The sequence below is a fragment of the Lentzea sp. NPDC004789 genome (assembly GCF_053601075.1).
Map to the genome: position 1 here is coordinate 21,438 of NZ_JBSGBE010000024.1, position 107,623 is coordinate 129,060.

102 protein-coding genes are annotated in these 107,623 nt (G+C 69.8%); 60 read left to right on the forward strand and 42 right to left on the reverse strand.

Annotated features, from left to right (window positions below):
* Window positions 1-829 (forward strand): SMC-Scp complex subunit ScpB (gene scpB / locus ACWEIJ_RS38580; RefSeq protein ID WP_449842224.1); only part of this gene is annotated, 829 nt, incomplete at its 5' end.
* The gene (locus ACWEIJ_RS38585; protein WP_449842225.1) at window positions 822-1,556 is read left to right on the forward strand and encodes a pseudouridine synthase; all 735 of its coding nucleotides are present in this window, start codon (window positions 822-824) and stop codon (window positions 1,554-1,556) included. The genes scpB and ACWEIJ_RS38585, both read left to right, overlap by 8 nt.
* Before the next feature lie 111 nt (window positions 1,557-1,667).
* Here the strand turns inward: ACWEIJ_RS38585 and ACWEIJ_RS38590 are convergent, their stop codons facing one another.
* Window positions 1,668-1,886 carry a hypothetical protein gene (locus tag ACWEIJ_RS38590; RefSeq protein ID WP_449842226.1) on the reverse strand — a complete coding sequence of 73 codons (219 nt, stop codon included), beginning with the start codon at window positions 1,884-1,886 and terminating at the stop codon, window positions 1,668-1,670.
* Between the two features lie 154 nt (window positions 1,887-2,040).
* Between ACWEIJ_RS38590 and ACWEIJ_RS38595 the strand changes: the two genes are divergently transcribed.
* The 5 genes from ACWEIJ_RS38595 (at window position 2,041) to ACWEIJ_RS38615 (ending at window position 9,941) form a co-directional block, all read left to right on the forward strand.
* On the forward strand, window positions 2,041-4,749 hold the full coding sequence (locus tag ACWEIJ_RS38595) for an nSTAND1 domain-containing NTPase (RefSeq protein ID WP_449842227.1): 2,709 nt from the start codon (window positions 2,041-2,043) through the stop codon (window positions 4,747-4,749).
* Between the two features lie 92 nt (window positions 4,750-4,841).
* Window positions 4,842-7,571 carry an nSTAND1 domain-containing NTPase gene (locus ACWEIJ_RS38600; protein ID WP_449842228.1) on the forward strand — a complete coding sequence of 910 codons (2,730 nt, stop codon included), beginning with the start codon at window positions 4,842-4,844 and terminating at the stop codon, window positions 7,569-7,571.
* 81 nt (window positions 7,572-7,652) lie between these two features.
* On the forward strand, window positions 7,653-8,396 hold the full coding sequence (locus ACWEIJ_RS38605) for an ABC transporter permease (protein ID WP_449842229.1): 744 nt from the start codon (window positions 7,653-7,655) through the stop codon (window positions 8,394-8,396).
* Window positions 8,393-9,160 carry an ABC transporter permease gene (locus ACWEIJ_RS38610; RefSeq protein ID WP_449842230.1) on the forward strand — a complete coding sequence of 256 codons (768 nt, stop codon included), beginning with the start codon at window positions 8,393-8,395 and terminating at the stop codon, window positions 9,158-9,160. Before ACWEIJ_RS38605 ends, ACWEIJ_RS38610 begins: the two co-directional genes overlap by 4 nt.
* Window positions 9,144-9,941, forward strand: a complete 798-nt coding sequence (locus tag ACWEIJ_RS38615) for an ABC transporter ATP-binding protein (protein WP_449842231.1) — start codon at window positions 9,144-9,146, stop codon at window positions 9,939-9,941. The genes ACWEIJ_RS38610 and ACWEIJ_RS38615 overlap by 17 nt, the downstream gene beginning before the upstream one ends.
* A 221-nt stretch (window positions 9,942-10,162) precedes the next feature.
* On the opposite strand, the gene ACWEIJ_RS38620 is transcribed toward ACWEIJ_RS38615, so the two are convergent.
* Together ACWEIJ_RS38620 and ACWEIJ_RS38625 are read right to left on the reverse strand one after the other, a co-directional pair.
* Window positions 10,163-11,044 carry an IniB N-terminal domain-containing protein gene (locus ACWEIJ_RS38620; RefSeq protein WP_449842232.1) on the reverse strand — a complete coding sequence of 294 codons (882 nt, stop codon included), beginning with the start codon at window positions 11,042-11,044 and terminating at the stop codon, window positions 10,163-10,165.
* A 174-nt stretch (window positions 11,045-11,218) separates the two neighbouring features.
* Window positions 11,219-12,388 carry a 4-hydroxybenzoate 3-monooxygenase gene (locus ACWEIJ_RS38625; RefSeq protein ID WP_449842233.1) on the reverse strand — a complete coding sequence of 390 codons (1,170 nt, stop codon included), beginning with the start codon at window positions 12,386-12,388 and terminating at the stop codon, window positions 11,219-11,221.
* 175 nt (window positions 12,389-12,563) lie between these two features.
* Between ACWEIJ_RS38625 and ACWEIJ_RS38630 the strand changes: the two genes are divergently transcribed.
* From ACWEIJ_RS38630 to ACWEIJ_RS38650, 5 genes are all read left to right on the forward strand, one after another.
* The gene (locus tag ACWEIJ_RS38630; RefSeq protein ID WP_449842234.1) at window positions 12,564-13,574 is read left to right on the forward strand and encodes an ABC transporter substrate-binding protein; all 1,011 of its coding nucleotides are present in this window, start codon (window positions 12,564-12,566) and stop codon (window positions 13,572-13,574) included.
* A gap of 221 nt (window positions 13,575-13,795) precedes the next feature.
* Entirely contained in the window at window positions 13,796-16,636 is a 2,841-nt protein-coding gene (locus ACWEIJ_RS38635) for a nitrate- and nitrite sensing domain-containing protein (RefSeq protein ID WP_449842235.1), read from the forward strand.
* The gene (locus ACWEIJ_RS38640) at window positions 16,633-17,055 is read left to right on the forward strand and encodes a roadblock/LC7 domain-containing protein (RefSeq protein ID WP_030468876.1); all 423 of its coding nucleotides are present in this window, start codon (window positions 16,633-16,635) and stop codon (window positions 17,053-17,055) included. The genes ACWEIJ_RS38635 and ACWEIJ_RS38640 overlap by 4 nt, the downstream gene beginning before the upstream one ends.
* Before the next feature lie 17 nt (window positions 17,056-17,072).
* Window positions 17,073-17,669, forward strand: coding sequence for a GTP-binding protein (locus ACWEIJ_RS38645; protein WP_449842236.1), 597 nt, complete (start codon window positions 17,073-17,075; stop codon window positions 17,667-17,669).
* Window positions 17,670-17,845: 176 nt separating this feature from the next.
* Window positions 17,846-18,364, forward strand: coding sequence for a snapalysin family zinc-dependent metalloprotease (locus ACWEIJ_RS38650; RefSeq protein ID WP_449842237.1), 519 nt, complete (start codon window positions 17,846-17,848; stop codon window positions 18,362-18,364).
* Between the two features lie 24 nt (window positions 18,365-18,388).
* Here the strand turns inward: ACWEIJ_RS38650 and ACWEIJ_RS38655 are convergent, their stop codons facing one another.
* The 5 genes from ACWEIJ_RS38655 to ACWEIJ_RS38675 all read right to left on the reverse strand — a co-directional run bounded on the left by ACWEIJ_RS38655 (window position 18,389) and on the right by ACWEIJ_RS38675 (window position 23,101).
* Window positions 18,389-20,227 carry a diguanylate cyclase domain-containing protein gene (locus ACWEIJ_RS38655; RefSeq protein WP_449842238.1) on the reverse strand — a complete coding sequence of 613 codons (1,839 nt, stop codon included), beginning with the start codon at window positions 20,225-20,227 and terminating at the stop codon, window positions 18,389-18,391.
* Window positions 20,227-21,027, reverse strand: coding sequence for an SAM-dependent methyltransferase (locus ACWEIJ_RS38660; RefSeq protein WP_449842239.1), 801 nt, complete (start codon window positions 21,025-21,027; stop codon window positions 20,227-20,229). The genes ACWEIJ_RS38655 and ACWEIJ_RS38660 overlap by 1 nt, the downstream gene beginning before the upstream one ends.
* 96 nt (window positions 21,028-21,123) lie before the next feature.
* Window positions 21,124-21,567 carry a hypothetical protein gene (locus ACWEIJ_RS38665; protein ID WP_449842240.1) on the reverse strand — a complete coding sequence of 148 codons (444 nt, stop codon included), beginning with the start codon at window positions 21,565-21,567 and terminating at the stop codon, window positions 21,124-21,126.
* Window positions 21,545-22,174: an RNA polymerase sigma factor gene (locus ACWEIJ_RS38670; protein ID WP_449842241.1), complete on the reverse strand. Its 630-nt coding sequence runs from the start codon at window positions 22,172-22,174 to the stop codon at window positions 21,545-21,547. The genes ACWEIJ_RS38665 and ACWEIJ_RS38670 overlap by 23 nt, the downstream gene beginning before the upstream one ends.
* Before the next feature lie 54 nt (window positions 22,175-22,228).
* Window positions 22,229-23,101, reverse strand: a complete 873-nt coding sequence (locus ACWEIJ_RS38675; RefSeq protein ID WP_449842242.1) for a S8 family peptidase — start codon at window positions 23,099-23,101, stop codon at window positions 22,229-22,231.
* Here ACWEIJ_RS38675 and ACWEIJ_RS38680 point away from each other — a divergent pair.
* Together ACWEIJ_RS38680 and ACWEIJ_RS38685 are read left to right on the forward strand one after the other, a co-directional pair.
* A complete protein-coding gene (locus tag ACWEIJ_RS38680; RefSeq protein ID WP_449842243.1) occupies window positions 23,087-23,446 on the forward strand; it encodes a hypothetical protein in 360 nt (119 codons plus the stop codon). The two genes, ACWEIJ_RS38675 and ACWEIJ_RS38680, sit on opposite strands and share 15 nt — an antisense overlap.
* Before the next feature lie 59 nt (window positions 23,447-23,505).
* Window positions 23,506-26,094, forward strand: a complete 2,589-nt coding sequence (locus ACWEIJ_RS38685; RefSeq protein WP_449842244.1) for a CHAT domain-containing protein — start codon at window positions 23,506-23,508, stop codon at window positions 26,092-26,094.
* On the opposite strand, the gene ACWEIJ_RS38690 is transcribed toward ACWEIJ_RS38685, so the two are convergent.
* Window positions 26,095-26,889 carry a hypothetical protein gene (locus ACWEIJ_RS38690; RefSeq protein WP_449842245.1) on the reverse strand — a complete coding sequence of 265 codons (795 nt, stop codon included), beginning with the start codon at window positions 26,887-26,889 and terminating at the stop codon, window positions 26,095-26,097.
* Window positions 26,890-26,985: 96 nt separating this feature from the next.
* On the opposite strand from ACWEIJ_RS38690, the gene ACWEIJ_RS38695 reads away from it, so the two are divergent.
* Window positions 26,986-28,521: an FAD-binding oxidoreductase gene (locus ACWEIJ_RS38695; protein ID WP_449842246.1), complete on the forward strand. Its 1,536-nt coding sequence runs from the start codon at window positions 26,986-26,988 to the stop codon at window positions 28,519-28,521.
* Here ACWEIJ_RS38695 and ACWEIJ_RS38700 read toward each other — a convergent pair.
* Window positions 28,502-28,777: a YggT family protein gene (locus ACWEIJ_RS38700; protein ID WP_449842247.1), complete on the reverse strand. Its 276-nt coding sequence runs from the start codon at window positions 28,775-28,777 to the stop codon at window positions 28,502-28,504. The genes ACWEIJ_RS38695 and ACWEIJ_RS38700 overlap by 20 nt on opposite strands.
* A gap of 81 nt (window positions 28,778-28,858) precedes the next feature.
* Here ACWEIJ_RS38700 and ACWEIJ_RS38705 point away from each other — a divergent pair, with 81 nt between their 5' ends.
* From ACWEIJ_RS38705 to ACWEIJ_RS38725, 5 genes are all read left to right on the forward strand, one after another.
* Complete coding sequence (locus ACWEIJ_RS38705) at window positions 28,859-29,188, forward strand: TfoX/Sxy family protein (protein WP_449842248.1); 330 nt, start codon at window positions 28,859-28,861, stop codon at window positions 29,186-29,188.
* On the forward strand, window positions 29,185-29,550 hold the full coding sequence (locus ACWEIJ_RS38710) for a hypothetical protein (protein WP_449842249.1): 366 nt from the start codon (window positions 29,185-29,187) through the stop codon (window positions 29,548-29,550). Before ACWEIJ_RS38705 ends, ACWEIJ_RS38710 begins: the two co-directional genes overlap by 4 nt.
* 76 nt (window positions 29,551-29,626) lie before the next feature.
* Window positions 29,627-31,951: an immune inhibitor A domain-containing protein gene (locus tag ACWEIJ_RS38715; RefSeq protein ID WP_449842250.1), complete on the forward strand. Its 2,325-nt coding sequence runs from the start codon at window positions 29,627-29,629 to the stop codon at window positions 31,949-31,951.
* Window positions 31,952-31,961: 10 nt separating this feature from the next.
* Window positions 31,962-32,408, forward strand: a complete 447-nt coding sequence (locus ACWEIJ_RS38720; RefSeq protein WP_449842251.1) for a nucleoside deaminase — start codon at window positions 31,962-31,964, stop codon at window positions 32,406-32,408.
* Between the two features lie 41 nt (window positions 32,409-32,449).
* A complete protein-coding gene (locus ACWEIJ_RS38725) occupies window positions 32,450-33,136 on the forward strand; it encodes an SDR family NAD(P)-dependent oxidoreductase (RefSeq protein ID WP_449842252.1) in 687 nt (228 codons plus the stop codon).
* Window position 33,137: 1 nt separating this feature from the next.
* On the opposite strand, the gene ACWEIJ_RS38730 is transcribed toward ACWEIJ_RS38725, so the two are convergent.
* Genes ACWEIJ_RS38730 through ACWEIJ_RS38740 form a run of 3 tightly spaced genes read right to left on the reverse strand, consistent with a single transcriptional unit; the run spans window position 33,138 to window position 35,383 of the window.
* Window positions 33,138-33,500: an STAS domain-containing protein gene (locus ACWEIJ_RS38730; protein WP_449842253.1), complete on the reverse strand. Its 363-nt coding sequence runs from the start codon at window positions 33,498-33,500 to the stop codon at window positions 33,138-33,140.
* A gap of 33 nt (window positions 33,501-33,533) precedes the next feature.
* Window positions 33,534-34,316 (reverse strand): iron-containing redox enzyme family protein, encoded by a 783-nt coding sequence (locus ACWEIJ_RS38735; RefSeq protein ID WP_449842254.1) that lies wholly within the window; start codon window positions 34,314-34,316, stop codon window positions 33,534-33,536.
* Window positions 34,316-35,383 (reverse strand): carboxylate-amine ligase, encoded by a 1,068-nt coding sequence (locus ACWEIJ_RS38740; protein WP_449842255.1) that lies wholly within the window; start codon window positions 35,381-35,383, stop codon window positions 34,316-34,318. Before ACWEIJ_RS38740 ends, ACWEIJ_RS38735 begins: the two co-directional genes overlap by 1 nt.
* A gap of 49 nt (window positions 35,384-35,432) precedes the next feature.
* Here ACWEIJ_RS38740 and ACWEIJ_RS38745 point away from each other — a divergent pair, with 49 nt between their 5' ends.
* Window positions 35,433-36,344, forward strand: a complete 912-nt coding sequence (locus tag ACWEIJ_RS38745; protein ID WP_449842256.1) for a DNA topoisomerase IB — start codon at window positions 35,433-35,435, stop codon at window positions 36,342-36,344.
* On the opposite strand, the gene ACWEIJ_RS38750 is transcribed toward ACWEIJ_RS38745, so the two are convergent.
* Genes ACWEIJ_RS38750 through ACWEIJ_RS38760 form a run of 3 tightly spaced genes read right to left on the reverse strand, consistent with a single transcriptional unit; the run spans window position 36,331 to window position 38,004 of the window.
* Window positions 36,331-36,765: a DUF4383 domain-containing protein gene (locus ACWEIJ_RS38750; protein WP_449842257.1), complete on the reverse strand. Its 435-nt coding sequence runs from the start codon at window positions 36,763-36,765 to the stop codon at window positions 36,331-36,333. The genes ACWEIJ_RS38745 and ACWEIJ_RS38750 overlap by 14 nt on opposite strands.
* A 42-nt stretch (window positions 36,766-36,807) precedes the next feature.
* Window positions 36,808-37,527: a SigB/SigF/SigG family RNA polymerase sigma factor gene (locus tag ACWEIJ_RS38755; RefSeq protein ID WP_449842258.1), complete on the reverse strand. Its 720-nt coding sequence runs from the start codon at window positions 37,525-37,527 to the stop codon at window positions 36,808-36,810.
* A gap of 12 nt (window positions 37,528-37,539) precedes the next feature.
* Window positions 37,540-38,004, reverse strand: a complete 465-nt coding sequence (locus ACWEIJ_RS38760) for an SRPBCC family protein (protein ID WP_449842259.1) — start codon at window positions 38,002-38,004, stop codon at window positions 37,540-37,542.
* Window positions 38,005-38,175: 171 nt separating this feature from the next.
* Here ACWEIJ_RS38760 and ACWEIJ_RS38765 point away from each other — a divergent pair, with 171 nt between their 5' ends.
* The 6 genes from ACWEIJ_RS38765 (at window position 38,176) to ACWEIJ_RS38790 (ending at window position 43,458) form a co-directional block, all read left to right on the forward strand.
* On the forward strand, window positions 38,176-38,550 hold the full coding sequence (locus ACWEIJ_RS38765) for a hypothetical protein (protein ID WP_449842260.1): 375 nt from the start codon (window positions 38,176-38,178) through the stop codon (window positions 38,548-38,550).
* Between the two features lie 105 nt (window positions 38,551-38,655).
* Window positions 38,656-38,862, forward strand: coding sequence for a hypothetical protein (locus ACWEIJ_RS38770; protein WP_449842261.1), 207 nt, complete (start codon window positions 38,656-38,658; stop codon window positions 38,860-38,862).
* 98 nt (window positions 38,863-38,960) lie between these two features.
* On the forward strand, window positions 38,961-39,587 hold the full coding sequence (locus ACWEIJ_RS38775; RefSeq protein WP_449842262.1) for a DUF4255 domain-containing protein: 627 nt from the start codon (window positions 38,961-38,963) through the stop codon (window positions 39,585-39,587).
* Window positions 39,584-41,548 (forward strand): ATP-binding protein, encoded by a 1,965-nt coding sequence (locus ACWEIJ_RS38780; protein WP_449842263.1) that lies wholly within the window; start codon window positions 39,584-39,586, stop codon window positions 41,546-41,548. Before ACWEIJ_RS38775 ends, ACWEIJ_RS38780 begins: the two co-directional genes overlap by 4 nt.
* A gap of 22 nt (window positions 41,549-41,570) precedes the next feature.
* Window positions 41,571-42,278: an eCIS core domain-containing protein gene (locus ACWEIJ_RS38785; protein ID WP_449842264.1), complete on the forward strand. Its 708-nt coding sequence runs from the start codon at window positions 41,571-41,573 to the stop codon at window positions 42,276-42,278.
* A 37-nt stretch (window positions 42,279-42,315) separates the two neighbouring features.
* Window positions 42,316-43,458, forward strand: a complete 1,143-nt coding sequence (locus ACWEIJ_RS38790) for a hypothetical protein (protein ID WP_449842265.1) — start codon at window positions 42,316-42,318, stop codon at window positions 43,456-43,458.
* Here the strand turns inward: ACWEIJ_RS38790 and ACWEIJ_RS38795 are convergent.
* The 3 genes from ACWEIJ_RS38795 to ACWEIJ_RS38805 are packed head-to-tail and all read right to left on the reverse strand — an operon-like array spanning window position 43,455 to window position 47,011.
* Window positions 43,455-44,411 carry a TolB family protein gene (locus ACWEIJ_RS38795; protein WP_449842266.1) on the reverse strand — a complete coding sequence of 319 codons (957 nt, stop codon included), beginning with the start codon at window positions 44,409-44,411 and terminating at the stop codon, window positions 43,455-43,457. The genes ACWEIJ_RS38790 and ACWEIJ_RS38795 overlap by 4 nt on opposite strands.
* Window positions 44,408-45,628, reverse strand: coding sequence for an MFS transporter (locus tag ACWEIJ_RS38800; RefSeq protein ID WP_449842267.1), 1,221 nt, complete (start codon window positions 45,626-45,628; stop codon window positions 44,408-44,410). The genes ACWEIJ_RS38795 and ACWEIJ_RS38800 overlap by 4 nt, the downstream gene beginning before the upstream one ends.
* Before the next feature lie 21 nt (window positions 45,629-45,649).
* Window positions 45,650-47,011 carry a CBM96 family carbohydrate-binding protein gene (locus ACWEIJ_RS38805; RefSeq protein ID WP_449842268.1) on the reverse strand — a complete coding sequence of 454 codons (1,362 nt, stop codon included), beginning with the start codon at window positions 47,009-47,011 and terminating at the stop codon, window positions 45,650-45,652.
* Between the two features lie 243 nt (window positions 47,012-47,254).
* On the opposite strand from ACWEIJ_RS38805, the gene ACWEIJ_RS38810 reads away from it, so the two are divergent.
* From ACWEIJ_RS38810 to ACWEIJ_RS38880, 15 genes are all read left to right on the forward strand, one after another.
* On the forward strand, window positions 47,255-48,769 hold the full coding sequence (locus ACWEIJ_RS38810; RefSeq protein ID WP_449842269.1) for a phage tail sheath family protein: 1,515 nt from the start codon (window positions 47,255-47,257) through the stop codon (window positions 48,767-48,769).
* Window positions 48,770-48,784: 15 nt separating this feature from the next.
* Complete coding sequence (locus tag ACWEIJ_RS38815; protein ID WP_449842270.1) at window positions 48,785-49,228, forward strand: phage tail protein; 444 nt, start codon at window positions 48,785-48,787, stop codon at window positions 49,226-49,228.
* Window positions 49,229-49,248: 20 nt separating this feature from the next.
* Window positions 49,249-49,617 (forward strand): hypothetical protein, encoded by a 369-nt coding sequence (locus tag ACWEIJ_RS38820; protein ID WP_449842325.1) that lies wholly within the window; start codon window positions 49,249-49,251, stop codon window positions 49,615-49,617.
* Window positions 49,614-49,781 carry a DUF6760 family protein gene (locus ACWEIJ_RS38825; RefSeq protein WP_449842271.1) on the forward strand — a complete coding sequence of 56 codons (168 nt, stop codon included), beginning with the start codon at window positions 49,614-49,616 and terminating at the stop codon, window positions 49,779-49,781. The genes ACWEIJ_RS38820 and ACWEIJ_RS38825 overlap by 4 nt, the downstream gene beginning before the upstream one ends.
* A gap of 2,280 nt (window positions 49,782-52,061) precedes the next feature.
* Window positions 52,062-52,409 (forward strand): hypothetical protein, encoded by a 348-nt coding sequence (locus tag ACWEIJ_RS38830; RefSeq protein WP_449842272.1) that lies wholly within the window; start codon window positions 52,062-52,064, stop codon window positions 52,407-52,409.
* 10 nt (window positions 52,410-52,419) lie between these two features.
* The gene (locus ACWEIJ_RS38835) at window positions 52,420-52,848 is read left to right on the forward strand and encodes a phage tail protein (protein ID WP_449842273.1); all 429 of its coding nucleotides are present in this window, start codon (window positions 52,420-52,422) and stop codon (window positions 52,846-52,848) included.
* On the forward strand, window positions 52,845-53,579 hold the full coding sequence (locus tag ACWEIJ_RS38840; protein ID WP_449842274.1) for a CIS tube protein: 735 nt from the start codon (window positions 52,845-52,847) through the stop codon (window positions 53,577-53,579). Before ACWEIJ_RS38835 ends, ACWEIJ_RS38840 begins: the two co-directional genes overlap by 4 nt.
* On the forward strand, window positions 53,572-55,341 hold the full coding sequence (locus ACWEIJ_RS38845; protein WP_449842275.1) for a VgrG-related protein: 1,770 nt from the start codon (window positions 53,572-53,574) through the stop codon (window positions 55,339-55,341). The genes ACWEIJ_RS38840 and ACWEIJ_RS38845 overlap by 8 nt, the downstream gene beginning before the upstream one ends.
* Window positions 55,342-55,352: 11 nt before the next feature.
* Window positions 55,353-55,637: a PAAR domain-containing protein gene (locus ACWEIJ_RS38850; protein ID WP_449842276.1), complete on the forward strand. Its 285-nt coding sequence runs from the start codon at window positions 55,353-55,355 to the stop codon at window positions 55,635-55,637.
* Between the two features lie 6 nt (window positions 55,638-55,643).
* Complete coding sequence (locus tag ACWEIJ_RS38855; RefSeq protein ID WP_449842277.1) at window positions 55,644-56,045, forward strand: GPW/gp25 family protein; 402 nt, start codon at window positions 55,644-55,646, stop codon at window positions 56,043-56,045.
* Window positions 56,045-57,970, forward strand: a complete 1,926-nt coding sequence (locus tag ACWEIJ_RS38860; RefSeq protein ID WP_449842278.1) for a putative baseplate assembly protein — start codon at window positions 56,045-56,047, stop codon at window positions 57,968-57,970. Before ACWEIJ_RS38855 ends, ACWEIJ_RS38860 begins: the two co-directional genes overlap by 1 nt.
* 72 nt (window positions 57,971-58,042) lie before the next feature.
* Window positions 58,043-58,579, forward strand: coding sequence for a phage tail protein (locus tag ACWEIJ_RS38865; RefSeq protein ID WP_449842279.1), 537 nt, complete (start codon window positions 58,043-58,045; stop codon window positions 58,577-58,579).
* Window positions 58,576-59,511 (forward strand): zinc ribbon domain-containing protein, encoded by a 936-nt coding sequence (locus ACWEIJ_RS38870; protein ID WP_449842280.1) that lies wholly within the window; start codon window positions 58,576-58,578, stop codon window positions 59,509-59,511. Before ACWEIJ_RS38865 ends, ACWEIJ_RS38870 begins: the two co-directional genes overlap by 4 nt.
* Window positions 59,512-59,513: 2 nt before the next feature.
* Complete coding sequence (locus tag ACWEIJ_RS38875; RefSeq protein WP_449842281.1) at window positions 59,514-62,483, forward strand: VWA domain-containing protein; 2,970 nt, start codon at window positions 59,514-59,516, stop codon at window positions 62,481-62,483.
* A gap of 86 nt (window positions 62,484-62,569) precedes the next feature.
* Window positions 62,570-63,865 carry a COG1470 family protein gene (locus ACWEIJ_RS38880; RefSeq protein ID WP_449842282.1) on the forward strand — a complete coding sequence of 432 codons (1,296 nt, stop codon included), beginning with the start codon at window positions 62,570-62,572 and terminating at the stop codon, window positions 63,863-63,865.
* Window positions 63,866-63,930: 65 nt separating this feature from the next.
* On the opposite strand, the gene ACWEIJ_RS38885 is transcribed toward ACWEIJ_RS38880, so the two are convergent.
* The 3 genes from ACWEIJ_RS38885 to ACWEIJ_RS38895 all read right to left on the reverse strand — a co-directional run bounded on the left by ACWEIJ_RS38885 (window position 63,931) and on the right by ACWEIJ_RS38895 (window position 65,885).
* Complete coding sequence (locus tag ACWEIJ_RS38885) at window positions 63,931-64,557, reverse strand: response regulator transcription factor (RefSeq protein WP_449842283.1); 627 nt, start codon at window positions 64,555-64,557, stop codon at window positions 63,931-63,933.
* 66 nt (window positions 64,558-64,623) lie between these two features.
* The gene (locus ACWEIJ_RS38890) at window positions 64,624-65,250 is read right to left on the reverse strand and encodes a response regulator (protein ID WP_449842284.1); all 627 of its coding nucleotides are present in this window, start codon (window positions 65,248-65,250) and stop codon (window positions 64,624-64,626) included.
* Entirely contained in the window at window positions 65,247-65,885 is a 639-nt protein-coding gene (locus ACWEIJ_RS38895; RefSeq protein WP_449842285.1) for a sensor histidine kinase, read from the reverse strand. The genes ACWEIJ_RS38890 and ACWEIJ_RS38895 overlap by 4 nt, the downstream gene beginning before the upstream one ends.
* 236 nt (window positions 65,886-66,121) lie before the next feature.
* Here ACWEIJ_RS38895 and ACWEIJ_RS38900 point away from each other — a divergent pair, with 236 nt between their 5' ends.
* Window positions 66,122-66,703, forward strand: a complete 582-nt coding sequence (locus ACWEIJ_RS38900) for a hypothetical protein (RefSeq protein WP_449842286.1) — start codon at window positions 66,122-66,124, stop codon at window positions 66,701-66,703.
* Here ACWEIJ_RS38900 and ACWEIJ_RS38905 read toward each other — a convergent pair.
* Window positions 66,666-67,652 (reverse strand): PHP domain-containing protein, encoded by a 987-nt coding sequence (locus ACWEIJ_RS38905; RefSeq protein ID WP_449842287.1) that lies wholly within the window; start codon window positions 67,650-67,652, stop codon window positions 66,666-66,668. The genes ACWEIJ_RS38900 and ACWEIJ_RS38905 overlap by 38 nt on opposite strands.
* A 110-nt stretch (window positions 67,653-67,762) precedes the next feature.
* Between ACWEIJ_RS38905 and ACWEIJ_RS38910 the strand changes: the two genes are divergently transcribed.
* Together ACWEIJ_RS38910 and ACWEIJ_RS38915 are read left to right on the forward strand one after the other, a co-directional pair.
* Window positions 67,763-68,200, forward strand: a complete 438-nt coding sequence (locus ACWEIJ_RS38910) for a DUF3237 domain-containing protein (protein WP_449842288.1) — start codon at window positions 67,763-67,765, stop codon at window positions 68,198-68,200.
* A gap of 84 nt (window positions 68,201-68,284) precedes the next feature.
* Window positions 68,285-69,853, forward strand: a complete 1,569-nt coding sequence (locus tag ACWEIJ_RS38915) for an alpha/beta fold hydrolase (RefSeq protein ID WP_449842289.1) — start codon at window positions 68,285-68,287, stop codon at window positions 69,851-69,853.
* Window positions 69,854-69,879: 26 nt separating this feature from the next.
* Here the strand turns inward: ACWEIJ_RS38915 and ACWEIJ_RS38920 are convergent, their stop codons facing one another.
* Window positions 69,880-71,100 carry a serine hydrolase domain-containing protein gene (locus ACWEIJ_RS38920; protein ID WP_449842290.1) on the reverse strand — a complete coding sequence of 407 codons (1,221 nt, stop codon included), beginning with the start codon at window positions 71,098-71,100 and terminating at the stop codon, window positions 69,880-69,882.
* 169 nt (window positions 71,101-71,269) lie between these two features.
* Between ACWEIJ_RS38920 and ACWEIJ_RS38925 the strand changes: the two genes are divergently transcribed.
* Window positions 71,270-74,095: an ATP-binding protein gene (locus ACWEIJ_RS38925; protein ID WP_449842291.1), complete on the forward strand. Its 2,826-nt coding sequence runs from the start codon at window positions 71,270-71,272 to the stop codon at window positions 74,093-74,095.
* Here the strand turns inward: ACWEIJ_RS38925 and ACWEIJ_RS38930 are convergent.
* Entirely contained in the window at window positions 74,092-75,039 is a 948-nt protein-coding gene (locus ACWEIJ_RS38930) for an MASE1 domain-containing protein (protein WP_449842292.1), read from the reverse strand. The genes ACWEIJ_RS38925 and ACWEIJ_RS38930 overlap by 4 nt on opposite strands.
* Window positions 75,040-75,177: 138 nt before the next feature.
* On the opposite strand from ACWEIJ_RS38930, the gene ACWEIJ_RS38935 reads away from it, so the two are divergent.
* From ACWEIJ_RS38935 to ACWEIJ_RS38945, 3 genes are read left to right on the forward strand one after another with little or no spacing between them, the layout of a single operon-like run.
* Window positions 75,178-75,825, forward strand: coding sequence for a zinc-binding dehydrogenase (locus ACWEIJ_RS38935; RefSeq protein WP_449842293.1), 648 nt, complete (start codon window positions 75,178-75,180; stop codon window positions 75,823-75,825).
* Between the two features lie 34 nt (window positions 75,826-75,859).
* Window positions 75,860-77,998 (forward strand): molybdopterin oxidoreductase family protein, encoded by a 2,139-nt coding sequence (locus tag ACWEIJ_RS38940; RefSeq protein WP_449842294.1) that lies wholly within the window; start codon window positions 75,860-75,862, stop codon window positions 77,996-77,998.
* Between the two features lie 26 nt (window positions 77,999-78,024).
* Window positions 78,025-79,806: an AMP-dependent synthetase/ligase gene (locus ACWEIJ_RS38945; protein ID WP_449842295.1), complete on the forward strand. Its 1,782-nt coding sequence runs from the start codon at window positions 78,025-78,027 to the stop codon at window positions 79,804-79,806.
* A gap of 196 nt (window positions 79,807-80,002) precedes the next feature.
* Here ACWEIJ_RS38945 and ACWEIJ_RS38950 read toward each other — a convergent pair whose 3' ends face one another.
* Together ACWEIJ_RS38950 and ACWEIJ_RS38955 are read right to left on the reverse strand one after the other, a co-directional pair.
* A complete protein-coding gene (locus ACWEIJ_RS38950) occupies window positions 80,003-80,986 on the reverse strand; it encodes a LacI family DNA-binding transcriptional regulator (RefSeq protein WP_449842296.1) in 984 nt (327 codons plus the stop codon).
* Window positions 80,987-81,036: 50 nt separating this feature from the next.
* Complete coding sequence (locus ACWEIJ_RS38955) at window positions 81,037-81,864, reverse strand: ABC transporter permease (RefSeq protein WP_449842297.1); 828 nt, start codon at window positions 81,862-81,864, stop codon at window positions 81,037-81,039.
* Between the two features lie 71 nt (window positions 81,865-81,935).
* On the opposite strand from ACWEIJ_RS38955, the gene ACWEIJ_RS38960 reads away from it, so the two are divergent.
* Window positions 81,936-82,667, forward strand: a complete 732-nt coding sequence (locus ACWEIJ_RS38960; protein ID WP_449842298.1) for an RNA-guided endonuclease InsQ/TnpB family protein — start codon at window positions 81,936-81,938, stop codon at window positions 82,665-82,667.
* 5 nt (window positions 82,668-82,672) lie between these two features.
* On the opposite strand, the gene ACWEIJ_RS38965 is transcribed toward ACWEIJ_RS38960, so the two are convergent.
* From ACWEIJ_RS38965 to ACWEIJ_RS38975, 3 genes are read right to left on the reverse strand one after another with little or no spacing between them, the layout of a single operon-like run.
* The gene (locus ACWEIJ_RS38965; RefSeq protein ID WP_449842299.1) at window positions 82,673-83,566 is read right to left on the reverse strand and encodes an ABC transporter permease; all 894 of its coding nucleotides are present in this window, start codon (window positions 83,564-83,566) and stop codon (window positions 82,673-82,675) included.
* On the reverse strand, window positions 83,563-84,621 hold the full coding sequence (locus tag ACWEIJ_RS38970; protein ID WP_449842300.1) for an ABC transporter ATP-binding protein: 1,059 nt from the start codon (window positions 84,619-84,621) through the stop codon (window positions 83,563-83,565). Before ACWEIJ_RS38970 ends, ACWEIJ_RS38965 begins: the two co-directional genes overlap by 4 nt.
* Window positions 84,621-85,796: an extracellular solute-binding protein gene (locus tag ACWEIJ_RS38975; protein WP_449842301.1), complete on the reverse strand. Its 1,176-nt coding sequence runs from the start codon at window positions 85,794-85,796 to the stop codon at window positions 84,621-84,623. The genes ACWEIJ_RS38970 and ACWEIJ_RS38975 overlap by 1 nt, the downstream gene beginning before the upstream one ends.
* 174 nt (window positions 85,797-85,970) lie before the next feature.
* Here ACWEIJ_RS38975 and ACWEIJ_RS38980 point away from each other — a divergent pair, with 174 nt between their 5' ends.
* The gene (locus ACWEIJ_RS38980) at window positions 85,971-88,046 is read left to right on the forward strand and encodes a PQQ-dependent sugar dehydrogenase (RefSeq protein ID WP_449842302.1); all 2,076 of its coding nucleotides are present in this window, start codon (window positions 85,971-85,973) and stop codon (window positions 88,044-88,046) included.
* Window positions 88,047-88,144: 98 nt separating this feature from the next.
* On the opposite strand, the gene ACWEIJ_RS38985 is transcribed toward ACWEIJ_RS38980, so the two are convergent.
* A complete protein-coding gene (locus tag ACWEIJ_RS38985; RefSeq protein WP_449842303.1) occupies window positions 88,145-88,465 on the reverse strand; it encodes a hypothetical protein in 321 nt (106 codons plus the stop codon).
* Window positions 88,466-88,735: 270 nt separating this feature from the next.
* Between ACWEIJ_RS38985 and ACWEIJ_RS38990 the strand changes: the two genes are divergently transcribed.
* Window positions 88,736-88,978 carry a hypothetical protein gene (locus ACWEIJ_RS38990; RefSeq protein ID WP_449842304.1) on the forward strand — a complete coding sequence of 81 codons (243 nt, stop codon included), beginning with the start codon at window positions 88,736-88,738 and terminating at the stop codon, window positions 88,976-88,978.
* On the opposite strand, the gene ACWEIJ_RS38995 is transcribed toward ACWEIJ_RS38990, so the two are convergent.
* Window positions 88,965-89,513, reverse strand: coding sequence for a TetR/AcrR family transcriptional regulator (locus tag ACWEIJ_RS38995; protein WP_449842305.1), 549 nt, complete (start codon window positions 89,511-89,513; stop codon window positions 88,965-88,967). The two genes, ACWEIJ_RS38990 and ACWEIJ_RS38995, sit on opposite strands and share 14 nt — an antisense overlap.
* Before the next feature lie 100 nt (window positions 89,514-89,613).
* On the opposite strand from ACWEIJ_RS38995, the gene ACWEIJ_RS39000 reads away from it, so the two are divergent.
* A complete protein-coding gene (locus ACWEIJ_RS39000; protein WP_449842306.1) occupies window positions 89,614-90,492 on the forward strand; it encodes an alpha/beta hydrolase family protein in 879 nt (292 codons plus the stop codon).
* On the opposite strand, the gene araD is transcribed toward ACWEIJ_RS39000, so the two are convergent.
* The 3 genes from araD to ACWEIJ_RS39015 are packed head-to-tail and all read right to left on the reverse strand — an operon-like array spanning window position 90,454 to window position 93,696.
* Entirely contained in the window at window positions 90,454-92,160 is a 1,707-nt protein-coding gene (gene araD / locus ACWEIJ_RS39005) for an L-arabinonate dehydratase (RefSeq protein WP_449842307.1), read from the reverse strand. The two genes, ACWEIJ_RS39000 and araD, sit on opposite strands and share 39 nt — an antisense overlap.
* Window positions 92,157-93,062, reverse strand: a complete 906-nt coding sequence (locus ACWEIJ_RS39010) for a dihydrodipicolinate synthase family protein (RefSeq protein ID WP_449842308.1) — start codon at window positions 93,060-93,062, stop codon at window positions 92,157-92,159. Before ACWEIJ_RS39010 ends, araD begins: the two co-directional genes overlap by 4 nt.
* On the reverse strand, window positions 93,049-93,696 hold the full coding sequence (locus tag ACWEIJ_RS39015; protein WP_449842309.1) for a GntR family transcriptional regulator: 648 nt from the start codon (window positions 93,694-93,696) through the stop codon (window positions 93,049-93,051). The genes ACWEIJ_RS39010 and ACWEIJ_RS39015 overlap by 14 nt, the downstream gene beginning before the upstream one ends.
* 246 nt (window positions 93,697-93,942) lie before the next feature.
* Here ACWEIJ_RS39015 and ACWEIJ_RS39020 point away from each other — a divergent pair, with 246 nt between their 5' ends.
* On the forward strand, window positions 93,943-94,452 hold the full coding sequence (locus ACWEIJ_RS39020) for a hypothetical protein (RefSeq protein ID WP_449842310.1): 510 nt from the start codon (window positions 93,943-93,945) through the stop codon (window positions 94,450-94,452).
* On the opposite strand, the gene ACWEIJ_RS39025 is transcribed toward ACWEIJ_RS39020, so the two are convergent.
* A complete protein-coding gene (locus ACWEIJ_RS39025; protein ID WP_449842311.1) occupies window positions 94,449-94,877 on the reverse strand; it encodes a VOC family protein in 429 nt (142 codons plus the stop codon). The two genes, ACWEIJ_RS39020 and ACWEIJ_RS39025, sit on opposite strands and share 4 nt — an antisense overlap.
* Window positions 94,878-94,943: 66 nt before the next feature.
* On the opposite strand from ACWEIJ_RS39025, the gene ACWEIJ_RS39030 reads away from it, so the two are divergent.
* From ACWEIJ_RS39030 to ACWEIJ_RS39045, 4 genes are all read left to right on the forward strand, one after another.
* Entirely contained in the window at window positions 94,944-95,591 is a 648-nt protein-coding gene (locus tag ACWEIJ_RS39030; protein ID WP_449842312.1) for a GntR family transcriptional regulator, read from the forward strand.
* Window positions 95,592-95,667: 76 nt separating this feature from the next.
* The gene (locus tag ACWEIJ_RS39035; protein WP_449842313.1) at window positions 95,668-96,573 is read left to right on the forward strand and encodes a DUF1996 domain-containing protein; all 906 of its coding nucleotides are present in this window, start codon (window positions 95,668-95,670) and stop codon (window positions 96,571-96,573) included.
* A 122-nt stretch (window positions 96,574-96,695) separates the two neighbouring features.
* Entirely contained in the window at window positions 96,696-97,247 is a 552-nt protein-coding gene (locus tag ACWEIJ_RS39040; RefSeq protein WP_109637237.1) for a sigma-70 family RNA polymerase sigma factor, read from the forward strand.
* Window positions 97,244-97,951: an anti-sigma factor family protein gene (locus tag ACWEIJ_RS39045; protein WP_449842314.1), complete on the forward strand. Its 708-nt coding sequence runs from the start codon at window positions 97,244-97,246 to the stop codon at window positions 97,949-97,951. Before ACWEIJ_RS39040 ends, ACWEIJ_RS39045 begins: the two co-directional genes overlap by 4 nt.
* 294 nt (window positions 97,952-98,245) lie before the next feature.
* Here ACWEIJ_RS39045 and ACWEIJ_RS39050 read toward each other — a convergent pair whose 3' ends face one another.
* Both ACWEIJ_RS39050 and ACWEIJ_RS39055 read right to left on the reverse strand, forming a co-directional pair.
* Entirely contained in the window at window positions 98,246-99,190 is a 945-nt protein-coding gene (locus ACWEIJ_RS39050) for a zinc-binding dehydrogenase (protein ID WP_449842315.1), read from the reverse strand.
* Between the two features lie 34 nt (window positions 99,191-99,224).
* Complete coding sequence (locus ACWEIJ_RS39055; protein ID WP_449842316.1) at window positions 99,225-99,875, reverse strand: tetratricopeptide repeat protein; 651 nt, start codon at window positions 99,873-99,875, stop codon at window positions 99,225-99,227.
* 85 nt (window positions 99,876-99,960) lie between these two features.
* Between ACWEIJ_RS39055 and ACWEIJ_RS39060 the strand changes: the two genes are divergently transcribed.
* Window positions 99,961-100,503, forward strand: a complete 543-nt coding sequence (locus tag ACWEIJ_RS39060) for a GNAT family N-acetyltransferase (protein WP_449842317.1) — start codon at window positions 99,961-99,963, stop codon at window positions 100,501-100,503.
* Window positions 100,504-100,509: 6 nt separating this feature from the next.
* Here the strand turns inward: ACWEIJ_RS39060 and ACWEIJ_RS39065 are convergent, their stop codons facing one another.
* The 4 genes from ACWEIJ_RS39065 to ACWEIJ_RS39080 all read right to left on the reverse strand — a co-directional run bounded on the left by ACWEIJ_RS39065 (window position 100,510) and on the right by ACWEIJ_RS39080 (window position 105,956).
* Entirely contained in the window at window positions 100,510-101,910 is a 1,401-nt protein-coding gene (locus tag ACWEIJ_RS39065) for an aminobutyraldehyde dehydrogenase (RefSeq protein ID WP_449842318.1), read from the reverse strand.
* Window positions 101,907-103,520 (reverse strand): thiamine pyrophosphate-binding protein, encoded by a 1,614-nt coding sequence (locus ACWEIJ_RS39070; RefSeq protein ID WP_449842319.1) that lies wholly within the window; start codon window positions 103,518-103,520, stop codon window positions 101,907-101,909. Before ACWEIJ_RS39070 ends, ACWEIJ_RS39065 begins: the two co-directional genes overlap by 4 nt.
* A gap of 76 nt (window positions 103,521-103,596) precedes the next feature.
* Window positions 103,597-104,535, reverse strand: a complete 939-nt coding sequence (speB, locus tag ACWEIJ_RS39075; RefSeq protein WP_449842320.1) for an agmatinase — start codon at window positions 104,533-104,535, stop codon at window positions 103,597-103,599.
* The gene (locus tag ACWEIJ_RS39080; protein ID WP_449842321.1) at window positions 104,532-105,956 is read right to left on the reverse strand and encodes a sodium:solute symporter; all 1,425 of its coding nucleotides are present in this window, start codon (window positions 105,954-105,956) and stop codon (window positions 104,532-104,534) included. The genes speB and ACWEIJ_RS39080 overlap by 4 nt, the downstream gene beginning before the upstream one ends.
* A gap of 115 nt (window positions 105,957-106,071) precedes the next feature.
* On the opposite strand from ACWEIJ_RS39080, the gene ACWEIJ_RS39085 reads away from it, so the two are divergent.
* Window positions 106,072-107,373 carry a PucR family transcriptional regulator gene (locus tag ACWEIJ_RS39085; RefSeq protein ID WP_449842322.1) on the forward strand — a complete coding sequence of 434 codons (1,302 nt, stop codon included), beginning with the start codon at window positions 106,072-106,074 and terminating at the stop codon, window positions 107,371-107,373.
* Window positions 107,374-107,623 lie beyond the last annotated feature (250 nt).

Below are 107,623 nucleotides of genomic sequence, written 5' to 3' on the forward strand. Positions count from 1 at the left end.
GCCGGACGCCGGGACCGAGGCCGAAGCCGAGGCCGCTGCCGAGCCGGACGCCGGGACCGAGGCCGAAGCCGAGGCCGCTGCCGAGCCGGACGCCGGGACCGAGGCCGAAGCCGAGGCCGCTGCCGAGCCGGACGCCGGAACCCAGCCCGAAGCCGAGGCCGCTGCACCCGCCGAACCTGAGGTCGAGCCCGAGCCGGAAACCGACACCGCGGACGCCGCCGAACTCGAGGCCCAGCTCCTCGCCGCCGCCCCCGAGGAGGCCATCGAGGACAGCGGCCTCCCGGACCTCACCGACGACGCCGTCTTCGAGGCCGCGCTGGAGTCCGTCCTGCTGGTCGTCGACAGCCCGATCGCCGAAGACCAGCTCAGCGGTGCCCTTGAGCAGCCGGTTAAGCGAATCAAGGAGGCACTCCGTAGACTGTCGAACCGGTACACCGAGTCCGGCAGCGGCATCGACCTGCGCAGGGCGGGGGACGGCTGGCGGTTCTACACGCGGGACCGGTTCGCCCCGTTCGTGGAGAAGCTGCTGCTCGACGGGCAGCGCGCAAAACTCACCCGCGCGGCCCTGGAGACGCTCGCGGTGATCGCCTACCGGCAGCCCGTCACGAGGGCGCGGATCGCGGCGGTCCGCGGTGTCAACGTGGACGGTGTGATCCGGACCCTGGTCGCGCGGGGGCTCATCGAGGAGACGGGCACGGACAGCGACACGGGTGGGATCCTGTACCGCACGACCGAACTGTTCCTGGAGCGGTTGGGGCTGTCGTCACTGAAGGACCTGCCCCCAATCGCGCCGCTGCTGCCCGAAGTGGATGCGATCGACGATGTCTGAGAACGAGGGCGTGCGCCTGCAGAAGGTGCTCGCGCAGGCGGGGATCGCCTCGCGCCGTGCTTCCGAGGAGCTGATCGAGCAGGGCCGCGTCCAGGTCGACGGCAAGGTCGTGCGCGAGCAGGGACGGCGGATCGACCCCCAGACGGCCGTGGTGCACGTGGACGGCGTGCGGGTGCAGATCCGCGAGGACGTCGTCACGATCGCGCTGAACAAGCCGTACGGCATGTTGTCGACGATGGAGGACGACCTGGGTCGGCCGTGCGTCGGCGACCTGGTGCGCAACCGCAAGGAGCGGCTCTTCCACGTCGGCCGCCTCGACGCCGAGACCGAGGGTCTGCTGCTGCTCACCAACGACGGTGAACTCGCGCACCGGCTGATGCACCCCAGCTACAACGTCATGAAGACCTACCTCGCCGAGGTGCCCGGCCCGGTCGAGAAGGGGCTCGGCAAGAAGCTCAAGGCGGGGATCGAGCTGGAGGACGGGCCGATCAAGGTCGACTCGTTCAAGCTCATCAGCGCGGTGCCCGGCAAGGCGCTGGTCGAGGTGATCCTGCACGAGGGGCGCAAGCACATCGTGCGCCGCCTGCTGGAGCACGTCGGCTACCCGGTGCAGTCGCTGGTGCGGGTCGCGGTCGGGGACGTGTCTCTGGGCAACCAGCGGCCCGGGTCGATGCGCGTGCTCAACCGGCAGGAAGTCGGCGGTCTGTACAAGCTCGTCGGTCTCTGACAACGCCGATGACGGGTGCTGGCCGTCGCGCTCGCCCAGCTCTGCCGTGGCGGTGCGGAACTGTCCGATGAGGAGCGGCGTCGTCACCTGACGGACGCCGGTGTGCTGAACTCACCCTCCGGCGGGGAGGCCGAGTTCCCGCGCCCGCACCTCCACGGGCCGCGGGTCGTCACCGAGTCTGCCGCGGTACCAGCCGTCGCCCGCCCACGCCTCGACGAAGAACTCGGTGCCCGCCGGGAGGTGCTTCAGCGGCTCGCCCGGCCACGTCACGACGACGCCGCGGCGGAGCTCGCAGACCATCCGGGCCGGCACGACCGAGTCAGTCGTCATATCGCTCGAATCTAGGCACACCACCGTTGTCCACGGCCGCAGCGCTCAGGTTGACAACCAAACCCGCGGCCGCGGCTCGGGGGAACGTTAGGGCGAACGGGTTGTTCACGGTCAGGCGTTGGCCGCTGAACAGGGTTCTCTGAACAATGACGGGATGCCGAGACGGGAACGCCCTCTCGACGAGGGCGAGAGCGGTCTCCTGCAGTTCGCCGCGGATCTGCGCCGGCTGCGGGAACGGGCGGGCAGCCCCACCTACCGGGAGCTGAGCCGGCGGGCGCACTACTCGGCGGCCGCGCTGTCGGAGGCGGCCGGTGGGCGGAAGCTGCCCAGTCTCGCGGTGACCAAGGCGTACGTGATGGCCTGCGACGCCGACCCGCAGGAGTGGGAGCGGCGGTGGCGGGCCGTCGCGGAGAGCAAACCGCACGCGGCCGACAGCCCGTACGTCGGCCTCGCGATGTTCCAGCCGGACGACGCGCCGAGGTTCTTCGGGCGTGAGCGGTTGACGACGGAGCTGCTCACCACGAAGAACCGGTTCACGGGCGTGTTCGGGCCGTCCGGGGTGGGAAAATCGTCGTTGCTGCGAGCCGGTCTCATCGCCCGCACCCGCGAACCGGTCCTGCTGTTCACGCCGGGCGCGAACCCCGTGGAGGAGTGCGCGGTCGCGCTCGCCCGGCTGACCGGCCAGGACGCGGTCGAGCTGGCCGACGAGCTCGCGGACCCCGCGGAGCTCCCGCGCAGGCATCGGCACCTCGTGGTCGTGGACCAGTTCGAGGAGCTGTTCACGTTGTGCCGCAACGAAGAGCTGCGCATGTGGTTGATCTCGGCGCTCACCGGCTGCACCAGGGTGGTCATCGGCGTGCGCGCCGACTACTACGAGCATTGCGCGCACTATCCCGAACTCGTCGCGGCCCTCAACGGCGGTCAGCTCATGGTCGGCGCGATGACGCCGGACGAGCTGCGTCTCGCCGTCACCGAACCCGCGGCCGTCGCGGGCGCCAAGGTGGAGACGGCGTTGCTGGCCCGGCTGATGGCCGACGCCGTGGGACAGGCCGCGGTGTTGCCGTTGCTGTCGCACGCACTCGCGGAGACCTGGCGGCACCGCCGCGGCATGACCTTGACGCTCGCGGGTTACGAGGAGGTCGGCGGCCTCGAACACGCGGTCGCCCGCACCGCGCAGGACGTGCTCGACGGGCTGTCCCCGCACCAACGGGCGCACGCCAAGCGGATCCTGCTGCGGCTCGTCACCGAGAACGACACGAAACGCCGTGCCCGCAAGGAGGAGCTCGAAGCCGACGGGCAGGTGCTGCAGGCGCTGGCCGAGGCAAGGCTCGTCGTCATCGACCGCGACGGCGTCGAGCTGGCGCACGAGGCGTTGATCCGCAGCTGGCCCACGTTCGGTGCGTGGATCGAAGAAGAACGCGAGAACATCAAGGCGCAGCGCGAACTGACGCACGCCGCCCAGACGTGGGAGTCGCTGGACCGCGACCCCGGCGCGTTGTTGCGCGGCCGCCGGCTGACCACCGTCCCGCCCGGCCTGGCGCTGAACTCCGGGGAACGCGCGTTCCTCGCGGCCAGCCGCGCCGCTGAAGAGGAGGTCCACGCGAGCACGCGAAGACGCACGCGCCGCCAGCGCCAGCTGCTCGCCGCACTCGCCGCCCTCGTCGTGGTCGCCGCCAGTTCGACCGTCTTCGCCCTGCAGGCCGGCAAAGCCGCCGCGGAACAGCGCACCGCCGCCGTGGTGCTCAACGCCGTCAGCGAGGCCACCGCCCTGCGCTCCACCAACCCCGGCCTGGCCGAGCAGGTGACGCTGGCCGCGTATCGGCTCATGCCGTTGACCCAGGCGCGCAACGGGTTGCGCCAGGAGAACGTCCCGTCCCAGGTGGTGCGCGCAGCCCCGGCGGAGGTGACCGCGCTGGTGGTCGGACCGACCCAGCAGCAGGTGGTCACCGGGCACCGCGACGGCAGCGTGGTGCTGACCGACCTCGAAGACCTGCCGTCACCGCGCACCTCCCACGAGGCCACCAGGCACGCCGGTGCGGTGACGGCGCTGGCGATGGACCCGACCGGCGGCATCGTCGCCTCCACCGGCGAGGACGGCGCCGTCCACGTCATCGACATCTCCCTCGGCAGACCCCGCGAACTGACCGCGTTGCCCACCCGCGCCACCGCGATCGCCTGGCAGGGCACCACTCTCGTCACCACCGACCACGACGGTGCGCTGAGCTTCTGGACCGACGTCCGGCTCGACCGGCCCAGGCTCCTCACCAGCGTCCAGCTGGGCCTGGGTCCGCTGGCGGGCCTGTCCTTCCGCCCGGACGGCCAGGTCCTCGCCGCCGTCACCACCGGTCGCGCCGTCCACCTCGTCGACGTCACCGACCCCCGCAACCCGGCACCGCTGTCCCTGACCAAGCAGTTCGCGGGCACCGCCCAGTTCGCGGGGGAGGACCTGCTGCTGACCACCGGCACCACCGCCGTGCACGTCTGGGACGTCACCGACCTGCGCCATCCGGTCCTGCGCGCCGAGGTCCCGTCCGGCGGCGGCTCGGTCACCTCGGCCTGGCTCGGCGCCGAGAAGCTCGCCGTGGCCACGGACGACGGCCTGGTGCGGCTGTGGCAGCTCAAGGGCCACGACGAGCCGGTCGAACAGGCCTTGCTGCGCGGTCACACCGGACCGGTCGCCGCGGTCGGGCTCAGGCCGAAGGGCGACGAGGTCGTGACCGGCGGTGCGGATCGCGCGGTGCGGCTGTGGGACGTCGACCCGCGCGACCCGGCGGTGCGGATCTGCGAGCAGGCGGTTCGGCCGATGAACCGCGAGGAGTGGCGGCGGTACTTCGGTGACCTGGACTTCACCCCGCCGTGTTGAGCGGTCACGAGAACGTGGTCCGGGTGGTGAGCCGTTAGCGGGGCGTTAGACGACAGGCGAACCTCTGGTGGACAATCCCGCCAGGAGGCGGCATGCCACGAGGGGAACGACCGCTGGGTCCGGAGGACACCGCGTTGCTGCGGTTCGCCGGCGACCTGCGCAGACTGCGTGACCAGGCAGGCAAACCGAGCTACCGCGAGCTGGCTCGGCGGGCCAACTACTCGCCCACGGCGTTGTCCGACGCGGCGGGCGGGCGGAAGCTGCCGTCCCTCGCGCTGACGCTCGCGTTCGTCCGCGCCTGCGACGGCGATCCGGCGCCCTGGACCAGGCGGTGGCGTGAGCTCGCCGCCGAACACGCACTGCCACTGCAGACCAACGCACCGTATCCGGGAGGGGAACCGTTCGGGGAGGACGACGCGCCGAAGTTCTTCGGGCGTGAGTTCCTCGTCGAACAGGTCGTGGAGTCGGCCAGGGCGAAACAGCTCACCGTTCTCGTCGGAGCCTCCGGGTCGGGCCGCACCTCCCTCCTCGCCGCCGGACTCAAGCCCGCGCTCGGTGACGCCGTGCTGGTCACGCCGACCCACGACGCGCTGGAGGACCTCGCCCGCGCCCTCGCCGAGGTCTTCGGCGACACGACGCCCGCGCGGCTCGCCGAGGAGCTGCGGCGCGACCCCGACCACCTCCGGTTGCGGATCCGCCAGCACCGGCCCGGCCTGACCCTGCTCGTCGACGACGTCGAGAAGGCGCTGGACCAGCAGGACTTCGTGACCGCGCTGAGCCGTTGCCCGCACCTAGTCGTCGCGGTCCGCGCCGACCACCGCGCCCGCTGTCACGAGAAGGGCCTGCGCGGCAACGAGATCGTCATCGAGCCGATGAGCGCGGACCAGCTGCGGCGCGCGATCACCGAGCCCGCCGCCAAGATCGGCGCCACGATCGAGACCGCCGTGATCGCCCGGCTGGTCGCGGACGCCGCCAACCAGCACGCGCTGCCGTTGGTGCAGCAGGTGCTCACCGAGACGTGGCGGCGCAAGCGCGGCATGACGTTGTCGCAGGCCGGGTTCGAGGAGACCGGTGGCATCGAGCACGTCGTCGGACGGGCCGCGACCGCGTTCTTCGACCGCCTGACCCCCGACGACCTGGCGGAGGCGAAGCGGGTCCTCCTGCGGCTGGTCTCGGTGCAGCGCAACGGGATCGTGCAACGCCGCAGCCGCAGACTGGACGTCGAGTCCCGTCTGCTGGACCTGCTCGCGCAGGCCAGGCTGGTCACGCTGACCGAGGACGGGGCCGAGCTCGCCCACGACGCGCTGCTGCGCTGGCCGCGGCTCACCGAGTGGATCGACGAGGAGCGCGAGAACCTCCGCACGCACGAACAGCTCGTCACCGCGATGGAGCTGTGGGAGGCGAGCGACCGCGACCCGATGGCGCTCTACCGCGGCGCCCGGCTGCGCAGGGCCAGGGAGCTCGGTGAGTTCCTGACGGTGCGGGAACGCCGGTTCGTCGCTCTCAGCGCCAAACGCGAGACACGGCGCTCGACGGCGTTGATCGCGGTGGCGGCCGTGCTGATCGCGCTCGTGCCCGGCACGGTCGTCTACTCGCTGTCCACCGAGCGCAGGATCACCGAGCTGCACGACCGGGAGCTCGGCGGCAAGGCGATCTCCGAGTCCGAGGCGCTGATGGAGCAGCGGCGGCCGTACGCGGACAGGTACGCGCTGGTCGGCTACAAGGTCAACCCGTCGATCGAGGCCGAGAAGGTGCTGCGGCTCGCCAACGCGATGACGCGCGGGATCCCGTTCACCGGCACCCCGGCGGACGACGCGCTCGTGCAGGTCGCGCCGCTCGGCCAGCTGGCCGCGGTGACCGACGAGGACGGCACCGACCGCATGTGGGACCTCGACGAGGACCGCGCGACGCAAGGCAAGCGGTTCCCCGACGGCCACCGGGTCGTCAAGCTCGCCCAGCATCGCGCGGTCACGCAGGACCGCACCGGACAGCAGCACCTGTGGGCCGTCAACAGCGCCGGCGACATCACCTATCTCGCGCGGCTCGCGGACCGGTTCCGGACGCTCGACCTGAGCGTGGACGGCGCGCGGATCATCGGCAAGATCGGCGAGGTGGCCGAGGTCGGCCTCCCGACGCCGGACGCGTCCGAGCACCTGGAGCTGTACGACCTCAGCGATCCCAGGAAGCCGCGCCCTTTGTCGGTGCCCGTGCGCGACGCGGAGTCCGTCGCGCTGAGCCAGGACGGCCGCGAGCTCGCCACCGCGGTCTGGGACGCGGCGAACGGCACCTCGACGATCGAGTTCTGGCGCGTCGGCGGCACCTTCGAGAAGGCGGTGCCGTCGTTGACGCAGCAGGGCTACGTCCGCGGCCTCACCTACAGCAGCGACGGCCGGTGGCTCGCCGTCGAGCACTCACCGGAGTCCGTCGTCGAGGTGTGGCAGCGCGTTCCGGACAGGGCACCGGTGCTGCGCGCGACGATCGACAGCGTGCTGCGCACCGGGGCGCGGGTGACGTTCTCCGACGACGACCGCGTGGCCGTGGTGCGTGACAACGTCTTCGAGGTCCAGCGGCTCTACACCTCCGGGCGTCCGGCCGACCGGCTCGTGTACGTGTCCGGGCAGGGGCACTCGACGCCGGCGGTGTACCGGCCGCAGTACGGCGACTTCCTCGTGCGCGGCGGGGGCCAGAACCCCGAGCTGCTGCCGTACGACCTCGACAGCGCCCGCATCATCAAGAAGATGTGTGAAAAAGACGGTGCCCGGCTCACGGACTCCGAATGGGTGAAGAGCTTCGGCGAAGTGGAGCGCGTGGAAGTCTGCTGAACCGCCTTGATGTGTGGGAAACAACCCGGAGTTGGCCAAACACGCATTGTGAACCAGAGATCCACTCTCTAGGGTGACCGAGTGCGTGCGTTCACAAGGGGACTTCTCGGCATCGCCGGGTTTCTCGCGCTGTGGGAGCTCTTAGGACGCTCTCCGCTCATCCCTGCACACGCGCTTCCACCACCGTCCGACGTGTTCGGTGAGCTGGTCACGCAACTGACTTCGCCGGAGTTCCTCCGTCATGTCGTGGCAACCGTCCTGGCACTGCTGATCGCCATCGTGATCGCGATCGCGATCGCCGTGCCGAGTGGACTGGTCCTCGGCAGCGTCCCGGCGGTGCGGCACGCGACCCGCGCGGTCATCGAGTTCCTGCGCCCGATCCCTTCTGTGGCACTGATTCCGCTCGCCCTGGTGATGCTCGGCTTCGGCCCGGAAACCAAGATCACCCTGGCCGTGTACGCGGCACTGTGGCCGATCCTCTTCAACACCATCTACGCCCTGGACGAGCTGGACCCGTTGCTGGTCGACACCGCAAGGGTTTTCGGCACCGGCCGCACGGGCGTGCTGTTCCGCGTGGCGCTGCCGAGCGCGTTGCCGTTCGTCCTCACCGGAATCCGGCTCGCGGCGACGACCGCGCTGGTCGTGATGGTGAGCGTGGAGCTCATGGCGGGCAGCCAGGTGGGCCTGGGCTACTTCATCATGGAGGCCCGCAGCGGGCCGGGACGGATGGACCAGGTGCTGGTCGGCACGGTGGTCGCGGGCGCGATCGGCGTCCTGCTCAACAACGGTCTCGAACGCGTCCGCCGGCGATGGGTGGCCTGGTGACCAGGTTCCTGCAGCGGTGGACCGTGTTCGCCGGGCTTGTCGCCGTGTGGCAGTTGCTCGGCTGGTTCGCGGACGACCCGTTCTTCCCGCCGCCGTCGAAGATCCTCAAGGCGGCCTGGGAGTGGTGGGTGCTGGAGCCGTCGAACGTCACCGAGCACGTGGTGCCGTCGATCGTGCGGCTGCTCGGCGGCTGGGCCATCGCCTCGGTGATCGGCGTGTCGCTGGGCCTGCTGCTGGGCCGCTCCGAGCGGGCGATGGAGTACGCGGGACCGCTGCTCGTGTTCCTGCGCTCGATTCCGCCGCCCGCGCTGGTGCCGGTGTTCCTGTTGCTGTTCAAGGCGGGCGCGTCGATGCAGCTCGCCACGATCGTCTTCGGCGTCGTGTGGCCGGTGTTGCTCAACAGCGTGGACGGCGCCCGTTCCGTCGACGTGACCAAAGTGGACACTTCCGCGGTCTTCCGGATCCCGCGCTGGCAGTGGGTGCTCGGCGTGGTCCTGCCCGCCGCGTCGCCCAAGATCTTCGCCGGGCTGCGGGTGTCGTTGTCGCTTTCGCTGGTGCTGATGGTGATCTCCGAGCTCGTGGGCACGGACAACGGCATCGGTTCGCAACTCATGCAGGCACAACGCGAGTTCGACTACACGCGCATGTGGGCCGGCATCGTCCTGTTGGGCGTGCTCGGCTACGGACTCAACACCGCGCTTCTCGCGGTGGAACGCAAGGTCCTGGCGTGGCAACCGAGGAGTAGGGATGAGCAACATGCTTGAGGTGGCCGATCTAGGCCACACCTACGGCGACCACGAGGCCATCGGAGGCCTTACGTTCACCGTGCGCGCCGGGGAACTGGTGTGCGTGGTGGGACCGTCGGGGTGTGGCAAATCAACGCTGCTGCGCACGATCTCCGGGCTCGTCGCGCCATCGCGCGGCGACGTGTCCCTCAACGGCTCGCATCTCGCCGTGGTGTTCCAGGACTACTCGCGCTCGCTGTTCCCGTGGCTGACCGTGCAGGGCAACGTGGAGTTCCCGCTGCGCAGCCTGCCGCGCGCGGAACGCCGCGCACGTGCCGCCGAGGCGCTGGAGTGGGTCGGACTGTCCGGTGCGGCCCGCAAGCGCCCGTGGCAGCTTTCCGGCGGTATGCAGCAACGCGTGGCGATCGCGCGCGCTCTGGCCTACCGGCCTTCGTTGTTGTTGATGGACGAGCCGTTCGCCTCGGTGGACGCGCAGACCCGTTTCGAGCTGGAGGACCTCTTGCTCCGCGTGCGCCGTGAGCACGACACGACCGTTCTGGTCGTCACGCACGACATCGACGAGTCGGTGTACCTGGGTGACCGGATCCTCGTGCTGTCGGGCTCTCCCGCCCGGCTGGTGGCCGATCTGGAGGTGCCGCTGCCGGCCGAACGCGACCAGGTGACGACGCGGACCGACGAGGGTTTCGTGGCGCTGCGGTCGAAGGTGGCGCGGCTGCTGAACGTCGGCAAGCCGTCGCTGGACGTCGAGAAGTGGGCCGCTGCCGAGCGGGAGTCGCTGAGCGAGAGCGTTTCTTCCTGACGGACGCGCGGAAACGCGGACACAGATCAGCCCCGGACCGCCGTGGTCCGGGGCTGATCTGTGTCGCACGGGAGACGGGGCCGGCGGGAGGGCCTGTCGGCCGACGAGAAGCCGTCGCCCGTGCGAAGGAGGGTGTGCAAGCTGAGCACGGCGAGTACTCGCGCTCGGGGGCAGAGCTGCGAGCACCCGCCGGTCGTTCCCCGTGAACTGCCAAGAACGGCTTAGAAGTGGATGTCGATGTGGTTGCCGTTGGCGACACCGTGGTCGAGCACGTCGTTGCCCGCGACCTTCACGTCGCCGATGACCTGGCCGAGGTCGTGGTGGAGGTCGTTGTGGACCTCGCCGACCTGCGCGACGTCCTGAACCACGTTGTGGCTCACGTCGACGACGTTGTGGACGTCCGCGACGTCCTTGACCAGCACGTCGGTGTTCTTGACCAGGACGTCGGTGTCCACGACGTGCTTCGCGAGGACATCGGTGTCGATGTCCTTGACCAGCACGTCCGACACGCCGGACACGTCGTGCAGGTTCGCCACGTCGGTCACCTTGGTGACGACGTCGTTGCCGGTGGCGATGTCCGAGACGTTGGAGACGACGTGGGTGCCCTTCAGCACGGTGGCGTCGAGGGTGTTCGACACGTCGCCCAGGCCGGAGAAGTCGGAGACCAGCGCGGTGAGCGCCGAGGGGGCGGCCACGCCCGCCAGGCCGTTCACGCCCGCGACGCTCTCCACGTTGCCCGCCACCAGCTTCAGGGTGTCCACGGCGGGCAGGTCGGCCGGCAGGCCGGCGGGCAGCTCGCCGCCGAGGACGCTGCCGACCGCGTCGACGTTCGCGACGGACGCGGCGTCGAGCACGAGGGGCAGGATGTCGTGCACGTCGCCCGCGGTGATGTCGCTCAGGCCGGCGGCCTCCAGGCAGCCCAGCGGGTCCTGCTGGAACGCCTCACGGGCGTCGAGGTCGGTCAGCAGGCCGAGGGTGAAGTCGTGCAGGGTGATCTGCTCGGTCTGCACCGTGGTGCCACCGGTCTCGACGGTGGTGTTGCCCGTCTGGACCGCGGTCGGGCCCGTCTGCACCGTGGTGGTCTCGGTCTGCGGCTGCTGCATGGGACTCAAGCTCCTGTAGCTGAATCGGGGGATGTCGAGTTGAACCGTATGGATGAACGACATCCCCCGGCATCGGGAGTTGGCCCCAGATCGTGACGAAACGAGATCCCTAGGGGGACGGTCTCACCCGTTAGGGGAGCCCGGGGAGTCACCCCAGAGGGGGAGATTCTGCCCTCAGGGGCCGACGTAGTTCTCCGCGAAGGTCGCCCGGTAGGCAGCCGACTCCGCCAGGTGCTCCAGGCGCGCCTGCGCCAAGCGTCCGAAGAACGGTGAGCCCACGTCGGTGTGGATCATGTTCACCATCCACTGGGAGAACTCCTGTGCCCGCCAGACGCGGCGCAGGCAGTCCTCGGAGTAGGTCTTGAGACCGGTCTCCGAACCGGTCGCGTAGAACTCCGTCAGTGCACGTCCGAACGTTGCGGCGTCGTTCAGGGCGAGGTTCATGCCCTTGGCGCCGACCGGCGTGATGATGTGGGCTGCGTCACCCAGCAGGTAGAGCCGTCCGTACGACATCGGTTCCACGACATGGCTGCGCATGTCCAGCACGCGCTTCTCGATGATCTTGCCCTCGGTCAGCGACCACGCGGAGCCGTGGAGTGCGAACCGCTTGTGCAATGCTTCCCAGACCTGTTCGTCGGACCAGTCGGAAGCATTAGTTCCGACCGGCACCTGGAGATAGAACCGGGAAACGGTCGGAGACCGGAGCATGTGCCCCGCAAAACCATCCTCGTGCAACGCGTAAATGATGGCTTTAGTCGACGGAGGGGCCTCTGCGAGAATTGCCAGCCACTCAATTCCGTGGTGATGGGTGAATTCTGTCAGCACCCCCGCGGGAATGGAGGGCCGGCTCACACCGTGGAACCCGTCACATCCGGCGACGAAGTCGGACGTGACCTTCGTGCGCACCCCGTCTGCGCTGGTCCAGGTCACGGACGGCTGAGAGGACGTCAGGTCGTGCAACTCCACGTCGCTCACGGAGAACCGGATGTCACCCCCTGCTGCCAGGAATGACCCGATGAGGTCCTTGACGACTTCCTGCTGGGGATACACGTAGTGCTGGCGGCCTCCATACAGGTCGCTGTACGCCACCTGGAAGGCCTGTCCGCTCACGCGGAATTCACACGTTCCGTGACGGTCTGCTTCCATCAGCAAACGATCCGCCAGGCCGAGTGACTCCAACATGGTTACAGAGCGATGTTCCAGGACTCCCGCCCGTGGCCGGGTTTCCACATGAGCACGACTAGCTTTTTCGAGGACGACGCAGTCGATACCTGACTGCTGGATCAAGTTTGCCAAGGTCAGACCGGCCGGCCCGGCGCCGATGACGGCTACAGCGCGCTTCAACTGGGGATCTCCTAGCCCTAGACCTGCTGTGCTTAGATGCTCACCGCAGGTAGTGGACTGGAACCTGCGCGTGTCGGTCAACTGGGGTCTTTTGGAGCAGTATCACTACTCTGAGTGGTTGACCGTCGCGCTCACCCCGCAACGACGACACCGCTCCGACAGGAGAGTGCTCCCGATGACTCGAAGAGTCCGCCGTATGGCCGTCCGTGGCATCGCCCTTGCCACGATGCTCGCCACCGTGGCGAGCTGTGGACTGCTCGGCGGCAAAGAGCCGGCGCCCACCACCGACGCGAACGGCCAGGTGGAGAAGGCGAAGATCACCTTGGGGGTCCTGCCGATCCTCGACGTGGCCTCGGTCCACGTGGCGATCAAGAAGGGCTACTTCAAGGCCGAGGGTCTCGAGGTCGAGCTCAAGACGATCCAGGGTGGTGCTCAGGCGATCCCCGGCCTGATCAACAAAGAGCTGGACATGACGTTCGGCAACTGGGTCTCGTTCTTCGCCGCCCAGTCGAAGGACGCGGCCAAGCAGGTCGACGGCATCAAGCTCATCGCCGATGGCTACCAGGCCAAACCCGACATGTTCCTGATCCTGGCCGCCGGTGACTCGGCGATCAAGAGCCCCAAGGACCTGGCGGGCAAGACCATCGCGATCAACACGTTCAAGAACATCGCGGAGCTGACCGCGAAGGCGACCCTGGAGGCCGCGAACGTCGACCCGAAGTCGGTCACGTTCAAGGAGATGCCGTTCCCCGACATGCAGGCCGCGGTCGCCAACAAGACCGTCGACGCGGCGTTCATGGTCGAGCCGTTCATCACCCGCGCGCAGCGCGCCGCCGGCCAGGTCAAGATCCTCGACGCGGCCTCGGGCCCGACCGACAACATCCCGATCGCGGGCTTCGCGACCAGCGGCGCGTTCGCCAAGGAGAACCCCAAGACGGTGGCCGCGTTCCAGCGCGCGATCGCCAAGGGTCAGGCCGACGCCGCGGACCGTCCCACGGTCGAACCGCTGCTCGTCGAGTACGCCAAGGTCGACAAGGAAACCGCTGCTCTCGTCCACTTCGGTTCCTTCCCGACCACGCTCGACGCGACCCGGCTGCAGCGGGTCACGCAGCTGATGCAGCGCTACGGGCTGCTGGACAAGGAACTCGACGTCAAGCCGATGCTCATCCAGCCCTCCGGCAGTTGACGAACAGCGCGGGTGGCTGTGATCGCGCCGTGATCACGGTCGCCCGCGCTGCCGTTTCGTCCGGATGAATTATCGGTAAGGGGCCGTTTAGCCGCCCTGCTCGAAGTTGTTGATTCTCGAACCAGCTGTTTTTGTCGTCCGAACGGCGGTATGAGAACCGTGCGTTTTACACCAAGATCCACCAGGTTTGCTGCTATTAAACGGGGCGGGGAGTGTTGACGGTGCGCGGTCGAGAGGACCAGCGAGGCATCGACCGGTTCCGCCTACGCAACTGGCGGCTGCGGAGCAAGCTCGCGGTGGTGTTGTTGGTTCCGGCCCTGAGCACCGCGACTCTCGCGGGCCTGCGCCTGAACACCCAGCTCGACGACGTCGAGCTCTTCGGCACCGTCCAGCGCGAGCTCGCCGTCAGTCACCAGGCTGCGAAGGTGGAGAACGCGCTGCAGGTCGAGCGCGACTGGGCCGTGCAGTGCGTGGCCGCCGGCAGGCAGAACGCGTGCCCCGAGCACGCCGCCCGCACCGGCCTCACCGACACGGAACTGGGCAAGTATCGCGACTCGGGCGCGACGACCACGACGATGAGCGCGCCGCTGCGGGAGGCGTTCGGCAAGTCGCTGCAGTCGCTGGACAACCTGGCGAGTCTGCGCGTCACGTTGCTGAGCACGAAGTACCCGGACATGGCCGTGATCGGTGCCTACAACCAGATCATCGCCTCGCTCGGCCAGGTGCACCGCGCCGCGATCTCCAGCCTGAGCGAACCGGCGATCGTTCCGCTGGTCGCCGCGGCCCAGGCGCTCTACCAGGCGCAGGAACAGCTCGGCCAGCAGAACTCGATCCTGACCGCGACCGCGCTGCGCAAGGGCTTCGCGCCCGGTGGCGCGGACGAGCTGCGGGCCGCGCAGTCCCGGCTCGACGCGGCGTTCAACGAGTTCAACGACGTGGCGTCCGCGCAGAACCAGCAGAAGTTCCAGGACAAGGTGTCCGGCTCCTCGGTCGACGGGCGCAACCGGCTGGTGAAGCTCGCGCTGGCGCAGGACGCCGAGGACAAGCCGGTGTCCATCACGGACGCCGAGGTGCTCAAGATCGGCCAGGACACCGCGAACCTGGTGCGGGAGGTCGCGGCGGACCTGGAGAGCCAGGCCGACGCCACCACCTCGCACCTGCAGAGCATCGCGCGCACCGACGCGTGGCGGGACGCGGCACTGGTCGCCGCGGCGCTGCTCGTCGCGTTCGGTCTGATGGCGATGGTCGCGCAGTCGATGCTGCGGCCGCTGCGCATCCTCCGCCGCAGCGCCCTCGACGTCGCCCGCAACCAGCTGCCGGAGGCGATTCGCCGCATCCGTTCGCACCGCGACCCCGAACGCGCCGCGGAGGAGGCGATCGTCCCGGTGCCGCTGAACACGACCGAGGAGGTCGGTCAGGTCGCGCGGGCGTTCGACCTGGTGCAGCGCGAAGCCGTCCGCCTCGCCGTCGAGCAGGTGGCACTGCGCGCGAACGTCAACGACATGTTCATCAACCTGTCGCGGCGCTCGCAGGCGTTGGTGGAACGCCAGATCAGCGTGATCGACCGGCTGGAGCAGGACGAGCAGGACCCCGATCACCTGGCGTCGCTGTTCGAGCTCGACCACCTCGCCACGCAGATGCGCCGCAACAGCGAGAACCTGCTGGTGCTCTCCGGCACGACGGTCAACCGCCGCGTCACCCGCCCGGTCGCGATCGCCGAGGTGCTCGGCGCCGCGGTGTCCGAGGTCGAGAAGTACGCGCGCGTCCAGATCGCGCCGACGCCGGACATGATGGTGCAGGGCCGCGTGGTCAACGACCTCGCGCACCTCATCGCCGAGCTGCTCGACAACGCGACGGCGTTCTCCAAGCCGACCACCAAGGTCACCGTGCGCACGATCGAGACCCGCAAGGGCGAGGTCGCGATCCGCATCCACGACCGCGGCGTCGGCATGCAGGACGCCGACATCGCCGAGTCCAACGCGAAGCTCGCCGAGCCGCCGGAGGTCGACGTCTCCGTGGCCCGCGAGATGGGCCTCTACGTGGTCGGCCAGCTCGCCAAGCGGCACGAGATCCGCGTGACGCTCGCGAACAACGACGACATCGAGGGCGGCGTCACCGCCCAGGTGATCCTGCCGGTCTCGTTGCTGCACAAGGGCGCGCCGCCCGCGTTGCCGCTGCTGCCGTCGGTCACCTCGACGATTCCGCCCGGTGCGGTGGAGACGACCGGCGAGGGCCTGTCGGGTGTGCCGAAGTGGACGCCGGAGTACCCGGTCGTGCTGCCGTCGGCGTCCGAGGTCTCCGACGAGCCCTCCGGCCGGCACCGCATCGAGCAGACCTCGGCCGACGGCCTGTTCACCGCTCGCGTCGAGGCCTCCGAGACGTCCGGTGAGGACGGTTACTCCTACGAGCCGCCGATGGAACGGCCGGCCGAGCCGGTCGCGCCCGCAGACTCCGGCGATCCGGCGACCGAGATCTTCCCGGCCGTCCGCGACGTCGAGGAGATCGACGCCGACAGCCTGTCGCGGTGGTTCCAGACGCCCGCCGCGGTGCCGCAGCGGGGCGAGGCCACCGTCGTCAACGTCAAGGCCGTCGACGTGCCCGCAGACTCCACAAAGGACGTTCCGGCAGCGGAGCCGGGACACGAAGAGTCCGAACCTCCCACGGTGAACGGTCTGCCCAAGCGGCAGCGTTCGCCGGAACCTTCGAAGTCCGAGGCACCAACGGCGGTGCCGCGCGCGGTCGCCGACTTCGCCGAGTCCGACTGGGGATCGGCCGACGAGGGCTGGCGTGCCGCTGGGGCGCTGGAGAACAGCGTGCCCGCGCAGACGACGGAGAACGGCCTGCCCAAGCGCGTCCCGAAGGCGCGCCTGGTGCCCGGTTCGTCTCCCAAACCGTCGTCACCCGTTCCCCAGCTGGCGGCCGTCGTGACGGGAGGCCGTTCCGCGGAACGACTCCGGCAGCGGTTCGCCACGTACCAGAAGGGTGTCCAGCTGGGCCGTGAGTCGCTCTTCGACTCGGCCGTCGGCGGCATCCCCGTGATCGCAGAAAGGGAACACCAGTGACCACCGCGACTGAGGAACTGGACAACTTCAGCTGGCTGGTCGAGGACTTCGTCAGCAGGGTCGCCGGTGTCGCGCACGCGATCGTCGTCTCGGCCGACGGTCTGCTGCTCGCCTCGTCGGACCGGCTCCCGCACGACCGTGCCGAACAGCTCGCCGCTGTGTCCTCCGGCCTGGTTTCGCTGAACCTCGGCGCGGCGCGTTGCTTCGAGGCGGGTGAGGTGAAACAAACCGTCGTCGAGATGGAACGCGGCTATCTTTTCCTGATGTCCATCAGCGACGGGTCCTGCCTCGCCGTGCTCGCCGCGCCCAACTGCGACATCGGGCTCATCGGTTACGCGATGACCCGGCTGGTGGAACGGGTCGGTCTCCAGCTCACGCCGGAGATCCGTGCCCAGCTGCACGTTTCCATGCGAGCCTGAGTAGAGAGAAGTTCCCCATGAGAGACGGTGCTCCGGGTCGTCCGGGGTCACCTGGGGTGGACCTGACCGCGATGTCGGCGAAGATCGTCGTCGCGGGCGGGTTCGGCGTCGGCAAGACGACGTTCGTGGGCTCGGTTTCCGAGATCACCCCGCTGACCACCGAAGCGGTCATGACCCAGGCATCGGTCGGAGTCGACGACCTGTCCGCGGTTCCTGACAAGGTCACCACGACGGTGGCCATGGACTTCGGCCGCGTGTCGCTGGACAAGGACCTGATCCTCTACCTGTTCGGCACACCTGGACAGCACCGGTTCTGGTTCATGTGGGACGACCTGGTCCGCGGCGCGATCGGCGCCGTGGTGCTGGTCGACACGCGCCGGATCGACGAGGCCTTCGCGCCCATCGACTTCTTCGAGGACCGCGAACTGCCGTACGTGATCGCGGTGAACTGCTTCGACGGCCTCATGCACCACCGGGCCGAGGAGGTGCGGGACGCGCTCACGATCCCGTCGTCCGTGCCGATCATCCCGTGCGACGCGCGGAACCGTCAGTCGACGAAGCAGATCCTGATCGCGTTGGTGGAGCACGCGTTGCGCCAGCCCTCGTTCGCTTGACCCGCCCTCGCCGGAAGCCTCTGCCCGCACGCCGCGGGCAGAGGCTTTCGCCTGTGCGGGCACCTGCGAAGGTCTCTGGACCGTGCCAGTGCTGATTGACTCTTGACTTTTCTTGTGCGCCAACGCTTCAGCGATACAGTCGAGGAGCAATCACCCTGCATTGCGAGGAGATCCCTGTGTTCCTGCGCAAAACTGTCGCTGTGCTGGCCAGCGCCGCCGCCCTGTCTCTCGGCGTCGTGGGCACCGCACAAGCAGCTCGCACCATCACCTACGACTCGACGGGTGCGGCTCAGTACGAGTCGTACATCACGGAGGCCGTGAAGGTCTGGAACGGTGACGTGAAGAACGTCCAGATCAAGAAAGCCGCCGCGGGCACCCGTGCGAACTTCACCATCGTGTCCGACCCCGGCTGGCCGCGCGCGCAACCGACGTCGCTCGGCAACGGCAAGATCTGGATCGGCAAGGAGGCCGTGGACCAGGGGTACAGCAAGGTTCGGATCATCGCCCACGAGATGGGTCACATCCTGGGTCTGCCCGACATCAAGCCCGGCCCGTGCTCCAGTCTGATGTCCGGTTCCACCGGCGGCGTCGACTGCCAGAACGTCCACCCGAACGCGGCGGAGAAGGCACGGGTCGAGCGGGCCTTCGCCGGCACCGCCAAGGCCGACCTCGCCGAGAGCGTGGACGCGGCCTGATCGCGCCCGGTGGGTCTCCCGCGGCTACCGCGGGAGACCCACCACCAGATCGACGCCCAGCGCCCGCAGTTCGTCGTGGTCGCCAGGGCCGCCGATCACGTGCACGCCCGCCGACCGCAGCAACGGCACCATGAGCGCCAAACCCCGTCGTGCCAGTCGTTCCGACGGCGGTGCGGCGAGCCGGAGGCCCCAAACCGGGCTGCGGTCCACAGTGGACAGACCGGTGAAACCGCCGCCGAACTCGTGCAGCAACACGTGGACGCCCATGTCGTGCAGCACTTCGAGGTTCTCCTCACCGTCCGGCATGGACCGCACGTCCAGTGCCAGGAACAGCGACGAGGCCGGGAAGGCGCAGTCGCGCAGGGTGGCCCGCACGTGCGCGGCCAGGTCCTGGTCCCGCGACTGGTCGCGCGACAGCCGGATCAGCACCGGCTCCCCGCGCGAACACGCGTCGTGCAGCACCATCTTCCCGACCCGTGCGGCCAGGCCCAAAGCATCGGCGTAGGCCACGACGTCGTCGTGCCGCGACGTGCCCCACCTCAGGGACGCCTCGACGAAGGCGAGCGAGCCCGACACCCACGACACCGGCGCGTACTCGACCGAGATCTCGCCGTTCTCGAAGGCACCGGGCATGGCCGCGATCCGCGCGAATCGGGCGCGGTCGGCGACATCGGCCTCGTGGTCGTAGATCGCCCACTGCCTCTTGCCGCCGGCCTCGGCCCGTCGCAACGTCGAGTGCGCCCGGCGCAGCACCGCGTTCGGATCCACGCCGGGCCCGGAGGCGTGCACGAAACCGATCGACGTGGACACCGCGACGCCCGCGCCCTCCAGGTAGACCGGCTCGGACAGTTCGTCGTCGATCGTCGCGGCGAGCGCGGCCACGTCCGGTGACCCGTGGATCAGCACCACGAACTCGTCGCCGCCGACCCGTGCGACGACGGCGTCCGGCAGCACCACCCGCAGCCGTCGCGCGACCTCCACCAGCACCGCGTCCCCGGCCACGTAACCCAGGCCGTCGTTGACGATCGTGAGGCTGTCGACGTCGAGGTAGCCCAGCGTGCACGGCTCGCCGGACGCCAGCGCCGACTCCAGCTTGTCGGTGAACGAGGCGCGGTTCGGCAGTCCGGTGAGCAGATCGGTCAACGACTGGTGCCGCAACCACTCCTGCAGCATCCGCTGTTCGGTCACGTCCTCGATCAGCGCGACGTGGAACTTCGGCAGTCCGTCCGACCCGCGCAGCACGGACAGCACGACGTTCGCCCACACCGTGTCGCCGTTGCTGCGCACCAGTTGCCACTCGCGCCGATCACTGTCCACAGAGGACGCGATCATCCGCTCGCAGGCCGCGGCCAGCGCCAGCGCGTCGGCCTCGGCGAAGAGCTCCTTGGGCATCTCCTCGTGGCCGAGCATCCGCGCCAGCGCCTCGTTCGCCTCCACGACCGTGCCGAGCAGGTCGAAGATCGCGATGCCCACCGCCGTCGACGTGAAGACCTGGGCGAACCGGGTCTCGCTGTCGTGCAGGTCGCGCTGCGCGTCCTCGACGGCCTTCAGCAGCGCGTTCTTGACCTTCTCCTGCTCGGAGAACAGCTGGTCGCGCGTGGCGCGCACGTACCCGGCCGCGAGCTCGCCCAGCACCTCGGGAGAGACCTCCGGCCCGAGCACCTCCAGCGTCCGCCGCAACGAGTCCGGACCGGTGAACCGCTTGCGCACCAGCCATTTGCCGACGGCGAAGGCCTCCTGCCCAGCACGCAGCCGGGCGGCGTGCTCGTCGAGGTGCTGCGTCAGCTTCCGCCGTGACATCGGCGAGTACGCGCTCTCGATCAGAACAGCCGCCCAGCGCTGTGCGAGGGGCGAGGTGGTCATCAGGGCTTGCGGCCCACCGCGGCGTAGAGGTTCGCCTTCGACGGGTCCTCGCCGACGTCCTCCGGCGTCTCCGGCCGCCACTGCGGCGTGAACACGATGCCGGGCTCGACGATCTCCAGGCCGGACAACATGTCCGCCACCTGGGCGCGCGTCCGCGGCGTGATCGGCTCGGCGGTCTTCGCGAAGATCTCCGCACCGGCGGCCATGGCCGCCGGCATGCTGTCCGCGGTGAAGTGCGACAGCGCCAGGTGCGAACCGGACGAGAGCGCCTCCACGTAGCGCGACAGCACGTCCCACGGGTCGTCGGAGTCGGGGATGAACTGCAGGACGCCCACGACCAGCAACCCGATCGGCTGCGAGAAGTCGAGCAGTTCCCGTGCCTGCGCCACGATCTTCTCCGGCTCGCGCAGGTCGCCGAGCAAGGCCGTCACGTTCGGCTCGTCGGCCAGCATCAGCTCGGCGTGCGTGATCGCGACCGGTTCGAAGTCGACGTACACGACCTTCGCCTCAGGCGCGACCTCGTGCGCCACCTCGTGCACGTTGCCGACCGTCGGGATGCCCGAGCCGAGGTCGAGGAACTGCCGGATGCCCAGACCCGCGAGCTCCAGCACCACACGGCGCAGGTACGCCCGGTTGCGCCGGGCCATGTCCCGCACGGGCAGCACCCTGATGAGCGCCTCGGCCGTCTCGCGGTCCGCTTCGAAGTTGTGGCCGCCGCCCAGCAGGTAGTCGTAGATCCGGGCGGAACTCGGCACGTCGACGTTGACACCCTCCGGAACCCAGCTGACTCGATCGACCACAGCACACCTCTCGCGATGCGAATTCTGAGCGTCGACAACCCTACTGGCGGCAGATGTAGGCCGAACGAATGAATTCCGCTATCACTCGAATGGTGTTCAGAGGATGAACCAATCGGTGCAACCGCTTGCGAACCGGAACTTCACCGGTCCGTGCGGTGCACTCCCCATCACGAACATCCCCAGTTCGTCGACCGCCGCGGTTTCGTGGTCCCCCGAAGGCGTCACGAGCGTGACCGATCCGGACGCCGGCATCAGCTGACCGGTGATCCCCGCCGCCGACACCTCGACCTGCAGCGACACGCCGTCCGCGTCGAACACCAGCTGCCGCGCCGTCGCCGTGGACCTCGCACGCTCGAACAGCGCGTCGTCCAGCACGGAGTCGTACGACGTGAGCAGCAGCAGTTCCTCGTCGACGGTCCGCCAGGTGAACGCGGCCTTCGCGGCCTCGACGAACTCCGGCGGCACCTCCTCGGAAGGTGTGCTCAAGGCGTCCCGCAAGGCGTCGAGCAGAATTTCGTCACTGTCCCAGTCGTGCCGCACCCAGCACACCTCCTCTCGCTGACGACTTCCTCTGGGGCGATCCCAGGAACGCTGCGATCGCGGGGGTCTTGCGCAACTTCTCCAGGCAACGTATCCGCGTCGGGCCGATGCTGCCGACCGGCATCGCGAGCTCGTCGCTCACGACCTGGTAGCTCGGCGGCGGGTCGGTCATCAGCTTCGTCAGCAACCGCTTGCACTGGTCCGTGAGCTCGGCGAACCCGTCCCGCAACGCCTGCCGCCGTTCCGCGGCCAGCAGGTCCGCCTCCACGTCCGCGTCCACCTGCTCCGACTCCAGCGCGTCGGACTCCGACAACGGGTCGTAGAGGTGCGTGCGCTGCTGCACGCGCAGCACGCGCAGGCACTCGTTGCGGGTGGTCGTCATGATCCAGCCGGGCAGTGCCTCCGGCTCGCGCAGCCGTCCGATCTGCTCCACGAGCCGAAGCCACAGCGTCTGGTTCACGTCGGCCGCGTCCGCGGGGCGCAGCCGGTGCTTGTAGATCACCGACACCACCAGCGGCGTGTAACGGTCCACGATCTCGTTCCACGCCGACTGGTCGCCCTCGGCCGCCGCGCGCACGAGCACGGCGATCGGGGATCCTGCGGTCACGTCGACTCCTTGCGGTCACAACTGGCGGAGGCCGAGGTTGCTCACCAGATACAACTATTTGACGAAAACTCCGTAGCCGGGGTGGAACTCGTCGCCGGCCAGCAGCTTGTCGCGCGCCTGACCGGCGCTGATGCCGTCCGCGGCCATGACTGCGGCGATCCGGCCGGTCAGCCACGGCGCCGAGAAGGACGTGCCGGCCCAGTACGCCCAGAGCGCGAACCCGGTGAAGTCCGGCTCACCCGGCAGCTTCCACTCGCCCTTGAGGTAGGTCGAGGACCGGTTGCCGATCGCGCACGCGTTCACCCAGTGGCCGAAGCTCGAGTAGCACGCGGGGATGATCGAACCGTCGGCGTTCTGCGCGAGCGCCGAGACGGCCGTCACGCCGCAGAACGCGGCGGGCCAGCTCGGTCGCTGGTCGCCGCGGTTGCCGGCGGACGCGACCACGACGATGTCGCTCGGCAGGTTCTGCAGCGTGAGGCGCAGCGGTTCGGACGCCACGTCGTCCTCGGTGTAGCAGCCGAGCGAGAGGTTCAGGAGGTTGATCTTCTTGCGGCCCAGCTCCGTGATCTTGCGGCAGAGCGTCTCCTCGTCGCCGAGGCCGTTGGGGTCGAGCGCGACCTCCGGGTCGAACGTGACGCCGGGTGCGGCGCTCTGGATGACGCCCGCGACGAACGTGCCGTGCCCGCCCTGCAGCGCGAAGAGGTCGCCGGAGCTGTAGGCCTTGTCGACGTCGTCGGCTTCCTGGGTGTACCGGCCCTTGAACCAGTCCGCGTGCTCGCTCGTCGCGTTCTGGGCGATGCCGGTGTCGATGATCCCGACCCGGATCGCGGAGTGCCGGTCGTCGGCCTTGGGCGCGGACAGCGGGTCGGTGGGGCGGGGGCGGTCGCCGGGGTTGCCCATCACGTTGCCGCCGTGGCCGACGATCACGTGGTGCGGCTGAACGAGCGGCACCCGCTCGTTCGGCCAATTTCGTTGATCCCTCAACAATCGCACGATGCGCGGAATGTCTTCGGCGTTGTTCGGCAGGATCAGCCGCGCCATTCCCGCGAATCCCTCGCCGGGGCGGGCGTCGATATTGTTCTGCCGCAGTTTTGCGATCACCCGGTCGAGATCGGCGGTGCCGACCAGGAGCTGCCCGGGTCGATAAAGGAATTCCCGCCCGCGTTCGGCGTAGAAGCTGATGTTCTTGTCATCGGCGATGAGCTGCTGAAATGCTCTTTCGTAAAGCTCAGAACGTTCCGACGGTTTCGTCACCAGGGCCTCACAAAGTAGCGTCGACTCTCCACCCCGACCGAGCTTGATCAAACTACCACACCGGTTAAAGTGACGCCGTGACCGACTTTTGTGCGGAGGACGCGCTGGAGGCCAGGCAGCGCAACCCGCGTGCGGCCGTCGAGATGGCTCGCGAGGTGCTCCGCACGACGGAAGATCGCTCGGAATGGGCGATCGCCGAACGGGCGATCGGACTGGCGTTGCGCGAGCTGCACGACTACAGCGGCTCGATTCGCCACCTGCGCCGCTCGATCCGCATCGCCACCGACGCGTCGTTGCCCCGCCTGTCCGCTCTGGCGCAGATGAGCCTCGCGTGGGTGCTCGCCTACACGGGCCGGCACCGCGCCGCCCTGCGCGCGCTGGACGTCGCCATGCCGGAGCTCTCCGGTGCCGACGCGGTCGCGGCGCTGATGCAACGCGGTGTCGTCTTCCACTACCTCACCCGCTACGACGACGCCCAGCGCGACTACACCGCGGCCATCGGCGGTGCTCGGCGCGTGGAGGACAAGTTGGTCGAGGCGCGCGCGTACAACAACCGCGGGCTCGTGCGCGCGTACGTGGGCAACATGCGCGAGGCGGCCGCGGACTTCGACGTGGCCGCTTCGCTGCTCGGTTCGCTGGGGCAGGAACTGGGCGTCGCGGACGTGCACTGGAACGCGGGCATCATGGCGACGCGGTCCGGTGACGTGCCGGCCGCGCTGACGTTGTTCGACAAGGCCGACGAGGTCTACCGGCGGCTCGACGTGCCGCGGCCGGCGCTGCTGGTGAACCGGCTGGAGCTGCTGGTCTCCGTGCCGCTGGTCGACGAGGCCCGTGCGGCGGCCGACCGGGCGATCACCGAGCTGAAAGCGCTGAAGAACCCGTTCGCCACCTCGGAGGCGTTGTACTTCCGCGCCCGCATCGCGCTGCTGGACGACGATCCCGACGCCGCCAACGCGTTCGCGGCCGAGGCCCGCCGCCGGTTCCGCCGCGAGCAACGGCCGCTGTGGGCGGCCGGTGCGCGCTACCTGGAGCTGCACGCCGCGGTGCTGCGCGGGGACCGCACCCGGCCGTTGCGGCTCGCACTGTCGCGCGTGGCCGCCGAGCTCGACGCGATGGACTGGCGGCTGCCCGCGCTGGAGGCCCGGATCGACGCCGGACTGGTCGCCGCCGACCTCGGGCATCGCGCGCGGGCGGTCGCGGAGCTGTCCGTGGCCGCCGCCGCGCGAACACGCGGACCGGCCGGGCTGCGCGTTCGCGGCTGGTACGCGGAAGCGTTGCGGCGCAAGCTCTCCGGCGACGTCCGCGGCACGTCCGCCGCGCTGCGCCGCGGTGTTTCGCTGCTGGACGAGTACCGGGTGTCCCTGGGCGCGGCCGAGTTGAGGGCGTCGACGGGCGTGCAGGGGCAGGCTCTCGCGTTGGAGGGGCTGAGGCTGGCCGTGGCGTCCGGGAACGCCGGGCGGGTGCTGTCGTGGACCGAGAGCTGGCGTGCGGGGGCGCTGCGGATGAAGTCCGTGTCGCCGCCGGACGACCCGCGCCTGGAGGACGCGCTGGCGTCGTTGCGGGCGGTGTCCGCGGACGTCGAGTCGGCGCTGCTGGCCGGCAAACCCGCCGGGGCGTTGCGGGCCAAGCTGGTTCGCGCCGAGCAACGCGTCCGCGACCTCACCCGGCAGATGTCCGGCGGGGGAGCGGTGTTCAAGCCGCCGTCGGTGGCGTCGCTGGCTTCGGCGCTGGGGACCGCCGCACTGATCGAGTTCGTCGAGTACGACGGTTCGCTGATGGCCGTGGTGCTGGCGGGTGGCCGGGCCTCGCTGCACTCGCTCGGTTCGCTGGACGGCGTGGTCCGCGAGATCCGGTTGCTGCGCTTCGCGTTGCACCGGCTGGTGACGCTGCCGCCGCAGCTGCCGAACCTGGCCGTGGCACGGTCTTCCGCCGCGCACGCGGCTTCTCTTCTGGCGCAACGGTTGCTGGCACCGCTGGCGGCCCGGATCGACGGACGGCCGTTGGTCGTGGTGCCGACCGGGGCGTTGAACGGCCTGCCGTGGGCCGTGCTGGAACGCCAGGTGACCGTGGCGCCGTCGGCTTCGGTGTGGCTGCGCGCCTGCTCGGCCGCCGACGCGTGCGGGGAGGCGGTGCTGGCGGCCGGGCCGCGGATGACCGCCGCGCCCGCGGAGATCAAGGCGATCAGCTCGCACGTGCCCGGCCGTGTTCTCGTGGACGCCGAGGCGACCGTGAGCGCTGTTGCGTCCGCAATGGACGGTGCCGCGCTGGCGCACATCGCCGCCCACGGCTCGTTCCGCGTCGACAACCCGTTGTTCAGCGCCTTGGAGCTGGCCGACGGGCCGTTGACCGTCTACGACATCGAGCGCCTGCGGACGCCGCCGGCTCGGGTGGTGCTGTCGGCGTGCGACACCGGGCAGTCGGCGGTGCGGCCGGGGGACGAGCTGATGGGGTTCACGGCGGCGCTGCTCGGGCTGGGCACCCGGACGTTGATCGCGCCGGTGGTGCCGGTGCCCACCGACGGCACGGCGCCGGTGATGGTGGAGCTGCACCAGAAGCTGGCCGCGGGGATGGCGCCCGCGGAGGCCCTGGCCGCGGTGCAACGGGCCGCGGCCGACGACGCGGCCTACGCCGCTGCCGTCGGGTTCGTGTGCTTCGGCGCGGGCTGATCACTTCGGCGGCGGCACGCGGTAGAGCTGCAACGCGCTCTGCCCCGAGCAGCCGTACTCGCCGGGCTGGGTCTGCACGCGGGGCGGGTACCACGCCGCAACGGTGCCGTCGGCGAGTCGCACGCCGTTCAGGCACGAACTGCCACCACTGGCGATGATGCCGATCGCGCCGTTCTCGACGAAGGCGTCCAGGCGCGGGTCCGCCCACGGCAGCTTGGTCCGCGCGTCCACCGGCATCGGCGGCAGCTCGGCGCGCAACGCGGCGAGCACCTCGTCCCGGGTGGGAGCGGCCGGCAGTTCGGCGAGGATCTTCTTGAAGGCTTCGGGATAGGTGTCCGGCACGCCCGTCTGCTGGACCGGCGGCGGTGTGATCGGCCTGGGGTTCTCGGGGCAGCGGATGCGGTCGGGGCCGCCCTTCGTGACGCCGTAGTAGGTGAAGTCGGCGCGGTAGCAGGCGGTCACCGGGTTCCTCTGCCAGAGCCGGAAGGACGGCGGATCCTCCGCGGTGCCGGGGTCGTAGATGCGGAACAGCAGCGTCACGCGGACCTTTTCCGGGTCGTTGGTCGGGCTGTCCGTGATCCCGATGACCGCGAAGTACTTCGGGTCGGTGTTCCCCCACAGCGCGGAACGGGCGTAGGCGTTGCCGTCGATGCCGACCGGGTAGGCGATGCGGTCCGCGACCTCCTGGGCCTTCCGGTCGGTGGTGTTGTTGCCGTCCGGTCTCGTCACGGCGTACATGGCCCAGCCGAGCACGGTCATCACGACCAGCAGAAGTGCGACCCCCAGGGACTTCATGCCCGTGCACGCTAGTGCCGCGGCGGGGTGGCGCGCGCGAGTACTTCTACTCAACGCCCATTCCAGAACGGCAGCGTTTCGCTTAGGTTGCTCCGCATGACAACGAGGTCGTGGTGGGGCTGGGGCACCGTCGAGGACGCCGTCACCCCCGCCGAACGCCGTGCGCTGGTCGACCGGGTCCGTGCCGTGCTGCCGGACGCGGACCTGACGTTCCACGCCGCGCCCGATCCCTCGTCGCTGGACGTTCCGCCGCCGCGGATCCGGCCTCCCGGTGAGCTGTACTCCGTCGACGCCGTCGATCGGCTCGCTCATGCCCGCGGTCAGGCCTACCGCGACGTCACCAGGAACCTCGCCGGTGAGGTCGGGCCGTTGCCGGACGCGGTCGCGCGGCCGCGGACCGAGCAGGACGTCGTGGACGTGCTGGACTGGTGTTCGTCCCACGACGTCGCGGTGATTCCGTTCGGTGGCGGCACCTCCGTGGTCGGCGGGGTCGAGCCGCGGGACCTCGGACGGGTCGTGACGCTGGACCTCTCGTCGCTGGACCGGGTGCTGGAGGTGGATCCCGTCAGCCGGGCCGCGCGGATCCAGGCCGGGGTGTTCGGGCCGTCGCTGGAGACGCAGCTGAAGCCGTTCGGGTTGACGTTGCGGCACTTCCCGCAGTCGTTCGAGTTCTCGACGCTCGGCGGCTGGCTCGCGACCCGTGCCGGCGGCCACTACGCCACGCTCTACACGCACATCGACGACCTGACCGAGTCGCTGCGGGTCGTGACCCCCGCCGGGGTGTCCGAGTCGCGGCGGTTGCCGGGGTCGGGCGCGGGACCGTCGCCCGACCGGCTCTTCCTGGGCTCGGAAGGCACGTTGGGCGTGATCACCGAGGCGTGGCTGCGGTTGCAGTCGCCACCGGTGTTCCGCGCCGGTGCCTCGGTGCGGTTCTCGTCGTGGGAAAGGGCGGTCGAGGCGACGCGGCTGATCGCGCAGTCGGGGTTGCACCCGGCGAACTGCCGGCTGCTGGATCCGGCGGAGGCGTTCCTCAACGCCGGTGCGGCCTCCTCCGTGCTGGTGCTGGCCTTCGAGTCGGCTTCGCACCCGGTCGACGCGTTGCTGGCGCGGGCGCTGGAGCTCTGCGGTGACGGCGAGGTGGTCGAGGGCGCGGCACGGCAGTGGCGGAAGTCGTTCCTGCGCATGCCCTACCAGCGCGACGCGATGGCCCAGCACGCGATGATCACCGAGACGTTCGAGACGGCCTGCACCTGGGACCGGTTCCCCGCGCTGCACGCCGCCGTGACCGAGGCCGCGACCAGGGTTCTTCGGGACGTGTGCGGCGCCGGCATCGTCACGTGCCGCTTCACCCACGTCTACCCGGACGGCCCGGCGCCCTACTACGGCGTCTACGCGCCGGGCCGGTGGGGCGGCCTCACCGCGCAGTGGGACGAGATCAAGGCCGCGGTGTCGGAGGCGTTGATCTCGTCCGGCGGCACGATCACCCACCACCACGCCGTCGGCCGCGACCACATGCCCTGGTACGCGCGTCAGCGTCCATCGGTGTTCGGCCTGGCGCTGTCCGGTGCCAAAGCCGCGCTGGACCCGGCCGGGGTGCTCAACCCCGGCGTCCTCACCACACGATCGACCTGAGGATCAGCGCCGCCACGAACACGACCGTGAACGCGAGGTCCAGCCCGAACCCGCCGAACCGCAACGGCGGCAACACCCGTCGCACCGGCGACAGCACCGGTTCGGTCACCGCGTGCGTCACCCGCCGCGTCTTCCACACCCAGTCACCCCGCGCCTCCAGCGTGACCGCCCAGTCCACGATCATCCTGCCGATCATCACGAGGATGAACAGCGTCAACAGCCACCCGAGCACGAAGCCGACCAAGCCGAACAACATGGCCTCCCTTTGTCCTGTATGTCCATGAAGCCACACGAATCTGAGAGGCGCCTGGCAACTCGCTGAGACAGTATTCAGGCTGTGGCGTACGACGAAGGCCTGGCCCATCGCCTGGGCGATGCACTGGGGCCGTTGCCGGGCATCATCGCGAAGAAGATGTTCGGCGGCATCGTGTTCATGTGGAACGGGAACATGCTGGTGGGGGTCATGGGCTCGGACCTGATCGCCCGCGTGGGGCCGGAGGGGCACGCCGACGCGCTGGCCCAGCCCGGTGCCAGGGTCTTCGACTTCACCAGGCGGCCGATGAACGGCTGGGTGGTCGTCGACGGCGCGGTGGTGGCGGAGGACGCGGCGCTGGACGACTGGATCGCGCGGTGCCGTGAGTTCGTGGAGGCGCTGCCGCCGAAATGAGCCTCGTGGAGAGCGTCCGGGCGGCGCTGGACGGCTACCGGTACGTCTCCGAGACGTCGGCGCTCGGCGGCGTGGTGTTCGAGTGGGACGGTGATCCGCTGGTCGGTGTCGTGGACGACGAACTGGTCGTGCGCGTTCCAGGTGGCGGCTGGGAAACCGTCCACCACGAGCCGGATCGCGGGCGGCTGCAACGGATGCTGCTCGACCACACCCGCCACCCCGTTCTCCGTCAGCTCGCGGTCACCTGCCTGGGGCACGTCGGGCGGCTGGAGGGCGAGGTGCTGGCCGAGGTCGTGCCTCGCCTCCAGGAGCTGCCCGAGGACGCGTTGCAGGACATCGAGAGCTACCGCGGGTCCGGTTAGTCCCGACTTTCGGACGTGTTGAGCCACCGGCCAACTACGTAGCGTGCCCTCCGGATTCCGAGGAGGGGAACGAACCGTGCGAAGAGTTCTGGCGGGAGCAGCGGCGCTCACGCTCATCACCGCGGGCCTGGTCACACCGGCGACGGCGGCACCACCCGCCCAGCCCGAGAAGCAGGAGACGCGACGGTCCGACGAGCAGCCGCACGAGCTGGAGGTCAAGCGGCGCGCGTTGAAGCAGCAGGCGCTCGAGAACGTGCTGACCGGGGCGGCGAAGACGGAGAAGCGCGGCAGCAGCACCGTCGCGAAGGTCGGTCAGAAGCAGGGCAAGGACCAGTACGTCGAGCTCAAGCGGGAGAAGACCGACAAGATCTTCGTGATCCTCGCGGAGTTCGGCGACGAGCGGCACCCCGACTACCCCGACCGCGACACCGACCCCAAGACGGCGGGGCCGCAGCGGTTCGACGGGCCGCTGCGCAACCAGATCCCCGAGCCGGACCGGGCCGTGGACAACACGACGATCTGGCAGCCGGACTACAGTCGCGCGCACTTCCAGGACCTGTACTTCTCGCACAAGAAGAACGCCAACTCCGTCGCGAACTTCTACGACAAGCAGTCGAGCGGCAGGTACACGGTCGACGGCACCGTCACGGACTGGGTGAAGGTCCGCTACAACGAGGCGCGTTACGGCCGCAGCAACGGTTACCCGTGCGGTGACAACATCTGCGACAACGTCCGCGAGCTGGTCAAGGACGCGGTCAACCAGTGGGCCGCCGACCAGAAGGCCGCCGGCCGAACCGCCGAGCAGATCAAGGCGCAGCTGGCCGAGTACGACCAGTGGGACCGCTACGACTACGACGGCGACGGCGATTTCAACGAGCCCGACGGCTACATCGACCACTTCCAGATCGTGCACGCGGGCGGTGACCAGGCCGACGGTGACCCGTGGCAGGGTGAGGACGCGATCTGGAGCCACCGCGGCTACGCGTTCAAGAACTACTCGACCGGGCCCGGTACCAACAAGCTCGGCGGCACGCAGATCGGTGACACCGGCATCTGGGTCGGCGACTACACCATGCAGCCCGAGAACGGCGGCGTCGCCGTGTTCGCGCACGAGTTCGGGCACGACCTCGGGCTGCCCGACCACTACGACACCAACGGCGGTTCGAACGGCGTCAACTGGTGGTCGGTCATGGGGCAGGACCGGGCCAACGCGCCCGGCGAGGCTCCCGGTGAGCGCCCGAACGAGTTCTCCGCGTGGGACAAGCTGCAGCTGGGCTGGCTCGACTACGAGGTCGCGGTCGCGGGCCAGGAACGCGTGTTCGAGCTCGGGCCGCACGAGTACAACACCGCGAAGGCCCAGGGACTCGTGGTCGTGCTGCCGGACACCTCCAAGTCCTACGACTACGGCACGCCGTTCGCCGGTACCAAGATGTGGTGGAGTGATCAGGGCAACGGCCTCGACCACTCCATGACCGCACCGCTGGACCTGCGCGGCAAGAAGTCGGCGTCGGTCACGCTGAAGGCGCGCTACGACGTCGAGAAGGACTACGACTACCTCTACGTCGAAGCGTCCAATGAGGACGGCAGCTGGACACAGCTCGACGGCACCGCCGGTGGTGCCGCGTTCGCCCGCGACTCGGCCGGGGCGCCCGCGATCACCGGGACGTCGGGCGGTCAGTGGGTGGACGTGAACGTGTCGCTGGACGCGTACGCGGGCAAGAACACCAAGCTGCGCCTCGCCTACCGCACCGACGGTGCCGTGTCGCTGCAGGGCTTCTTCGCCGACCAGATCACCGTGACCGCGGACGGCACACCGGTGCTGACGGACGGCGCGGAGACCACGTCGCCGTGGACCACGCGCGGCTTCCGCACGACCACGGGCAAGGAGACGAAGACGTTCGACCAGTTCTACGTCGCGTCGAACCGCACCTACGAGTCGTACGGCCAGTACAACAAGACCGGGCCGTACCGCTACAGCTTCCCGGACAAGCCGCACTTCGTGGAGCACTTCCCGTACCAGGACGGCCTGCTGGTGTCGTTGTGGAACACGAGCTTCCTCGACAACAACGTCAGCGAGCACCCCGGTGAGGGCCTGATCCTGCCGATCGACGCCAACCCGGCGCCGATCTACAACCTCGAAGGTCAGCGCTGGTCGACCTCGGTGGCCGGCTACGACGCGCCGTTCTCGCTGCAGAAGTCGGACTCCTTCACGTTGCACGTCAACGGCAAGGCCTCCTACGTCCGCGGTGCCGCGGCTCAGCCGGTGTTCGACGACACCAAGCAGTACTGGTACGCCGAGCAGCCCAACGCGGGCGTGAAGCTGCCCGCGGCCGGCGTCGGCCTGCGCGTGCTGCGGCAGTCCGGCACGTCGATGACGGTGAAGTTGTTCAAGACGAAGTAGTTTGAAGCGCATGACCTCTGCTTCAGACATGCTGGCCGTCGCCGTCGAAGAGGCGCGGATGGGACTCGCCGAAGGGGGAATTCCCATCGGCGCGGCGCTCTTCGACGGCGACGGCCGTCTGCTGGGCCGGGGCCACAACCGCCGCGTGCAGGACGGCGACGCGTCCATGCACGCGGAGACCTCGGCCTTCCGCAACGCCGGCCGTCAGCGCAGCTACCGCGGCACGACCATGGTCACGACGCTGTCGCCGTGCTGGTACTGCAGCGGCCTGGTCCGCCAGTTCGGCATCTCGAACGTGCTGATCGGCGAGGCGACGACGTTCTACGGCGGCCACGACTGGCTGGCCGAGCACGGCGTCGGCATCACGATCGCCGACAACGCCGAGTGCATCGAGATGATGACGTCGTTCATCGCCGAACGGCCGGAGCTCTGGTACGAGGACATCGGCCAGGACTGAGCCGTTGACCTGGAGCGCGCTCCAGGCCGTAGGTTGCAGGCATGTCCTCCGTGCTGATCACCGGCGCCAACAAGGGCCTCGGCCACGAGACCGCCCGTCAGCTCGTCCTCGCCGCTCACACTGTGTGGCTGGGCAGCAGGGACTTCACGCGCGGGCAGGAGGCAGCCGACCGCCTCGGCGCCCGCCCCGTCCAGCTCGACGTCACCTCCGACGCCTCGGTGGCCGCGGCGGCCGAGACCGTCGGGGAGCTGGACGTGCTGGTCAACAACGCCGGCATCGCTCCGGAGTGGACGGAGTCCGGCGTGGTGGGGGCCGCTGAGCTCACCGCGGACCTGATGCGCGAGACGTTCGAGGTCAACCTCTTCGGCATGGTCCGCGTGCTGCACGCGTTCCTGCCGTTGCTGCAGCGCTCCGCCGCGCCGGTCGTGGTCAACGTCAGCAGCCGGCTCGCCTCGCTCGCCACGGCGGCCGCGGGCAGCGGCTACCCCGGTGTCGCCTACCCGGTGTCCAAGGCCGCGGTCAACATGGTCACGGTGCAGTACGCCAAGGCGTTCCCGGACATGCGGATCAACGCCGTCGAGCCGGGCTTCACCGCCACCGACCTGAACCGCGGTGCGGGACGGCAGACCGTCGAGCAGGGTGCCGAGATCATCGTGCGGATGGCGCAAATCGGTCCAGATGGCCCGACCGGCGGTTACTTCGACGCGAACGGTCCCCTGCCGTGGTGACTCAGGACGTGTAGCGCGCCACGGCCTCGTCGACCGACCCCAGGATCGTGAAGACGGAGTCCAGCCCGGTCGCCTCGATCGGGCGCAGCGCGGCGCGCGACGACGCCACGACGACGAAGTCGATCTCGGCGCGGGTCGCCCGCTGCTGACCGAGCACCAGCGCCTCCAGACCGGCCGAACCCAGGAACCGCACCCCGCTCAGGTCGACCACGACAGCGCGGTTGCCGGACACCACGTGGCTGTTCAGCGGTGTGGTCAGCTCGCTGCTGCTCGTGGTGTCGAGCTCGCCGGACACGTGCAGCACGACGACGTCGGCTGTGCTGCGGTCGACGACCACGGAGGCCAGAGCGGTCGGGTCGGGCACGCTGTCTCCCTTCGAACCTTCACACGGGGGTGTTCAGCACCCCACGTTAACCTTGCCATGCGAGAGCAGCCACCGTCCGCGCAACGAGGTGCGGCCTGCCTGCAGGGCCGCGTGGACGTGCTGGGTGAGCCGGGCGTGCAGCTCGTGGCACGCGGTGAAGCCGAGACGGACGTCGTCCGGCGGGCACTGGACGGGCAGCAGCTGGGCGAACGGGTCACCGCCGATCGTGTCGACGGCGCTCAGGAAGCCGACCAGTGCGCCGACCAGGCGCTGGTGCAGGCCGAACAACGACAGGGCGTTCACCAGCGCCAGCGTCACGGCCGGCAGCTCGTCGACGCCGGCGGGGTCGAGGTCGAGGTCGCGCAGCGTCACGGTGAACAGCACCGAGTGCGTTCGTTCGGAACGGGTGCCGTAGGCGTCGCCCTGGATGTCGCGCAGCACCGAGCGCATCTCGCGGCGCGGCTGCCAGAACGCGTGGTGCTTGCGCAGCTCGGCCATGCCCTCGTCGTCCAGCAACGCGGGCTGCGTGGTCTCCTGGGTGGTCTCGGTGAGCGAGCGCAGCGCCTCCTCCCAGCGCGCCTCCAGCGCCGCGTGGAACTGGGCCAGCGCCGGGTGGTCCTCCCAGCCGGCGGCCACGTCGTCGAACCCGCGCATCCGCAGCTCGTAGCAGATCCACAACGACAGCTGCAGGTCGTCGTCGAGGAAGATCTCCCTGGTGCCCGTGCTCACGAGCAGTGCCGGGCGGGGCAGTGGCGGCTCGCGGAGTGCGGCGACCAGGGCGGAGCTCATGTGGCCGCGGGGAGCGGGGAGGCGCATCAGGTTTCCTCACGCGTTCGGGCGATCAGCATGTCCACAAGGGACTCGGGGTCCGGGCAGCGTCGTTGCCGGGCGGCACCGCAGCCGTTGTGGCGCAACCAGTCCATCTGGCGCTCCACAGTAGACAGAGTGCCGCGATCGCGCAGCGCGACCGCGACGTGCTCAACGAGCTCCACTGCCCGGTCGAACGCGGGGGAGAGTTTTCCGGTGTGTGGATCGGCGGCCAGTCCGTCGACCCCGTCGCGCGACGCCCGCCAATATGCCGCCCGCAGCACGGAGTCGTCCACCCTCTGTTCGGAGGGTTCCGACACGACGAGGGCTCGGATCAGCTCCGCGAGAACGGTGACTTCCGTTGCCAGTTGCGGAATGTCCGCAACGCGCACTTCGACGGTCGGGTGGTTCGCCGAGGGGCGTACGTCCCAGTACACCATCGCCCGGTCCAGCAACGCCTGCGTCGAGATGATCGCCTCGACGGTCCGGTCGTAGTGCTCGGGGCCGTCCCACGACGGCGGCGGTCCGCTCACCGGCCACCGCGACCACACCATCGACCGCCAGCTCGCGTACCCGGTGTCCTCTCCTTCGTAGATCGGCGAGTTCGCGCTCAACGCCAGCAGCGTCGGCAGCCACGCCCGCAGCTTGTTGGACGCCCGCAGGGCCTCCGCCCTGTCCTCGACGCCCACGTGCACGTGCAGCCCGCAAGCACCCTGCCCGATCACGAGTCTCCGGTGCGAGTACTCGATCTGGTGATATCTGGGGTCGTCGGTGCCGGGAGGAGGTCCGGCCCTCCCGATCGGCGGCATCCCCGTCGCCACGAGCCGGCACCCGGCCTCGTCGGCGGCCCGCACCAGCACCCGCCGCGCCGCGCGCACCTGCTCGTCCAGCTCCTCGAACGACGAGGTCACGCCGGTGGCGATCTCGATCTGGAACGGCGTCAGCTCGCCCTGCACGTCGAGATCGCCCGGCGCGTGCGCGAGCTCGCGAACCCGCGGCGCGAGCGGGACCGGTCGTCTCGTCTCCGGATCCACCAGCAGGAACTCCTGCTCGACCCCAACCGTGTAGTCGTTCATCGGCGAGCGGGTACCCGGAGGCCGTGCCGATCAACCCCCAAGATCAACCATGAGACTTCGCCGCAGCGACCCGGCTGGACCGGGCTGGACGCGCCGCCGTCACGGCGGTGGCTTCCGCTACCTCGACGCGCAGGGCCAGCCCCTGAGCGCCGACGCCATCGCGCGGGTGAAAGCCCTGGTCATCCCGCCCGCGTGGCGCGAGGTCTGGATCTCCCCGCACCCCAACGGCCACATCCAGGCGGTCGGCTACGACGATGCCGGCCGACGGCAGTACCTCTACCACGAGAAGTGGCGGGCCGACCGCGACGCCGAGAAGTTCGACCGCGTGCTCAGGCTCGCCCCGCGGCTGAAGCGGTTCCGCGAGCAGGTCCTGAAGGACATGCGGTCGCGCGGCCCCCGGCGGTTGCTCGCCATCGCCCTGCGCATGCTCGACCTCGGTGTCTTCCGCGTCGGTCATGAGGAGTACACAGAGGACAACGGCACCCACGGTGTCGCCACCCTGCTCTGCGAGCACCTCAGCGTGCGCGGCGACCGCGTCCGGTTCCGGTTCCCCGCCAAGCACGGCGTCGAGGTCGACGAGGAGATCACCGACCCGCGGCTGGCGCGAGCCGTCCGGACGCTGCTCAAGGACCGGACCCCGGACTGCCGCGTCTTCGACATCACCGCCGACGACGTCAACGGACGGTTCCGCGAGCTGGTCGGTGACGAGTTCAGCGTGAAGGACCTGCGCACCTGGCACGCCACCGTGTTCGCCGCCCAGGCCTTCGCGGCCCAGGCCAAGCCCACCAAGCGGGCGGTCAGCGCGGTGATGAAGGAGGTGTCCGAACGCTTGGGCAACACCCCGGCCGTGGCCAGGAAGTCCTACGTGGATCCGCGCCTGACCGAGGCGTTCGAACGTGGTGAGGTGATCGGCAACGGCGACCCGGAGCGAGCCGTGCTGAAACTGCTCAAGCGGTCTTGAGGGCAGCGGCCGCCGCCGCGCGGTCGCACTGCCGGCACCAGGCGGCGCCCTGGGCCGCGGCCAGCGCGGCGAACCCGGCGAAGAGGTGCAGCGCATTGCTGCCGGGGTTGACGTTCAGGAAGTTGACGACCTGGTCGTCGTAGCGGGCGAGCCCGAGCCCGAACACGACGAGGAACAGCATCGCCACGAGCAACCCGGTGCCGCTCAACGCCTTCAGCCGCGGGGCCGCGAGCACCAGCGCTGCGCCGAACACGACGTGGATGGTGTTCTGCAACGGGTTGACGCGCAGCAGCAGAACCGAGGTGTCGGACTCGCCCGCGAAGGACGAGAAACCGGTCACGAAGAAACCGGCCGCTCCCCAGAGCACGAGCAGGGCGCCAGTGCTGATCGCCAGCTTCTGGGGCCACCGCAACCGGTTCATGCGGTCAGTATCGCGAAAACCGGACATTCCCGCTCGCCCATTTCACTCGTCCGCCAGGAGGTTGTGCCGCAGCTGCTCCAGCGACTTGGTGAGCAGGCGGGAGACGTGCATCTGGGAGATCCCGACGCGGCGCGCGATCTCCGTCTGGGTGAGCCGGCCGAAGAACCGCAGCACCACGATGGTCCGCTCACGCCGGGGAAGGCCCCGCAGCATCGGCTGCAGGGCCTCGTGGATCTCGACACCCTCCAGCGCCGGGTCGTCGACCGTGGAGGACTCCAGCGAGTCGAGCGGCGCGAAGGCGACGTTCTTCTCCACCCGCAGGCCCTCGTAGACGTCGGACAGCGGGATCCCCAGGTGCCGGGCGATCTCGGAGGGAGTGGGAGATCGCCCGGTCTTGTGCGACAGCTCGGCGGTCGCGCCGTCGATCGAGTCGCACAGCTCCTTCAACCTGCGCGGTACCCGCACCGCCCAGCACTGGTCCCGGAAGTGGCGGCGCACCTCACCGGTGATCGTGGGCACGGCGTAGGACAGGAAGTCCGTCTGCCGGCCCACGTCGAACCGGTCGATGGCGTTGATCAGTCCGACCGCCGCCACCTGTGCGAGGTCCTCCATCGGCTCGCCGCGTTCGCTGAAGCGGCGGGCGATGTGCCTGGCGAGCGGGAGGTACTCGCGCACCAGCCGGTCCCGCAGCGCGTAGTAGCGCGGCGAGTCACGGCCGGTGCGCGCGAGTTCCTCGAACGCCGCGTGCTGATCTGGCGTCAAGGCGCACCGCGATCAGACCTGTGGCGGTGGCGTGACGTCGCCCCGCCAGGCGCCGGTCTCGGTGCCGCGGTTCTCGATGAACTCCTTGAACCGCTTCAGGTCACCCTCGATCCGGTGGCCGACGACGCCCAGGGCGGCGCCTGCCTTCTCGGTGAAGGTCTCCGGGTCGTACTCCATCTGGAGGTGGACCCGCGTCGTGTCGTTGTCCAGGCGGTGGAAGGTGACCACGCCACCCTGCGGCGGCCCGTCGACCGTGGTCCACGCGACTCGCTCGTCCGGGTGCTGCTCGGTGATCTCCGCGTCGAACTCGCGGACCACTCCGCCGATCTTCGTGGTCCAGTGGGTCCTGGTCGGCGTGACCTGGTCGATCTTCTCGACGCCGTCCATGAACGCCGGGAAGGATTCGAACTGGGTCCACTGGTTGTAGGCCGTGCTCACCGGCACGTGGACGTCCACCGTCTTCTCAATGGTGGTCACGAAACCTCCTCCTCATGAGTTGCTTGCACCAGGTGAGTACCCAGGGCCCCGGTTGTTACACATCGTGTTCGGTCCACTCTGGACGGACACAACGGGTGGCGGGTCACTCGCGCTCCGCGCATCACGAATTCGCCCCTACCGGCCAAAACGACTGTGATCCACGTCATACTGATGAGCGAGTGGCTCGACGGTGAACCGATCCACCGGCTCCAACCTGTGGAAACGTCGCGTGGAGGGCGGCGTTTCACTTCGCCGGCGCCGTCCTTCACCGACAGTTCCGGACTTGGTGAGGACATGCTTCCTTCGGGTGCAGCCCATTTTTCCGCTTCTGTGCGGGATGCACTGTTCCGTCAGCCGGTCTTCTGCTGTCCGGACGACACTGCTCCAACCGGAGTGATGCTGGTGGAGAACTTTTTCAGCGGCCGGACAGAAAAAGAATTCAAGTTCTCCAAAGCTGCGTCGGCAGTGAACCGAACGGGTGACAGGCACCGCGGATGTGCGCATTTTCTGGCTAGTCTCGCTGGTGAGCGGGTTGTAGGAGGTTGAGCGGTGTTGACGTGCGTCGAGGTTCGCCGAGCCGCGGGAGGTCTCCGGTTATTCGTTCGTCCCCCGGCCGCACTGCGGTGGAGCGCGCGGCTGGGCTACGAGCGGGTGTCGGAGCTGCTGACCGCGATTCGTCAGGCGGAGTCGTGCACGGTGCCGGACGTGGCACTCCGGTACGTGCCGGACCAGCGCACCGGTGAGGCGGTGCTGGCGTGCGCCACCGGGTCGGTCGTGCTGGACGCGGACGACGTGATGTTGCTGCACGACGCGTTGCGCGCCCACATGCCCGACCGGATGCGGCCCCTGCCTGTCTGAGATCGAGTGCGGGGTTGCCCGTTGGGGCAGCCGATCGTGTCCTGCGGGACGTCACTGCGCTGGTCGTTCGCGCCGGGCGGGCAGGCCATCGTGGTGGGGTGATCCACGAGGTTGACGAGGCCCTGCGCCGCCTGGTCCGCGACGAGGCGCTGCGCGGTTCCGACCTGGACGTGGCGTTCGACGCGCCGACCAAGGACTGGGCGGCGCGGCGGAACGCGCCCACGGTCAACATCTACCTCTACGACATCCGCGAGGACATGCGGCGGCGCCAGCGCGGGCTGCTCAACGAGTACGACGCGCAGGGACAGGTCGCCGCCCGGCACCTGCCGCCACGGCACATGAAGCTGTCGTACCTGGTCACGGCGTGGACGCAACGCCCGGAGGACGAGCACCGGCTGCTCTCGGACCTGCTGGTCGGGTTCCTGCGCTACGACGCGGTGCCGCCGGGGCTGCTCGGCGGGTCGCTGGAGGCGCTGCAGCTGCCGGTGCCGATGACGGTCGCGCTGCCGCCGCCGGAGGACCGGGCGTTCGCGGACGTGTGGAGCGCGCTGGGCGGTGAGCTGAAGCCCTCGCTGGACGTCGTGGTGTCGGCGCCGGTGTCGTCCGGGCGCAAGATCGCGGCCGGGCCGCCCGCGCGGGAGGGCGTGCACCTGCACACCGGCGACGAGCGGGTGCGGCACGACGTGTCCGCGGACGGCGTGGGCATGCGCCGGGTACCGCGATGATCTTCGAGCGGATGGCCGGGCTGGAGCGGCGGATCCGGGTGGCGGTGGCGGCGCGCCGGGCCACGGACCCGAACCCGGACGACCCGTTCCGCGGGCTCTACCTGTCGGACGAGGTCATCGAGGCGTTGCTGGACAGCGGCCGGGAGCCGTTCGCGCCGTTCACCGAGACCGCCGCGGACGGCAGGCTCGGCCTGCTGGCGCGAAAGGCCCATCTGTCCGAGGTGGACGTCGAGCTGCTGCTGGTCGCGCTGGCGCCGGACGTGGACAGCCGGTTCGAGCAGTTCTACGGGTACCTGAACGACGACGTGACGCGGCGCAGGGCCACGGTCGGGCTCGCGTTGCGGTTGTGCGGGCTCGCGGAGGCCTCCTCGCAGGGGCGGGCGCGGCTCGACCACGGCAGTCCGCTGGTCAGGGCGGGGCTCGTCACGGTCGAGGACGCGGAACGGCCGTTGCTCAGCCGGTCGTTGCGGGTGCCGGACCGGGTCGTCGCGCACCTGCTCGGCGACGACCGGCCGGACCCGTTGCTGGCGGACTTCGTGACGCTGTCCGGGGATCCGGTGCCGATGCCGGGTGCCGAGCGGTTGGCACGCGGCATCGAACGCGGGGTGCGGCTCGTCTACCTGCGCGAACATCCCGGCGGTGGCGCGGCGGAGCTGGCCGTGTCCGCCCTCGCCCGCGCGGGTTTCCCGGCATTGCTGGTCGACGCGACGCGCCTGACGGACGCGCTGGCGGTCACCCGCGAGGCGTTGCTGCGGGGCGCGGGGATCGCGGTCGGCCCGGTGGACTCGGCGTTCGCGCTGGATCCGTTGCTGCACGAGGAGATCCCGGTCATCGCCTACGGGCCGGGGGCGTGGGAGCCGCGCTGGACCAGGATGCCGCCGTTGCAGCACGACGCCGTGCAGGTGCCGTTCGACGTGCGGGTGGCGTTGTGGCGCGCGGAGCTCGACGGCAAGCTCGCGCGGGGCATCGACCCGGCCGAGGTGACCGCGCACTTCGTCCTCGGCCCGACGCAGATCAGCAGGGCCGCGCACGCCGCCGCGGTCTCGGCGCTCGCCGACGACGGACTGGTCGACGTGACGCATCTCCGAGCCGGTGCGCGCAGCCAGAACGCGGGCGGTCTGCAACGGCTCGCGCGGCGCATCGAGCCCGCGGTGTCGTGGCCCGACCTGGTGCTGCCCGTGCCCGTCACGTCGCTCCTGCGCGAACTGGCCGCCCGCGCGAAGCACCGCGACCGCGTGATCGACGAGTGGCGGATGAGGCCCGGCGGTGGTCGCGGCCGGGGCGTCACGGCGTTGTTCGCGGGCGACTCCGGCACCGGCAAGACCATGTCGGCCGAGGTGATCGCGGCCTCGCTGGGCCTGGACCTGTACACGGTCAACCTCGCGACGGTCGTGGACAAGTACGTCGGCGAGACCGAGAAGAACCTGGAGCGGATCTTCGTCGAGGCGGCGGGCGTCAACGGCGTGCTGCTGTTCGACGAGGCCGACGCGATCTTCGGCAAGCGGTCGGAGGTCCGTGACGCGCACGACCGGTACGCCAACATCGAGAGCGCGTACCTGTTGCAGCGCATGGAGTCCTTCGACGGCATCGCGGTGCTCGCCACGAACCTGCGCGCGAACCTCGACGACGCCTTCACCCGCCGCATCGACGTGATCGTGGACTTCCCGCTGCCCGACGCGGATCTGCGCCGCGGCCTGTGGGACCGCTGCCTGGGCGGCGCGGTGCCGCGATCGTCCGATGTGGACCTGGACTTCCTCGCGGCGTCGTTCGAACTGGCGGGCGGGCACATCCGGTCGGCCGCCGTCACCGCCGCCTACCTGGCCGCCGCGGCCGGTCACGTGGTCGGCATGGTCGAGCTCATCGGTGCCGTGGCGCGGGAATACCGCAAGCTGGGGCGGCTGGTGGGAGAACGCGAGTTCGGCCGGTACTTCGAACTGGCCACCGAACGTCTGGTCGGGTAGTACCTCTGGCAGGGAGCGGAGAATGCGCGGACACGAACACGAAGCTGAGACCTCCTTCCGCCCCAAGGGCGACCGGATCCCGCACGAGGAGACGGACCTGCTGGGCCGCGCGGCCGCGGCCGGACGGCCCGACGTGCTCGGCCCCGCCGGCCTGCTCGGTCTGCAACGGGCCGTGGGCAACGCGGGCGTCGGCGCGGTCGTGGAGGAGGAGCGCTCGCCCGTGCACGACGTCATCTCGTCGGGCGGCTCACCGCTGAGCGCCGACGTGCGCGAGGACATGGAAGGCCGCTTCGGCCAGGACTTCTCGGACGTCCGCGTGCACACCGGTTCGGCGGCGCACGACTCGGCGAAGTCGGTGAACGCCCAGGCCTACACCGTCGGCTCGAACATCGTGTTCCAGCGCGACAAGTACGACCCGTCGTCGGACACCGGCAAGCACATGCTGGCGCACGAGCTGACGCACGTCGTGCAGCAGCGGTCCGGGCCGGTGGACGGCACCGACACCGGCGGTGGCGTGAAGGTGAGTGATCCGTCCGACCGGTTCGAGCGGGACGCCGTGGCCAACGCGGACCGGATCATGGCCGCGCCCGCTTCTCCCGTGCAGCGGTGTGCGGACCACGGTGATCACGGCGAAGCGGCGCACGTGCAGCGTGAGGAAGCGCCCGCGGAGGAGGAGACCGCGCAGACGTTCGTGCAGCGGGCGGAGGAAGAGGAAGAAGCCGCCGAGTAGCTTCAGATCCGGCGGAGCACCACCAGGGGGATCGGACGTGGAACGCGAACACACCCACCGACCGCCACCGCCTCAGGAGCAGGGCACGCGGCACCGGCCGCCGGCTCACGACCTGCTCATCGAGTTGCAGCGGTCGGCGGGGAACAGCGCGGTGGCCGACCGGCTGGCCGCCGTGCAGCGCGATGCCGTCGAGGTCGATCTGGAGGTGGCACCGCCCGCCGAACGCGAGCGGTTGCGCCGGCAGGGGATTCAGCTCCCGTCGGTGTCGGCGCAGGCCGCCGATCCGCGCGGCCACAGCCGGTACATCGACGGCCGGGTGCGAGCGGTCGGGTTCGGCATCTACCTGGGCGGCTACCTCGTCTACGTCGACGGCGTCGGCCTGCCCGTGTTCGTGCCCGAGTCGCACCTCGACTTCGCCGGCCTGCCGGTGACCACGCCGGAACTGGCCGTGCTGCCCGACCGGCAGTCCGCGCTCGGCGAGTTGTCCCGAACGGGCCCGGTGCCCAGGGGGACGACGCCGATCGGCTACTACTGGGGTGCCGGCGGAGCCGTGATCGCACCGACGACGTTCTCCTCCCAGTCGACGCCGAACCTGGTGCGGACCGCGCTCGCGGCGCGGAGCGAGCTGGCGGCCCAGGTGCAGCGCGAGCTGGCCGTGATGGCCATCGGCATCGTCGGCGGGATGCTGTTCCGCGCGGTGATCAACCGGTTGCTCCGGGTCGGTGGTGGCCGTTACACGCCACCGGCGCCGCGCCTGTCCGGTCCGGCCCAGCAGGCACGCGCGCTGGCGAACCGGTTGCGGCAGCAGGGGAAGCCGGTCATCGCGAACCTCGGCGGCGCCGGGTCGGCGCACGAACCGCCGCACGCGATCAACATCAACAACCAGGCGGTGGCACGCCGCGGCATCCCGAACCACGTGCACGCGGACGGAACCGACATCGGCCAGCTGTTCGACGCCGGTTCCGTGGACCAGGTGGTCGGCTACCGCATGCCGCCGTCGGTGATCGACTGGAACCGCGCGGTGCCCGGCATCCGGCAGGTGCTCGCGCCGGGAGGCACTTTCCGCTACTCGTACCAGGGCGCGAACGCCGATGCGCGGTTGCTGGAACAAGCGTTGCGGCGCGCCGGGTTCCGCAACGTCACGAACACCTCCGACGTGCTGGTGGAGGCCGTTCGCTAGCCGATCGGTGCCGGGGAGGCGGCTTGGGGTACCAGGACCGCGGGCGTTCCGGTGCCGTCCGCGGGCACGGACCACACGTCGTTGAGGCCGTCGTCGCGCTGGATCCCGTACGCGACGGTCCGGTCGTCGAGCCAGGCCGGCTGGTCGTCGACGGTCCGGGTCTCGGCGAGCTGGGTGATCCGGTTCGTGGCGAGGTCGAGCACGGAGATGCGCCAACCCTTCTGCGGATCGCCGTCGACGGCCTTCTTGTAGGCGATGCGGGTGCCGTCCGGGGACAGCGACGGGCATTCGACGTTGTCGTGGCCGGTCAACGGGCGGAGCCTGCGGGCCGCGAAGTCGCCCTCGATCAGGTACCGGTGCGGGCCGGTGGACATGGTGGCGTAGAAGCGGTTGTCGTCCGCGGTGAACGTGACACCCCAGAAGTTCGAGTCGGCCGGCCGTTGCGGCATGCCCTCGACGGTGAACTCCTCCAGCGACGTGACGAGCGTGCCGGTTCTCGCGTCGAGGATGCCAGTGCTGGTCGAGAAACCGTTGGCGGCGTAGGAATGCCCGTCGACGAACAGCGTCCACGCGACCATGCGGCCGCTCGCGGAGACCCTGGTGCGGTTCGGGAAACCGGTCAGCGGGATGGTGCGCAGTTCCTTGAGCTGACTGTCCAGCACGGCCAGTTCACCGGCCTTGAGGGCGCCGACCGGGCGCAGGCAGGAGATGGTTCCGCCGGCTGCGTAGACGCGGTCGCAGCGCTGTTCGGTGATCTCGCGCGGCCCGGCCGGATCCTGGCGGGACACGGTGGAGAGCTTGCCGTTGCTGAGCACCATCAGCCGCGGTCCGGTGCCGCTGGGCCGGGAGTTCGCGGCCTCACCGGGTGAGGCGCCGGAAAGCACGGTGTAGCCGACGGCGACACCGCCGAGCAGCACGGCGGCGATGACGGTGATCAGCAGGCGGTTCTTCACGAGGTGCGACGTCCCAGCAGTGCGGTGGTGGTGAGCAGGGCGAGCACGACCGCGACGGCGGCGGTCCTGGTGGCGCCCTCCGGGCTCCAGAACTGCCAGGCGAGCCCGAACAGCACGGAGGAACCGAGGCAGGCGAGCGCCTGTCCACTTTGGATCAGCGCGATGCCGGTGGTGCGCAGGCGTTCCGGCAGGACCGGTCCGGCCAGAGCCATCAGCACGCCGTCCGTGGCGGCGTAGAACACGCCGTAGAGCAGCACGACCAGCACCAGCAGCGGCCAGCCGCCGAGCGGGCCGAAGAGCAGCAGGTAGACGACGGTCAGCGCGCCGTAGCCGCACAGCATGATCTTCAGCCGGCCGACGCGGTCGGCGAGCGCGCCCAGCGGTGCGGCGAGCAGCAGGTAGACCAGGCTCGTGCCGACGGCGAGCAGCGGGAACCATCCGAACGCGAGCCCTTCCCGCTTCTGCAGCAACAGGTACACGAACCCGTCGCCGATCGTGACGAGGCCGAGCAGTGACGCGGCCAGCACGATCCTGCGGACGGCCGGGTCCTTGAGCAGGGCGAGCTGGAGAGGTTCCTTGCGTTCCAGCGGTTCCGGCCGGTCCTTGACGTGGAGCACGAGGACCAGCACACCGAACACCGCGATGCAGAAGCTGGTGACGAACACGGCGTCGAACGACTGTGTCGCTGTTCTTTGGGCGGACGCGGCGAGCACGGCCATCGCGACGAGCGGACCGGCGAAGGCGCCGATGCCGTCCATCGCGCGGTGCACGCCGAACGCCCGCCCCAGGTCACCGCTGGGCGTGGACAACGTGATCAGCGCGTCCCGCGGTGCGGTGCGCAGGCCCTTGCCCGCGCGGTCCGCGGTGATCACGAACCCGAGCGCGGCCGTGGAGCCGCCCGCGGCCAGCAGCCCGAGCTTGGCCGCGGCGGAGAGGCCGTAGCCGAAGCCCGCGACCGCCTTGCGCCGGTTCGTCCGGTCGGCGAGATAGCCGCCGACCAGCCGGAGGAGCGTGGTGGCGCCGGTGTAGACGCCGTCGATCAGCCCGTACGCGGCCGGGCTGAGCTGGAGGCCGACGACCAGGTACAGCGGCAGGATCGCGGCCACCATCTCCGACGAGACGTCGGTGATCAGGCTGACCGCGCCGAGCGCGAAGACGTTGCCGCTCAGCCCCTTCCAGTTCGCTGCCCGTGGTTTGTCGATCGTGGACAGGTACACGTCGGCCTCCAGCGCGGTCCGTCAGTGGCAGTTGGTGGTGCCGCTGTCGGTGTAGGTCTTGCCTGCCTCCGGCACGAACTGCCAGTCGAAGCTGTTGCTGTGCAACGTGAACTTCAGCACGCCGCGGGTGCCGGTGTTGCGGGCCTCGCTGTTCGGCTTGATCGTGCCGAAGCCGTAGGCGCCGGCGCCGCCCATGCCCGCGACGAACTGCCGGATACCGCGTGCGGTGTCGAGGCCGCCCGTGGGATTCTGCGGGGCGAACCGCTCGTACTGGTGGTTGTGCCCGGTGACGACCAGGTCCGCGTTGAAGTCGTACAGCGCCTGGAACAACGGCCGGGTCGCCGTCTCCGGAGCGTGGTTGGCGCCGCTGGTGAACAGCGGGTGGTGCCAGTACGCCGCGGTGCACGGCTTCGTGCTCGCCGCCAGGTCCTGCCGCAGCCACTGCTCCTGCGCACTGCCCACCGACATGCTGACGTTGGAGTTCAGCGACACGATGTGCCAGTCGCCGATGTCGTAGGAGTAGTAGCCCCGGCCCGACGGACCGGCCAGCGCCCCGAAGTAGTTGTAGTACCCCGTGGCGCCGCTGGTGTTGTAGTCGTGGTTGCCGGGAGTGGGCTTGGTGCGCGCCTTGTGCCGGCCCCACGTGGGCTCGTAGTAGGAGTTGAACTCCGCTGCCGTGCCGCTTTCGTAGACGTTGTCACCGGTGGTGAACACCGTGCCCTGGATGTTGTCCAGCAGCGCGGCCGTGGCGGTGTCACCGGAGCCGGAGTCCGCGATGTCACCGGCACCGACCCACACCGGGTCGCCCGCGGGTGGCGCCGTGCCGTCGGTGATCACGAGCTGCGGCGCCGTGGTGGCACCGGACTCGCGCGAGTCGTAGTCGGCGCCGTCCGAGTTGCTCGACGTGATGCCGATGCTGAACGTGCCGTTGCCCGTGATGTAGCTCGTCACGTCGATCTCGTACCAGGCGTTGCGCGCGACCGCGCCGAGAGTGCCGAGGGTGGCGCCGTCGACGGCGGGCTGGTTGTTCCAGGTGACACCGGTCTCGGTCCAGCTGACGTCGGACATCGACCGGAACGTGCCGCCGTTCGGGCTCTGCGCGTCGAAGACGTCGTCGACGTGGATGCGCAGCTTGGCACTGCTGACGCTGCTGGTGAGGCCGGAGACGGCGAACTTGAGGAACGTCCGCTTGACCGGCGAGTTGTCGATGCCGAGCTGACCGGACGTGCCGAAGTTGGTGCCTGCGGCGGAGTTGTCGACGTAGGTGTCGGCGACGGGCGTGAACGTGGTGGTGGCCGCGTGGGCCGCGGTGGAGGCGGTGAGGGTGGCCGCCGCGATGACGACCGTGGAGAGCACGGCTGATGGAGCCCTGCGACGTGACATGCGGGCACAACTTCCTTGTTGGCTGACAGGGGCCGTCGCGAAGGGTAGGGCCTCCGGCGAGCTCGACGCGGTGATCATTCGACGGCGGTTCGGTGAACGGCGGGAAAATCCCTCTCCGGGGTGGCTGTTGCCCTTTCGGGCAGCCACCGGCTCCCTCCGGCACCGTCGCGGGGTCGTGTCGGGTTCTGTGCGGTCGCCTCAGCATGTGTCGTACAGGGTTCCGTACGACTTGGGAGGCCGTCGATGCCCACCTATCTCTCGCCGGGCGTGTACGTCGAGGAGGTGGAGGCAGGTGCCCGCCCGATCGAGGGCGTGGGCACCGCCGTCGCCGCGTTCGTCGGGTTCGCGGCCAAGGGTGACTACAACACCCCGACGCTGGTGTCGAACTGGGCGCAGTACACCGAGAAGTTCGGCGACTTCGCCGAGGGCTGCTACCTGCCGCTGGCCGTCTACGGCTACTTCCTCAACGGCGGCACCAACTGCTACGTCGTCCGCGTGGGCGGCTCCCGCTCGACCGCCGCGCTGCCCGCCGGTCCGCAGGCCCAGCTCGGCGGCTACCGCGTGTCGGCCCGCGAGCTCGGTGCGGGCAGCCTGTCCGTCGAGGTCGGTGACGCGGCGGGGGAGAACCAGCCCGACGACAGGTTCTCGTTGGTGGTGAAGGACAACGGCAAGGTCGTCGAGACGCACCAGGTGTCTGCCAAGCGCGGCAAGGAGAACGTCGTCACGGTCGTGAACGCGGCCTCGAAGCTGATCACGATCGAGGAGGTCGCCGGGGCGTCCGTCGCCCGTCCGGACAAGGCGTCCGTCGCGTTGCGCGAGGCTCCCACACCGCCACCCGTGCCGCGCAAGGTCGTGCCCGACGACTACGTGGGCGACGTCGCCGACCGCACCGGTTTCGGTGGCCTGGAAGCCGTCGACGAGATCACGATGGTCTCGGTGCCCGACCTGATGAGCTCCTACCAGCGCGGGCTGATCACGCTGGAGGCCGTGAAGACCGTGCAGTCCGCGATCATCGCGCACTGCGAGCTCATGGGCGACCGCATGGCGATCCTCGACCCGCCGCCGGACCTGTCGCCGGACCAGGTGAAGAACTGGAAGCAGACCGAGGCGGGCTACGACTCGAAGTACGCGACCCTCTACTACCCGTGGATCAAGGTCTACGACCCGTCCACTTCGGACAACATCTTCGTGCCGCCGTCGGGCCACATGGCCGGCGTGTGGGCGCGCAACGACGCCTCGCGCGGCGTGCACAAGGCCCCGGCGAACGAGACCGTGCGCGGCGCGGTGGCGTTGCAGACCCAGCTGACGAAGGCGGAGCAGGAGCTGCTGAACCCGATCGGCGTGAACTGCATCCGTTCGTTCACCGGCCGCGGGATCCGCGTGTGGGGCGCGCGCACGCTGTCCTCCGACCCGGCGTGGCGGTACCTGAACGTCCGGCGGCTCTTCAACTACCTGGAAGAGTCCATTCTGGACGGAACGCAGTGGGTCGTGTTCGAGCCCAACGACGACGCGTTGTGGGCGCGGATCCGCCGCACCATCTCGGCTTTCCTGGTGATGGAGTGGCGAAAGGGCGCGCTGTTCGGCCTGACGCCCGACGAGGCGTTCTACGTCAAGTGCGACCGCGAGACCAACCCGGCGGAGGGCATCGACCTCGGCCAGGTCGTCTGCGAGGTCGGCGTGGCACCCGTCAAGCCCGCGGAGTTCGTCATCTTCCGGCTCGCCCAGATGCAGGGCGGCACCAGTCTGGTCAACGAGTAAAGGCGGTTCATCGACATGGCACTCCCCGATCTCGACACGTCGGTAGGCCACTCGTTCGGCCTCGAGGTGGACGGCATCACGATCAAGCAGATCTCCGAGGTGACCGGCCTGAAGATGGAACAGGACGTCATCGAGCTGAAGCAGAACATGGCCGACGGCAAGTACGTCGTGAAGAAGCTCCCGGGCCGCCAGAAGGCGGGCGAGGTCGTCTTCACCCGCGGCCTCACCGGCGACAACTCGTTCGAGAAGTGGGTGAAGGACGCCCGCTTCGGCAAGATGGGCGCCGCCCGCAAGAACGGCGTGGTCGTCGTCTACGACTACGAGGGCCAGGCGATCAAGCGCTACAAGATCGTGCGCTGCTGGCCGAAGTCGCTGGAGATCGGCACCCTGAAGGCCGGCGACACCTCCGTGCTGACCGAGAAGCTCACGGTCACCTACGAGGAGATGGAAGTCGAGTGAAGCGTTCTGCTGCTCCGGTCATGCAGACCGAGTTCGCCTTCCAGCTGCCTCGCGGCTACGTGGACGACTCGGGCACCGTTCACCGCGACGGCGTGATGCGCCTGGCGACGGCACGCGACGAGCTGATCCCGTTGCGGGACGACCGAGTGCGCGAGAACGCGGCCTTCCTGACCGTCGTGCTGCTGGGCCGGGTGGTCACGCGCATCGGTTCCGTCACCGACGTGCACGCGGGCGTCATCGAGAACCTGTTCGCCTCGGACCTCGCCTTCCTCCAGGACATGTACCGCCGGATCAACAGCGAGGGGCACACCCGGTCGTCGGTCTCGTGCCCCTCCTGCGGCAACGGCTTCGAGGTCGACATCGCGGGCGGGCGCCTGGGGGAATCGTGACGTACGCGCCGTCCCGGCTGTACTCGGAGGTCGCGTACGTCGCCTACCACTTCCACTGGTCTCTCGACTCCATTCTGGACCTGGAGCACGCGGACCGGTTGCGGTACGTGGAGGAGATCGGCCGCATCAACACGCGGATGTCGGGTTCTGGGTTGGGGAGGTGACTTGCCGTGTGGCCCTTTCGGCGGCGCGAATTGCCCGTGGTGCGGGCCGAGTGGCGGACGTTGCCGCCTCTGCAACGGGTCTTGGGACCGCATCCGCTGATCAACCCGGTGCCCGCGTTCTCGTCCCGGCTCGTTTCCTGGCGGAACCCTTCTTTCTTGGCGCCCTTGGGGCATGTGGTGTCGGCTTCGGAGCCTTCGGGGTCGATCGCGGACGTGGCGGCTCCGGCGGGTGACCCGTCGGTGGTGGTTGCGCGTCGGGTGGAGCCTGGGTTCGGGGCGGCGCCTCGGGGGGAGGGGGCGGTGCCGCGGGCGGGTGTGTCGGTGTCGCGGGTTGAGGAATCGGCCGGGTCTGGGGTGCGGGCTGAGTCTGCGGCTGATCCGGTGGCGCGGGCCGGATCGGCGGCGCCTGGTGTGGTTGGGCCGGTGGCGCCGGGTGAAGCGCCGGTGATCGATGTGGCTGGGTCGGCGACGCGGGCCGAGGCCCCGGTGATCGATGTGGTTGGGCCGGAGGTGCGGGGTGAGGCGCCGGCGGCCGGTGTGGTTGGGCCGGAGGTGCGGGGTGAGGCGTCGGTGGCCGGTGTGGTTGGGCCGGAGGTGCGGGGTGAGGCGCCGGTGGCCGGTGTGGTTGAGCCGGAGGCGCGAGCTGAAGCGCCGGTGGCCGATGTGGCCGGGGCGGCGACTCGGGCTGAAGCGCCGGTGATCTATGTGGCTCGATCGGTGGCGCGGGGTGAGGCGTCGGTGGCCGGTGTGGCTGGGGCGGCGACGCGTGGTGGAGCGTCGGTGGCTGATGTGGTTGGGCCGGTGATTCGGGCTGAAGCGCCGGTGATCAATGTGGCCCGGTCGGTGGCGCGGGGTGGAGCGTCGGTGGCCGATGCGGCCCGGTCGGTGGCGCGAAGTGAAGCGTCGGCGACCGATGTGGCTGGGCCGGTGCCGCAGGCTGGAGCGTCGGTGGCTGATGTGGCGCGAGCTGAAGTGCCGGTGATCGATGTGGCGCGCGGTGGAGCGTCGGTGGCCGATGTGGCTGGGCCGGTGGTGTCGCGGGTCGAGGATTCGGGGTTGGCTCCCGATGGGTCGGTGCCTCGGGCTGAGGAGCCGGCGTCGGATGTGGCCGGTTCTGCGCCGGAGGCTGAGGAACCGGTGTCCGATGGCGCAGCCGACGAGGCGACCGTTGCCGCGGACTCGTCGGTGCCGACCCTTGGGTCTCGTGTCGTGGGTTCGCCGGACGTTCCGTCTGCGGAACGGGCTGGTGCCTCCGTGCAGCGTTCTGCTTCGGAGGAAGCTCCTCGTGCCGTCCGGACGCGGAGGTTGGGGCTCGGGGAACCGATTTCGCCGGGGCTGCAGAGGTCTGCTGAGACTGCTGGTGCCGATGCTCGGCCGGTAGGGCCGCTCGTGCAGGGCCCGGCTGCGGTTGGACCGGCCGGGCGGAGATCGGTGGTGGAGTCCGCGGGTTCTGCGGTGCAGCGGGCCGTTGAGTCGCCTGCTCCTGCCGCGGGACGTGTCGTGCGGGAGTCGGCTGAGGTCGCAGGGCCGGTGGTCCAGAGCGCTGCCGAGTCGCCTGCTTCTGCTGCGACGCTGGGTGAGCCGGTGGTCCAGAGGGCTGTTGACCTGCCCGCCACTGCTGTGGAGCCGGTGGGTCCCTTTGTGCAGCTGCCCGCTGTCGCGCCGCAGTCGACGGGTTCGGTGCAGCCGTCTGCCGAGACCGTGAAGCCGGTGGGCCCTGCTGTGCAGCGGGCCGTTGAGCCAACCTCAGCCGCGGCGCCCTTGGTGGGGGCCGCAGATCTCTTCCGGCCCAACGGGCCTGGTGTGCGGCGAGCAGCGGATCTCTCCGAGCCCATGGCGGTCCAGCAGCCGGGACCCGCTGAGACGGCCGGGTCGGTTGTGCAGAGGGTCGTTCAGTCGCCTGCTTCTGTTGTGGCGCAGCCGTCAGCACCTGTCCTGCGGGGAGCGGCTGACGCGGTGAAGCCGGCGGGCCCGGTGGTGCAGCGGGCTGCCGACCTTCCGGCTTCCGCCGCAGCGCCGTTGGTGGGAGCGGTCGATCTCTCCGCCTCCCCGACGGTTGCCGAGCCCGCGACCGGTTCCCGGACGGCCGTGCGCCCCCTCACCGGCTCTGCGCGGCCTGTGGTGCAGCGGGAGGTCGCGTCACGGTCGGCAGAGCCGGCCGAACCCGGCGGCCTGGCGCCGACCGCGGGCTTTGCGGAGCAACTGCCGGTTCTCCATCCCGCGGAACCGGCGGGCTCGGCCGGGAGCGTGGTCCAGCGATCCGCAGACGCTGGCGAGGTCGTGACGCGGCCAAAGGCTGCGGCGGCCCACGGAGTGCTGCCGATCGTGCGGCACGACAGCGTGCCGGCGGCCGAGGTGGTGCAGCGGGTGTCCGCGGCACCGGCGCAGCAGCAGCCGGTTCCCGCGGTCGAGCAAGTGCCGGTGGTGGCGCGGAGCCACGAACCGAGTGCACCAGAACCGAGTGCGCCCGAACCGGTGCAGCGGACCGCCGAAGCACCGCGGGCGGAAACAGCCCAGGGACAGAACGCGGACGAGTTGTTGCGGAAGTTGTACGACCCGCTGCTGCGTCGGCTCAAGGCCGATCTGTGGCTCGACCGTGAGCGTCGTGGGGCGCTCACCGACCTGTGAGGACTATGCGATGACCGCACCGGAGGAAGCCGTCGCCGTCTGCTTCAGCGTGTCGGTGGACAAGGACGACCTCGGGTCGTTCAACAGCTGTGAGGGGCTTGGCTGCGAGTTCGTCATCGAGCAGCGGGAAGAGGGCGGCAACAACGGGATGGTGTGGCAGCTGCCCACGCGCATCAAGTACCCCAACGTGAAGCTCAGCCGGCCGGTCACCAGGGACAGCCAGAAGATCACCAACTGGATCGCAGGCATGGCGGCGGGGGTCAGGCGCAGAACGGCGGTCATCGAGGCGAAGACCCTTGAGGGCACGACGATCGCGAGCTGGTCGCTGGCCGAAGTGGTGCCGGTGCGGTGGACGGGGCCGCAGCTGAGCGCCGAGCAGACCAAGGTCGCCACGGAGACGCTTGAGCTGGCGCACCACGGGTTCCTGGACGCGCGATGACCGTCACGTTCACGAGCGCGGGGGCGAAGACCGCGGCCAAGAAGATGGAGCACGCGGTCATCACCGCGTACGAGCCGCCCAAGCCGGGTGGGCTGCAGAAGCCGGGGGCGGAGCTGGACAAGATCAAGTTCCAGTTCAACCCCAAGGAGCTCAGCCTCACCAAGAACGCCAAGTGGCAGCGGCAGGCGCAGCCCAACGCGGCCAAGGCGGGCGTGCCGGAGTTCAAGGGGGCCGAGCCGGCGAAGCTGAGCCTGGAGATCTTCATCGACTCCACGGACACCATGGGCGACGCCACCATCAAGATGGTCGAGCAGCTCTTCAACCTCACCGTGCCCACGAAGGACAGTCGCACGAACGGCAAGGGCAGCCCGCCCTGGGTGATCTTCCAGTGGGGCACCACGAAGGGCTTCCCGAGCTACGTCTCCAGCGTCACGGCCAAGTACACGCTCTTCACGCCCGGCGGCATGCCGGTCAGGGCCGTCTGCACGGTCAACCTCGAAGAGGTCAGCGGCGAACCGGGCGGGCAGAACCCCACCAGCGGCGCGCTCGCGGCCAGGGACGCGCACACGCTCACGGCGGGCGACAGCCTCCAAAGCCTCGCCTACCGGGCCTACGGCGACCCCGAGCTGTGGCGGCACATCGCCGAGGCCAACGACATCGACGACCCCATGCGGTTGCGGCCCGGCGCGGTCGTCCTCGTTCCGGCGTTGGAGGAGATCCAGCATGGCTAACGAGAGCTTCGCCAACAACCTGGTCGTCGAGGTCGAGGGCAAGCCGTTGCCCGCGGACGTAAAGCTGCTGCTGACCTACGCCTACGTCGACGACAGCCGGAACCTGCCGGACATGTTCGTGCTCAAGTTCCGCGACCCCGGCCACGTCGTGCTCGCCAAGGGCGGCTTCAAGATCGGTGCGAAGGCGGCCCTCAAGGTCCAGACGGCCGACCCCGGCGGGCCGAAGCCGTTGATGAGCGGCGAGATCACGGCCGTCGGCGTCGAGCTGGACGCGCAGGGCACCTTCACCGAGGTCAGGGGGTACGACGAGGCGCACCGGCTGTTCCGCGGCCGGCGGATCGCGGTCTACCCCGGCATGACGGTCAGCGACGTCGTCAAGAAGGTCGCCGAACGCGCGAACATCAAGACGGGCACCATCGACAACGTCCAGGGCTTCGGCGGACGACCGGAAACCCAGCTGAGCCAGGACAACGTCAGCGACTGGGAGTTCCTGAGCCGCCTGGCCCGCATGGTCGGCGCGCAGATCGCGGTCAGGGACGGCAAGCTCGACTTCAAGCTGCCGGAACCGCCCGCGAAGGCGCCGCAGACCAACGCGAAGGCCAAGGCCAACCCGCTCGTCCTGGAGATGCACAGCACGCTCGTGGCGCTCAGGGCCGGCATCACCACCGCGGGTCAGGTGCCCGAGGTCCAGGTCAGGGGCTGGGACTTCGAGAACAAGCAGGAGGTCCTCGCCACCGCCACCCCGAACACCGCGGGGGTCGAGGTCGCGCAGGCCAACCCGAAGGAACTGGCGGCGAAGTTCAAGGCACCGCCCCATCTGGAGGCCGGGTTGCCCTACCGGACGCACGCCGAGGCCAAGACCGCGGCCGAGGCGCTGGCCGCGCAGCTCGGCGGCTCGTGCGCCGAGCTCACCGGCGTGGCCAGGGGAAACCCGGAGCTCAAGGCGGGCGTGGCGGTGGCGCTGGCCAACGTCGGCGAGCACTTCCAGGGCAAGTACACGCTCACCAGCACCCGGCACCTGTTCGCCGAGCACACCGGCTACACCACCGAGTTCACCGTGTCCGGCAAGCAGGAGCGCTCGCTCTACGGCCTCGTCCACAGCACGATCACCAAGCCGCTCAACGGACTGGTGCCCGCGGTCGTCACGAACGCCAAGGACCCCCTGCAGATCGGCCGCGTCCAGGTCAAGTTCCCCTGGCTGTCCCCGGATCTCACCAGCGTGTGGGCGAGGACCGTGCAGCAGGGTGCCGGGCCGGACCGCGGCACGGTGATCCTGCCGGAGGTCGGCGACGAGGTGCTGGTCGGCTTCGAGCACGGCGACTTCGACGCGCCGTACGTGCTCGGCGGCCTGCACAACGGCAAGGACAAGCCGCCGAAGCTGAGCAAGCCACCGGTCGACAGCGCGAACGGCGAGATCGCGGTCAGGGGTTTCGTGTCCCGCAAGGGGCACAAGGTCGAGTTCGTCGAGGACGACGGCATCGTGATCTCCAGCGGTGACGGGAAGTTCGTCGTCAAGCTCGACCAGAAGTCGCAGAACGTCGAGATCACCAGCGGCAAGACCATCAACGTCAAGGCGCAGAACGGCATCACCGTCGACGCCGGCACCGGGCCGCTGGAGCTCAAGGGGCAGAAGGTGTCCGTGCAGGCGCAGACCGAGCTCTCGGCGGAGGGCGCGCAGGTCAAGATCGCGGGCCAGGCGCAGGCGGAGGTCTCGGCCGGCGGCGTGCTCACGGTCAAGGGCTCCATCGTGAAGATCAACTAAGGGGACGGGACATGCCACCCGCAGCGCGAACGGGCGACCTGACCGGGCATCCCGGCGTCATCACCGGCCCCGGTGTGCCGACCGTGCTCATCGGCGGCATGCCGGCCGCGACGGTCGGGGACCTGCACACGTGCTCGTTCCCGCCGCCTGCCGTGCACCCGCCGACACCGATCGTCCCGCCGGGCTGCCCGACCGTGCTGATCAGCGGCAAGCCCGCGGCCCGAGTGGGCGACCTGAGCGGTTGTGGCGCACCGATCCTGCCGCCCGGCTGCCCGACCGTCCTGATCGGAGGGTGAACGGTGATGGACTTCATCGGCAGAGGCCTCAGCTTTCCCGTCCGCACGGACGCGACGGGCTCGGTGGCGCTCGTCGACGGCGACCGCGAGATCGTCGAGAGCATCCGGCTGATCCTCGCGACCGCGCCGGGAGAACGCCCGATGCGGCCCGAGTTCGGCTGCGCCATCCACGACCTGGTGTTCGCACCCGCCGACTCGACCACGGCCGGGCAGATCGCCTACGAGGTGCGGATGTCGCTGGAGCGCTGGGAGCCGCGCATCGACCTCACCGACGTCGTCGTCGACTTCGCCGAGGCGGACAAGGGCACCCTGCTGATCGACATCCACTACACCCTGCGCAACACCAACGACCCGCGCAACCTCGTGTTCCCGTTCTACGTCATTCCGCCGCACGAGGACGGTGCGTGATGCCGCTTCCCCTGCCGAACCTGGACGACCGCAGGTTCCAGCAGCTCGTCGACGAGGCCAAGCGCCGCGTCCAGCAGCACTGTCCCGAATGGACGGACCACAACGTCTCCGACCCCGGCGTCACGCTGATCGAGGCGTTCGCGCACATGGTCGACGAGCTGATGTACCGGCTCAACCGCGTGCCGAAGCTGCACTACCTCAAGTTCCTCGACCTGATCGGCGTCGAGCTGTTCGCCCCGACCGCCGCCCGCGTGGACGTCACCTACTGGCTCTCGGCACCCCAGGAGGCGCCGGTCGAGGTGCCGCGGGGCAACCAGGTCGCCACGCAGCGCAAAGGCCTGGAGGACCCGGTCGTCTTCACGGTCGACCGCCCGCTCACGATCGTGCCCTGCGAGCTCTCCCGGCTGGCCACCGCCACCGCGAACGGCCAGCCCGTCGACCGGACCGACGACCTCAGGGCCGCCAAGGAACCGGCGGCGTTCAGCGAGCAGCCGGCGGAAGGCGACGCCGTGCTGTTCGGCCTGTCCAACGCGGTTCCCGGCTGCGCGGTGCTGCTCAGGTTCGACTGCGAACCCATGGGCTCCGGCATCAACCCGGCCGACCCGCCGTGGATCTGGGAGGCGTGGACGAGCGAGGGCTGGACGGCCTGCGAGGTCGACCACTTCACCAACGGCGGCTTCAACTCAGCCGGTGACGTCGTCGTGCACGTCCCGCCGGGCCACACGACGTCGATCCTGGTCAGGCAGCGCGCCGGCTGGTTGCGCTGCCGTGCCGCGGAACTGTGGCAGGGCCAGCCGTTCTACCAGCGCCCGCCGAAGATCCGCGACGTCACGGCGGCCACGATCGGCGGCACCACCGAGGCCGTGCACGCCGACGTGGTGAAGGCCGAGACCGTCGGCGTCTCGGAAGGCGTGGCGGGGCAACGGTTCCCGCTCGCCCGCACCCCGGTCGTCGCGGGCGCGCCGATCACCGTCGAGGTCGCGACCACCGACGGCTGGGACACCTGGACCGAGGTGCCGACGTTCGTCGAGTCGGGGCCGCAGGACCGGCACTTCCTGCTCGACAACATCGAGGGTCAGATCATCTTCGGCCCGGCGGTGCGGCAGCAGGACGGCACGCTGCGCCACTACGGTGCCGTGCCCGCGAAGTCGGCGGCGATCAGGGTGCCCGAGTACCGCACGGGCGGCGGGCTCAGGGGCAACGTCGCGCGCAACCTCGTGACCGTGCAAAGGGATCCGGTGCCGTTCGTGAGCAACGTGACGAACCGCAAACCCGGCCGGGGCGGGGTCGCGGGCGAGTCGGTCGAGGACGCGGCCCTGCGAGGCCCGCTGTCGCTGCGGACGCGCGACCGGGCGGTGACGGCCGAGGACTACGAGATCCTCGCGCGGGAGGCCGCTCCCGAGGTCGCACGGGTGCGGTGCGCGCCCGGCGACGACGGGGTGCGCGTGCTGGTCGTGCCGGCGGTGCCAGAGCACGAGGAACCGAACTTCGCGGCCTTCCAGGTCGACCAGGAAACGCTCGAACGGATCGCCCGCCACCTCGACGCGCGCCGGTGCGTGGGCGCGCGGGTGAGCGTGGAACCGCCGTTCTACCAGGGCATCACGGTCGTCGCGGACCTCAAGGCCCGCGCCGGCACGCCGGCCGAGGCGGTCAGGGCACGGGCGATGGACGCGCTGGGCGACTACCTCGACCCGATCCGCGGCGGGGCGGACGGCGAGGGGTGGCCGTTCGGGCGGCCGGTGCACTCCGGGGAGGTTTACGCGGTGCTGCAACGGATTCCGGGCGTGGAGCTGGTGGAGGACGTGCGGTTGTTCGCGGCCAACCTGCTGACCGGGGAGCGGGGGCAGGCGGTGCAGCGGGTGGATCTGCCGCCGAACGGGCTCGCGTTCTCGTACGGGCACCAGGTGCGAGTGGTGAGGAGCTGATCGTGCGCGTGGGATCTCGGGCTGGTCGCGGATGGGAGAGGGCGGAGATGCGTGGGGCGGCAGGTGGCGGCGATGCGTAGTGCCGTGGACGACCTCATTTCCCCACATCCGCTGGGCGAGCGGATGCCGTCCGTCTACACCGACGACGACTTCACCCAGCGCTTCACCCAGGCCCTGGACGAGGTCCTCGCCCCGGTCTTCACCGTGCTCGACTGCTTCGCCGCCTACCTCGACCCCCGCCTGGCCCCCGCGGACTTCGTCGACTGGCTGGCCGGCTGGGTCGCGCTCGACCTCGACGAGAGCTGGTCGCGCGACCAGCGCCGCGAGCTGGTCGCGCGGGCCGTCCGGCTGCACCGGTTCCGCGGCACCAGAAGGGGCCTTGCCGAGCACGTGTGGCTCCTCACCGGTGGCCGCGTCGACATCGCGGACAGCGGCGGGGTCTCGGTCTCGGTGCGGCCGGACGGGCCGGTGCCGGGCAGTTCTCCCTCGCACGTGCTGATCCGCGTCCGGGTGCCGGACCCGGACGCGGTCGACCGGGCGCGGATCACCGCGGCGGTGCGCCGGATGGTGCCCGCCCACGTCGCCACGACCATCGAGGTGACCACATGATCGTCTGTCAGACCTGCGGGGAGCACAACGCGCCCAACGCCGAGTTCTGCGGCAACTGCGGCGACTTCCTGAAGTGGACCGGTGCCCAGGTGCAGGCGGGGCCGGTCCGGCCGGACGCGCCCCAGCAGCCGCAGCCGCACCACCGTCCACAGCAGACCATGCTGCGCCAGGCCCAGCCCGGTGACCTGATCTGCGGTCAGTGCGGTTCCGGCAACGTGCCCACCAGGAGGTTCTGCGGGGTCTGCGGGTACTCGCTGATCGACGCGGTCACGCGCAGGCAGCCGTGGTGGAACCGGTGGCTGCCGCGCAAGGGGCCGAAGGTCAGGGAACGCGGCAGCCGGCCGCGCCGCAGGATCAAGGTGCGCCAAGGGGTCGGCCGGGCGGTGCGGTGGACGCTCGCGCTGGTGTTGCTGCTGTTCGGCGGGCTTTACGGGCTCTCCCAGCCGTTCCGCAGCACCGTCAACGCCCAGGTGATCACCGCCAAGGACACGGTCCTCAGCATCTTCGCCGAGGAGTGGGTGCCGGTGCGGCAGAGCTCGATCTCGGCCGCGCGCGAGTTGCCCGACCACCCCGCGAAGCTCGCGATGGACAACGACTACGGCACCTTCTGGGCCGCCCCGACCGACCCGAAGACCGCCGCGCTGACCATCCGGTTCGACCACGTCACCGACCTGCGGCGGATGATCGTCTACAGCGGTGACGGCAAGAAGTTCCTGGCCTCCCAACGGCCCCGCCGCCTCACGCTGGTGTTCGACACCGGGAAGACCTTCGACGTCACGCTCACTGACAAACCGGACCAGCAGGAGCACGCCATCGAGAACGGTGACGGCGTCCGCCAGGTCCAGGTGCTGATCGCGGACGTCTACCCGTCCACCGAGAGCACCGACACGGTGATCAGTGAGATCGAGCTGTTCGAGAAGCAGGTGAACTGACCGTGCGCGCACTTCCGCTGTTGCTCGTGACCCTCCTCGCGACCCCGGTTCCGGTGGCACAGGCCCAACCGGCACCCGAGCCGGAGCCGTTCAAGATCGGTTTCTCCAGCCTGGAGAACGACAACCGCGACATCTTCACCGTCGACAGCAGCGGAAACGCGCGCACCCGCCTCACGACCAGCACACGCGGCCAGCAGGACCCGGCGTTCTCGCTGGACGGCACCAGACTCGCGTTCGTCGAGGACGACCACGTGATGATCGCCGACGCCGACGGCGGGAACCCCAGGCGCCTCAACACCGAGACGCGCGCCCAGTCGCAGCCGGCGTGGTCCCCGGACGGCACGATGATCGCGGTCGTCACCCGGATCCCGAACGGCGACGGTTCCCGGCCGGTGATCCAGATCTACCGCGTGTCCGACGGCGTGCGGACCGGCGAGATCGCCGTCCCGAAGCACCTCGACGCCGAGGACACGCAGCCGGACTGGTCACCGGACGGCAGGACCATCGCGATCACCCGCCGCTCCAGCGCCGTCCCGCCACCGCAGATCACGGTGCCCGACGCGGACCGTCCGGCCAGGCAGGGCAGCACGTTCGGCCTCGACCAGGTCGTGCACACCTCGCGCATCCCGCCGAAGCCGGACGTCGTGCTGCTCATCGACGCCAGCAAGTCCATGGGCGACGAGCTGCAGGCCGTCAAGGAGCAGCTCGGCCGGATCATCGGGGACGTGCAGAAGGTGCAGCACGAGACCAGGTTCGGCGTCGCCACCTACGCCGGTCCGGAGAACAACCGCATCCGGCTGTTCAAGGTCGAGGTCGCGCTGACCGACGATCCCACCGCCGCCGTGCAGGGCGTCAAGCTCGTGGACGAGAACAACTCCGAGGAGATGTGGGCGCACGCCTTGATCAGGACGGCGACCGGCGCGTTCGACTTCCGGCCCGACTCCAGCCGGGTGGTCGTGCTCATCGGGGACGAGCCGACCCTGCCGGGACCGGACGAGGGCGACACGCTCGACAACGCGATCACCGCGCTGAACAAGGCCAACATCCGCGTCATCGGCGTCGACACCGGCCCTCCGACCGGCCGCCGCCTCGACGTGGAGGGCCAGGCGAGCCTGGTCGCCGACCGCACCAAAGGCGTCGTGAAGCAGCTCACCAGCGGAGCGCAGGAGATCGGCGACGCGATCCTGAAGGGCATCACCGATCTTCCGGTGACGGTCACGCCGGTGTCCAAATGCGACACCGGGCTCACCGTCGAGCTCACCCCGCCGGGCCCGGTCACCGGACCGAGCGGCCAGGACGTGACGTTCGCCGAGAAGTTCGCGGTGTCCCCGTCCGCCACGCCCGGCAGCACGCTGCGCTGCACCGTCGAGTTCCGGCTCAACGACGAGACCGCCGCCCGCCCAGGCCACGTCCAGACCGTCACGGTCCAGGTCGCCGATCCGGCCAAGCCCGTCGTGCGCGTGGACGACGTGACCGTGCAGGCCCAGGACGGCGTCGGCGCGACGGTCGCCTACCAGGCGAGCGCGACCGACAGCCAGAACCGCCCGCTCACCCCGGCGTGCACGCCGCCGTCCGGCACGAAGTTCCCGATCGGTGTCACCCGAGTGACCTGCACGGCAACGGACGCGCAGGGCAACACCGGCAGCGACACCGCCGTCGTCACGGTCACCTCGGCCGATCGGGACGGTCCCGGGATCTGGCTGGTGAGCCCGGACGGCTCCAGCCAGGTCGACCTGTCCGAACGGTTCACCGACCCGTGCCGCAGCCGTTCCAGCGAAGAACCGGCGTGGTCTCCGGACGGCAAGAGCCTCGCCATGACCCAGGACGACCAGATCTGCGCGGTGAACGCGGACGGCAGCGGCGCCCGCGTGATCGTGCGCGGGACCGAGGCCGTCGCACGCCCGAGCAGCCCCGCGTGGCTCCCGGACGGCACCAGGATCGTGTTCCAGGCCTCGGAGGTCGAGCGGCCACCGGACCTGTACACCGTGCCCGTGCAGAACGGCACGCCGAAGATCCTCACCCGCAACGCCGCTCAGCCGGCCGTGCAACGACTTCCGCGGCTCACCGTGGCCACCACCGCGACACCGGCCGAGATCCCGTTCAACGGTAAGACCACCATCGAGGTCGTCGTCGCGAACACCGGTTTCGCACCCGCTCCCGCCACACTCACCGTCACCGTGCCGGACGGGCTGCAAGGCGGACCCGCGGGCGGTGACCTCGGCCCGATCCCGCCCGGCGGGCGGAAGGTCGTGAGCGGCGAGGCCACCGGCGTCACGGCCGGCGAGCACGTGGTGACCGCCGCGGTCGGCGCGATCACGTCCAAGGTCACCGTGAAGGTCCTGGAACGCACCGGATCGCTGTCGCTCACGATGACGGCGAGCCCGCAGCCGTCGTTCGTCGGCGGTGACGACGTGACCGTGACCTTCAAGCTGCTCAACAGCTCCGGCTCGACGCTCACCGACGTGCGGGTGAACGCCTCGGCGTTCGGCTGTCAGCCGGAGTGCGCGGTCGGCACGCTCGGCCCCGACGGTCAGGCCGAGGTCAGGATCACGATCCCGGCCACCGCGGCCGTCGACACCGAGCTGGCCGCCGTCGTGATCGCCACCGGCCCGGACGAGGACGCCCAGGACAACCTCGCCACGACCCGGATCGTGATCAAACAGCCGACGCTCACCACCGACCAGCAGGCGGGACCGCTCGGCGGGGTGGTCTCGGTGCAGGGCAGGGACTTCCCACCGGGTGCGAAGGTGCGGCTCGGCTGGACGGCCGGCATCTCCGAGACACCGGGGGAGATCACCACCGCGGACGGCACGTTCTCCGCGCAGCTGCTGGTCTTCCACAACGACACCGAAGGAGTCCGGCAGGCCCAGGCCACGTCCGTCGAGGGCCCGCGGTTCGGCGACGTGAGGTCGGGCGACTTCCTCGCGCTGCCGAGCACGGTGCAGCCGTCCGACTTCGTCGAGCGCGGATGAGCTGCCCCAACGGGCAGAGATGAGCGCACCCGGCCACGCCTCCACCGCCGCTGCGCGGGGACAGGGATGCAAGGAGACTGCTAGTCATGGGAGCAACAGCGACACTGTCCACTTCGGACCTGTCGGTCGCGCCGGGCGGGGACGTCACCTGCCAGGTGGTGGTGCGCAACGCGGGCGAGCTGGTGGACCAGTTCACGATCGACGTCGTCGGCGACGCCGGGCCGTGGAGCCACGCCGAACCGGCCGTGGTGAACCTCAACCCGGGTGAGTCCGCACCCGTCCTCATCCGGTTCGCACCGCCGCGCGACGCGAGCGTCTACGCGGGCTCCGTCCCGTTCGGCGTGCGGGTGATCTCACGCGAGGACCCGCACGGCTCGGTCGTCGAAGAGGGCGTCGTCGTGGTCGGCGCGTTCACCGACGTGGCCGCGGAACTGGTGCCCGCCAAGGCGGAGGGCAGCCGCAAGGCCAGGTACGAGGTCGCCGTCGACAACGTCGGCAACGCGCCCGCGCTGCTGCGGCTGCGGGCCGTCGACCCGGAGGACGAGCTGGACTTCCGGCTGGAGCGCAGCGAGATCGCGCTGCCACCGGGTACCACCGCGTTCGTGCGGCTGCAGGCCAGGCCCCGCAGGACGTTCCTGCGCGGTGAGCCGAAGCGGCACCCGTTCCGCATCGAGATCGCGCCGGAGCAGGGCGAGCCGCTGGCCGCCCAGGGCACCATGGTGCAACGCCAGCTGCTGCCGAAGTGGTTGCTGCCGGCCCTGATCGCGCTGCTGCTGCTCGCGGGAGCCCTGGCGGCGCTGTGGTTCTCGGTGCTGGCGCCGGCCGTGAAGTCCGCGGCGCGGGAGGCGATGCAGCAGGAGAGCAAGGAGATCAAGGAGAAGGCCGACGAGGCGGCCAGCGCCGCCGGTGCCGCGAAGAACGAGTCGAAGCAGGCGGCGGCCAACGCCGGGCAGGCCCTGGACGCGCTGGGCATCAAGCCGGGCGACACGAGCGCGACACCGACGTTGCCCAAACCGGCCGAGAAGGGCGAACCGGTGACGGTCCGGCTCGACATCACCTCGCCGATCGTGACCAACACCGGTGCGTTCACCGAGGTGACCTTCACCCCGCCGGACGACAAGAAGACCTTCCTGGTCAAGGATCTCTTCTTCGAGAACGCCAGGGGCGACTCGGGCACGGCCCAGCTGGTCCGGGACGCGGGCGGGACGCGCAGCACGATCCGGGTGATCGGGCTCGGGAACTTCCGGGACCGCGACGAGCACTTCCAGGAACCGCTGCGGTTTCAGCCCGGCGAGAAGATCGTGTTCCGGGTCAGCTGCCAGAACCCGCAGCCGAAGGGTGCGTGCACGCCTTCGGTGGTGCTGAACGGACGCTCGGAGTGACGGCCGTCACGTCGATGAAGGGAACCTTCCTTCACCTCAGGTGGATGAATGTTCCCTTCATCGCTCTAGATGAGGCCCTCGCGCAACGCGAAGGCCACCGCGTGGGCGCGGTTGCGCAGCTGGAAGCGGTTGGTGATGTCGTGCAGGATCGACTTCACCGTCCGCTGCGAGTAGCACAGCCGCTCCGCGATCTCCTTGGTCTCCAGCCCGTCGGCGATCATCCGCAGCACCTCGGTCTCCCGGCTGGACATGCCGGCGAGGTTGAGCCCGTTGGGGCGCAACACGTTGCGTTGCAGCTGCGACACGCGGCCGAGCAACCGCCCGAGCAGGTCCGCGGGCAGCGACCCCTCCCCGGCGTGCGCCGCGCGGATCAGCCGGACCAGCGTGTCCGGGGTGGCGTCGGCGCGCCGCAGCACCGCGGACACGCCGCTGCCGACGACGTCGAGCAGCTCGGAGTCGGCCACGTCCCCGGCGACGAGCACGATGCCGGGGTTGGGCTGGCACTGCAGCTTTCTCAGCAGCTGCAGGACGTTCTCGTCGAGACGTTCCGCGACGACGAGCGCGACGCAGCTCTCCGCGGTCTCCGGTTCGACCAGCCGGATCTCCGGCCGGGAGCGCAGTGCGACCGTCACGCCGGCGCGGGTGATCGAGTCGGTGGCGTGCAGGACAACGGTGACGGGTTCGGCGTTCATCAGCTCCCCTTCTGACGTCAGCACCTCCATGGTCGTGCCGGGGACGTCCCGGCGGACAGGGGGCACTTATCCCGAGTTGTCCCGGAACAGGTTCATCGCCTGCGCGCGATCCGCGACCTGCAACTTGCGGAGGATGTTGGACACGTGGTTGCGCACGGTTTTGGTGCTCAGGAACAACTCCCGCGCGATCGCGGCGTTGCCCTTGCCCGCGGCCATGAGGTGCGCGACCTCGCGTTCGCGCCCGGTCAGCTCCGGCAGCGCGCTCGGACGTGGTGCCGTGGCGAAGAAGTCGAGCAGTCGCGTGGCCACGGCGGGGCTGAAGATCGCTTCTCCGTCACCGACCGCGCGCACCGCCTCCACGATCTGCTGGGGACGCGAGGACTTCACCAGATAGCCGCGCGCGCCGGCCTTCATCGCGGCGAACACCGACTCGTCGTCCTCGAACATCGTCAGCACGAGCACGCGTGCGGACGGTCGTGCGGCGACGATCCGGCGCGTCGCCTCCACCCCGCCGAGGTCCGGCATGTTGAGGTCCATCACGGTCACGTCCGGCTGCAGCCTGGTCGCGAGCTCGATCGCCGCCGTGCCACCGGAAGCCTCGCCGACCACGTCGATGCCGCCGTCGGCCAGTGCCGCCATCACGCCGCGGCGGAAGAGCGGGTGGTCGTCCACGACCAGCGCGCGCAAGGTCATGAGACCGGTAGCGCGGCCGCGAGTCTGGTGCCGCCGTCGAGGCCCGGCTCGACCCGGCAGTCGCCCCCGAGGTCGCTGGCCCGCCGGCGCATCGACGTCAGACCGACGCCGGTCGGCACGTCGGCCGCACCGACCCCGTCGTCGAGCACCTCGACCTGCAGTTCGGTGTCGAACCACAGTCGTACCGTGCACGTGCGCGCCTCGGCGTGCGTCACGACGTTCGTGAGCGCCTCGCGGATGATCCGGTACGCGGCCACGCTCACCGCGTCGGGCAGTGGCGGGATCTCGCCGAGCACCACGACGTCGATCACGACGTGCATCCGCGAGCGCAACGCGCCGACGAACCGTTCGACCGCCCCGACGAGACCGAGCTTGGTGACCGTGGCCGGGTTCTCGTTCGCCACGAGCGACTTGATGTCGTCGATGGCCGAGTGCACCTCGTCTTCGAGCAGCGCGAGCAACCGGGCCGCGCCGGCCGGGTCGGAGGTGAGCAGCTGCCGTGCGGACCGCAGCCCGAGGGCGACGGCGGCGAGCGACGGGCCGACACCGTCATGGAGGTCGCGCAGCACCGTACGGCGTGCTTCAGCCGCACTCCTGGCGCACGACTCCGCGGGCACGATGAATTGGCGGCGCATGCTCACTCCTCCCAAAATGACGTCGCTTGGACGTCGGCACCCGTTTCCGGGGTTCCCGATGGTGTGACTACAAGTCCCCTGATCGGCCCATTCACCACTGGTGCGGGAGTGGGTGACGGGATCGTTTGCACTCCGATGGAAACCGGCGTACCGGTGATACAGCCAGATGGGAAAAGCAAATGGCCCGGTGAGCGGTACGGACGTATTTGTGTGCCGAACGGACGCTCCTACCAGGTATGGGAGTCGAGGTCCACGACCCTCGCTGGCTCACCGCCGTGCCGGGCGCCGAGCTCGTGGTCGGGCTGGACGAGGTGGGTGAGTGCGCTGCGGACGGTCACCGGGTGACCGTGCTGATCGACCTGGTGCCGGACATCGTGCCATTGCTGCGGGGCATGGCCGCCGAGGCCGTGGGGGAGGGCGCGCGCAAGGTCCGCGTGCGGCCGTACGGCGTCGACCGGGTCGACCTCGTGTACGCGGCCGTTGAGCTGAACCGGGTTGCCGAGGACGACGCGGTCGAGGTCCAGTTCGACGTCACCTCCGCCGCGCTGCTGCGAACGGACCCGTTCGCGTTCGTGCGGGTCGATCCGCTCGTGGTCGAGGCGGACGGGACGGTCGTGCCGATCTGCGCCGGGCTGGAGCGGTACGCCCTGGGCACCCTGGACGAGTCGCTCGACGACCTGGTGTCCGGCTGGGACCCCGAACCGGTGAAGGACCTGTGCCGGGTCGCGCTGGGCCGCGCGCTCGCCGACACCGGCCCGCTGGTCTCCTGGTACGAGCACCTCACCCGGACAGCAGCTCGGCTGCGGACCGGGTGTTGATCACGAGGTCCGGCGTGACACCGCACTCCTCCGCCCTGGCGCAGCCGTAGTTCAACCAGTCCAGCTGGCCCGGCGCATGCGCGTCGCTGTCGATCGAGAACGTGCAGCCGGCGTCGACGGCGAGGCTCAGCAGCCTGCGTGGCGGGTCGAGGCGCTCCGGGCGTGAGTTGATCTCCACCGCCGTGCCGTGTTCCGCGCACGCCTCGAAGACCCGTTCCGCGTCGAACTGCGACTCCGGACGGCCCTTGCCCACCACGAGGCGTCCGGTGCAGTGGCCGAGGATGTCGACGTGCGGGTTCGCCACCGCCGTCAGCATCCGTTCGGTCATCTCCGCCTTCGGCATCTTGAGTTTCGAGTGGACGCTCGCCACCACGACGTCCAGCCGTGCCAGCAGGTCCTCGTCCTGGTCGAGCGAGCCGTCGTCGAGGATGTCGACCTCGATGCCGGTGAGAATCAGGAACGGCGCGAGCTCGGTGTTCAGCTCGGCCACGACCTCCAGCTGCTTCTCCAGGCGCTCACGGGAGAGTCCATTGGCGACGGTCAGGCGCGGCGAGTGGTCGGTGAGCACCATGAACTCGTGGCCCAGGTCCCGTGCGGCCTCGGCCATGTCCCTGATCGGGCTGCCGCCGTCGGACCAGTCGGAGTGGACGTGGCAGTCGCCCTTCAGCTGCGCGCGCAGCTGCTCGCCGCCGCTGAGGTCGACGTGCCGCAGCTTCGCGAGATAGGCCGGTTCGCGGTTCGCGAGCGCGTCCGCGACCACTCCGGCGGTCGACTTCCCGACGCCTTTCAGATCGGTGAGGGTGCCGAGCTTCGCCCGCTTCTCGACCTCGGCGGGGTCGAGCTCGGCGAGCACCGCCGCCGCGTTGCGGAAGGCCTGGACGCGGTAGGTCGGCTTGCCCGCTCGTTCGAGGTGGAACGCCACCTGCTTCAACGCCTTGACCGGATCCATACCTCTTCCTACCCCATCCGGCCGGGCCGCGCGGGCCGGGTGTACGGGGTTTCCCGACGGATAAGCGGCGCTCGTTGCCCGCCCGGCACGGGCCCAATAGCTTCGCCACCATGTCGAGCAACCCGTTTGCGCTGATGGAGCTCGTGCCGTTGGGGACGATGACCGCGACGCTGCGAAAGCCTTACCTGCTCCCGAGAATACCCGCCGGTGACCGGTTGATCTACGAGGTCGAGTCGGGGAGGTTCGAGGGCGAGCGGCTCTGCGGCGTCATGCACGGGACGTCCACGGCCGACTGGCTCACCATCGGCCCGGACGGCACCGCGACCCTGGACGTGCGGTCCGTGCTGAGGACGCACGACGACGCCTACGTGTACCTGCACTACTCGGGACGGGTCGACGTCTCGAACGGTTTCGGCGCGCCGCTGTACGCGGCCCCGCTCTTCGAGACCGGCGACGACCGCTACCGCTGGCTGAACCGCGTCCAAGCGGTCGCGAAGGGCGCGCTCGACGGCCTCGTCCTCACCTACGAGGTGTGCTACGTGAGGTGAAATTCACCCGACCTTCGGGGGTTCCGGTCGGGTCGGCGACTGCGGAAGCGTCGTCGCCGATCCAAACGATCGGAGGGGTGCGCGGTGAGGAAGCGTTGGGGCGCGGCGGCTTTGGTCGCCCCGCTGTTCATGTCCCTGGCGGGAACGGCCCATGCGGAACCAGGGCCGCTGGACGAGTACTACAACCAGACCATCGCGTGGGCCGAGTGCCCGGAGGGCTGGGTCACGCCGTCGACGGGCATCGAGTGCGCCGCGGTCATCGTGCCGATGGACTACCGGAACCCCGGGAACGGCAACCTCGAAATCGCCATCTCGCGCAGGAAGGCCACCGATCCCGCGCGGCGCAGAGGCGTGCTGCTGACCAATCCCGGTGGCCCCGGCGGGTCCGGGCTCGGTGCGGTGCACTGGTTCAACGCGCAGACCGACGTGCTGAAGATGTACGACGTGATCGGCATGGACCCGCGCGGCGTCGGCCGGTCCACGCAGCTGCGCTGCATCTCCACGCCGTCGGACGACCAGTTCCCCTCGCGCCCAACGGATGCGCAGCTCGCCGGCTGGTCGGCGTACGCGCGGGCGGTGGAGGACAACTGTCAGCGCGGCGGCGGTGAGATGCGCCGGTTCGTGTCGACGATGAACACCGCGCGCGACATGGACGTCATCCGCGGAGCGTTGGGGGAGAAGAAGGTCTCGTACGTCGGCTATTCGTACGGAACGCAGCTCGGCGCCGTTTTCGGCTCCATGTTCCCGAAGTCGCTCGACCGCAGCGTGCTCGACTCCGCGCTCGACCCGCTCAAGACGTGGCACGAGCAGGACGTCGACGTGGTGGACGCCATCACCGACAACCTCAGGAAGTGGGCCGAGTGGACGGCCGCGCGCAACGGCACGTACGGGCTCGGTTCGACCCCGGCGGCGGTGCGCGCGGTGCTGGACGGGATCGCGGAGAAGCTGAAGGCCGGGCCGTACGGCGGCTACGCGGACGTGTCGTCGTTCGACAACGCGGTGGGCGCCACCCGCTACCGCCGCTCGTGGGCGGCCTTCTCGCGGCACGTCGTGTCCATCCTGGCGGGCTCCGCGGACTCCGGTGAGGCCTCGGCGATCGTCGCGGCGCTGAAGAAGGGCGACGTCGAGCCCACGTCCGCCGGCACGTACCAGGCCGTGACGTGCGAGTGGGACTGGTTCACCGACGTGAACACCTACTACAACGACATGAAGCGCTGGCGGGACACCAACCCCTACGGCGGCACCGTCGACTACATGGCGCCGACGAACTGCACGTTCCGCGAGTTCCAGCGGCCGGAGAAGATCCCGGCCGTCACCCGCAGGTACCCGGCCGGGATCGTGGTCAACTCCGACGGCGACACGCAGACCCCGATCGCCAACGGGCGGGTCATGGCCGAGCAGCTCAACCAGCCGTTGATCAGCGTGTCGAACGACGGTCAGCACGGGCACTACGCGTTGCGCCGCAACGCTTGTGTCGACGCGCTGGTCAACAAGTACCTGGTGGCGGGCATCCTGCCCGGCTCGCGCGTCACCTGCGCCGGCACGGACCTCGCGGAGAACGTGCCACCGGGTGCGGCGGCGTTGTCGGTGCAGTCGCCGCGTCCGTTGAGCGACATCCTGAGCGAGATCGCGGCGGAGCCCAAGCCGTTCTGATCGCTCGGTCCGGCGGCACCTGATCGTCACGCGAACCAGGTGCCGCCACCGGTCCGCCGGTACCCCAGCGCCCGGTACAGAGCGTCCACAAGGGACTGCCCGCGTGCGTTCACCGCGAGCCCCGGCCCCTGCCGGTTCATCGCGTAGCCGAACGAGACCCGCGCCCCGGGGTCGGCGAACCCGAGCGAGCCGCCCATCCCGTTGTGACCGAACGCCTCCTCGGACAGCAGCAGGCCTTCGGCGTCGTTGGGCGGCAGGTGCGCGTTGTCGGTCGCCTTCTGGAACCCGAGCGCGAACCGCGACGGCACGCCCACGACGGCGTCGAGCCCGGCCACCACGACGTTCGACATCTGCGGGATCTGCGACTCCTCGACCAGCCGCACGCCGTGGTACGAGCCGCCGAGCGCGAGCGGCCGGTACAGGCCGGCGAGGCCGCGGGCGTTGGAGATGCCGCCGACGGCGCCCATCTCGGCGGTGTGCGCGGCACGGGAGTCGGACTCGCCCGGCGCCATGTAGCCGCCGTTGTTGAGCAGCATCAGGCCGGGCACGGACTCGGGTTGCGTCATCGCCGTGATGAACAGCGACGGCAGCAGGATGCCGGGCTGGGTCGGGTCGACCGGGATCGTGTGCGCCACATGGGGTTCGAGGTCCTCCGGCAGGCCGATCCAGAAGTCGAGGCCGAGCGGTCCGGACACCTCCTTCTCGAAGAACTGGCCCAGCGTCAGCCCCGTGACGCGGCGGACGATCTCGCCGACCAGGAAGCCGAACGTGAGGCCGTGGTAGCCGTGCCGGGTACCGGGCTCCCACAGCGGTTGCTGCGCGGCCAGTGCCGACGTGACCAGGTTCCAGTCGTAGAAGGCGCCGGCGGGCAGCCATTCGGTGAGCGCCGGCAGTCCGGCCTGGTGGCTGAGCACGTGCCGGACGAGCGTCGCGGCCTTGCCCTCGGCGCCGTACTCCGGCCAGTACTTCGTGACCGGCGAGTTGAGGTCGAGGACGCCGCGCGAGGCGAGGATGTGGGCGCACAGCGCGGTCGCGGCCTTCGTGCACGACCACACGTGCACGATGGTCTCCTCGGCCCACGGCTGACCGGTGACGGGGTCGGCGACACCGCCCCAGAGGTCGACGACGGGCTCGCCGTCGAGGGTCACGTGCACGGAGGCGCCCACTTCGCCGCGTTCGGCGAAGTTGCGTTCGAACTCGGCGCGCACCTCGTCGAACTGCGGTGCGCAGGTTCCCTGGATCGACATGGACCCTCCTTCTCGCGGCGGCTTGTTCCCAAGGGCATCACTGAGAGGAACCACGGATCAGTAGGGAACACTTAGCGGCTAACGTGTTGCGCCTCAACTGGAGCAGTCGTCCTACCGTACGTGACTGATCGTGTGCGGAACGCTGCTCTTGCCGGGGCAAGACGACCACGTGGAAGACTTCGCGGTGCTCCGCCGAAGCCGGGAGGCCGTCATCGTCGACACTCCGCTCCGCACCGACCTCGTGGGCCGGGAACCGGAACTGCGCGCCGTGCTCGACCGCGTCGACGCCGCGCCCGCGACCGGGCTCGTCGTGGTGCGGGTGAGCGGCGAGCCGGGCATCGGCAAGACGTCGTTGCTCGTGGAGATCGCCCGGCGGTTGCGCGAACGGCACTGCGGGGTGCTGACGTCGGCGTCGGACGTGCTCGGCAAACGCATCCCGTACGGCGCGGTGGTCGCGTTGATCCGGTCGCTCGGCGCGGCGCCGCAGTTGGACAAGATCCGCGCGGATGCCCTGGCGGCACTGGAGATCTCGGTGGCCGAGGACTCCGGTGCCTGGTTCGGGCGTGCCTGCGACCGGGTGGTGCGGCTGCTCACCGAGCTCACCGCGACGCGTCCCGCGGCGTTGCTGATCGACGATCTCGACCACGTCGACGACGACTCCCTGGCCCTGCTGACCCTGGTGCTGCGCCGGGTGTCGGCGGCACCTCTCGTGCTGATCACCGCGAGCCGGTCGCACGTCAGCGAACCTGGTGCCGAACACCTGCTGGACCGCGTCGAACAGCACGCGGAGGTCATGCGCGTCGACCTCGCGCCGCTGTCGGACGCCGACGTCGCCCGCATCGTCGAGGCCGTGCTGCAGACCGCGGTGGACGAGGGCCTCGCCCGCGAGGTCCAGCAACGGTCCGACGGAAACCCGTTCTTCGTCACCGAGATCGCCCGCTCGTTGCGAGAGCTCGACCTGGTGACGGTCGACGGCAACCGCGCCCGTCTCGCGGTGCCTCCGGACGCCATCCGGCTGACGCGCCGTGAGGCCGTTTTGCGCCGTGTCGCTCCTCTGGAGAACGACACCCGCCTGGTCGCACGGGCCGTCGCCGTGTTCCGGCGCGTGCGGCTGGACCAGATCTCATTGCTGGCCAGGGTCGCCTCCCTGCCGGAGTCGACGGTGGTGGCGGCGTTCGACGACCTGCTGCGCGCGCACATCGTGGTGCACGACGACCTCGGCTACCGCTTCTCACACGCACTGGTCGGCGAGGCGCTCTACCACGAGGTCGGTCCGGCGCAGCGCCGTCACCTGCACTCCCTGATCTCCGCGCGGTTGATGGAGGACCGCGCCCAGGGCCTGCCGGTCGACCTGCTGCAACTGGCGTGGCACCTCGCCGAGTCCGCCGCGCCCGGTGACCGGGTCGCGGTCGGCGTCCTCGCCGAAGCCGCCTCGGTGGCCCGTGCGACCGCTCCCGAGACCGCGGCCGCGCTGTGTGCCCGCGCACTGCAGTTGTTGCCGCGCAACGCACCTGAACGCGCCGAGCTGCTCGCGCTGCAGTGCCGGGTGCTCGCCAGGGCCTCACGTCCGGCGCTGGCCGTCGAACCGGGCCTGGCCGCGCTGGAATCGCTGGAACCCGGTCCGGAACGCACACGGGTCGCCACCGCGGTCATCTCGTCGTTGTTCTCCGTCGGACGTACGGCAGAAGCGATGGCATTGGCCGATAACGAGGTCTCGCGCGGCCCGGTCCCGGCTTCGCTGGAGGCCCAACGCGCCGTGCTGCTCGTCTACAACAACCGTCACGACGACGCCGTCACCGAAGTGGCCCGCATCGAGGCACTTCCGATCAGCTCGCCGGCCGAGGGTGTGATCGTCTTCGAGCACCTGGCCATGCTGTCGTCGTTGCTCTTCCAGCACGACCGCACCGTCGAGTACGCCAACCGCGCCCTGGCCTGCAGTGACGGCCAGCCGATGCTCGAACTGCAGGCGCTGTCCGTCTGCGCGTCGATCACCTCGCTGGCGGGCCTGGTGCACGACGCGTCGTGGCGCGTGCGCAGGGCAGAGGAACTCGTCGACCAGGTGGGTTCGCACGGTTTCCGCGCCGAACGCGCGGCCTCTCGCGTGGCGCTCGACTGGCTGGGCGGCCGCTGGGACGCCGCGCTCGACGGCATCGGCCGCTGGCTCCCGGACGTCGAGGCCGCCCAGTCCGACCAGGCACTCGGGGTGCTGCAGGCGATCGAGCTCTCCATCCGCACGTGGCGCGGCGAGCTCGACGTCGCCGCCCGCCTGGCCGCCCTGCCCGCGCCGCAGTCGGTGAACATCTCCAGGCTGCACGCCTGCGCCCTGGCCGAGTACCTGATCGCCCGCGGCGAGGTCGACGAGGCCTACGCGCTGCTGGACGACGCCGTCGGCGCGAGGCTGGAGTCCGCCTACTCGTGCGTCCTGGTCGCGCGGATGATCGAGCTCGACCTGGAACGGGGACGCCTGGCTGCGGCGGAGGAAGCGTTGGCACGGCTGGTTTCGGTGTCGTCCACCCGCGTCTCGCCCTGGTCGCGCACCACGACCCGGCGGGTGAGCGGCGTGGTGCACCGGGACGCGGACCTGTTGCGGGAGGCGGTGTCCGAGGCCGCGCTGGGCGGCCTGGAGTTCGACAAGGCCCGCGCCCAGCTCGCACTCGGCGAGCTCTCCGCCGACGAGGTACCGGTGCTGGTCGAGGCCTACACGACGTTCCAACGGCTCGGCGCGCACGGGTTGCGGCGCCAGGCGGGCAACCGCTTGCGCGCGTTGGGCGCCAAGGTGCCGCGCGCCCGTTCGAAGGCGCCGGGGCTGCTGACCGAGGCCGAGGAGAACGTGGCGCGGTTGGTGCAGCAGGGAATGCGCAACCGCGATATCGCGGCCGCGTTGCACTACAGCCCGCGCACGATCGAGGTCTACCTGTCCCGGATCTACGCGAAGCTGCACGTGTCGTCACGACTGGAGCTGGCCCGCGTGCTCGACGCCATGCAGCAACGTTAGACAGGCGGCACGACCCGGCCGAGCCGTTTGCGCACCCCTTCTTCCTGATAGCGCGCAACGGTGTCGGCCAGCTGCGCGCACGCGCGCTCGATCGCCTCCCGCGCCTGGTTCCGCTCGCTTGTGACCGCGCTCAGGATCAGCCCGGTCAGCGCCACCGTGCCGTTGAACGCCTGCAGCACGATCATCGTGGTCAGCAGGTCGGTCTCGGCGAACCGACCGCTGGCCGCGGACATCACGGCGGCCACGGAGATGATCGCCGCGCACGGGGCGGCGATCGCGTGCTGGAACCGCAACGCCGCCCAGATCAGCATCGGGAACACCAGGAACAGCAGCCGCAGCTCCGACACCGTCACGAACGCCGCGAGCACCGCGGTGGCGACCAGGATTCCCCCTGCCTCCACGAGCCGGCGCGGCGGGGCGGTCCACTGCCGCGGCAACGTCAGCAGCAGCGGCGTGAACACCAGGACGCCCATCGCGTCGCCGGTCCACCACACCGCCACCACGGCCGGGATCTCGTGCCATCCGATCAGACCGGAGAGCTTCAACGCGGTCGTGCCGACCGTCGCGCTGACCAGCATCGCGCCCAGCGCACCCGCGAAGACGAGCAGCAGCGCGTCCTTCAAGCGGTCGAGCTGCGGCCGGAACCCGAAGCGGGTCAGCAGGTACCAGGCGGTCAACGGCGCGGCGGTGTTGCCGACGGTGATCAAAAGGGTGCCGCCGAGGCCCGTGCCGAGCGCGATGTTGGCGGTCAGCGCGCCAAGGGCGATGCCCGGCCAGATCTTGCGGCCCGACATCAGCAGCGCCGCCACGGAGATCCCCGTGGGCAGCCACAGTGGTGTGACCTGGCCCTTGACCAGCGCGAGGACCAGTCCCACCTTGGCCGTCGCGTAGTAGGCGACCGCTACCGCCAGGATCGTCACGGTGGTGCGGAGTGCGGCGTTCACCGGCACATGCTCCACCCGTGTACCCCCGTTCGCCATACCCGGCCACTCGGCGTACCCGGTCGGACTCACCCCGTAGGCCGCTTAGTTGTCGTGGAAGCCGCACTACAGCCGGTGGTCACGAGAACGTGAGATGGCGACATGCGCACAGCGGAGGCGGTCGACGAGGTAGTGGTCGAGGACGGCGGGCGGCGCGTCGTCGTGGTCGCCGGTCGCCTGCGCCTCCCGATCTCCGCGGGTGTCACGGACGCCCAGGCGTTGACCCTCGCCAGGGCGGGCACCACGGCGTGGCACCTCCTGCGCACGTGCGCGCATCTGCGGCCGGACGAGTCGATCGTCGTGCACGACGCGGGGAGCGAGGTCGGCGTCATCGCCGTCCAGCTGGCCCGCAGCTTCGCCGCCGGTCGGGTGATCGCGACCGACTCCAGCCAGGCGCGCCGCCGCAGGGCCGTGAAGCTCGGCGCGGACGTCGCCGTGGAGTCCGGGCTCGACCGGTTGGCCGAGCGCGTCGTTGCGGCGAACGAGGGCAGGCAGGTCGACGTGGTGCTCGACCCCGGCGGCACCCTCACCGCCTCGCTGGACACGCTGGCGCCGTTCGGCCGGATCGTCTGCTACGGCGCTGACCAGGACGAATCCGTCACGCTGACCGGGCTGCTGGGCGGGTCGCGCGCGGTCATCGGGTTCCGCTTCGAGCACACGCTGCAACGGCCCGACATGATCGCGAGGGCGGTCAGTGAGCTGTTCGGGTTGACCTCGGCCGGGCGATTGCGTCCCATGGCGGAGGACTAGTACTCGTTGGTAACAAGCCGGTGTAAGGGGACGCATGAGGACCGTGTTCACGACCTGCCCGCTCTGCGAGGCGACGTGCGGGCTGGAGCTGACGGTCGAGGGCGACCGCATCACGAAGGTGCGCGGTGACCGCGCGGACGACTTCAGCAAGGGCTTCATCTGCCCCAAGGGCGCCTCGCTCGGCACGCTCGACGCCGATCCGGACCGCCTGCGCACCCCGTTGATCAAGCGCGACGGCGAGTTCCGCGAGGCCACCTGGGACGAGGCCTTCCGGTACGTCGACGAACGGCTGAAGGACTTCCCCGATCGCGACTCGGTCGCGCTCTACCTGGGCAACCCGGTCGTCCACTCGCTCGCCGGCGGCCTCTACGCGGGCCCGCTGCGCAAGGCGCTGGGCAGCCGCAACGTCTTCACCGCCAGCACGGTCGACCAGATGCCCAAACACGTCCAGTGCGGCTACATGTACGGCAGCATCTTCTCGATCCCGGTGCCCGACATCGACCGCACCGACTTCATGCTGGTGCTCGGCGCCGACCCGTTCTCGTCCAACGGCAGCCTGTGGACCGTTCCGGACGCGCCCGGCCGGTTCAAGGAGCTGCAAAAGCGCGGCGGGAGGTTCGTCGTCGTCGACCCGCGCCGCAGCCGCACCGCGCAGGCCGCCGACCAGCACGTCGTGATCAGGCCTGGCACGGACGTGTTCCTGCTGCTGGCGTTGATCCACGAGTTGTTCCGGCAGGACCTCGTGAACCTGCGCGAGCTCGCCGGGCACGTCACCGACCACACGGTGGTCCGCGAGCGCGTCATGCCGTTCAGCCCGGAGGCCGTGGAGGAACGCACGGGCGTTGACGCCGCCACGATCCGCGCGCTGGCACGGGAGCTCGCCGGCGCGGAACGTGCCGCGGTGTACGGCCGCATCGGCACGACGACGGTCGAGTTCGGCACGGTCGCGTCGTGGGCGGTCGACACGCTGAACGTCCTCACCGGCAACCTCGACCGGCCCGGTGGCGTGATGTGGCCGTTGCCCGCGCACAGCAAGCGCGGACCCGGCCGCGGCAAGGGGTTCGGCGTCGGCCGCTGGCACAGCCGGGTCAAGGGGCATCCCGAGGTGATGGGGGAGTACCCGGCCGTCACGCTGGCCGACGAGATCGAGACGCCCGGCGAGGGCCAGGTGCGGGCGCTGTTCACGATCGGCGGCAACCCCGCGCTGTCGTTGCCGAACTCCGCCCGCGTGAACGACGCACTGGCCGGTCTGGACTTCATGGTCAGCGTCGATCCCTACCTCAACGAGACCACCCGGCACGCCGACGTCATCCTGCCGACGCCGCCACCGTCCCGTCGCGACCACTACGACATCGCGTTCCTCCACAACTCCGTGCGCAACGTCGTGAAGTACTCGCGCGCGGCGATTCCGCTGGAGGAGGGCAGGGTCGACGAGACGGACATCTTCTTCCGGCTCGCCACGATCTTCAGCGGCCTCGGTCCGTCGGCCGATCTGGACGCCGTCGCCGCGATGCAGCTCGCGGGACTGAAGCAGCAGCTCGGTGCCGACTTCGAGCCGGAGGGCGAGACGCGCGAGGAACGGTTGCTGGACCTCAAACTCCGCACGGGTCCGTACGGTGTCTCGTTGCGACAGTTGCTGGACCACCCGCACGGCATCGACCTCGGCCCCCTCACCCCGCGCCTGCCGGAGATCCTCCGCACCACGTCGGGCCGCGTCGAGCTGACGCCCGAGCCGATCATGGCCGACCTGCCGCGCGTGCTCGCCGCCCTGGAGACACCGGAGACCGACCTGGTGCTGGTCGGCCGCAGGCACCTGCGCACCAACAACTCCTGGATGCACAACGTGCCCTCGCTGGTGAAGGGCAAGCCGTTGTGCACGTTGCTCGTCAACCCCGGTGACGCGGCACGCCTCGGCATCGAGGACGGCAAGACCGCGCAGGTCACCTCGCGCGTCGGCAAGGTCGAGGTGCTGGTCGAGGTCACCGGCGACATCGCGCCCGGTGTCGTGTCGATGCCGCACGGCTGGGGTCACGACCTACCTGGCACGCGGCTCACCGTGGCCAGCGAGCACGCCGGCGTGAACGTCAACCTTCTCACCGACGACCTCCGCATCGATCCGCTCTCGGGCACCGCCGTGCTGAACGGCACCCGCGTGCAGATCGTGCCCGCCTGAGCACACCGACGTCCTTAGGAGCCGCCATGACCGCCGGAGTCACCAGCCCGACCGCGGTGCAGACCGTCCGCCGGATAGCCGACCTGCCGTTCCTCGCGGAGCAGGCCCACGGCGACCGGGTGGCGTGGCGGTTCAAGCAGCACGGCGAGTGGCGGGAGCGGACCTACGCCGAGGTCTCGGAGCTGGTGCTGGACCTGGCGTCCGGGTTCGTCCACGCCGGACTGAAGGCGGGTGAGCGGGTCTGCGTGCTGGCGAACACCCGTCCTGAGTGGACACTGATCGAGCTCGCCGTGCTGGCGGCGGGCGGCATCGTGGTGCCGATCTACCCGTCGAGCACCGCGGAGGAGATCGCCTGGGTGGCCGGTGACTCCGGCGCGTCGTTCGTGGTGGCCGAGAACGAAGCCCAGTGCGTGAAGGTCGACGTCGTGCGCGGCGAACTCCCCGAACTGCGAACGGTGTTCACCATCGACCCGGCCGGCGACCGCCCGAGCGTGGCGGAGCTGTCCGACACCGGCCGCACGTCGCCGCTGGCGGCCGAACTGGACGCTCGTCGCGCGGCGATCAGGCCGGAGGACCCGAGCCTGATCATCTACACCTCGGGCACCACCGGTCCGCCCAAGGGATGCGTCCTATCCAACGCGAACTGGGTCGCGCTGTGCCGGGTCGCGGAGGAGGCCCGCATCGACGCGATGACCGGCACGGTCTACCTGTTCCTGCCGCTGGCGCACGTCTTCGCGCAGATCGTCATGTTCGGGACGATGTACCGCGGTGGCGCGTTGGCCTACTACGGCGGTGACCTGACGGCGATCGTGCCGGAGCTGGCCGAGGTCCGCCCGACCTTCCTGCCCTCGGTGCCGCGGATCTTCGAGAAGATCTACACGTCCGTCACGGCGTCGGTGCCACCGGAGCAGCTGGGTCAGGTGGTCGCGCTCGGTCTGGAGGTGCGGCGCCGCCGTGCCGCGGGCGAGCCCGTGCCCGCGGAGATGGCCGCGGCGTTCGACCAGGCCGAGGCGTTGTTCGCCAAGGTGCGCGCGGTCTTCGGCGGACGGCTCGTGCAGGCGCTGTCCGGTGCCGCGCCGATCTCCCGCGAGGTGCTGCAGTTCTTCCACGCGGCCGGCGTGCCGGTGCTGGAGGGCTACGGCATGACCGAGTCCACCGCGGTCGGCACGATCAACTCGTTGGAACGTTTCAAGCTCGGTTCCGTTGGCGCGTCGGGCGTTGCGGGCCTGGAGATGTCCGTCGCGGAGGACGGCGAGCTGCTGATGCGCGGCCCGCACGTCTTCGCGGGCTACTGGCGCAACGACGAGGCGACCGCTGCCACGATTCAGGACGGCTGGCTGCACACCGGTGACCTCGGCGAGATCGACGCGGACGGTTTCGTGACGATCACGGGGCGCAAGAAGGACATCATCATCACCGCCGGTGGCAAGAACATCGCGCCGGCCAACGTGGAGAACGTCCTGCGCCAGTCGCGCTGGATCTCGCACGCGGTCCTCTTCGGAGACCGGAAGCCCTACTGTGTGGCCCTGCTCACACTGGACGCCGACGAGATCGTGCCGTGGGCGGCGGAGCGTGGTTTGCCGTCCGACCTCGAATCTTTGGTGGGTCACCCAGAAGTGCGAGCGCTCGTCCAGGGAGTTGTTGACGAGGCGAACTCGCACTTCGCCAGTGTCTCCCAGGTCAAGAAGTTCGTGCTGCTCAGCCGGGATCTGTCCCAGGAGGAGGGCGAGCTCACCCCCACGTTGAAGGTCAAGCGGAACGTGGTGCACCGCCTTCACTCTGCGTTGTACGAAGGGCTCTACGAGTAACCCGTACGTACGAGAAATCCAAAAACAGGTACATCCACCCTGGCGGATTCCTTCCACTCAGGGCAGAGTGGGACACCAAGCGGCGCCAGGCCCCCTCCCCCCTCGGGCCCAGCCGCTTCGCGGCCCCGGCTCACGGCGTACTCCCCCCAGACGCCCTTGCCGGGGCCGCCTTGCATCTCAGTGAAGGCGCCCTTCGTCACTTGCGCGGCGGCGTGGTCGTGCCGCGCACGATGAGCTGGGTTTCGGCCACGATCTGCGGAACTTCCGTGTTGTCCGAGTCCAGCCAGTCGAGCAGCATGTTCACCGCGGTCCGTCCCGCCTGCGCCACCGGCATCGCCACCGTGGTCAGCGCGGGCGAGCACAGCGCCGCGTAGGTCAGGTCGTCGAACCCGGTCACCGACACGTCACCGGGCACCGAGATCCCGCGGTCCCGCAGCCGCGCCAGCACGCCCAGCGCCATGATGTCGTTGTAGGCCACGATCGCGGTCGTATCGGCCGCCACGGCCAGATCAGCGGCCTGCAGACCGCCTTCGTAGCGCGGCGCGAACGGTCCGAGGTCCACCAGGTCCACGCCGTGCTGCGTGACGGCCGACATGAGCCCGCGCCGACGCTCCTGGTTGGACCACGACGTGCGCGGCCCGTTCAGGTAGGCGATCCGCCGGTGTCCCAACGCGACGAGGTGGTCGATGACGGCGTGCATGCCACCCGCCGAGTCCATCAACGCGGCGGGCACGCCCGGCAGCCGCCGGTTCAGCAGCACCAGCGACGTCGCGCCCGCCACCTCGTAGATCTGCGAGTCCTCCAGGCCGGGCGCGCACAGCACGACGCCGTCGACCTGCTTGGCCATCGCGTGCACGAGCTTCGCCTCGGTGACCGGGTCCTCGTCGCTGTCCGCCACGAACACCGCGTAGTCGGCCTGCATCGCCCGCGCCTGCACGGCCTTGAGCACGCCCGTGAAGAACGGGTTGTCGAGGTCGGGCACGACGATGCCGATGTTGCCGGTCTTGCCGGTGATCAGCCCCCGAGCCGCCCGGTTGGGCTGGTAGCCGAGGTCGGAGGCGGCAGCCAGCACCCGTGATCTGGTCTCCGGACGGACCAGTTCGGGCGATGTCAGCGCACGCGAAACGGTGGCGACCGATACGTGCGCTCTGCGTGCCACGTCGCGGATGGTGACTGCCACTTGTACCTCACCCTCAACTGCCGGTTGAAACAATCATGACGGGTCAGGCGTCAGGACGGTTCTTTGAGTCGGGTAACGAGCTGGGTCGGGTTCACGAACCGCAGCGCCACCACGAGCAGGACGAGCATCGATCCCGTGTAGATCACCGCCATCGAGTCGACCATCTGTTGTGGTCTGATGCCCGCCGACGACATGGCCTCGTACAGCGAAACGACGAGTGTCTGGCTCGTCGGCCCCGCCGTGAGGAACGTCAGCTCGAACATGCCCACCGTTCGCACCAGAACGAGGATCGACGCCGCCAGGACGCCCGGCACCAGCAACGGCGCCAGCACGCGGGTGAAGATCGCGAACGTGTTCGCCCCGCACATCCGCGCCGCCGACTCGATCTTCGTGTCGATCTGCTCGATGAACGGCGTCATCGTCAGCACCACGAACGGCACGGCGGGCACGAGGTTCGCCGCGATCACCCCGGCCATGCTGCCCGCCAGGTGGAACTTGTACAGCACCGTCGCGAGCGGGATGCCGTACGTCATCGGCGGCATCAGGATCGGCAGCAGGAACAGCACGTTGAGCAGCTTCTTGCCGGGGAAGTCGCGCCGCGCCAGCGCGTAGGCCGTCGGGACTCCGATGAGGACGGAGACGGCGACGACCGCGATCGCGACCTGGAACGTCACCGCCAGCACGTCCAGCAGCCGGTAGTCGCGCCACGCCTCGCCGTACCACTTGCCCGTGTAGCCGCTCGGCAGCCAGGTGCCGAACCAGGACTCGGCGAACGAGTTCGTGACCACCGCGCCGACGACGCCGATGAGGTTGAGCATGAAGAAGGCGAGAGCGCCCCAGGTCAGCCACACGACCGGACGTGCTTTCAGGTGGTTCATTTGAAGCCCTCCGAGGAGATCTTGCTACCCGCGACGATCTGCTCACCAGCGCGCTTGCCAGCTTGTGAACGGTGAGCGGGCACGTGAAGCGGGCGTTCAAGTACCGCTTCTATCCGACCGAGGCGCAGGCTGCCGAGTTGTCGCGCACCTTCGGATGCGTTCGCAAGGTCTACAACTTGGCCTTGCAGGAACGAACGGAGGCGTGGACGCTCCGCCGGGAGCGGGTGGGCTACGTCGCCACCTCGGCAATGTTGACGGCGTGGAAGCGGACCGACGAGCTCGCGTTCCTCGGAGAAGTTTCCTCGGTACCGCTGCAGCAAGCGCTCGGACATCTGCAGACGGCGTTCTCCAACTTCTGGGCAAAGCGGTCCCGTTGTCCGCGTTTCAAGTCGAAGAAGAGGTCGCGCGCCTCGGCGGAGTACACCCGCTCGGCGTTTCGTTGGCACGAAGGCGTTCTGACGCTGGCGAAGATGGCCGAGCCATTGGACGTCCGTTGGTCCAGGTCGCTGCCGGAGGGAGCCAGACCGTCTTCTGTGACTGTGTCGCAGGACTCGGCTGGGCGCTGGTTCGTGTCCCTGCTCTGCGAGGATCCCGGTGTGGTACAGCTGCCTGTCACTGACGCAGCCGTGGGGATCGATGTTGGTCTCGATCACCTGCTCGTCCTCTCGACCGGGGAGAAAGTGTCCAACCCCCGGCACGCATCGCGAGACCGGCGTGCTCTCGTGAGGGCACAGCGATCCTTGTCTCGCAAGCAGAAAGCCCTGCGGCGCGAGCTGCGGGAGTCCCCGGTTCTCATCGGGTGAGGAAGTCAACCCTTGCCTCCCGTCGCACCGCGGTAGAGCGACGTGCGCCAGATCAGCACCACGCCGATCACGATCAGCATCACCAGCGCCATCAGCATCGCGATCGCCGAGCCCATCGCGAAGTCGTTGTCCCGCAACGCGGTCTCGTACGCGGCGATCGACATCACGTGCGTCTCACCGGCCGGGTTGCCGACCATGACCGCGGACGGGAACACGGAGAACGCGAGCACGAAGCTCAGGCAGAACGTGACCGCGAGGCCCGGTGCCAGCAGCGGCATGGTGATCGTCCGGAACCGCTGCCGCCTCGACGCGCCCAGCGTCGCCGCCGCGTGCTCCAGCGTCGGGTCGATGCCGGAGAGGTACGACAGCGTCAGCAGGAACGCGAACGGGAAGCCGGTGATGATCAGGCTGAACAGCACGCCCCAGTAGTTGTGGGTGAGCTTGGCCGGTTCGTCCGCGCCCAGCGCCAGCAGGACGCGGTTGAACCACCCCGTCGGGCCGAAGAACGCGAGGAGTCCTTCCGCGGTCAGCACGGTGCCGAGCGTGATCGGGATGACCAGCACCGTGGTGAGCGCCCTCTTGCCGCGGAACCGGCCGCGCATCCGGAACGCGATCGGGATGGACGCGAGCACGTTGAACAGCGCCGCGGGCAGCCCGAGCCGCAGCGTGATCCAGATCGTCTCGGCCAGGTAGTCGTCGGAGAAGAACGTGACGTAGTTCTGCAACGGGCTGCCGCCGCCCTTGGGCTGGAACGACAGCTGCAGCCCGTACAGGAACGGGTAGACGAACAGCAGCACCACGAACACCGCGCCCGGCACCAGCAACCACAGGACTCGGTCGACGCCCTTCTCGGCCAGCCGGTGCTTGAGCGACGCCCGCTCCACGACCGCGGCCGTCATGCGAACACCAGCACGCGCTCAGTTGGCACCTTCAGCCTGATGGTGTCGCCGGGGGCCAGTCGTGAGGTGGTGCGGACGTGCAGCTGCGAGCCGTCCCGCAGCCGTGCCTCGACCGCCTGCTCGCGGCCGTGGTACTCGACGATCTCGACCGTCGCCTCCAGCGTGTTCTGCCCGGCCTCCGAGACCACCGCGAAGTCCTCGGGACGAACGGCCGCCACGGCCTTCTCGGTGAGCTCCTCCCTTTTGACGCCAACGAGTTCGATGCCGTCGGCGGTCCGGACCGTGGCCCGCTCGCCGCCCTGCGAGGTCACGGTCACCCCGATCATGTTGCGGTAGCCCATGAACCCCGCCACGTACCGGTTGACGGGGTGCGCGTAGACCGCCTCGGGTGAGCCGACCTGCTGCACCTCGCCCAGCCGCAGCACCACGAGACGGTCGGCCAGCGCCAGCGCCTCCTCCTGATCGTGCGTCACGTACACGGTCGTGAGGCCCAGCGACTGGTGCAGCCGGCGGATCTCCGTGCGCATCTCCAGCCGCAGCGCGGCGTCCAGGTTGGACAGCGGCTCGTCCATCAGCACCAGCGGTGGTTCGAGCACGACCGCGCGCGCGATCGCCACGCGTTGCTGCTGGCCGCCGGAGAGCTGAGCGGGGAACTTGTGCTGGTGCTCTTCGAGCTGGACGAGCCGCACCGCCTCGTCCACCCGCCGGTTCAGCTCGGCCTTGGGCGTCTTGCGCATGGACAGGCCGAACCCGATGTTGCGCCGCACGGACATGTGCGGGAACAGCGCGTAGTTCTGGAACACCATCCCGAACCCGCGCTTCTCCGGCGGGAGGTCGTCGATGCGCTTGCCGTCCAGCATGATCCGCCCGCCGGTGAGCGGCAGCAGTCCGGCCAGGCAGTTGAGCGCCGTCGACTTGCCGCAGCCGGACGGCCCGAGCAGGGCGACGAACTCGCCGCCCTTGATCGTCAGGTCCATGCCCTTGAGGGCAACGGTGTCGCCGAACGCGCGCTGCACGTGGTCCAGGTGCAGCTCGGCAAATCGTTGTCCCGTCACTACTTCTTACCGATCTCTCGGTCCCACCGCTGGAACGCCTTCACCTGCTGCGCGGCCGGCAGCGAGGTCTCCTTGGGGTTGTCGGTGATGAGCTTGTCGTACTCGGCGCGGCCGAACTTCGCGATCGCGTCCTGCGACTCCTGCGGCGCCATCTGCAGCGTCACGTCCTTGACCGCGGGACCGGGGTAGAAGTAGCCCTTGTCGTAGGCCTTGGCCTGCTGCTTGGGGTCCAGCATGAACTTGATCAGCGCCAGGTTCGCCGACAGCACGTCCTGCGACACGCCCTTCGGCACGACGGCGTAGTGCGCGTCGGTGACCCAGTGGAAGCCCTTGAACGTCGCGATCTTCATGCCCTCCGGCACCGAGCCCAGCACACGCGGGTTGATGTCCCAGCCGGTGGTCGACGCGACCATCCACGACGTGCCGTTCGCCAGGTTCTTCATGACGTCGGTCGTGCCGCCGGGGTAGTTGTCGACGTACTGGCCGAGGTCCTTCAGGTAGGCCCAGGTCTTGTCCCAGCCGTTCTCGGGGTCCTTGGGGTCCTTGTCGCCCAGCAGGTAGGGCAGTCCCATGAGGAACGTCCTGCCGGGACCGGAGTTCGCGGGCCGCGCGTACTGGAACTTGCCGGGATGCGCCTTGGCCCACTCCAGCAGTTCGGCGGGCGACGAAGGCGGCGTGGGCACCTTGGCCGGGTCGTACTCCAGCAGCGGGCCCGCGGGGTAGTAGGTGACGGCTACGCCCTGGCCCTGCGCGAGCTTCTGCATCTCCCACGCGGGCGGCAGGTAGGTCTTCTCCAGGTCCGGCAGCTTCGCCGAATATCCGGGGAGCAGTTCGTAGACGAGCTTCTGCTCGATGACCGACGACAGGCCGTCGGTGCCGGTGAGCACGAGGTGGGTCTGGGAGGTGCCGGAGTTCTGCTCGGCCTTGAGCTTGCCCGGCATGTCCGGCGCGGTCGCCTTGGTGTAGTTGACCTTGCTGACGTAGTCGGGGTGCGACTTCGCGAACTCGTCGATCATCCCCTGGGTGAGCTGCAGGTTTCCGGCCACGTCGAGGACGTTCAGCTCGACCGGCTTCGACGGCTTGTCCGGGACCGCGGCGGGCGCGTTGTTCTGCGCCTGCGGTGTCTCCGGTGCACCACACGCCGTGACCACCAACAGGCCTGTGCTTGCCAACAAGACTGGGATGACGAGCTGTAACTTCCTTGTCCAGCGCATCTCGGGGCTCCCTAACTGACTCTGGACCTGGCGCTCGAAAACGTTTACGGTTTTTCTGTAACACTCGTACACCCGCCGCCGGTCCGAACGCAATGCCGCCGCACAACCCATTCCCGACGAAAGTGGGAGGTTCCTGTGGCACCCCGTTCACGGCGGTTGCCGATCGCTCGATCCGGCATCCTGGCCACCGCGCTCGCGGTGGCGGTGACCTCGCTCGTCTCCGCAGCGGCTCCGGCGTCAGCTGCGGACGTCTTGCTGTCCCAAGGAAAACCGGCGACCGAGTCGGCGTCCGGCGGCGCGAACTACGCACCGAAGAACGCCTTCGACGGCAACTCCGGCACGCGCTGGGCCAGCAAGTCGAACACCGATCCGGCCTGGATCCGCGTCGATCTCGGCGCGTCCGCGACGATCAGCCGGGTCCGGCTGCAGTGGGACCTCTCGTGCGCCAAGGCGTACCGGGTCGAGACCTCGGAGAACGACTCGACCTGGACGTCGATCTACAGCACCACCGAGGGCAAGGGCGGTGTGGAGGACCTGACGGTCAGCGGCAAGGGCCGCTACGTCCGCATGTACGGCACGGCCCGTTGCCGCACCGGCACGTCCTACGGCTACTCCCTGCAGGAGTTCCAGGTCTTCGGCAACACCGGCCCCGTCGACGCCGAGCCGCCGACCGCACCCGCGGACCTCGTCGCGTCCGACGTCAAACCGGACTCCGCGAAGCTCACCTGGAAGGCCTCGACGGACAACGTCGGCATCGCGTCGTACGAGATCTACAACCTCGGCCAGTTCGTGAAGTCCGTGCCGGGCAACACGTTGACCACGGTCATGACCGGCCTCAAGCCGAACACCGCGTACGGCTTCTACGTCAACGCGAAGGACCCGGCCGGCAACATCTCGCAGGCGTCCAACACCGCGGAGTTCAAGACCCCGCCCGCCGAGGACGACCCGATCCCGCCGACCGCGCCGAAGAACCTGCGCTCCACCGGCGTGACGGCGAACTCCGTGTCGCTCGCGTGGGACCCGGCGACCGACAACGTCGGCGTGACCCGCTACGAGATCTACACCGGCGGCACCAAGGTCGGTGACGCGACCGGCACCACCGCCACGATCGAGGGCCGCACCGCGAACACCGAGTACACCTTCACCGTCAAGGCCTTCGACGCCGTCGGCAACGCCGGCCCGGCCTCGAACGCGGTGACCGTGAAGACCCGGTCCGGCGGCGACCAGGTCGGTGCCGTCACGCAGATCGCGACCGACAACGACATCCCGTGGGGTCTCGCGTTCCTGCCCAACGGCGACGCCGTCTACTCGCGCCGCGACGCGCAGGACCTCATCAGGATCACGCCGTCCGGCCAGAAGACCACGCTGGGCAAGGTCCCGAACGTCTCCGGCACCAACGGCGAGGGCGGCCTGCTGGGCATCGAGCTGTCGCCGACGTTCGGCAGCGACCACTTCGTGTACATCTACCACACCGCGTCCGGTGACAACCGCGTCGTGCGGATGACGTTGGACGGCAACACCTTGAGCGACTACAAGGTGCTGCTGACCGGAATCCCGCGCAACAAGTTCCACAACGGCGGCCGCCTGCGCTTCGGCCCGGACGGCAAGCTCTACGCGTCGACCGGCGACGGCCAGAACGGCGACAACGCGCAGAACAAGCAGTCGTTGGGCGGCAAGGTCCTCCGCCTCAACCCGGACGGCTCGGCCCCGGCCGACAACCCGTTCGTCTCCGAGGGCGGCAACGCGCGCTACGTGTGGTCCTACGGCCACCGCAACGTGCAGGGCCTCGCGTTCGACTCGAAGAACCGCCTGTGGGAGGCCGAGCTCGGCAACTCCAACATGGACGAGGTCAACCTGATCCAGAAGGGCGGCAACTACGGCTGGCCCAAGTGCGAAGGCACCGCCGGTTCGTGCTCCGGCTTCATCGCGCCGAAGAAGACCTTCCCGGTCGGCGCCGCGTCGCCGTCGGGGCTCGCGATCGTGAACGACGTGCTGTTCCTCGCGGCCCTGCGCGGCGAGCGGCTGTACCGCATGACCATGAACGGCGACGGCATCGGCAGCACCACGGCGTACTTCCAGGGCACCTACGGCCGGCTGCGGACGCCGGAACCGGCCCCGGACGGCTCACTGTGGGTCACGACGTCCAACGGTGACAAGGACTCCACGCCGGGCAACAGCTCCACCAAGATTTTGAAGGTGGCGCTGAACTAGAAGCGGCCCGGTGCGGTCCGTCAAGCGGCGGCGCGAGGCCGGCCCGCACCGGTACCGAAGGGAAGGCCCCCGGACGCGGAGTCCGGGGGCTTTCCGCGTCAGGCGGACCGCGTCCGCCGCCGGCGCACGAAGATCGTGGTGACGACGTACGCCAGAAACACCAGCTGCGCGCCGACCACGGCCCCGGTCGCCCACACCGGTGTGCCCTCGGGAAGTGCTCCCAAGGCCAGCGTGGGACCGGCCGTGCCACCAACAGTGGCGACGGTCAGCGACATCGAGTCGGTCAGCTCGTTCAACCGGCTCGACGGTCCGCTCACGTCCACGGCCTTGTCGTCGAACTCGATGCGCAGCTGTGCCGTGTCGCCGGGCTCGTCGTACGGCTCCGGTTCGCCCAGGTCCGGAGTCACAACACCTGTCATCGCAGATGTTCTCCCTACAACCCGGCACGAACCGTTGCGCTCGCCTTGAACGCGGCGGCCGGGGGACCAGAGCGAGGTGTTCACGCCTCGAACACCCGTCCGCGCAGACGCTCATGTGGGCAAGTCCCCCGAACTTCGCCCACATGCCCTCTGCGGTGCCGCTCCGGTCCGCGGTCAGCATAGCCACCCCGCGTGTGTCAGCAACAGTTCTGACACATTTTTTGTGTCAAAAAAGTGGCTTTGAGTGTGGTGATCTGCGAGGATGGGCGCATGGGAGCCGCCAAGGAGACTCAGCAGGGCAAGCCGGCCGTCGTCGAGCGCGTCAACGTCGCGCTGATCGCCGACTCGGCCGCCGCGCTGGGCAAGCTCCAGCAGCGGACCGGTCTGAAGAAGGTCGACATCGTCAACCGGGCGGTGCAGCTCTACGAGTTCGTCGAGGCGCAGATGCGCGAGGGCAAGGAGCTCGTGGTGCGGGACGCGGACGGGACCGACCGCCTGGTCAAGATCTTCTGACCGTCAGCCCGTTCAGCAGCAGCTCGATCAACCGCCGCGGGTCGTAGCGCGGGTCGTCGCCGCGTCCGATGCACAGGTTGCCGATCCCGCGCATCAGCTCGTACGGCTGGACGTCCTCGATCCCGCTCGCCTTCAGCAGTTCACCGCACACGGGCCCGAGCCGGTCGATGAAGTACACGTGCAGCGCCTCGAACCCGCCGCTGTCGGACTGCATCGCGTGCGCCAGTCCGTGCTTGGTCACCAGGAAGTCGACGAACATGTCGACCCACGCGCGCAACGCCGCGAACGGTGAGTCCGAAGTGGACAGCAACGAAGGTCCCGCAAGAGCGCACGCCTCGACCTGGTGCCGGTAGACGGCGACCACGAGGTCCGCGCGGGTGGGGAAGTGGCGGTAGATCGTGCCCATGCCGACGCCGGCCTCGGCCGCGATCTCCCTGATCGGCGCGTCGACGCCGGACCTCACGAACACCTCGGCTGCGGCCGCGAGCAGCGTTTGCTCGTTGCGGACGGCGTCGGCTCGCTTGCGTGGTGGCACGCGCACTCCCTTCCGGCACGGTTGACAAAGCGGAACACCGCTCCGTATCGTTCCGGAACGTCGCTCCACTTATGGCGACAGACTACTCGAAGGGGAACCGATGACCGTCTTCACGGTGAGTCCTGTCGTGCTCGAAATCCCCGAAAGGCCCGTTGACCTGCAGTTGAAGGTGAGTGCGCCGACCGAGGGGGACGGGCTGCCGATCATCCTGCTCTCGCACGGGCAGGGCTACTCGAACCACCTGTCCTCGCTGAACGGCTACGCGCCGCTCGCGAACCACTGGGCCGAGCAGGGCTTCGTCGTCCTGCAGCCGACCCACCTCAGCTCCCGCACGCTGAGCCTGCCGGACGCTCCCGGCGCGCCGATGTTCTGGAAGGAGCGCGCCGAGGACATGTCGCACATCATCGACCGGCTCGACGAGATCGAGAAGGCCGTACCGCAGGTGCGGAACCGCTTGGACCGCACCAAAATCGCGGTCGCCGGCCACTCGATGGGCGGGCACACCGCGAGCCTGCTGCTGGGCATGAAGGCCGAGGGCGTCAGCCTGAAGGACGACCGGATCAAGGCGGGCGTGCTGCTCGGCTCCACCGGTGGCGGCGAAGGCCTCACCGACGTCGTCAAGCAGAACTACTCGTTCATGCTGACCTCGGACTTCAGCGACATGACGACACCTGCGCTCGTGGTCGCCGGCGACAAGGACGCCTCGGAGCACCTCACGACCGTCGGCCCGGAGTGGCACATGGAGCCGTTCCACCTGTCGCCCGGCCAGAAGGACCTGCTGGTCCTCGAAGGCGGTGAGCACGGCCTCGGCGGCGTCTCCGGGTACGACGTCGCCGAGACCACGGACGAGAGCCCCGAGCGGGTCGCGACCGTGCAGCGGCTCACCACGGCTTATCTGCGCAGTCAGCTGCTCGGGACGGACGACTGGCGGCGGCAGGAGTCAGTGGGCGTTGGGTTCCGGGTTCACTCCCGGTCGTGACAGGAACTCGAAGTCGCAGCCCTCGTCGGCCTGCGTGATGTGCTCGTAGTACAGCGCGCCGTACCCGCGTTCGAACTTGGGCGGCGGCGCGACCCACGCGGCCCGGCGCCGCGCCATCTCCTCGTCGGAGATCTCCACGCGCAGCACCCGCGCCTCGACGTCCAACGTGACGAGGTCGCCGTCCCGCACGAGCGCCAGCGGCCCGCCGACGTGCGCCTCCGGTGCCACGTGCAGAACGCAGGCGCCGTAGGAAGTTCCGCTCATCCGCGCGTCCGACACGCGCACCATGTCCCGGACGCCCTCTCGCAGCAGCTTGTCCGGGATCGGCAGCATCCCGTACTCCGGCATGCCGGGCCCGCCCTTGGGACCGCCACCGGCCAGCACGATCACCGAGTCCTTCGTGACCTCCAGCGACGGCGAGTTGATCCGTGCCCGCAAGTCCTGGTAGCCGTGGAAGACCACGGCGGGCCCGGTGTGCCGCCACAGCGAAGGATCAGCCGCCACGTACTTGATCACCGCGCCGTCCGGCGCCAGGTTGCCGCGCAGCACGGCCAGTCCGCCCTCGGGCGAGATCGGGTCGTCCAGCGGCCGGATCACCTCGGCGTCGTACACCTCGGCGCCGTCGAGGTCCTCGCCGAACGTCCGTCCTGTCACCGTGATCCGCTTGAGGTGCAACGAGTCCCGCAACCGCGACAGCAGCCCGCGCAGGCCGCCGGCGTAGTAGAAGTCCTCCATGAGGTGCGAACCCGCGGGCTGAACCGAGGCCAGCACGGGGACTTCGCGCGACAACCGGTCGAAGTCGGCCAGCGACAACGGGATCTGCGACCGCCCGGCCATCGCGATCAGGTGGATGTACGAGTTCGTCGAGCCGCCCAGCGCCAGCACGGTCCGGATCGCGTCCTCGTACGCCTCTGGCGACAACACGTCGTTGATCGTCAGATCCTCGCGCACCATCTCCACGGCCCGCATGCCCGAGGCCGCCGCCATGCGGTGGTGGGCCGAGTCGACGGCCGGAATCGACGACGCGCCGGGCAGGGTGAGCCCCAGCGCCTCGGCCGCCGCGGTCATCGTCGACGCCGTGCCCATCGTCATGCACGTCCCGGGGGAGCGGGCCAGCCCGGACTGGATCTCGGCCCAGTCGGACGAGGAGATCGTGCCCGCGCGCTTCTCGTCCCAGAACCGCCACATGTCGGTGCCGGACGCGAGCTTCTCGCCACGCCAGTTGCCGCGCAGCATCGGCCCGGCGGGCACGAAGACCGTTGGCAGGCCGGCAGAAGCGGCACCCATCAGCAACGCGGGCGTGGTCTTGTCGCAGCCGCCCATCAGCACGCAGCCGTCGACGGGGTAGGAGCGGAGGATCTCCTCCGTCTCCATCGACAGCATGTTGCGGTACAGCATGGGCGTCGGCTTCTGGTACGTCTCCGACAGCGTGGAAACCGGGAACTCCAGCGGATATCCGCCCGCCTCCCACACGCCGCGTTCGACCTGCTTGGCCCGTTCGCGCAGGTGCATGTGGCACGGGTTGATGCCGCTCCACGTGTTCAGGATGGCGATGACCGGTTTGCCGAGGTGCTCGGACGGGTTCAGGCCGAGCTGACGCATGCGGGCGTTGTGCGAAAACGCCCGCAGGCCTTCGCCTTCGAACCACTCCGCGCTGCGCAGTTTCACAGCAGGCTCCACGAGTTCAACAGCACACCGACGGCGGAACGATCAGCCTCCGACAACACCGATGCCGGTGGTCGCACATCTCGGCGGCACAACCCCAGCTGTGCCAACGCTTCCTTCACCACGGACACGTTGTTCGCGGACTCGTTCAACGCCCGCAGCTCCTCGAACTTCCTGATGAACTCCCAGAACTCCATCGCCGCACCGAACTCGCCGTTCTTGAGCGAGTTGAACATCTGCACCGACAGCTGCGGCGCCACGTTCGCGAGCCCCGAGGTGAACCCCGTCGCCCCGACGGCGAAGTAGCCCGGCGCCGACAGCTCGGCGAGCCCCGCGACCCACGTCAGCCGGTCCAGCCCGGCGTCCCGCGCCACCGACGCGAACCGCACCGGGTCCGGCACCGCGTACTTCACCCCGACGACGTTCGGGCACGCGTCCGCCAGCGCGGCGATCTGCGCGCCACCGATCCGCGGGTTCCGCACGTACAGGATCACGCTCAGCTCGGGCACCGCGGACGCGATCGCCCGGTGGTAGTCGACCCACCCGTCCAGCGACACGTACGGGTGCACCGGCTGGTGGATCATGATGCCCTGCGCGCCCGCACGATCGGCGAACCGCGCGGCGGCGACGGCGGTGGCGAGGTCGTGCCCGACCCCGGCGATGATCGCGGCACGGTCGGCCACGGTGTCCACGGTGATCTGCAGGGCACGCTCGGTCTCCGCCGGCGACAACGTGTAGAACTCGCTGGTGTTGCCGTTGGGCGTCACGACGGAGACGCCGCCCTCGACCATCCGGTCCACGATCGCGGCGTAGTTCTTCTCGTCGATCGCGCCGTCGGCGTCGAACGGCGTGACGGTGATCGCCACGACGGACTTCAGCGGCTCGGTGAGGTCATCGAACGCCATCGGGAAGCTCCTCAACTACTCGGTCGGCGAACGTCTGGATGTGGCGGCGGAGCAGTTCGGAGGCGAGGTCGCCCTGGCCGGCGACGGCGGCGGCGAGGATCTCGCGGTGTTCGGCGGCCTCGTCGTCCCAGGTCGGGCAGATGCCCCAGCCGGCGACGGTGATCAGCGCGGCCTGGTCGCGCAGGCCGTCCAGGATCTCGATCAGCAACGGGTTGCCGCACCCGGCGTAGAGCGCGCGGTGGAAGCGGCGGTTGGCGAGCGACCGGCGGGCCAGGTCGGAGACGTCCTCCAGCGCCAGGGCGGCGTCCTCGAACGAGGCCCCCAGCAGGACCGAGCGCCGCAGGGCCTCGGGTTCCAGCAGCATGCGCACGTCGTAGACCGAGCCGGCCATCGCCGCGTCGACCATGCGGACCGACGCACCTCTGTACGGGCTCATCACGACGAGCCCCGACCCGGCGAGCGTCTTGAGCGCCTCGCGCACCGGCGTCTTGGAGACGTTGAGCGCGGCGGCGAGATCTGTTTCCACGAGCGCCTGACCGGGCTTCAGCTTTCCGTTGAGAATCGCTTCTTTGATCGATTCCAGAACGAAGTCCGTGCGCGACGCTGGAGGCGCTTCCGCCCGGTCATACATCATATACGAGACCCTAGGAGCTGCCGGAGGCCCAGGTCAACCGTCTGCTGTGGGCTCGGCAACCTCCGCGCGTCCCCGTTGAACCAACTTCCGCGCGCGCTCGTTCTGAAGGTGTCGGTCACCGCAGCTGCGCGGGACTGGAAGAAGGAGAAATGAGTGAGTCGTTCCGCGTAACCGTGTCCATTGCCGCGTCCGCCAGCGCATGGCACCGAATGTCCTGGGCACCAACGAGTTGAACGAGATCGACACATGCTGATGGAAGAACTGCCACCGGAGGCCGCACTGGACGGCCCTCCGCGCGACGCGGACCACCTGCTGCAGCGCACGCTGGGGACGGTCCGCGAGGAAAGACATCAGGCCGTGCGACGCCGAGGGCGCATCACGGCCCTGACGGCGACCTTCGTGGTCGCCGGCGTGCTCGCCGGCGGCGTCTGGATGGGCCAGGGCATGGGCGTCGGCGGGATCGACACCGCGGGCGAGATCATGCAGGGGACCTCGTCGGACGGCACCCATCTGGCGGTGAAGCTGACCGACACCGAGAGCGGCCTCAGACTGGTCGCCACCGTCGACGGCGTGCAGGACGGGGAAGCCTGCTGGCTGGTCGTGCACACGAAGGACGGCCGCACCTTCACCGCGGGCTCGTGGAGGGCGCACCGCGGTGAGGTGACGCTGGCCGGGGCCGCGATGGTGCGGGCGGGGGACGTGAGCGGCGTCAGCGTCGTGAACCACGCCCACCGGCCGCTGGTGACCGCGAGCTAACCGGTCGCGAACACCTGTGAGTCGTCGGCGAACGCCTTCACCTCGATGGCGTTCCCCGACGGGTCGCGGAAGTACATCGTCCACTGCTCACCCGGCTCGCCGGGGAACCGGCGGTGGGGCGCGATCACGAACTCCGTGCCCGCAGCCTGCAGCTTGTCCGCGAGCAGCAGGAACGCCTCGACCGACAGCAGCAGGCCGAAGCGCGGCACGGGGACGTCCTCGCCGTCGACCGGGTGGTGGGTGACCGCCGGGCGCGGGCCGTCGACCAGGTGTGTCACGAACTGGTGGCCGTAGAGGTTCCAGTCGATCCACCTCTCGCCCGACCGGCCTTCCGGGCAGCCGAGCACGCCTCCGTAGAACGCGCGGGCGGCTGAGAGATCCGTGACCGGCACCGCGAGGTGGAAGCGGGGGATGGTCTGGGTCATATGACGTCCTTCGTTTCGACGCGGACGAGTTTGACCCTCCCGTTTTGCCAATGTCAACATTCGGACATGTCGAGTTCCCTGGTTCGTCCGGTCTCCCGCAAAGGCGTCGCGGGGGAGGCCGCCGATCGGATCAGGGAGGCGATCCTCAGCGGTGAGCTGCCCGGCGGAACGGCGCTCAAGGAGGTCGAGCTCGCCGGCCAGCTCGGCGTCAGCCGCGGTTCGGTGCGCGAAGGGCTCGTGGTGCTGGAAGGCGAGGGGCTCGTCGTCTCGCAGTGGCACCGTGGCACGTGGGTGCGCGCGCTCGACCGTGAGGACATCGACGAGCTGTACACGTTGAGAGCCGCGTTGGACGGCCTCGCGATGAGAACGGCGGCTGCCAAGAACGCCCCTCTGGAGAGCCTGAACGCCGTCGTCGAAGAGATGCGGCACGCGCGCACGGACACCGAACGGGTGGCGTTGGACATGAAGTTCCACGACGCCGTGTACGCGGCGGCGGGGCATCGGCGGTTGATGGAGGCCTGGCAGGCGATCCGCAGCCAGGTGCACCTGTTCCTGCTCGCGCGGATCGTCGGTGACGGCACCTATCGAGACCTGGTCGTACCCGAGCACGCGAACCTCGCGGCGGTCATCGGCGTTGGTGATGTCGAGCAGGCGGCCCGCGCGGCGGAAGAGCACCTGCGCGGGTCCTACGCGAAACTGGTGGAGCAGCGGTGAACCTCCGAAGTGAGACAGCGGTCTGTCGTCCCGATGGCACGCTTGGCAAGCTGTAGCCGTGGCCCGGACCAGACCGATGACCGTCGCAGTCGCGGCGGTCGCGGTGCTCGTGCTGGGTGCGTCCGCCGTCCTGCTGTGCGGCCGGTCGAGCGCCGACCAGTACGTGAGCGAGCTCGACCAGGTGCTGAACGAGCCGCGGACGCCGAGCGTGGTCGTCCAGTGCGGTACCAACGAGGAGCGCCACCTCAACGCGGACAACCCCGTGGTGTCGCCGGGCATCCCGTTCGGTGCCCACCACACGCACGAGTACGTGGGCAACAGGTCAGCCGACGCGACGTCGACGAACGCCTCTCTTGCGGCCGCCACCACCACGTGCGAGAAGGGCGACCTCTCCACCTATTACTGGCCGGTGCTGCGCCTGACCGACGGCACGGGCCCGGACGCGCACGCCCAGGGCGGTGGCCTGCACGGCAACGTCGGCGAGGTGCTCAGGCCGTCGAGCGTGGAGGTCCGGTACGAGGGCAGCCCGGTGAGCGACGTGCTGCCGATGCCGCGGTTTCTGCGCATGATCACCGGCGACCCGATGGCGTTCACCAACAACTACGGCCCGAACGTCCGGGCCCACTGGGGCTGCGCCGACCGCCCTGGCCGGTACACGATCAGATACCCGTTGTGCGGCAACGCGACCACGCTGCGCACCTTCTACTTCGCCAGCTGCTGGGACGGCAACAACACCGACAGCGCGTCACACCGCACGCACGTGGCGTTCCCCCTGGTGGGCGGCGCGTGCCCGCCCAGGACGTTCCCGATCCCGCGTCTGCGCGTCACCGTCGGGTACGACGTTCCGGCGGGCCGCCCGTTCGCGATCGACAGCTTCCCGGAGGAGCTGCGCGATCCCGCCACCGACCACGCGATGTTCATCAACGTGATGCTGGAGGCGCAGATGAGTGACCTGGTCGGCCACCTCAACGCGGCCCGCTGACATCCGCCACAATTTCCTCGTCGAAATCTCGTTGAACCGAAGCCCGTCTCCGCTCGTGTGTCGGCTGAGGTCTTGAACAGAACGCCCGCACGAGGTGTTCGCGGGCGGGGAGGAGTGGGTGGATGGCGGCTTTGTTCTCCCGCAAACGGGAGACCGCGGCCGACGAGGCGCTGATCCGATCGCTCTACGAGGAGCACGGTCGGGCTCTGCTGGCGTACGCGACGCGGTTGACCGGCGATCGGGCGGCTGCCGAGGACGTGGTCCAGGAGACCCTCGTCCGAGCGTGGCGCCATCCCGACGCCCTCGTGAACGGCAAGGGATCGGTGCGCGGCTGGTTGCTGACCGTGGCGCGCAACATCGTCACCGACCGGGTGCGGGCCAAGGCGGCGCGCCCGCAGGAGGTGGCGGAGTCCCCGGCGACGCCACCGATCGAGCGCGACCACGCGGACCAGGTCGTCGACTCGGTCGTGGTGCTGGAAGCACTGGACCGGCTGTCCTCCGACCACCGCGACGTGCTGATGGAGATCTACTTCCGCGGCCGCAGCGTGACGGAGGCGGCAGAAGCGCTCGGGGTACCACCGGGCACGGTGAAATCAAGATCGTATTACGCGTTGCGAGCCCTGAGGGAGACGTTCGTCGGTCAACAGGTCGCACTGAAGGGGGTGGCCGGATGACCACGCAGCACGACCCGCAGCTGCTCGGTGCCTACGTTCTCGGAGCACTGGACGAGCAGGAGGTGCGCGAGATGGACGAGCACTTGGCGTCCTGCCCCGACTGCACGCGTGAGCTCGAGGACCTCCGTGCGATGGAGGCCTACCTCGGCGAGGTGCCGCCGGAGGCCATGCTCGACGGGCCGCCGGAGGGCGGCGATCTGCTTCTGCAGCGCACGCTTCGCCAGGTGCGCGTGGAACGAGGCGGCGTCGCCCGCCGTCGTCAGTTCGCGTTGGGCGCCGCGGCGGCCGTGGTGGCCGCTCTGGTGCTGGGTGCCGGCGTCTTCGTCGGCAAGGCCACCTCGCCCGGTGGCTCCGTGGCCGCGCCCACGGAGACCGTGGCACCGGACCCGGCGGGCACGAAGCTCGCCACGGCCACCGACCCGGTGACCAAGGCGTCGATGACCGTGAAGGTCATCCCCGCCGCGGGCTGGGTGCGCACGAGCATCGCGGTGAACGGCATTCCCGAAGGCGAGAAGTGCCGGATCTTCGTGGTGGCCAAGGACGGCAGCCGTCAGGAGGCCGGTTCCTGGGTGGTGTCCAAGAAGGGCGCGTCCCAGGGGGCGAGCCTGGACGGAGCCGCGCTCGTGGCGCCGAACGACGTCAAGTCGGTGCTGGTGGAGAACTTCGAGGGCAAGAAGTTCGTCGAGGTGCCGGTTCAGGCCTGACCGAGGGTGGGAGAACGGGGTCGTCCTTTGTGGACGGCCCCGTTGCCTTTGCCCTGGCCGGGGTTTTGTGATCGACCGTGAAGACGACGTGGGCTGGTCGCGCGGTGTTCTCGCCGGCCACGTCGCTTCCCCGAGCTTCGCCGCGCAGGAGTTCAAGGCTCCGGACTGGTCGTCCTTCAAGGATTCCAGCGACGGTGGCCGAGATGCTCGCGGTGATCCGCGATCAGCTGCCGGTCGCCGAGCGCCAGTCCGCACGGGAGCCGGTCACCTTGGCCACCAGGTGGGAGCCTCGTTTCACGGCTTGAGCACGACTTTGCCCACCACGGCACGGGATTCCAGCGCCTCGTGCGCCTTCGCGGCGTCCCTCAGCGCGAACGCCGGGTTGACCAGCGGCACGAACCGCCCGCTCGCCAGCCCGGCCATCGACTCGTCCTCCAGCGCGCGCAACCCGCGCCGCAGCAGTCCAGGCCCGAGCGCGACGGTCACGGTGAGGCTGTTGGCGAACAACGCCGCTGTGCTGACCGGCGTCATCTCCCCGGACGCCCAGCCGTAGATGATCTGCCGTCCGCCGACCCCGAGCGTCTTCATGGCGGCCGCGCCGACCGGGCCGCCGACGCCGTCCAGCACGACCGTCATGTCCTTGAGCCCGTCCGCCCAGTCCGGCCGGGTGTAGTCGATGGCGGCGTCGGCGCCGTTGTCCATCACGTGGTCGAGCTTCCCGCCACTGGCCAGCCCGATCACCCGCGCGCCGACGTTGCGCGCCTCCTGCACGAACAACGCGCCCATGCCGCCCGCCGCGGACGTCACCAGCACGACGTCGTCCTTCGTGATCCTGGCCGCGTCGAGCACCCCGACGACCGTGCGGCCGGTGCCGATCATCGCCACCGCCGCCTCGAACGACACGTCGTCCGGAAGTGCGTGCAGTGACTCGGTTCTCGCGACCGCGAGCTCTGCGTAGCCGCCGTTGGCCTGGCCGAGGTGCGCGGTGACGCGACGGCCGAGCCAGTCGGGTGCGACGCCGTCGCCCAGCGCCGTGACGACACCGGCGACCTCGCGGCCCGGCGTCATCGGGAACTCGACGGGACCGAACCCGCCCTTGCGGATCGTGGTGTCGACGAGGTGGACGCCGGCCGCGGCGACCGTGATGCGGACCTGGCCGGGGGCGGGTTCCGGGTCGGGAACCTCTTCGAGGAGCAGGTTCTGAGCCGGGCCGAACTCGTACTGCCGAATCGCGAACATGCCGGCGACGCTATGAGCTCGACCTAACTGGAGGTCAAGCCTGCCGGAGATCGTTCCGCGCGCGTTCGATCCAGCGCAGGGTGCCGTGGGCCCCGCTGTCCTTCGCGATCGCCTCGGCCTCGTCGAGCAGCGCCAGCTCCTCGTCGCGGTCGCCGGTCTCCGAGGCCAGCTCGGCGAGCGCGAGCAGCCCGGCCGCGACACCGGGCCGGAAGTCGATCTTCCGCCGCAACCGCACCGACTCCTCGAACCGCAGGCGCGCGGCCGCGAAGTCGCCGGCGGCCAGGTCCGCGAAACCGAGGTGCCGGACCGCGTAGGACGTGGTCAGGTCGTCACCCGTCGCGGTGGCGAGCCGGTACGAGCGTTCGAGGAACTCCAGCGCCGCCTCGTGACTGCCCCGCACGACCTGGTGGTAGCACCCGATCCAGAACAGCGCCTCCGCCTCGCCGCGCTCGTCGCCGAGCCGCCGGTACAGCTCGGCCGCCTGCTCGAAGAGCGGGAGCTCCCGCGGGTCCTCCTGACGGTCCCGGAGGAACCGCGCGTGCACGATCCGGCCGCGGGCCAGGGCGAGATCGGCTTCCGCGGCGTCCAGCTCGCGGTCGGCGATGGTGAGCGCTTCCTCGTCGCCCCCGAACATCGCTCGCTCGTAGAGCTCCTTGGCCCGCACGGCCAGTTCGTTCGTGCTCACCGCTACCCCCTTGTGCGTTTCCAACCCCGTCTCATGACGGTATCGCCACGATTTCTCGTGGCACGTCGCAGGTACCGTCGCTCGGGTGGAGAACATCGAGTTCCGGCGGTTCACCGCGGCCCAGGCCGACGACCTGGCCGACCTCCTGGCCGGCAACGAGTGGCCCTTCCACGCCGGGCCGCGGGCCGACCGGGCGGACGTGCTGGCGAGGATCGCCGCCGGCCACTACGACAACGAGTCGGCCCGCACCTTCTGCGTCGTCCGTGATGGAGTGCTCGCGGGCATGACCCGTGTGTTCGATCTCGATGACGGCACGCCGATGTTCGACCTGCGCGTGGACGAGCGGTTTCGCGGCGTTGGAGTCGGGAGCGCCACGTTGCGCTGGCTCACCGCCCATCTGTTCACCGAGCTGCCGTCGATCCACCGGATCGAAGGGACCACCCGCCACGACAACCATGCGATGCGGCGACTGTTCCGGCGATGCGGCTACGTCCAAGAAGCGCACTACCGCCAAGGGTGGCCGAGCACGGACGGCACGGTTTTCGACGCGGTCGGCTACGGCATCCTGCGAAGCGACTGGGAGACCGGAACGGTCACGGCCGTCGTTCTGGACGAAGAGTTCGGATAGACCCTCTCACAGGCCGCCGTGGGCGATCATCACGTGCTTGACGCGCGTGTAGTCCTCCAGGCCGTGCATCGAGAGGTCCTTGCCGTACCCCGACGCGCCGAACCCGCCGTGCGGCATCTCCGACGCGACCAGCCCGTGCGTGTTGACCCACACGATGCCGAAGTCGAGCCGCGCGGTCAGCGCCGCGACCCGGCCGGTGTCACGGGTCCAGATCGACGACGCGAGCCCTTGCGGCACACCGTTGGCCAACGAGACGGCCTCGTCGTCGTTCGCGAACGACTGCACGGTGATCACCGGTGCGAACGCCTCCTCCTGCACCAGTTCGTCGTCCTGCGCGAGCCCGGAGACCACCGTGGGCTCCAGGAAGAACCCGGTGGAACCGTGCCGCTTCCCTCCACAGTGGACCGTCCCGGCGGAACGGGACAGCATGCCGAGCACGCGGTCCAGCTGCGCCTGGCTGTTCAGCGGGCCGAAGTCGGTGCCGGGCACCTGTGCCGACGCCGCCTTCACCAGCGCCGCGACGAACTCGTCGTGCACGCCCACGTGCACCAGGACACGAGTGGCGGCAGTGCAGTCCTGGCCGGCGTTGTAGCAGGCCGCGCCGACGACTCCCTCGGCGGCGGAAGCCACGTCGACGTCGTCGAACACCAGAACCGGCGCATTGCCACCGAGTTCGAGATGCGTGCGCTTCACGGTCTCGGCGGCGCTGCGGGCCACCTCGACGCCGGCGCGGGTGGAACCGGTCAGCGACACCATGGCCGGCACGGGGTGCTCGACGAGCAACCGGCCGGTGTCGCGGTCGCCCAGCACGACGTTGAAAACGCCCGCGGGCAGCACCCGCGCGGCCAGCGACGCGAGCAGCACGGTGGACGACGGCGTGGTGTCGGCGGGCTTGAGCACCACGGTGTTGCCCGCGGCCAGTGCCGGGGCGATCTTCCACACGGCCATCATCAGCGGGTAGTTCCACGGCGTGATCTGCGCGATCACCCCGACCGGCTCGCGCCGCTGGTAGGAGGTGGCACCGGAGAGGTACTCGCCGGCGGCGGCGGTGCCCAGGGCGCGGGCGGCACCGGCGAAGAACCGGATCTGGTCCACGCACTGGGGGATCTCCTCGCCGAGCACGACCGAGCGGATCTTGCCCGTCTCCCGGATCTCGGCGTCGGCGATCTCGGAAGCGTTGGTCTCGAGGAGGTCCGCGAGCTTCAGCAACGCCAGCTGGCGTTCGCCGGGCGTCGTGCGCGACCACGCGGGGAAGGCGTCGGCGGCGGCCCGCACCGCGGCGTCGACCTCGGCGGCACGGGAGATGGCGGCGCGGCCGAACTCCTCGCCGGTCACGGGATCCACGAGCGGCGACGTGTCCGAAGTGGACGAGGTGGCACTGCCGTTGACGAAGTTCGCGACGATCACGGGTGCTCCAGGTGCGTGGGGGCGAACATGCGCAACACCGCGGATAGGACCACCACGTGCGGTCCGTCCCCGGCGAACGCCTTGGCGAGGTCTTCGCGCAGCGACTCCGGCGTGCTGCGGGTGGCGGGCACCCCGAACGCCTCGGCGAGCGCCACGAAGTCCGGGCGGGCCAGCTCGGTGGCGGTGGCCTGGCCGAACGCGTCGGTCATGTACTCGCGCAGGATGCCGTAGCCGCCGTCGTCGACGATCAGCCACACCACCCGCGAACCGTGCTGCGCGGCCACCGCGAGCTCCGAGATCCCGTACATCGCGCCGCCGTCACCGGACACCGCGAGCACCGGCCCGTCCACGGCCGCCGCGACACCGAGGGCGGCCGGGAAGCCGTAGCCGAGCCCACCGGCGCCCTGGGCGGAGAACTGCGCGCCACCACGCGGATCCCACGCCGACCACGCCCAGTAGGCGAGGATGGTCATGTCCCAGCACGTCGGCGTGCCGTCGGGAACCGCCGACCGCAGCGCGGTCAGCACCTGCCGCTCCAGGTCCAGCTCCTGCTCGGCGAGCCGGGTCCGCACCCGGTCCAGCAGCCCGCGCACCCGCTCTTCGGCGACGCCGTCCGCGGGACGTGCGGTCACGCCGGACACCAAGGCGCGCAACGCGTGCCGTGCATCGGCGTGGATGCCCAAAGCGGGGTAGTTCGACTCCAGCTTGCCCAGGTCGGCCTCGATCTGGATCACCGCACCGCCCGGCCGGAACGTCCGGTAGTTGCTCGACAGCTCACCCAGACCCGACCCGGCCACGAGCAGCACGTCGGCGTCCGCCAGGAACTCCGTGGTGTGCCGGTCCTCCAGCCACGACTGCGCGGAAAGCGGGTGCTCCCAGGGGAAGTTGCCCTTGCCGCCGAACGTCGTCACCACCGGCGCCCGCAGCTTCTCGGCCAGTTCCAGCAGCTCATCAGCCGCCCGGACGGCACCGCCACCGGCGAGGATCACCGGCCGCCCGGCCCCGTCCAGCAACCGGACGGCCTCGGTGACCAGCTCCGCGCGCGGGTACAGCTCCCGCGCGGACCACGAAACCGACGTCACGGGCGGCACGGAAGCGGGCCCGAGCAGCACGTCCTGCGGGATCTCCACCCACACCGGCCCGTACGGCGCGGTCAGCGCGATCTCCCACGCCTCGGCCAGTGCCGACGGGATCTGCGAAGCGTGCCGCACCACCCGTGCGTGCTTCACGACGTCCCGGAACGACGCCAGCTGGTCGGTGAGCTCGTGCAGGTACCCGCCCCGCACGCCGCCCAGTCCCGCCGACGGGATCTGCGACGAGATGCCCAGCACCGGCGCCGACGCGGCGGCGGATTCCTGCAGCCCGGCAAGGGTTTGCAGCGCGCCGGGCCCGGTCGACACCAGCAGGGGCGTGACGGAGCCGGTGATGCGGGCGTGGCCGTCGGCGGCGAACGCGGCGTTGACCTCGGTCCGCGACCCGACGTACCGCAGCTCGGACCGGCGAAGGGCGTCGAAGAGCCCGAGCGCGTGCTGGCCGGGGATGCCGAACACGGTGTGCGCGCCGAGCGCTTCGAGCGTCTCTACGACGACATCGCCACCGTTGCGAGTCACTTGCCCTCCGAGGCTCACACGCCCTCCCCAGTCGCCATCAGGCTCACGACGCCATCCGCCGCCGTGCGTGTGCCGTTCACACGCCCTCCTTCAGCGCCAGCAAGCTCACCAGGTCGTACGCCACGTGCGAAGCCGCCACGGACGTGATGTCGGCGTGGTCGTACGCGGGCGCCACCTCGACCACGTCCGCGCCCACGAGGTTCAGCCCCCGCAGCCCGCGGATGATCTCCAGCAGCTCCCGCGACGTCATCCCGCCGGCCTCCGGCGTGCCGGTGCCGGGCGCGTGCGCCGGGTCCAGCACGTCGATGTCGATCGACACGTACAACGGCCGGTCACCGATCCGCTGCCGCAACGCGTCCACGGTCTCGTCGACGCCCCGCCGCATGACGTCCGACGACGTCACGATCCCGAACCCGAGCCGCCGGTCGTCCTCCAGGTCCTTCTTGCCGTACAACGGTCCTCGCGTGCCGACGTGCGAGATCGCCGCAGTGTCCAGGATCCCGTCCTCGACCGCGCGCCGGAACGGCGTCCCGTGCGTGTACGGCTCGCCGAAGTACGTGTCCCACGTGTCGAGGTGCGCGTCGAAGTGCAGCAGCGCCACCGGCCCGTGGATCCGCGACACGGCCCGCAGCAACGGCAGCGCGATCGTGTGGTCACCGCCGATCGTCACCAGCCGCGTGCCCTCGGCCTGCAGCTCCGAAGCCGCACCCTCGATCGTCTCGATCGCCTCGCCGATGTGGAACGGGTTGACCGCGATGTCACCGCCGTCCGCGACCTGGACGCGTTCGAACGGCGACACGTCCAGACCGGGGTGGTACGGGCGCAGCAACCGGGAGGCCTCCCGCACCGCCGAGGGCGCGAACCGCGCTCCCGGCCGGTACGAGACGCCGGTGTCGAACGGGACTCCCACCACCGCGACGTCCGCGTGCGCGACCTGGTCGAGGCGCGGCAGCCGGGCGAAGGTCGCCGGGCCCGCGTAGCGCGGGACCTGGGAGGAGTCGACGGGGCCGATCATGCGTTCACCAGTTCCTCTTCGGTCTCCTCACCGGCCAGCCGGCGGTCCCACTGCGCGAGCACCGCCGGATCCGTGGCCGGGGTGGCCAGGCTGACCACGACGTACGTCACGAAGGACGAACCGAGGCTGTAGTAGATGGCTTCGTTGGCGTACACGTCCACGAACACCATGAACCCGATCGCGGTCAGCGAGCCGACCGCCATCGACACCATCGCGCCGAGCCGGGTGCCGCGCTTCCACACCAGACCACCGATGATCGCGACCAGCAACCCGCCTACGAGGATGTTGTAGGCGACGGTCAACGCGGCCACGACGTCGTTCAGCGCGACCGCGATGCCGATCGCGACGATGCCGGTCACGAGCGTGAACATCCGGTTGCCGTGGACGTCGGACTCACTCCGGCGCCGCCAGATGTCGTTGGAGACCACCGTGGCGCACGCGATGAGGGCACCGGACGAGGTGGACATCATCGCGGCCAGCGCGGCGGCGAGCACGAGCCCGCGCACACCGGTGGGCAGCAGGTTCTCCACGATCGTCGCGAAGGCCTCGTCCTTGTTCGCGATGTTCGGGTACAGGGCCTTGCCGGCGAGGCCGATCAGCGCACCGGCCACCGCGTAGACGAGGCAGTAGAGACCGGAGGTGATGCCGCCCCACGTCGCGACCTTCGGCGACTTCGCGGTGAACACGCGCTGCCAGATGTCCTGGCCGATCAGCAGGCCGAACACGTAGATCAGCAGGTAGGTGACGATCGTCGTGGTGCCGATGTTGCCGACGTCGAACACCGCCGGGTTGTTCAGGCGTTCCCGGATGCCGTCGAGGCCGCCCGCGGTGGCGAGGCTGATCGGCAGCAGCAGGAACAGGATGCCGACCGTCTTCACGACGAACTGCACGATGTCGGTGAGCGTGATCGACCACATGCCGCCGAGCACGCTGTACAGCACCACGATGCTGCCGCCGATGATCACGCCGACGGGCTTCGGCAGTCCGAAGAGGACGTTGAAGATCGTGGAGTACGCGATCGTGGACGTGACGGTCAGCATCAGCGTGTAGGCCGCCATCACCAGGCCGGAGATGGTGCTGGAGTTGCCGCCGTAGCGCAGGTCGAGCATCTGGGAGACGGTGTAGACCTTGAGCCGCACGATCCGGCGCGCGAACAGGGCCGACAGCAGCAGGATGCCGAGGCCGATGGCGAACACCATCCAGGCGCCGGAGATGCCGAACTTGTAGCCGAGCCCGACACCGCCGATGGTCGACGCGCCGCCGAGCACGACGGCCGACATGGTGCCGGAGTACATGCCGAACCCGAGCCTGCGTCCGGCGACCAGGTACTCGCTCTTGCTGGTGGCGCGGCGCATGCCCCACCAGCCCATGCCGATCATGCCGAGCACGTAGGCGGCGATCACCGCGTAGTCGAGAGCCACTGTTGGACCTCCTTGGGTTGCAGGTCACAGTAGGAACGCGCACTGGCGCTGATAAGTGGTCGTTCTGCACAATCGTCCGACCATGGTTGTGCAAACCGTCCCACTCTCGGCGCTGGTGGCGCGAGTCGACCTCGGGCTGACCGTCCTGTGTGGAGCCGACGCGCTGGACCGGCCGATCCGCTGGGCGCACGTGTCCGAGCTGGAGGACCCGACGCCGTACCTGGTCGGCGAGGAGCTGCTGCTCACCGCCGGCGTGCGGTTCCCGTCCGACGTGCCCGGCTACGTCGCCGGGCTCGTGTCGTCCGGTGTCTCCGCGATCGGGTTCGGCGTCGAGCCGGAGTACCCGACGGTGCCGTCGTCGCTGGTGGAGGCGTGTGCGACGCAGGGCATGCCGCTGCTGGAGGTGCCGCCGTCGACGCCGTTCCTCGCGGTGTCGCAGGCACTCGGCGCGCTGCTCGCGGAGATCGCCGTGCGGGAGCAGCGGATGCTCGCGGACAGCCAGCGCGCCCTGACCCGCGCGGCCACCCGAGTGCGGCCCGTGGAGTCCGTGCTGACCACGCTCGCCGTCGTCCTGAACTGCCGGGCCGACCTGGTCGACCCCGCGACGGCGCCTACCGGGCTCGTCTCGCTCGTGGCGCGGGTCGCGTCGGGTACCGGGCCTCGTTCGGCCTCGGCCCAGCTGGGTGACGAGCACGTGACGCTCGACCCGGTCGAGTCGGCGGTTCTCGTGGTGCGCCGGGTGACGCCGTTGTCGCCGGCCGAACGGGCGGTGGTCGCGGTCGCGCTGGCGTTGCTCGGGTTGCTGCGGCGCGACGTGGAGAGCGAACGCGGCCGGATCGCCAGGCTGGCGGCGTCGGCGGTGCTGCGCGCGCAGGTGTCCGGGCTGGCGGGCGTGCTGGGGCCGGGGCCGTACCGGGTGGTGGCGGGACAGTCGCGGGCGGACTACGACGTGCTGGCGCAGCGGTACGGGCCGCTGGTGTCGAAGGCGCGGGACGGGTTCCTGGCGCTGGTGCCGGCGGGGTTCGCGGTCTCGGGCACGGTCGGGGTGTCGTCACCCGTCGCCGAAAGCGAGATCCACGGTGCTGCGGCCGAGGCTCAGGCGTTGCTGGCACGGGCCAAGGCCACCGGCGACCCCGCCTTCCCCGCGTCCGGACTCTCCTCTCTCGTCGACCCCGTCGAGGCCCGCGCCTTCGCCCACCGCGAGCTCGCCGCCCTCCTCGGCCGCCCCGAGCTGATCGACACCCTGCGGGCGTGGCTTGGCCAGCACGGCAGCTGGGACCGGACCGCGGCGGTGCTCGGCGTGCACCGCAACAGCGTCCGGCACCGGATCTCGCACGTCGAACGGCTGCTCGGTCGTGATCTTGGAACGGCCGACGCGCGGGCTTCGCTCTGGCTCGCGCTGACCTGGCTCGATTAATTCCTTTGCGAGGCGGTGAACCCGTCGGTCATCATTGTTCCATGATTACCGCAGAGGAATGGGCCGGAGCGCCCTCTAAGCGTTGACCTGCTAGTTCACTTTCTTCGATTCTCTGCGAGCATTTGTGCATCAATGCTCGTTCTCGGCGTGTTCGTCTAGTACTACAGCCGCATGGCGTGATCTTGGTCGATGACCTGCCGGGGATGTGAGACGGCCACCGTGATCAACTTCGAGGTGTGTTGGGACTCGA

Coding starts and splice junctions, on each gene's coding strand:
- ACWEIJ_RS38805 (WP_449842268.1), bottom strand. CDS start 47,011: ATGTCACGTCGCAGGGCTCCATCAGCCGTGCTCTCCACGGTCGTCATC.
- ACWEIJ_RS38965 (WP_449842299.1), bottom strand. CDS start 83,566: ATGACGGCCGCGGTCGTGGAGCGGGCGTCGCTCAAGCACCGGCTGGCC.
- ACWEIJ_RS39020 (WP_449842310.1), top strand. CDS start 93,943: ATGCTGATGGAAGAACTGCCACCGGAGGCCGCACTGGACGGCCCTCCG.
- ACWEIJ_RS38855 (WP_449842277.1), top strand. CDS start 55,644: ATGGACTTCATCGGCAGAGGCCTCAGCTTTCCCGTCCGCACGGACGCG.
- ACWEIJ_RS38700 (WP_449842247.1), bottom strand. CDS start 28,777: ATGTTGTTCGGCTTGGTCGGCTTCGTGCTCGGGTGGCTGTTGACGCTG.
- ACWEIJ_RS38690 (WP_449842245.1), bottom strand. CDS start 26,889: ATGAAGTCCCTGGGGGTCGCACTTCTGCTGGTCGTGATGACCGTGCTC.
- ACWEIJ_RS38615 (WP_449842231.1), top strand. CDS start 9,144: ATGAGCAACATGCTTGAGGTGGCCGATCTAGGCCACACCTACGGCGAC.
- ACWEIJ_RS38885 (WP_449842283.1), bottom strand. CDS start 64,557: ATGAACGCCGAACCCGTCACCGTTGTCCTGCACGCCACCGACTCGATC.
- ACWEIJ_RS39030 (WP_449842312.1), top strand. CDS start 94,944: ATGTCGAGTTCCCTGGTTCGTCCGGTCTCCCGCAAAGGCGTCGCGGGG.
- ACWEIJ_RS38595 (WP_449842227.1), top strand. CDS start 2,041: ATGCCGAGACGGGAACGCCCTCTCGACGAGGGCGAGAGCGGTCTCCTG.
- ACWEIJ_RS38735 (WP_449842254.1), bottom strand. CDS start 34,316: ATGCGCCTCCCCGCTCCCCGCGGCCACATGAGCTCCGCCCTGGTCGCC.
- ACWEIJ_RS38655 (WP_449842238.1), bottom strand. CDS start 20,227: ATGACCACCTCGCCCCTCGCACAGCGCTGGGCGGCTGTTCTGATCGAG.
- ACWEIJ_RS38765 (WP_449842260.1), top strand. CDS start 38,176: ATGAGCGAGTGGCTCGACGGTGAACCGATCCACCGGCTCCAACCTGTG.
- ACWEIJ_RS38695 (WP_449842246.1), top strand. CDS start 26,986: ATGACAACGAGGTCGTGGTGGGGCTGGGGCACCGTCGAGGACGCCGTC.
- ACWEIJ_RS39015 (WP_449842309.1), bottom strand. CDS start 93,696: ATGATGTATGACCGGGCGGAAGCGCCTCCAGCGTCGCGCACGGACTTC.
- ACWEIJ_RS39035 (WP_449842313.1), top strand. CDS start 95,668: ATGACCGTCGCAGTCGCGGCGGTCGCGGTGCTCGTGCTGGGTGCGTCC.
- ACWEIJ_RS38600 (WP_449842228.1), top strand. CDS start 4,842: ATGCCACGAGGGGAACGACCGCTGGGTCCGGAGGACACCGCGTTGCTG.
- ACWEIJ_RS38920 (WP_449842290.1), bottom strand. CDS start 71,100: ATGTCGATCCAGGGAACCTGCGCACCGCAGTTCGACGAGGTGCGCGCC.
- ACWEIJ_RS38945 (WP_449842295.1), top strand. CDS start 78,025: ATGACCGCCGGAGTCACCAGCCCGACCGCGGTGCAGACCGTCCGCCGG.
- ACWEIJ_RS38985 (WP_449842303.1), bottom strand. CDS start 88,465: ATGACAGGTGTTGTGACTCCGGACCTGGGCGAACCGGAGCCGTACGAC.
- ACWEIJ_RS38740 (WP_449842255.1), bottom strand. CDS start 35,383: ATGAACGACTACACGGTTGGGGTCGAGCAGGAGTTCCTGCTGGTGGAT.
- ACWEIJ_RS38810 (WP_449842269.1), top strand. CDS start 47,255: ATGCCCACCTATCTCTCGCCGGGCGTGTACGTCGAGGAGGTGGAGGCA.
- ACWEIJ_RS38710 (WP_449842249.1), top strand. CDS start 29,185: ATGAGCCTCGTGGAGAGCGTCCGGGCGGCGCTGGACGGCTACCGGTAC.
- ACWEIJ_RS38815 (WP_449842270.1), top strand. CDS start 48,785: ATGGCACTCCCCGATCTCGACACGTCGGTAGGCCACTCGTTCGGCCTC.
- ACWEIJ_RS38870 (WP_449842280.1), top strand. CDS start 58,576: ATGATCGTCTGTCAGACCTGCGGGGAGCACAACGCGCCCAACGCCGAG.
- ACWEIJ_RS39025 (WP_449842311.1), bottom strand. CDS start 94,877: ATGACCCAGACCATCCCCCGCTTCCACCTCGCGGTGCCGGTCACGGAT.
- ACWEIJ_RS39040 (WP_109637237.1), top strand. CDS start 96,696: ATGGCGGCTTTGTTCTCCCGCAAACGGGAGACCGCGGCCGACGAGGCG.
- ACWEIJ_RS38865 (WP_449842279.1), top strand. CDS start 58,043: ATGCGTAGTGCCGTGGACGACCTCATTTCCCCACATCCGCTGGGCGAG.
- ACWEIJ_RS38900 (WP_449842286.1), top strand. CDS start 66,122: ATGGGAGTCGAGGTCCACGACCCTCGCTGGCTCACCGCCGTGCCGGGC.
- ACWEIJ_RS38990 (WP_449842304.1), top strand. CDS start 88,736: ATGGGAGCCGCCAAGGAGACTCAGCAGGGCAAGCCGGCCGTCGTCGAG.
- ACWEIJ_RS38890 (WP_449842284.1), bottom strand. CDS start 65,250: ATGACCTTGCGCGCGCTGGTCGTGGACGACCACCCGCTCTTCCGCCGC.
- ACWEIJ_RS38720 (WP_449842251.1), top strand. CDS start 31,962: ATGACCTCTGCTTCAGACATGCTGGCCGTCGCCGTCGAAGAGGCGCGG.
- ACWEIJ_RS38935 (WP_449842293.1), top strand. CDS start 75,178: ATGCGCACAGCGGAGGCGGTCGACGAGGTAGTGGTCGAGGACGGCGGG.
- ACWEIJ_RS39000 (WP_449842306.1), top strand. CDS start 89,614: ATGACCGTCTTCACGGTGAGTCCTGTCGTGCTCGAAATCCCCGAAAGG.
- ACWEIJ_RS38620 (WP_449842232.1), bottom strand. CDS start 11,044: ATGCAGCAGCCGCAGACCGAGACCACCACGGTGCAGACGGGCCCGACC.
- ACWEIJ_RS38845 (WP_449842275.1), top strand. CDS start 53,572: ATGGCTAACGAGAGCTTCGCCAACAACCTGGTCGTCGAGGTCGAGGGC.
- ACWEIJ_RS38630 (WP_449842234.1), top strand. CDS start 12,564: ATGACTCGAAGAGTCCGCCGTATGGCCGTCCGTGGCATCGCCCTTGCC.
- ACWEIJ_RS38910 (WP_449842288.1), top strand. CDS start 67,763: ATGTCGAGCAACCCGTTTGCGCTGATGGAGCTCGTGCCGTTGGGGACG.
- ACWEIJ_RS38820 (WP_449842325.1), top strand. CDS start 49,249: ATGCAGACCGAGTTCGCCTTCCAGCTGCCTCGCGGCTACGTGGACGAC.
- ACWEIJ_RS38645 (WP_449842236.1), top strand. CDS start 17,073: ATGAGAGACGGTGCTCCGGGTCGTCCGGGGTCACCTGGGGTGGACCTG.
- ACWEIJ_RS38590 (WP_449842226.1), bottom strand. CDS start 1,886: ATGACGACTGACTCGGTCGTGCCGGCCCGGATGGTCTGCGAGCTCCGC.
- ACWEIJ_RS39045 (WP_449842314.1), top strand. CDS start 97,244: ATGACCACGCAGCACGACCCGCAGCTGCTCGGTGCCTACGTTCTCGGA.
- ACWEIJ_RS39010 (WP_449842308.1), bottom strand. CDS start 93,062: ATGGCGTTCGATGACCTCACCGAGCCGCTGAAGTCCGTCGTGGCGATC.
- ACWEIJ_RS38750 (WP_449842257.1), bottom strand. CDS start 36,765: ATGAACCGGTTGCGGTGGCCCCAGAAGCTGGCGATCAGCACTGGCGCC.
- ACWEIJ_RS38785 (WP_449842264.1), top strand. CDS start 41,571: ATGCGCGGACACGAACACGAAGCTGAGACCTCCTTCCGCCCCAAGGGC.
- ACWEIJ_RS38840 (WP_449842274.1), top strand. CDS start 52,845: ATGACCGTCACGTTCACGAGCGCGGGGGCGAAGACCGCGGCCAAGAAG.
- ACWEIJ_RS38860 (WP_449842278.1), top strand. CDS start 56,045: ATGCCGCTTCCCCTGCCGAACCTGGACGACCGCAGGTTCCAGCAGCTC.
- ACWEIJ_RS38780 (WP_449842263.1), top strand. CDS start 39,584: ATGATCTTCGAGCGGATGGCCGGGCTGGAGCGGCGGATCCGGGTGGCG.
- ACWEIJ_RS38745 (WP_449842256.1), top strand. CDS start 35,433: ATGAGACTTCGCCGCAGCGACCCGGCTGGACCGGGCTGGACGCGCCGC.
- ACWEIJ_RS38585 (WP_449842225.1), top strand. CDS start 822: ATGTCTGAGAACGAGGGCGTGCGCCTGCAGAAGGTGCTCGCGCAGGCG.
- ACWEIJ_RS38940 (WP_449842294.1), top strand. CDS start 75,860: ATGAGGACCGTGTTCACGACCTGCCCGCTCTGCGAGGCGACGTGCGGG.
- ACWEIJ_RS38725 (WP_449842252.1), top strand. CDS start 32,450: ATGTCCTCCGTGCTGATCACCGGCGCCAACAAGGGCCTCGGCCACGAG.
- ACWEIJ_RS38895 (WP_449842285.1), bottom strand. CDS start 65,885: ATGCGCCGCCAATTCATCGTGCCCGCGGAGTCGTGCGCCAGGAGTGCG.
- ACWEIJ_RS38880 (WP_449842282.1), top strand. CDS start 62,570: ATGGGAGCAACAGCGACACTGTCCACTTCGGACCTGTCGGTCGCGCCG.
- ACWEIJ_RS38955 (WP_449842297.1), bottom strand. CDS start 81,864: ATGAACCACCTGAAAGCACGTCCGGTCGTGTGGCTGACCTGGGGCGCT.
- ACWEIJ_RS38835 (WP_449842273.1), top strand. CDS start 52,420: ATGACCGCACCGGAGGAAGCCGTCGCCGTCTGCTTCAGCGTGTCGGTG.
- speB (WP_449842320.1), bottom strand. CDS start 104,535: ATGATCGGCCCCGTCGACTCCTCCCAGGTCCCGCGCTACGCGGGCCCG.
- ACWEIJ_RS39050 (WP_449842315.1), bottom strand. CDS start 99,190: ATGTTCGCGATTCGGCAGTACGAGTTCGGCCCGGCTCAGAACCTGCTC.
- ACWEIJ_RS38850 (WP_449842276.1), top strand. CDS start 55,353: ATGCCACCCGCAGCGCGAACGGGCGACCTGACCGGGCATCCCGGCGTC.
- ACWEIJ_RS38905 (WP_449842287.1), bottom strand. CDS start 67,652: ATGGATCCGGTCAAGGCGTTGAAGCAGGTGGCGTTCCACCTCGAACGA.